The sequence below is a fragment of the Paenibacillus sp. FSL F4-0243 genome (genome assembly GCF_037963295.1).
Classification (GTDB): domain Bacteria; phylum Bacillota; class Bacilli; order Paenibacillales; family Paenibacillaceae; genus Paenibacillus_AQ.
Genome location: NZ_CP150151.1, coordinates 3,975,600 through 4,090,942, shown reverse-complemented (window position 1 = coordinate 4,090,942; position 115,343 = coordinate 3,975,600). Strand labels below are relative to the sequence as shown.

Sequence of the window (115,343 nt, the reverse complement as noted above, 5' to 3'; positions counted from 1 at the left end):
CTTCCCATTCGTATTTTTGAGAATATGCTTCTAGTATTCATGCATCGTGAGGCGGAGTTATGCGTCCACAACTCATGCTGCCCGAAGATGATGGTGCTTGAAACGAACGGGGATGCCTATCCTTGCGATTTCTTTATTGATGAAGAGCACAGGTTAGGAAATATTGGCCATACCGACCTTGAAGCATTGCTTACCAGCCCCATATATGATGACTTTTTGTTAATGAAACCCAATATGAATGAATCATGCTATAAGTGTGAGTATCTTAGCTTTTGTAATGGGGGATGCCCGCGCAACCGGAATTGGCTTGATGTTCATGATCGTACTGAGGTTGATTATTTCTGCCATAGCTATAAAATGTTCTACTCATATGCCTATGAACGGATGATACTGCTAGCAAACCGACTTAAATCGGAGCAGATGCTGGAGTTCAGGAAAAGTGCCAAACCACTTCCAGGTAGAAATGATCCATGTCTCTGCGGAAGCGGGAAAAAATTTAAGAGTTGCTGTCAACCACTATAGCTCAAATTAAAAAAAAGGCTGTCTTAACAATCATGCAAATGGTTTTGGGACAACCTTTTTATTATATTAAAGAACCATTTGATTTCTCACCATAATAGCCGCACCAGTCACCACAGCTTCTTCTTTTAAAGTACCTAGAGTGAAGTGAGGTTGGTATTCAGGATAACGGTAAGTGTTACGCTGTGCCACTTCAACCGCCGTTTGGAAGAACAACTCGTGAGAGTGGATGAGCGCACCACCTAAAATGATAGTCTCAGGATGTAACAGGTTGATAACGTTGGCGAGGCCAATCCCGAAGTGAATGGCGGCTTGAGTAAATAATTCACGTGCGTGTGGATTACCATCTCTAAAGGCTTGCACGAGTACATCATAAGTTAGCTTCTCAGGCGAGACTTTATATCTTTGGAGGATCAGGTCGTTGTCATTTTTTGCCTCTGAGCGTGCACTTTGTTCTAGCGCCTGCACAGATACGAATGCTTCCAGAGCACCGTAGTTCCCATCATTATTTAATCGGGGTCCATCTGTCTGGATGATCATTTGACCAATGGCATCTTCCATATCCATCGTCCCATGAACAATACTTCCATGCGACATCATCGCATAGCGGATCCCTGCTCCAGCATGTACATAGAGCATATGTTGAATGTTAGCGTGACGGATGGACCAGCGTTCCCCAAGCAGTGCGGAATTTGCTCCGTTGTCCAACCAAGCTTTGAAGCCTGTCCGTTCCTCCACCAGAGTGCAAATCGGGAGATTGTTCCAGCCTGAAGCAGGGAAATGTAGCGGCTTTAAGATTAAACCATTTTCCCGGTCAAGCGGTCCCACGGCTCCTATTCCTATCCCAATAATTTGACTGTCCTTCAGCTGATGGTCTCTAAGGAAGGCGCGTATTTGATTACTTATGTGATCCATAAATCTTTCAGGTGTGAATGCCTGATCCATTCGCCAGTGAACAATTGATTTTGGGTTCATTTGCATATCAAATAAACCAAGGGAAGAATACAGCCTGGAAATCTCTAAACCGATGATGTAGCCGTAGGAAGGATTGATCTGGTATAAAATAGGTCTTCTGCCTCCGCTTGATTCCCCGAATCCGCATTCTATCAGCAAGCCTTCTTCCGTCATTTCATCTAATATTCGGGTCATTGTGCTTTTGGTAAGTGAAAATGTTTGTAGAAGATCTAACTTGGAAACTGTGCCTTGTTCGGCGATTCGGTCGTATAGGAGTTTCTTTGGGGATGGAATGTGTGTCGAACGCTTTTCCACGATATACCTCCAAGCTATGTATAGGATGAACTAGAAAGATCGTTTTTTATAAAGTTTGTATTTATTATCATTAATATAGTATAACGCATAAACCATAGATTGTATTTTACCGTTCAAAAACTTAATTCCATTTTGGGAAAAAGTGATATAATGAAATTACGACAGAAAATATAAGGGTGGAATCCATGAGAACAACTATGAAAATAAATGCGACGACGAATACAGACCTAAGGATAAGTCTATTGTTCCAGTTGTTTTGGGTATTTGTTCGAATCGGTCCCGTAACTTTCGGGGGAGGTTATGCGATGATCCCTATGATCGAACGGGAAATTTCCACTAAACGGAAATGGCTGGCTGAAGAGGAGATGGATGAAATTCTATCTTTAGCTGGCGCAGCACCAGGTGGGGTAGGTGTAAATGCGGCGGCATTCATTGGTTATCGTCTTGCTGGAGTGAAGGGTGCGATTGCTGCAATCGCTGGGATTACGATTCCAACCTTTATCATTGTTTGTTTGCTTAGCGCCGTTTACTCACAACTGGCCGACCAACCAAAAGTTATTGCCGCCATGAAGGGGATTCATGGTGCTGTTATTGCCTTGATCCTAGTAGCAGCATATCGAATGGCCAAGAACGCTATATTTGACAAGACTACGGCTGTTACGGCGTTGCTTATACCGATTGTTTTATTAGTTTCCGGAATCAATCCCATATATGTGATCGCAGTTGGATTGATTATCGGTTTTGTATATATGCCAATCAAACAGCTCTTAGGGCTCCAAGTTCGGACAGAGAAGGATTCCTTGAAAGCTTCTGATGAAGAATCGAATTATCCGGAGTATTACATCTAGGGGGAAGCGATGTGATTTGGAATTTATTTTTTATCTTTATAAAAATTGGACTGCTCTCCTTTGGAGGAGGGTACGCAATCATTCCGATGATTCAGCATGAAGCTATGGCTGGTGGCTGGTTATCTGAAAGGGAATTTCAAGAGGTAGTTTCCATCGCAGGGATGTCACCGGGCCCTGTTGCAACGAACAGTGCAACCTTGATTGGATATCGTGTAGCTGGAATTGAAGGAGCGATTGTGTCGACATTAGGTATGGTTCTGCCTTCATTAATTATCATCATTGTTATTTCCATCTTTTTTTATCGGGTGAGGGACAGTCAATGGATTAAAACGTTATTTTATGGGTTGCGACCAGTGATTACAGGCTTGATTGCCTATGCTGCGATTCGGTTTGGATTAAATAGCATGGAACACGCTTTCATTAGTTGGCAGACCATTGGCACATTGATCATTGTATTCGCTGCACTTTATGGTTTAATAAAATATAAGCTGCATCCGCTCACCATTATCGTTGCCTCTGGCATTCTTGGTGTAGCCTTTTTTTAGACAGAGCCGGGACAATCCCAGATTGGAGGTAAGTACATGTCAGAGAATATACGGGCTTGCTGTTCAGCTAGTCGAAATCAAGTCGAGAAACAAGGTTCCATCGATGTTTGTAAGGAGAACACAACTCTCCAAAGATCAGAAGGGGATAAAGATTTCTCGGGCATGATCCTTATTCCTGGAGGCACTTTTCTTATGGGGACGGATGACAAAGAAGGGTTTCCCGCAGACGGAGAAGGGCCTGCTAGGAATGTTACCTTATCTCCCTTTTTGATTGATGCAACGGCAGTTACGAATAAGCAGTTTGCTGCTTTTATCAAGGAAACAAACTACGTTACAGATGCGGAGCGTTTCGGTTGGTCTTATGTGTTTCATACTTTTGTTTCCATGGAGACAGGGAAAAAGGTGACCCAAGTAGCTACTCAAACTCCCTGGTGGTGGGTGGTAGAGGGAGCAAATTGGTGTCATCCGGAAGGTCAGGATTCTCAAATAGACGAACGCCTTGATCATCCGGTGATCCACATATCTTGGCATGATGCTGATGCATATTGCAGCTGGGCCGGCAAACGTCTGCCTACGGAAGCGGAGTGGGAGTATGCCGCACGAGGAGGTCTGGTTCAGAAACGGTATCCTTGGGGAGACGAATTAAAACCAGGCGGAGAGCATCGCTGCAATATTTGGCAGGGAAAGTTTCCCGATAAAAATCATGCCAGCGATGGTTTTGCAGGTACCGCACCTGTAAGGTCCTATCTGCCTAACGGCTATGGTCTTTATAATATGTCAGGAAACGTGTGGGAATGGTGCGAGGATTGGTTTACTAAGGACTATCATATATCTTCCGAATCCGTGAATCCGAGAGGCCCGGTAAGTGGTGTAGCAAGGTCGATGCGCGGAGGATCGTATTTGTGCCATAAATCTTATTGTAACCGTTATCGGGTGGCGGCCAGGAGCAAAAATACACCAGACAGCTCTGCAGGAAATATTGGCTTTCGATGTGCGGCTGATTATACCGGTTGAGAATACATAAAGACTACTACATTAGAAGGAGGAACTTCTTTGTCCTCTATCATTCATAGTCAGTTTGATATCACCGTGCTGGACGTCATAAAAATTCAATATCAGAAGCGGATCTTATTCGATTACGTCCAGTCTTGTTATACCGTCTCTTATATCCAAAAAGGTGAGGTATTGACGACATCCTCCGAGGGAGAATATGTTGCTTCTGCCGGAGACGTGATGATCCACCGTCCTAACGAGCCTTTTAATGTGATCTCCAAAATGGAAGGCGTACATTATCTGTTTAATATTAACGCAAAGGTGCGAGACGGAGATGACTTCTTCAAGTTATTCCCGCTAGGCAAGGTGATTCGGATTCGGGATCAAAGCGAATATGAGCGAAGGTTTGACGAGCTGCGAAGCCTGTGGTTGCAGGAGGAGGATGATTTCAGAAATGTTCAGGTCGGTTCATTGGCATTTCTTCTCCTTTATGAAATTATGGAGAGCACCAAGCTTGGCGGGCGCCGCTCATCACGAGATCCCTATGTCACGGACCGCTTTAACGAGGCGTTGAAATATATGGAGGAGAGACTTGATCAGGAGATTAGTAGAGAGGAGCTTTCCAAGCTCTATCATATGAATCCTGTTTATTTTAGCCGGGCGTTTCAGAAAATATATAAATTGACACCTATGCAAATGTTACGAAAATTACGGCTGCAGCAAGCTAAACAAATGTTGGAGTATACGGATTATACCATCGAGCATATCTCCCAGAGCTGTGGTTATTATGATGCTTCACATTTCAGTAAGGTATTTCGTGGCGAATACGGCAGGGGTCCGGCAGAGTACCGAAAAAGTATCGAATATACAAAAACAAACATCGCTACTCCATAGCGGAGCTTTCCATATTCATTTACTCTATAAGCATGAGCAGATCATTCTGAACTGCCCGAATCGATGCGTAACCATTTCGATTAAAAGGAAAGGCAGGGTATAACTCATGAGAATCTTGTATTTGGATTTGGATTCGCTTCGCCCGGACCATCTGGGATGTTATGGCTATCATCGGAATACCTCCCCGAATATCGATTCAATCGCTAAAGAAGGTGTCACCTTTACCAACTACTATTGTTCAGATGCGCCGTGTCTACCGTCCCGTTCTGCTTTAATGTCGGGACGATTTGGCATTCATAATGGGATTGTAGGACATGGCGGGACCGCTGCTGATATGCGTAGAGAAGGGGCGCAACGCGAATTTAATGACCGGCTGGGAATGGAGAGTCTTCCCGCTATATTAAGGCAAGCTGCCATGAAAACCGCGTCGATTAGCACCTTCGCCGAACGGCACTCGGCCTGGACCTTTAATGCCGGTTTTCAAGAAGTGTTCAATGTTGGTGGAAGGGGGCATGAGACGGCAGAGCAGGTGCTTCCTGTGGCACTTAAATGGCTTGAGGATAATGGGGAGTCCGAAAATTGGTTTCTGCACCTGAATTTCTGGGATCCTCATACGCCTTATCGTACACCCGAGAGCTACGGTAATCCGTTCGAGAAGGAGCTTTTACCCGATTGGATCACGGAAGACGTGTTTGAGCTTCACCGGAGTAAAAAGGGACAGCATAGTATTGAAGATATGAATGCACTCGCGAAATCGCATTATCATCAGCATTTTAGGCATCAGCAGGAGATAGAGAATCGTGATGACCTGCGAGTTATCTTTGACAACTATGATGCTGGAGTTAAGTATCTGGACGAGCATCTCGGGAAAGTATTTTCTAAGCTCAGAGAACTTGGCGTGATGGAAGATACTGCTATCTTGATCTCAGCGGATCACGGAGAGAGCCTGGGCGAGCTAGGGATTTACTCCGAGCACGGCACGGCAGACGAGGCGACTTGCCGTATTCCGATGATTATTCGCTGGCCAGGCGGCAAGAAGGGAATAGTGGAGGATGGGCTACATTATCACCTTGATCTCGGACCGACATTAGCAAGCCTTCTGAATTTGAAAGGGGCTCCTTCTTGGGATGGTGAAAGTTATGCTGATACCATTCTAGAGGGACATTTAGGAGGGCGTGAGTATCTCGTAATCTCACAATGCGCGCATGTGTGTCAACGCAGCATCCGATTTGAGGAATGGTTATATATACGCACCTATCATGACGGACACCATGGATTTCCGAAAGAAATGTTGTTTGATATGAAGCATGATCCTTACGAACAACATAATCTCGCCGAAGTGCGTAAAGACATTTGTATGAAGGCTGTCTATCTGTTGAATGAATGGCATGACAACATGATGAGCTCCATGGACTGTGATATCGATCCATTATGGACGGTACTTATGGAAGGTGGACCCTATCATGCGAAAGAGTATGCGAGCTCATCCTCAAAGGATGCTTAGCGTTGTCCCTTTGAATGAGGAAAGAAAGACAACTGAGAAGGCGGCTGCCCCTGAAAGGGCAACCTCCTTTTTTATTCTCTGGCTTCTTGCTGATCAATTAAAGCCCCGGGTAGCCTCAAAACGGTTTTCGTCCCGCTACCTTCCTTACTGTATAGCAGAACGCCGCAGGGATCACCGTACTTAAGATTTAGACGGTTGTTTACGTTTAGGAGCCCGATATGATCACCGGATTCTATGTTCTTACCAGCCAGCAGCTCGGTTAGCTGTTCCAGTCTCACAGCAATGATGCCTACACCATTATCTTCTACAGCGATTTCAAGCAGTCCCGCTTCGCTTTTCTCTACTGTGATCAGCAAGACTCCCTGACCTTGAGCCTCAAGTCCATGACCAAGCGCATTTTCGACAATAGGTTGAAGGATCATTTTAGGTACGGGAATGTGTAACCATTCCTGTGGACAGAACAGCTTGTAACTGAATTTGTCAGGGAAACGGCCTTGGTAAATCCTCACACAAGATTCTGCGATTTTCAGCTCTTCCCCAAGAGTTACCTCCTCCTTGCCTTTGATGCTGTACTTGAGCATTGTGCTTAAGGCGGTAGTCATTTCGTAGATTTCCCGATTTCCTTTTACGATCGCAACGCCTTTGATTGTATCTAAAGTATTGCTTAAGAAATGGGGATTAATTTGACTTTGCAAATACGAGTATTCGGCACGTTGCTTTTCCAGATCTGTCTGGTAAAGCTGGGTGTTTGCATCGATTAATTGGTCCGTCAAATCGTGAATCCGCGTTGTCATATCATTGAACTGTCGAGAGATGATTTCAATTTCAGCATAGCCTTTTAAATCGACCTTGTTGTTCAATATTCCTAGACTTCCGCCTTTTAATTGATTCATATAGCGCATAAGCCTAGACAACGGTCTTAAGAGATTCATCATGAGTACAGAGTAGGGAATAGAGACGACCAATAAGATTAATGCTAGAAGAGCATAGCTGACCTTCTTTAATTTCTCCAGTTCTTTCATTAAATTATGGACAGGAACAGCGGTTATAATTTTTCCAGAGATCTCCGGTAAGATAAAGGACTGAATTGCATATTTCTTTCCGTTAACTGTTTCGACGATTGACTCTCCATCCCTTCCAGTTGCCCGAGTTTGAAACTGCTGGAGCATGTCCTCCGGCTCATCACTATTTGAGTAGATCAGCCCTTTATCATCCATCATAAAAAAGCTGGTTCCGACTAATCGAGGGTACTCTGAAATTTCAGTTTGAATAGCCTTCATATCCACAATAACTGCGATGTAGCCAATTTTTTCGCCATATAGGGACGTGTCACCTGAAGCAAAGATGTTCATCCCGAACAGTAATTTTCTCTTGTCGATGACCTTGTCTGGAGGACTGTATCCGCGATAATGAACGATTCCATCATCCCCAGCCGTCTTCATAAGATCGACGGCATATTTGGTTCTTCCCGCTAAGGAAATACGTGTGTTAGAGCTGCCGATAACAATAATATCTAAAATGTCCGTATTCATATTTCGCGCGATACTCAATAGTCCCTCTACCTTTTGGGAAAGGTCGTAGCCTCGAAGCTTATCATTCTCGACTAGGAACTTTTGGACGGTCGAATCGTATCCTACATTCATCATCATGGAAGAAACGTTGGCATAGTTGTTAGAAATCCGTTGCTTGAGAAGGGAGACCAGCTCCGTATTGTATTGCGTATTTTGATTAATGATGGTCTCGCTTGATAGTTGGTAGACTCGTGAAACGATGATTGGGATAATGGCAACAATAAATAAACCAAATAAAAGAACCTGAGTACGGATGGATAATCTCTTAAATGTCTTCATTGCTTTGTTCCCTATATTGCGTAGGTGTCATTTTGAGATGCCGTTTAAAAATTCGTGTGAAGTAGAAATAATCCTGAAAACCGCATTTCTCACCGATTTGGTAAATGGAAAGGTCGGTTTCGACCAGCATTTTACAAGCGTATTCAATTCTTAATCGACTGATATGTTCGATGATGGTCTCGCCGACTTCTTTCTTGAATAATTGGCATAAGTAATTTGGACTTAAGAAGAACTGATTGGCTAAATGTTGAATCGAGATTTCTTGATTGAAGTGGTTGCGGATGTACAACATGATTTCTTTGACTTTGTGGTTTGAAATTCGTGAAATATCAGTTTCGTTTCTGTTCATAAAAATATCAAGCGTCATAAGAATCAAATCATCGATCATAGCTTCAGCCGTACCGTATCGATAATAGAGCTGTTCATATCCTTCAAAAAAACGGCCGTTAACCCGAGTCCCTTCCCGAGGAAATAAGTAGAGGATCGATGTGTAGAGCAAATAGGCTTCTTTAATGGTGAACGTTCCCTCTTTGAATAATTTCTTTATCGATTCCATGGCTGCTATAAAACCGAGCCGGTCTTTATTATGAAGAATCCGGGAGATCTCTTTGAGCTTCTCGTCGATCGGTATTTCCTGTTGTGGATTCACCGGATAACATCCAGGCATCCCCGTTGTGAACATACTGAAAGCAGCATGAGAAGCGGATTCTAAAGCCGCATCCAGTTGATGTATATCCGAAATAGGAGGACCGATCCCGACCCCGCATTCTTGTACAACCTCTGTATGTTCAAGACCCCGAAGGAAGACTTCGTATTGGCACTCTTCCAATAAGTAACCATAACGTCGGCGGCTCATCGGGAAGACCAAGGAAGAGAATTGCCCGACATCTGCGGGCGAACTTAACCCTTGGATAACAATGGGGATATGAGGGCGATCTTCCGACAAGGGGATTCGCTTCTCGTCCAACCGTAAGCTGATTCGTTCAAGATCTCCGGAACAAACCGCTTCATATAGTTCGAAGTCGTGGACAGGGCTTTCTTTAACCACCTTCGATTCGTGTTGCTGGGCTATTCGGTTAAGCATTCCTTCGATTTCTTCGATTTCAAATGGTTTCAGGCAGTATCCGAACGTACCATAATTCATCGCTTTTTGTGCATAAGCGAACTCTGCATGTCCGCTGAGTACGATGAAAATTGTATCAGGTGCGATGGCTTTACCACGTTGAATGAGCTCTAGCCCATTCATTACAGGCATTTTAATATCTGTTAGAACAAGGGTGGGGCGAAGCGATTGAATTAATTGCAGGGCTTCTTGCCCGTTTTCGGCATCGTCGATCACTTCAAAGCCGTATTTCTTCCAATTTACTCCTGCTTTAATTCCCTCTACAATCCACTTCTCATCATCTGCAATAATCACTGAACGCATAAGTGAATCCCCCTTTCTATATGGAGCTCTTAGATTTATCCTAGCGATTGTGGATCAAGGGGGGTATGGACTATCTTACGCTCACTATGTCCGATATTACGTGTCACAGGAAGGTCACCCACAAAGGTGTGAAAAATCCACATGACCGGAGTTGTATCCTCTATACAAGATAATTTACACTCCCGATATAATTTACCATATAAATCGCTTACAAGCATAAACAATCTCATACAGAAAGGTGGGGAGAAGATTGGCTGATTCTGTAACCGCTCGTACGCCTAAGCGAAGCTTAAAGACTCGTGCTCCTAAGCAAAGCTTAGGGAAAACGATTTTACAGTACAAGTATTTTTACCTCATGGTTCTACCGGTGTTAATCTGGTACGCCCTCTTCAGCTATGCTCCCATGTACGGTGTAACGTTAGCATTCAAATCATTTGATTACAGTAAGGGGATCCTGGGAAGTCCCTGGATTGGCTTAGAGAATTTTCAAACGCTGTTGACCGACCCCGATTTTCGTAGGGCATTTTGGAATACGGTCATTATCAGCTTGATGAAGCTGATCACTCATTTTCCGATGCCCATTATCCTGGCGATTGTTTTATATGAGTTTTCCAGGACAAAAATGAAGCGGTTTTTTCAGACGATCCTGACGTTTCCACATTTTATTTCGTGGGTTGTGCTGTCAGGGATTATCATCAATATTTTAAGCAAGGACGGGATTTATAACCAGATCATCATGTTGTTTGGCGGGGATCCAAATTCTCCGCTTGTAGATGAAAGTGCATTTAGACCTGTTCTGTATATCACACATGTGTGGCGAGAGATCGGTTGGGATTCAATCATTTACTTAGCAGCGCTTGCAGGGATCAATCCTGAGCTGTTTGAAGCGGCGGAAGTGGACGGAGCGAACCGGTTTCGCCGCCTGCTAAACATCGCATGGCCGGGCTTGAAGAGTACCGTCGCAGTTTTGTTAATTCTTCAAGTTGGACAATTATTGACGCAAGGTTCGAGCTTCGAGCAAATATTCAATCTGTATAGTTCACCGGTATATTCGGTTGCCGACACGATCGATACATACATTTATCGGACTTCATTCACGATTGGGGGCGACTTTGGATATATGACCGCCGTGGGTGTCGTCAAGTCCATTATCAGCCTAATCCTTTTATGGGCGGCCAATTCGTTCGCTAAGAAAATGGGTGAGGAAGGACTGTATTAATTTGCAGGAAAAGGGGTGAAGCAAGTGACCGACACAACGGTTAAAAAGAGAAAAAAATGGAGTGTCTTCGATATCGTCGCATTCGTGGTTCTGGGGCTTCTAGCACTAGTAACATTTTTTCCCTTCTATAATGTTCTTATTATCTCAGTTGCAAAGTTCGAAGCGATTAGTAAAAGTGACTTTTATATTTTTCCGCTTTCGTTTGACCTGTCGGCATACAAGCTGTTGCTTCAGGATATGAAGTTTTGGACTTCGATTTTAAATTCTGTCATCGTAACGGCGGTTGGCGTGTTGTTCAGCATGACAATCTCTGTAGCGGGAGCATACGCATTATCCAAGCGGGGCATGCCGGGAAGAAACATAATGCTTAGTTTGATCTTGTTCACTATGTTTTTCAATGGCGGTTTAATTCCCTTTTATCTAGTCGTTAAAGATCTAGGATTCGTAAACAATATACTCGTCATGATCATACCCGCCGGTCTCAATACGTTTTACCTGATCATTATGAAAAACTATTTCAACACGATTCCAGAAAGTCTGGAAGAGTCAGCTAAGCTGGATGGGGCAAATGATCTGTACATCCTTTACAAAATCATTATTCCGATCTCTGCCCCATTCATGGCGACCTTTGCTTTGTTCTATGCCGTGGAAAGATGGAATGAATGGTGGTACGCGTTGATCTTTATCAGTGACGCTTCAAAGGCCCCGCTTCAGATTTATTTACGTGAGACACTCATTACTTCAAATTCCTTGCTAAGTCAAATGGCACAGACGATGGCCGAGCAGGAGCAGACGGGGAAGGTCTACACACCTGCACTTCAAATGGCTGCAATTGTAGTTTCGAGTATTCCGATTATTGTTGTTTATCCGTTCCTGCAGAAGCATTTTAATAAAGGCATTATGGTTGGTTCGATAAAAGGATAAGAAAGATTTTAAATAGATTGATTCTATCCTAAAATAGTATAAAGGGAGGTTTCAAGCATGCTTAGAAAGAAAATGATGACACTGGCATTATGCATAACTTTATTGGCTTCGGTGCTCACGGCTTGCGGTGGAGGCAATAACGACAAAGGGCAGACGGCATCAAACGGTGAAGTATCTCCGGATTCTTCTAATTCCACGGACAACCCTTACAAGGATCCAATGACCATTTCTCTTGGTTTCTGGGACGCGGATGCTGAAATTGCTAACATCGAAAAAGACCCGATCGCCAAACAAGTATTAGAAAAATTCAACATTACATTAAAACCTGTCAATATGACCTGGGATGACTATACCCAGAAGATTCAAATGTGGGCTGCTTCCGGTCAATTGCCTGATATTTTCGCGATCGACGCTGTCGGTACGCAATATCAGCGTAAATGGGTTGAACAAGGTGTTGTCAAAGCACTTCCGGATCTTTCTAAGTATCCTAACCTTGCAAAATACTTCGAATCGCCGGACATTAAAGGTTTAGGTGTAGACGGAAAGTATTATACCGTTCCTCGCCGGATGTTCCCGAGTGTCGATTGGAGCGCACTGGATCGTATGGTGTTCTATCGATGGGATCTTGCTCAAAAAGCTGGAATCACAAAAGAACCCGAGACCTGGGAAGAGTTTGAAGCTATGCTTGATGCAATCGTGAAGTCGGATCCGGAAGGGAAGCATATTACCGGTCTTACGACGACAACTACCAAGATGCTGGGCGGATTCTTCTGGTTGTACGGTAACCCGGTCGCCACGAGTGATGGAAGCGGCAGTGACTTTAAATGGATCAAAGAGGACGGTAAGTTTATACCTGCTGTATTTTCGAAAAATGCGCTTCCGGCGTTACAAAACATGAAGAATATGTACGAAAAAGGTTTGATCGATCCAGACATCGCGCTTGTAAAGCCTGCAGAGTCTTATGATAATTTCGTAGCAGGTAAAGCAGCTGCTCTTCTAAGCGGTGGCGGTTTTATAAATTTAAATAGCGATATGTATGAAAAACGCTGGAAAACAGCTTATCCGGATAAGGATATCATGGAGAGCGTAAAGGCACTCAAGCCACTTATTGGACCTGATGGTGAACGCTCACATGCTATTTTTAAAACGTACTGGTCGGAAAGTTATTTCAGCAATAAGGTTGACGATAAAAAGATGGATCGCATCATGGCACTCTATGATTATGTGTTGTCTCCTGAAGGCAAGGACCTGTTGACTTATGGCATTGAAGGTGTCGATTACAAGATCGAAAATGGGCAGAAGGTTGTCATTGAAAAGGGTTCATTAAATGAGAAGTATCCAGCTAGTAGATTTCTAAAAAATTTGGTGGCTTATGAAACTTCCGATAGCTATAACATGGATAACCCGACGATCGCTAACGAAGGGATCCGCAAAGAAGCTGTCGATTATATCGATTGGATTCAGAACAATACGAAGGTTCCAGAATATGACATTCGGTTAACGTATTTGTCCACTCCAACAAAGGATAAATTTACTGTGCTGGACCATGATGATCTGCTTAAGATCATGCTTTCCAAAGAACCCGTTGAGAGTTACTGGAATAACATTGTGAACGATTATAAGGCTAAAGGTCTTGATAAAATGATAGAAGAAGTAAATGCGAAGGCCAAAGAACAAGGTATTGAATAATTGATGGATAGAGAAGATCCGGGCTGAAGCAGCCCGGATCTTCCGTTTAATGATTTGAAGTAGAACCAAGAATGTGCGGCGCTACTGATCGCATACTTATAATAAGATTAGGAGGGTAAAGTCTATGATACATAGCATTCACTTGACAGGGTTAACCGAGAAACAGTTAGCAGCTGTTTCAGAAGTAGCGGGAATATTGAGTATTCGAATAGAACGGTCAGGGATTCCAGTAAATTGTAAGAGAAAAGGGAAGGGCATTCGAATATCTTACGATGAGATTCAGGCCACTATTGAGTATGAACAGGAACATCAGTTGATCCGGGCACTCAGCCGATTGCTAGAGAATTTACGTCGTGGTGAGAGAGTTGAAATTAATGAAATGCCGGTTTATGAACAGCTAGGTTTCATGGTAGACTGCTCAAGAAATGCTGTTCTTAACCATGAAGGATATAAGGAATTGATTCGGCGCTTAGCGCTTATGGGATATTCAACGGTTCAACTGTATACGGAAGACACCTACGAACTTGAGGGGTATCCTTATTTCGGTTATTTAAGAGGTCGATATACAGGGGAGCAAATTCGGGAGATGGACCAGTATGCCGCGTTATTTGGTATAGAATTAGTTCCTTGTATCCAGACGCTGGCTCATCTGGGCCAAGCATTGAAATGGCAAGCACATGCACCGCTAGTGGATTTCCAAGACATTCTCCTCATTGATGATCCGAGAACTTACGAGTTAATTGATCGAATGTTCGCTTTCATGGCGACCCATGTAAGCAGTCGCCGTATAAATATTGGGATGGACGAAGCGCATATGATGGGACTTGGTAAATATCTAGACAAGCATGGGTATCAAGATCGATCCTCCTTGATGTTAAAACACTTTAGTACTGTTATGGAAATCGCCAGGAAATATGGTTTCCGTACGATGATGTGGAGCGACATGTTTTTCCGTCTGGCCAGTTCCGGAGAATATTACGATGCTGAAAGTCCAATCAGCCCCGATATTGTTAAGCTGATTCCTGAAGATGTTACCTTGATCTATTGGGATTACTATTCGGAAACGCAGGAGAAATACGACGGAATGTTACGCAAACATAAGCAGCTGAATGATCATATTGGATTTGCAGGTGGTGCTTGGAAATGGATGGGCTTCGCTCCAAACAATGAATTCAGCCGCAAAGTCAGTCTGCTGGCTCATGATAGCTGTGTTAAGCATGGAATTCAAGAAGTGCTGATTACCGCATGGGGAGATAATGGTGCTGAAGCTTCCGTCTTCTCGGTTCTTCCTACCCTTCAACTTTGGGCGGAGCTGTGCTACACGGGATGTTTCGTGGAGAATCATGTCAAAGAAAGATTCAGTAGCTGCGTGAAAGGCCATTATGATGACTTTATGGCACTCGATGCGGCTAACCTGGTTCCAGGTAATTCGGCACCGGGGGGATGTTCCATCAATCCGGCTAAATACTTGCTTTATCAAGATATTTTGTGTGGTTTGTTCGATCGACATGTTATTCCTAGCGTGTATTCGAAGCATTATCAGCAAAGTGCGAAAATGCTTGAACAGGCGATTACTCGGAATTCGCCTTGGCAATCCTTATTCTCTGTACAAGCCAGCTTGTGTCGCTTGCTTGCGATAAAGAGCGAAATCGGGATTTCCATACGTGATGCTTATCATCGAGGGAATGTTGAGGAATTGGCTCATTTTGCCAAGGTGACTTTGCCAGAACTATCAGATTTAGCCGTTCGATTTATGGATGACTATCGGGTGCAATGGGAGCTGGAAAATAAGGTGTTTGGTCTTGATGTTTTTGATCTTCGTATGGGAGGTATGCTTCAGAGGATTAGGACGGCTATTCATCGAATCAATAGTTATGTCGAAGGGAAAGTGGAACAGATAGCTGAATTAGAAGAGGAGCTACTTACGTTCGACGGTCTCGTTGACGATGACGGTCCAAGGGCGATAAGTGCGAATTTGTGGCACACGATCGCAACACCGTCCGTCATCGCAGGAGTATAAGAAGGGAGTGAGGTTATGATTGACACTAATCTGGACCATCAAAATGGCTCAAAGCGGCCCAACCTTATGCTTATCACAGTGGATCAGATGCGTTTTGATTGCCTGAGCATCATGGGACATCCCGTCGTTGAGACACCCAACCTGGATTCTCTTGCATCAAGAGGGATATTATTTGAACATGCTTACTCAGCTACCCCGAGTTGTATTCCCGCGAGGGCTGCTATCATGACAGGAATGGGCCAACGATCACATGGGCGGGTGGGGTATCAGGATAAGGTTGAATGGAATTACGCCCATACGATTGCCGGAGAGCTTGCTCAAGCTGGTTATCATACGCAGTGTGTTGGCAAGATGCATGTGTATCCTGCACGTAATCTATGTGGATTTCATAATGTAGTGCTTCATGATGGATATCTTCACTACAATCGGGACAAGAGCGAAGCCATATATGATGAACACTATGATCAAGTAGATGATTATTTACAGTGGCTGCGAAGACAAACCAATGCCAATTCGGATATCACTGACTTAGGACTTGATTGCAATGCCTCAACGGTTGCCCGCCCCTGGCATTTGCCGGAATCGATGCATCCAACGAATTGGTGCGTAACCGAATCGCTAGACTTCTTACGAAGAAGAGACCCTGGAAAACCATTTTTCCTATGGTCCTCCTTCGTTCGCCCACATTCCCCCTTGGATCCGCCGCAATGTTATCTAGATATGTACATGGATTTGGAAATTCCTGATCCTCCAGTCGGAGATTGGGTGGACGAGAATGCAGCTTTAAACAGTGCTAAGGATCCAACATCTTCGTTCACTCATTTGCCAAAGCGCAGATTGGATCGTGCCCGTGCCGCATATTATGCACTAATAACGCATCTTGACGACCAAATTGGGAGGTTGATCAATGGGCTGCAGGAATATGGAGTTTTAAATGAAACTTTGATTCTATTTACTTCTGATCATGGTGAAATGATGGGGGATCATCATTACTTCCGCAAATCTCTTCCTTATGAAGGAAGTGCTAAGATTCCTTTCATAGTGTTTGATCCGGGAGAAACGCTTGGACTTCTTGCAGGCTCCCGGCTTGATTCCATTGTAGAGCTTCGCGATATTATGCCGACGTTTCTTGAAGCTGCTGGCGTCCAAATACCAGTTACAGTAGAAGGGCAAAGTGTGTTGCCGCTGTGTAAGGGAGATCAGATAGTGTGGCGGTCTTATATTCATGGGGAGCAAGCCTATGGAGAAAAGTCTCACCACTTTTTAACGGATGGAAGAGAGAAATTCATATGGTATTCTCAGACAGGCGAAGAGCAGTACTTTAACCTAGTGACCGATCCCTTAGAGAAGGTTAATGCAATCGGATATACCGATAATTTAGAGCGTATACGTGAATGGAGAGAGCGTCTTATTCACGAGCTGGAGGGACGAGAGGAAGGGTTTGTAAACAACGGCGAATTGATTGCCGGACGTCCAATTTCTAATATTCTAAAGGCATCCGAATTGGGGAAATGATCTTAACGAAGGACAACCTGAACATTCAGGTTGTCCTTCGTCTGTTACGGAAAGATTAAGGAGTTTAGCATGTGTTTTGATTTACCAGCTACTCCGGCGCTGAGGCAATGGGTCCTGATCTTGAATCATTCGATGGACGAGCAATTCTACCATCGAACTGCGAATTTCACTATAATCGGGATCTTCAAAACGATTGTAGTTTTCATGAGGATCCTCTTTCAGATCATATAATTCACCGTAGGTCTCTCCTGCAAAGATAACTAGCTTATAACGTGTAGTTCGCAAACACTTAGCGTTTATGCCTCGATCATGAGCAATATAAGCGGTTAGGGCAGAATTACGTACATGGGACTCCCTGCCAGCTAGCACTTCCATCTGTGACACGCCTTGAATTCCGTAGGGGAATTTGAGACCTGCGGCTTCAAGCAGTGTGGGGACAATATCAACATGTTCCATCAAAGCAGAGACCCGTTGCCCGGAAGCAATCCCAGGACCACGTACGATCATCGGGATCCGTGTTAACCCTTCATAAAACCACGGTCCCTTGTAAATTAGTCCATGGTCACCGAGCAGTTCTCCATGATCGCTGGTAAAGAGGATGACAACATCATCGTACATTTCTTTTTGACGCCAAGCTTTTATAATACGTCCGATCTGCTCATCAATGAAGGTAATCATCGCATAATAATTTCGAGTGAGCCGTTTCATATGCGCTTCATCAAGAGAATGCTCCTCACCGCCACCAGGCCAATATCCTCCCTGACTCTGACGCAGCAAATGTGGAGGACGAAGATGAACGTCGTCAGCTTCTCTGGTTGGAGACGGAATGTCAATGTCCGCGTACATATCCGTATAAACTTCTGGAGGGTCAAAGGGATGATGCGGATCAACGAAACTGGACCATAAGAATAACGGTTGCTCGGTTTTGTGGGCGAGGATAGCATCGATACTCCGTTCAGCAATCCAGTAAGTCTGATGCAGCTCCGGAGGAATTTCGCTCTCCCACACATCGTGTTGAGCATCGGAGGCTCTGAAACGGTCTTTACTGAATCGTTCTGCTACTTCCGGGTTGCGTTCCTTAAGCCACTCCATATATTCCCCGATACAATTGTCTTCAGTAATATGATGCTCATCAAATCCGTAGTACGTTCCATCGGAAGCTCTTCCGCGATCTCGATAAGCAGGATCTTCATATTCTTGTGAAAAGTCCCCCTTCATTTGTGGACGGAAGTGCATCTTTCCTATACCGATGGTTTTATAATCCGCTGTCTTTAAATGATCGCATAAGGTAAGTTCGTCTTCTCTAAGCGCAGTACCGATGTTCCAAGCACCATGAACATGCGGGTACCTTCCAGTAAAGATGGAGGAGCGTGAGGGCGTGCAAACGGGACTAGCGCAGTAAGCTCCAGTGAAGAGCGTGCCTTCTGAAGCAAGCTTGTCAAGCTCAGGTGTCAGTACGGAAGCGTTCTCGATACCTAGTGCATCCGCACGCATTTGATCTGTGGTAATTAACCAAATATGAGTTCTTTTTGACATCCGAAAAACCTCCTATGAATATAGTTTATAGCATCACAAAAGCCTCTAGCAACCAATGAATTCTCCATATATTTCATTAGAATTGTCCATATGGGTTGATATTTTTATTACCTATAATTGAATAGTCTATCTCAATGTTGGAGGAGAAATTATATGCGGAAGTTATCCATATCAGGGGATCATTTTATATTAGACGAACAACCCATCCGGTTGCTTTCTGGTGCGCTTCATTACTTCCGGATCGTTCCGGAATATTGGCAGGATCGTTTGCTGAAGCTGAAGGCTTGCGGATTAAATACTGTTGAAACCTATATTCCTTGGAATTTACACGAACCAGAGGAGGGGAGCTTCAATTTTGATGGATTTGCTGACATCGAGGCTTTCGTTAGACTTGCTGGAGAGCTTGGTTTGCACGTGATTTTGCGGCCAAGTCCTTATATTTGTGCGGAATGGGAATTCGGTGGATTGCCAGCTTGGTTACTTGCGGACGATAACATCCAGCTGCGTTGTAATGATAACGTCTATTTATCTAAGTTGGATGCCTATTTCGATGAGTTGCTTCCACGTCTGCGGCCTTTGTTAAGCACTAACGGTGGGCCTGTGCTTGCCCTTCAGGTAGAGAACGAATATGGAAGCTTTGGGAGTGATAAGACTTACCTGCATGATCTAAAAGCAGGAATGATCGCCCGCGGCATGGACGTTCTGCTGTTTACTTCAGATGGAGCTGAAGATCATATGCTTCAAGGCGGTATGATCGACGGAGTGTTCGCCACCGTAAATTTCGGTTCACAGGCAAAGGAAGCCTTTGCTAAATTACGTGAATATCAGCCTACGGGGCCGTTGATGTGCATGGAATTCTGGAATGGATGGTTTGACCACTGGATGAAACCGCATAATACCCGCCCCGAATCCGAAGTAGCGGAGACTTTGGATGAAATGCTGGCTCTAGGAGCCTCTGTTAACTTCTACATGTTTCATGGGGGGACGAATTTTGGATTTATGAATGGGGCAAATCTTTTTGACAAATATGAGCCCATCGTAACCAGCTACGATTATGATACACTGCTGGACGAATCGGGTAAGCCAACTGCAAAATTTTATGAAGCTCGAAAAATTATTGAGAAATACGTAACGTTGCCGCCACTGGAATTACCGCCGTTAATAAAGTCACAAGCTTATGGTAAAGTGTTGATGACAGAAGCAGCACCACTGTTCACTCAGTTAGACGTTTTGTCTCGTCCAGAACGTAGAGCATGTCCCGAGCCAATGGAGAAACTGGGTCAGGATTATGGATTTATCTTGTATTCAACGAAGATCAGTGGACCCCGCAGCAGTACGGAGCTCGTTCTTCAAGAAGTTCGCGATCGTGCGCTTGTATTCGCGAATGGGGCCTTTGTCGGTACAGTTGAACGCTGGGATCCGCGAGGAATTTCATTAGAGATCCCGATTGAGGGACTGCAAATCGACATTCTTGTGGAGAACATGGGACGCGTAAATTATGGCCCGCTGCTTCGTGATCCGAAGGGCATAACCTGTGGCGTTAGACTCGGCTATCAATTTTTGCATGATTGGACCATTCGTTCCTTGCCATTAACAGATCTTAAAGGATTATCATTCACACCGATAGATTGCGAAGAACGTCAGCGGCCCACTTTCTACCGGGGGAGCTTTCAAGTCAGTAAGCCTGAGGATACTTTTTTGCGGTTGGACGGATGGAGTAAAGGTCAGGTTTTTATAAACGGCTTTAATCTAGGTCGTTACTGGGAGGAGGGTCCGACAAAAACGCTTTACATACCGGCACCGCTTTTGCGTCAAGGCGGGAACGAACTAATCTTGTTTGAATTACATGGCGTAATGGAGCCAGTGGTTACTTTTGTAGATACACCTGAGCTCACATGATATTTAAATATTTAATGGGTGAGTAAGTATCATAATTCTATAGTATGGGTCTGATGATTTTTAATATATAATCAAAACAGCCCAACAATTTATAGGAACTGAAAATGCACGATTAGGGTGGTTTAGAGGAGGATTGCTAATGAGTTATGATTTGATGGCGTTCGAGACGTCTAAAGCACCGCAAGAGAGAGCAGCGTTTATGAAGTGGTATGAGCAGCAAGTGCAGTGGTCGGAAGACCATGCCTATAATGATCCATCAGTTTTATCGGAGGCGCTGCAACGTTTTTATAGTGAGTTGTCCGAGCAATTTCCTAATATGAATGTAGAGGATGAGATTTTTGAGGCGATGGAGGAAGCAGGAACGGATAACCGGTTGACTGACTACTCGCTTGGCTCATCCGTCATCTATGCAGCTTTCGCTTATTCTGTAGCTGAGGAAGCTTATACGGCGATGCGGGAGTTGGCTATAAAACACAAAGTAGGATTTTTTGATGTAAGCAGCAACGAAGGCGATATTATTTTTCCTTGAAGCAAAATGATTTAGATTGTAGACAGCTGGTTGCACTCCTAGTTGTTAATGAAGTAGTGGCAACCAGCATGTTTTCTATCTTCTTTACTCTACTACAGACGGAATAATACAATCCTTAATCAGAGGCCACCGGTCACGAGGCTGAAGTGTGATTTCTGAGGCGATAGCTACGACAAGTTTTTTTTCTGGAATGCAGCAAATGACATTACCACCATCCCCTAACGCTGAGTAAGTGTAAGTCCCATCTTCTTCGCGTAGCCACCACAAATAACCGTAATGATTAGGGTTCATCGCTGTTGATTCTTCAATCCATGTCTCCGAAATAATCTGATTATTCTCCCATTTTCCACGGTTCAAATATAATAAACCAAAACGCGCCATATCACGTGGAGACAACGTAAGTCCCCATCCTCCTGTGGTGATACGATTGGGGTCTTCCACCCATCCCTTCACATTTACCCCAAATAAATCATCAAACCCAAATGATTTCATCTCATAATCCGGGATTTCCGTCATGCCGATAGGGCTGAATAATCGCTCGTTAGCAAACTCACGGGCACTTTTTCCTGTGGAACGAGTGATGACAGCTGACAGTAAGTGCGCCCCTGCGCTGGAATATTTAAAATCACCGACATTCCCTTGGTGGCCAAGGATATCAAGTGTGTATTTGACCCAGTCGGACGATTTACAGAGTTGCTCCAGTGGCTCGTGCCAGTCTTCAAAAGCATAGGGAGCTGTCATGGTGAGCAAATGGCGTATAGTGATTTCTCGTTTTTGTAGATTGGCAGCAGCATCGTCGGGAACATAGTCGAGGAAAAAATCCAGCACCTCCTGATCAACATGCTTGATAAAGCCGGCATCAATGGCAATACCAATGAGGGCGGATAAGATGCTTTTCGTTACAGAAGCCACATGATGCAGATCATTCGGACCATAGCCATTGAAGTATTGTTCATAGGCAATATATCCATTTCTCACCACTACAATTCCGTTTATATTACTATAGTCGGATTTAATCTTAGCTTCTAGTTCTGAAAGTTGTTCAGTATCCATTCCTAAGGTAGCAGCCGGATCTGAAGTTTGCCAGTCTTTTGTAGGCCAGTAGTTTCTGTGCATATCGATAACTCCTTTAATCAAATTTTGGTGTGAATATGAGTGTGGCTACGCTCTTTTTTTAACTGGAAAATACACCTCAGTAACAAGATCCTCAGGATCAGAAGTTTGCGTGGGGTCTGTTATATATTTTTCATAGGGTGAGTTCACCATTTCATAACCTTCATTTTCTATCCATTCTGTGAGCTTCGCATAAACCGATGTTAATTCTGAATAAGGGCCCTTATAAACAGACTTCGCACACAGCCCTTCAAGTAATTCCCTCGTTCCGTTTACGATCTCCTCAATAGGTAGGGCAAACTCTGTATCATTCCCGGCAGGATTATATTCCTCACTGTGATAAATTGTTATTGGCGTGCCCAGCAAGGTCAGCTTTTCAGTGGCAATAGTTTCATACAGTTTGCTAAAATACTTACCATATCCAAGCGCATAATCATCACTGCTCAACATTTGACGCGTAAAAAGAATATGCATTGGTTTGGTTTCAACAATTTGCACTTCTATCTTATTTAGGTAGGACATCATAGATATTCCTTTCTCTAAATTTAGAACATCACTATTAATTTGCTTTAACGTATATTCGTAAGTTCGTAGTTTCTCTTGTAGTTTTCTTTTTTTGAGATTTAGGGCTGTACTAAGCTTCTCTTCAAAATGATCCTGCTCCCATTCCAGAATATCTTTGATTTCTTCAAGTGAGAAATGATAAGATTTCAAACGATTGATAAAGAGCATTTTTGTTAGTTGTTTGATGGAATAATACCTATAACCGTTCTCGGGATTAATCTCATTGGGATGAATTAATCCAATTTCATCATAATACCGCAGCGTTTTGGTTGACACTTCGCATATCTTCGAGAATTCTCCTATGGACAGCAACAATCTCATCTCCATTTCTTCGATATTTAATGATATATAAACTTTGAATTTCGATGGTTTGTTCAATTCCACTATGCACCTTCCCCTAAGGGTAAAGTCAATAGCCAGACTTCTTATCTGGAAATAGGTTTAATGTTGTGTCTTCACAAATCGGCTTAGATCATCTAAATATTGATCTTCCACCAATTGTCGTGGAAAGAAAACAGCGGTTAAATAAGTCCTTAAGGGGGATGCGGCATTCTTCTTTGAAAGCATAGAGTGGTCAGCGTTGGGAAAATAAGAGACTGAGAGCAAGCTGGCAGGTATTTTTTCACGATAAATACGTTCGGTTTCCTCAATATCTACATTGATATCTTGACCGCCGAGTACTAAATGGACAGGAGCATTGAAGTAACTAAGTTCTTCGGTGGCATCAGACTGATAGTTTTTGGCGATAAATTCCCAGCGTTCCTTAGAAATCAAGTTCTCGGAATGTGCAATACGCAAGTAATCCTCGTAAGATGCTCGTTCGTTAAGTAATTGTAATACTTGAGCATTATAATGTTCTTTCGCTTGGATCTCATTTTCCGAGAAGCCTTCTTGTTTCATTTCTAATCTTGTATTGTATTTACCTTGAGAAATCCAGTTCACCGCAGGCGATACAAGAATACTGAACGCGAGATCAGGAACTTCTTTTACAATCTTGGGAATCACCCAACCGGCCTGACTTGCTCCCCACAAACCAATAGACTTCTTATCAATCATTGGTAAGTTCTTCGCCCAGTTAATCGCAGATATCGTTTCCTGAGCACGATCTTCCATGCTTTGCTCCAACCAGTTACCAGAGGAACCACCAATACCAGGCTTGTTAAGAGACAAAGAAGCATATCCGGCAGATGCGAATTTCTCCCATAAAGGTTTATATCCGTCATCGTATGTGTCATTTATGGGACCATCACCATGAACAAAAACTATTAGCCCTACGTTTCCAGAATAGTGCTGGGGTAGAATTAAAGTTCCTGTTAGTTTACCCTGAGGGGTTTCGATTTCTATCTTTTGCTCATTCATTGCATATGAATGCTGATTTAATACGAATAAGACTGAAGCTGCCATTAAGCCAATGATCAAGCATGCGGTTAATTTAATATTTTTTTTCATTTATTGAGCTCCTAGGATGTAGTGGTAAACGCCTCGTCATGTAATGCCAATTAGCCTCTTTAAAAAGAAGGTGTCTAATCCCGCTATAGTTTGATTGATCGATAGCAAAGTCCATCTGTTGGTACATATGAATAGCTCGTTTATTATTTTTAGCAACATGTAGCGTTAATTTGTCCACTTCGGAGTGACTGTTTACAGAATCTATTGCCCAACTAAGCAACTGCTTACCGATTCCTTTATTACGGTGGCTAGATCGAACGGCCAAATGATCGACATAACATTCTTTTGCGCGAGGCTGATAATTCAAAAAATGTAACCCAACCATTAACTTACATACATTTAAATATCCAAATTTCTTAAATAATTGTGAAAAGGAACTATGGTGAGGTGATATAAATTTACTTCTGTCTGAGGCTCGGCTGTCCTTCCACTTAATGCTGAGCGTACCGACAACCTCTCCATTTTCTTTAGCTACGATTTGTTGTGATGATGCGGACGGTTGATCATGCTCCCAGAGCCCAAAAAGTAGTTCAGCAATATCATCGTCCTCTAGTGAGATAAGGGAGTGGAATTTACCGTGGAACGCATCCACTAAAAGACTGCAGACTGCTCTATGATCTTGTTCTTGGTAGTGAGCGATTGTTATCTTGTTCGGACTTATCATGCTACACCGTCAGGGTCATGCTTGATATTAATTTGGATTTCATAATGAAGCTTGTCATTGTTGAATAGGGATAGATATGATTTTTCCAAAAGGATCAATGGTCCCTGAATTGTATAGTGATGTTGTGTTAAATAGTGTTCCAATTGAGCAATCTCACGTTCAATATCCTGGTTATCCGTCACGAAAAATGCTTTATATAAGTAGCTGCCTTTTTCTAGGATGATGTCTGGTAAGTGAGTGCTTTCAAAACATAAGGTTACTTGTTCAGTATCGTATAAATAATGCAGATCTGTTTCAAATAAATGAGCTGGTTGCGGCTTTTTTTCATACAGACTTCGAGCGGTGAGTGGCTCATCTTGCTCTATTTCCATCCATTTTTTTAAATGACGAGTATCCAATTGTTTAATGTGATATTTGTCTTCTAGAATGTCAGAGTGCTCGTATTCTTTAAGTACCTTTTGTAAAAACTGCTGCAACAACATTAGCTGGTTTATTTCAGAGTTTATTTTACTTAGAGACTGCTCCAAAAGTTGATGGTAGTCATTTTTGGTGAAGTTATTCATGCTTTTGTTAATCGTACTGACAGGCACGTTCAATTTGCGGAGTAATAGGATCTGGGCCAACTGATAAATCTCATTAATTCCGTACATCCGGTATTGATTGCTATCGGTATAGGCTGGAAATAAAATCTCTTTCTCTTCAAAATATCGGATTTGATGTACGGATACATTCATAAGTTTTGAAAGTTCACCAATCGTAATGTAATGATTCAATGGAGGTGCCCCTAACTATATTGGTATTTGTTGATTTAACTATAAACCTTAGGTCTGACCTAAGGTCAAGCGTGGATCTCAGTTTCATGTAATCACTAATCACCATTCCATTAATTTGTCGAAACATGAAGGAAAACAGAAAATTTTATAGAATTATCTATCGTTATCTATCCTATTTAATCCAAGTGTTGCACGATGCCCCAAGCGTTTGCGCAGCTTAACATCACCATAGAAAAGGGGCCTACGATGCTCAAAAGGACGTTACTTATTTATTTAATTGCTTTCATCTCGTTAGCAACAATCCCACTATCCATTTTTATAGACAATGATCAACATGAGAATTATCTGCAAGTTCAGAAGGGGAGCATGGATCTTTCAACTTGGGATTATGGGCAACAAAAGGTCATCAAGTTAGATGGTGAGTGGGAATTTTATTGGAATCAGCTGCTAATGCCTGAGCATTTTAAAGAATCAAGCACAGACAAACCTGCTCCTACAGCATTAATGGAGGTCCCTTCACGATGGAATGGCAAAGTGGTTGATGGACAACCTTTACCTGCATTCGGTTCTGCTACTTATCGGATGGTGTTGAAAAACTTACCTGTAAACGGTGTATTCGCTTTGAAAAAAACGAATATCCGCTTTTCGAGTGCGATTTATGTGAATGGGCATTTACTCATTAAGGATGGAAACCCCACTATGAGTACTGCCGATTACCAGTCGGGGAATATTCCGCAGATTGGGCTTTTTTCGTCTGAAAAAGGTGATGTAGAGATTATCATTCAAGTTTCTAACTATGAATATGTAAATGCAGGTATTCCGGTATCTCTTACGTTTGGCGAGGAAGCCGCTATGCTGGAGAACCAGCAGAAGAGTACGGCTCGTGAATTTAGTACAGTTGCAATATTGGGAACATTATCACTTATTTTTGTCATCTGCTTTGTGGCGGCTGCTTTATACCGTAAGAAGGATTACTCCTTACTTGTATTTGCTATTATTTGTTTACTGCTTGCGATCTATCATGGCTTGATTGGAGAACGTTCGCTGTTACTGTTTTTCCCAAACCTTTCGTTCATTGTGTTATACAAAGTGAAGGATATTAGCTCCATATCGTGTTTTATTGTTCTGGCTATATTTTTCTACCAAATGCACAAAAGCATAATCTCTTTAAAACTTACGCAAGTCGTAACGATTATACTAGGCAGCTTTATAATATTGGTAGCAATCCTGCCTATTCGTACTTACACGCTTTTCTCTACCTATGTGATCATTGTATATGAATTGATGTTAATTTGGATGTTGTTTAGAGTGGCTATCTTGTACATCAGAAGCCCTGAAGTAAATCGGATCAAATCGTTGTTGCTGTTCTTGGCGATTCTTGCAATCAATCTGTACTCGATAGACATCATTCTGTTTGCTCTTTCGATGAAAGAAAACCTTTGGCTAGGACAGTTTTACATTGTAGCCTTTAATATCATTATGATCGTTCTGATTGTTCTCCGTTTTTTCGAGGCTTATCATACGATAGATGAAATGAAAAACCAGCTGATCAGTCTGGACAAAATTAAGGACGAGTTTCTCTCCAATACCTCTCATGAGCTGAAGACACCACTGAATGCCATAGTCAACATTACTGCTACACTACTTAATGGGGTTGAAGGTCCAGTTACCGAAAGGCAAGCGCAGAATCTAGCGATCGTAATGGGAAGTGGAAGAAGATTAACTTATATGGTAAACGAATTGCTCGATTATTCCAAAATGAAGCATGGAGATATCACCTTATATAAAAGTACCCTAGATCTGAAAGCTGTTGTAGATTCTGTTATCGGTATACATTCGTTTCTGCTCGGAGAAAAGTCGATCTTTCTCGTAAACAATGTTGCTTCAGAATTTCCACCTGTACATGCAGATGGCAACCGTTTGATTCAGATTTTGCACAACTTGGTAGATAATGCGATTAAATTCACGGAGCAGGGTGAAATAAATATTAGTGCCAGATTTACACATGAATGGGTTGAGGTCCGTGTGGCAGACTCGGGAATCGGAATTGCACCGGATATGCAGAAACGTATATTTATGGCCTTTGAGCAAGTGGACGAAGCTGAAATTCATAGTCATGGTGGAACAGGTCTCGGACTAAGCATTACCAAGAAGCTGGTTGAGTTACATGGCGGGAACATTAGAGTGGACTCTGTTGCTGGTACAGGATCGGTCTTTATATTTACTCTTCCACGATGGGATCGAACATCTAATCAAGTCACGGGTCCAATCGTGGATAAGACTCTTCCTTATAGAGAAGTTTTCTTTCCGCGCCAGGAGTATCCTATATATATCCAAGGTAAAATCAATGAGCCGATTTTGGTCGTGGACGATGATTTTGCCAACCTGCAATCTATGATCAACTTGTTCAAGCTTGAGGGATATTCCATTGTTGTTGTGAACCGCGGGCAGCTGGCACTTGATGAGTTATCGAAGAATTCAGACTTCTTTCTCGTTGTACTGGACATTACAATGCCGGATATTTCTGGCTATGAGGTTCTGCAAAGGATTAGAGAGAGATTCACACCCTTTGAGCTGCCTGTGTTAATGCTAACGGCGAAGAATAGAGTTAGCGATATGAAAATGTCCATGGATAATGGGGCAAATGATTATGTGGGGAAGCCGTTTGAAGCGGAAGAATTAATGGCACGTGTGAAAAGCCTGACCCGATTGAGAGCTTCTGTGAAGAAAGCTAAAGATGCCGAAATTGCCTTTTTACGTTCTCAGATCAAACCACATTTCTTGTACAATGCCCTGAATTCAATTGCTGCATTATGTGTGGAAGAACCTGAGCAGGCGGAAGAATTAACGCTGGAGCTGTCACAGTATTTGAGAAGCAGCTTTGACTTCAAACAGTTGGATTCGTTAACTACCTTGGAGGGTGAGCTAGAGCTAGTTAAAGCATATATTAATATTGAAAAAGTGCGCTTTGGTGCTAGATTACAAGTGGAATATGATATAACCGCAAATACGGATAGCCGGATTCCCCCACTTATCCTACAACCATTAGTAGAAAATGCTATAAGACATGGACTGATGTCCAATTTACGGGGAGGAAAGGTAACTATATCTGTGAAAGAGTCGGATCCTTCTGTGGTCAGCTTTGTTGTAGAAGATAATGGACGCGGAATGAGTGAGCACAAGCTGGAGGAAATCATGAAATCAGATGTAGATAAAAGAGGCGTAGGGCTTTGGAATATTAGCCAACGCATCAAACTTCTCTATGGAAAGAACATTCGTATTCAAAGTGTTGAAGGAAAAGGCACACGAGTTTCTTTTGATATCCCCAAACAACACATGAAGCGGATAGGAGGTTGAAGTATGCTGCGAGCCATTATCGTGGATGATGAAGAATTATCAGTAAAGCGCTTAAAAAGGATATTATCTCAGAGTGGAGAGATTGAAGTATACGATACTTTTCTGGATCCGACGGAAGCCTATGAATTTGTGAAGGGGAATTCGATTGATGTAGCTTTTTTGGACATTTCTATGCCTGACACAAATGGAATGAAGCTTTCCACCCTTTTGCATGAACTAGATGAATCGATTAATGTGGTTTTTGTTACAGGGTATGACGAATACGCACTGCAAGCCTTCGAACTGAGTGCTGTGGATTATTTACTGAAGCCTGTAACTGCACAGCGTTTAACTAAAACTTTGGATAAGATCAAAAAAATGAATAGAGGTGTGACGGTTCAGCCCGTCATAGAAGTTCTCTTATTTAATGGACTAAAGATATACCGCCGTACGCAAGACAGAGAGCCCATCAAGCTAAGGAGCCCAAAAACCGAAGAATTGTTTGCCTTTTTGATTAGTAAAGGGACGGTTAGCCGAGATGAAATTATCGATACCTTATGGAGTGGGCTGGAACCTGATAAAGCGTTGAAGAATCTGAACTCAACCCTGTACTATATTCGAAAAGCAATCGGAACTAGCTTTATTAAAGCCAGCAGAACCGAAATAAGTATAGAGGAACGCAGTATTTATTGTGATTTGTATGAGTTTAAGCGACAGCTGAAGCAAATTAGGCAGGTCTCGAAAAAAGATTCTGAATGGTTCAATCAAGTAGAAACATTATATACGGGGTCCTTTCTCAAAGGTAAAGCATACGATTGGGCTAGTGGGAAGACACGCCGACTTGAACAGGATTTTATTGGACTGCTGGAACTAGCTGCTAGATTTCATATGGAGCAGAACGAGCGTCAACAATCGCTGCACTACTTTGAGAGAATCTTGAAATTGGATCCCTTGAGAGAAGATATCCATCAGGAAATCATTCATTTGTATATTGAACTAGGGCGTATGAATGAAGCTTATCGGCGATATGGGCAATTGGAAGAGACCCTTCAACAGGAGCTTGGAACTTCACCTGATCCTAAGCTTAAAGCGTTGATTATGAAGATTATGAACTAATATATAGTAAAAGAGAACCGACGAATCGATTGGATTTCGAAGGTTCTTTTTTTTGTTTATTTTTCGTTTATCATAATTTTGTATAATACTCTCGATTATTGTCGAAATGATGACATGATTTAAGCTAGAGGGGGAAAAAGAGTTTGAAGCCATCATTTATGAAAATAGGCATTAGTATTTCGTTAGCCACTGGAGTTGTGGTGCAAGGTGTGGGACCGATCCACACTCAAATAGTGAGTGCAAAATCGGACTTTGGTTGGATCGTGAATAGCCCAGCTGTGATACCGTCCATTAATGAAGACGATACTTCCAACGCGGGCGTTGTTGTTTCCAGTCTTTTGTCAGGAAAGGTAACCGATCCAGCGACAACAGGGATTGCTGTGGTGTCATTTGATAATACCAATGGGGCCTGGCAATATTACAACACATTGGGAAACATCTGGTATAATATCGAGCCAGTGTCTGACACTAAAGCTTTTCTGCTGCTGAAATCGGAGAAAATTCGTTTTGTCCCCGCTAAAGACTGGAACGGAACAGCTTCCATTGACTTTAAGCTATGGGACACTACAGCAACAGGGTATCAAAATTATCAAAAAAATGCGAATACCACTGTTTCTGCAGCATTCAACCCAGATCTAGGCACTGCTACAATTACTGTAAATCCAGTGAACGATGCACCTTATCTGACAGAACTGAATGGTGGGGACTATCTTAGTTTTGACGGCAATGGGGATTATGTGACGTTCCCAGATCAACTGTTATACAAGAATTCTTTTACAATTGAAGGTAATTTAAAAGTCAATGGTTTTAATACCTGGATGAGATTCTTCGAATCTTCAATCGGTGAGGCAAACCACAATATATTTGTGGGTTTTAACGGAAAAAAAATGAGCTTCATAGCGTATACCAATAAAGGTGAGATTAACGTCACTGAAGATTTCCCGACTTCTAAATGGGTTCATGTCGCAATTGTTTATGATCACAGTCAGAAAAAGGGACGAATTTATTGGGATGGGGTTCTTAAGGCAGAAGGGGCTATGGATTTAAGTACAGTTGGAAATATGGCACGTCCGAACAACTGGCTTGGTAAAAGCACCTGGAGACAGGACGGAGATTACAGCGGTGGGATGAGAGACGTAAGGTTTTGGAGTAAAGCTAAAACCCAGAGCGAAATTGTTCGCGAAATGAACGTCGATTTGAATGGATCAGAGCCAAATCTGGCTTTGAACTATAAATTTTCGAATAGAAATGATGGTATTATTGCTGTCAATACACCGGCTGGTTCAGCTAAGAACGGTTCAATCACTGGTGCTAGCTGGAAGCAGGACACAGGCTTCATGGGAAGTACTACAACGGAAAAAAATAAATCTGTATTACGCTCCTTTAAGGTTATTGATGTGGATGGGGATGACCTTAATGTATCAGCTACATCTTCTAATACTTCCCTAATTCCGAATAATGGACTGAAAGTAAGTGGAAGTGGGGATGTGCGGACGTTAGAAATAACACCAGCGAAGAATGCCTACGGAAACAGTGTGATTACTGTTACTGTAAATGATGGAACTATAAGTAGTTTATACACCTTCAATGTGCAGGTAAACGATGTGGGAGATGTCCTCGTAACTGGAGTGACTTTGAATAAAACATCACTTAGTTTAACAGAGGGAGAAGCAGGAGATACACTAAATACTGTAATAGAACCTGCTAATGCGACGAACAAAACAGTGACTTGGAGCTCCAGTGATGAAACTGTCGCGACAGTTGTTAATGGAGTGGTAACACCAGTTGGCGTTGGAACCGCAACGATCACAGCAACAACTACGGACGGAAGTTATACTGCGACATCCACCGTAACTGTGAGTGCTCCAGTTGTGGACGTAACCGGAGTGAAGCTTGATCAGGAGACGCTCGACTTAACTGCTGGTGAAGCAGATGCCTTACTAAAGGCGACAATAGAACCTGCAAATGCGACAGATACAGATGTGATCTGGAGCTCCAGCGATGAAACTGTTGCAACAGTCGTGGATGGAGTGGTGACACCAGTTGGTGAGGGTATAGCAATTATTACTGTAACGACTAAGGATGGAAGTTTTAAAGCTTCATCAACTGTGAATGTGGCAGCACCTAAGCCACCAATTGTTATAGTAACCGGAGTAACCTTAGACCAGCCAACACTTGATTTAACAGTTGGAGAAGGTGATAAAACGCTTCAAGCGACAGTCGCACCTGCCGATGCAACCAATAAGGGGGTAATCTGGAGCTCCAGTGATGAAACAGTAGCTAAGGTTGTTTACGGAGTAGTAACCCCGGTTGGTGTTGGAACAGCCACCATTACGGTTACGACTAAAGATGGCAGTTTTACTGCTTCAACAACAGTGAATGTAAGTGAACCAATTCCACCAGTTGTGAATGTAACTGGGGTGAGGCTAGATCAAGAGACGCTCGATTTAACAGCTGGTGAAACTGTGGGAATACTAAATGCGACAATAGAGCCTGCAAATGCAACAGATCTAGACCTGATCTGGAGCTCCAGCGATGAGACTGTAGCCAAGGTTGTGAATGGAGAAGTAACTCCAGTCGGTGAGGGAACAGCCATCATTACAGTTACAACGAAAGATGGAAGTTATAAAGCTTCAACAACCGTTACTGTGAAGGCTCCTGCTAAGCCAATTACAGCACCGGGTATTCCAACATCCGTAACTGCAACTGCAGAAAATGGTCAAGCGATCATCACCTTTACACCGCCGGTAAACGATGGTGGAAGTGAAATCACAGGATATATTGTAACGGCTCATCCGGGAGGGCTGACGGTTACGGGTAATGGAAGTCCGTTTACAATCAGTGGTCTTACGAATGGTACAAGCTACACCTTCACGGTACAGGCCATCAATAAGGCTGGCTTTAGCGAATCATCTGCTGAATCCAATACAGTCATCCCGAGCGCTCCATCCAGTGTTGATGTTCCTTCTCAACCAACTCCATCAGCAACGCCGGCACCTGTGGCAAATGATGCTTCCATTTTAATCAATGGTAAAGCGGAAACCGTGGGAACTGCGACGAATGGTAAACGGAATGATCAAACGCTAACCACCATTGCTTTAGACCAGAAGAAGCTGGAAGACAAGCTCGCCGCTGAAGGTAAAGGTGCGGTGGTTTCTATCACTGCCACTAGTAAATCTGATGTTATCGTTGGCGAACTAAACGGACAAATGGTTAAAAATATGCAGGGAAATCAAGCTGTACTTGAAATCAGAACGGGAAATGCGACATTTACACTGCCTGCTGGGCAGATTGATATTGAGGCCTTATCCGCGCAGATTGGTAAGTCTGTAGCTTTACAAGATATTAAAATTCAGATTGAAATCAGCGCACCAACTGCCGATCAAGTTAAAGCATTAGGAGCTGCTGCGCAAAACGGATCATTTTCATTAGTCGGCGCACCAGTAAACTTTACAGCTAGAGGTATTTACGGAGATAAGAGTATTGAACTATCCCAATTCAATACGTATGTGAAACGTACGATTGCTATTCCGGATGGGATGGACCCGAATAAGATTACAACCGGTGTGTATATTGATGCTGATGGCTCAGTGCGTCATGTACCTACTAAAGTGATAGTCATTGAAGGCAAATATTTTGCTACAATCAACAGCCTTAGTGGCGGCACTTACTCTGTAATCTGGCATCCGCTTGAATTCAGTGATGTTGCTAATCACTGGGCAAAAGATGCAGTGAATGATATGGGTTCCCGTTTAGTTATCGAAGGGACTGGCAATGGTCAATTTACACCTGATCAAGCGATTACCCGCGCAGAGTTTGCGGCGATTGTCGTTCGCGGTCTCGGACTAGGATTGAGTCAAACAGCAACACCATTTTCGGATGTTAAAATTTCGGATTGGTATAACAGTGCGATCAATACTGCATATGCATATCAATTAATCAATGGTTTTGAAGATGGCATGTTCCGCCCTGATGACCAAATTACCCGTGAACAAGCGATGCTAATTATCGCCAAAGCGATGAAAATTACAGCGCTAAAGGCTAACCTTCCTAATCAATCCGCTGAAGGATTCTTGAACCCATATACCGATGCCGGCAAAGCATCTGACTGGGCGATTAGCGCAATTGCTGACTGCTTGCAGGCAGGCGTAATCATGGGACGAAGCAGCAATGTACTTGCTCCCAAGGATGATATGACCAGAGCTGAGGTTGCAGCGATCGTTAAGCGGCTTCTTCAAAAGTCTGATTTAATTTAAAAATTGGCTCACAATATACATTGAAAAGAAAGAGTATTCATTCGATAACCTTCGAATGAATACTCTTTTCTTTTGGCTATATTAAATTCTAATGTTGATATTTGACTGTTAATCATACATTTTTTGGCTTTATATCTGGGGCATTTTTTAATGGCTTTTGAAGTGCGTCCACAATGGCTGCGATGATACTTGTTGCTAAAAGACCCATTAGACATAATGATGTAGGACCCGCTGGATCATCACTATCTGTAACTTTAGCAAGCACCCTTAAGCTTACTAGTCCTAACAAAATGAGGAAAATGACTGCAAAAGCACATTTCTTTATAATCTTCAAAGAGTTAAGGGATAATTCAGAGAAAGCATTGTTCTTTTCGATGTTGTTTAATAGTTTATATGCTTGGTACAGCGCAACAGAAAACGCAATACAAAATCCGTAAGCACAAACTAAAAAGGGAATCAGGAAGTAAGCCGTATCTGGATGTACTCTTGCATCTCTTACCGCTATCTCAGGCAACCAGATACACAAAGCAAGCACTGCAATTCCAACCAGAAAAATAATTACTTTTAAGAAAGTGGTTGAACCTCGTTTAACATTCATTTAAAACACCTCACTTATTTAATGACTTCATGATTTTAGCATTTAATTTATTGATTTACAATAAATTTGTATTGTTTTTTATGTTTGTTATTTTACGAGAAATGGTTATCGTCTTTAAAAGACTACAACGTCTTTTCTTCTTGTTAGCAGGAGAATGGCTTAACTATCCAGAAAAAATAAGCTAAATCATTTCTTCATCAATTGAAAAGAGGCGAAATCTAATGGAACTACGGCAAAGTATTAATGAAGTTTTTCAGTCGGCACAACATGGCGATGCTGCACGGCTAACAGAAATTTTAGAATTCCATCCGGCTCTTGCAAATACGGAAAATGACGAGGGCCTTACACCTTTGGGATATGCAGCACATTTCGGTAAAGAAGCAGCGGTGCAGGTATTGATAGACCATGGTGCTGAGGTTGATGCAGTATCTCATTCCAAGATAAATTTCATTCCTTCTAATACTGCACTTCATGCTGCAATTGCTGGGGAGCGGAATATGGGTGTTATCCAACTGCTATTGAACAAGGGTGCTCAGACACATATTTTTGATAGCGATGGGCACACTGCCTTGCATTCTGCAGCTTTTCATTCGGATAATGTGGAGCTGATACGCTTGTTAATCGAACACGGAGCTGACATCCATGCTAAAATTGAAGGTGGTGAATCAGTATTAGCTATAGCTATCCAACAAGGAAACCACAATGTTAAAGAATTTCTTATTGAAAAAGGAGCAATTTAGAATGCAAATCACATTAAACCGTAAAGACAATTCAACAGTAGCTTTGATTTCCAGCGAGGGTATTGTAATTAATAATGTGAATGATGCATTGGATCTAATGGCAAACGTTAGATATCAAGAATGCGATAAAATGATTCTAAGAAAAGAGCAAATCACAGATGATTTTTTTGAGTTAAAGACGGGCCTTGCTGGAGAGATTCTTCAAAAGTATACAAACTATCAGATGCGAGTTGCTATTGTGGGAGAATTTACTGGCTATAATAGTAAAAGTCTGAATGATTTTATTTACGAATGTAATCAGGGGAATAAAATATTGTTCAAGAGTACAGAAGACGAGGCATTGGCAGCATTTCATCAAAGTTAAATGTGAACTTGAAACAGAGAGGGGACTTATTGTGGAGGCTAAAATCACGTATGAATCGATCGATGACTATATTTCCAAGTTTCCATCTGAGATTCAGGAAATCCTTAGTACAATAAGAAAAGTAATAAAAGAAACGGCACCTGATGCGATTGAAAAGATTAGCTATCAGATGCCTACTTTTACACTGCACGGAAATCTGGTGCATTTTGCGGCTTTCAAAAACCATATTGGATTTTATCCAACGCCTAATGGTATTGACGCTTTCAAAGAAGAATTATCAGTCTATAAAGGAGCAAAAGGATCCATTCAATTCCCTCTTAATCAGCCGATGCCCTATGAATTAATTAGTAAGATCGTGAAATTTAGAGTGGCTGAGAATATCAAAAAAGCTGAAGATAAGCGTAAGTAATTGGTGTGTAAAGAAAACATTGTCCACTGGCACATCTGAAGCTTTCGATCTACTCTGGTTTCAGGTGTGCAATTCTTACGTGTTATCATGTACCCGATACTGAACGACGCACAAACGACAGGATAATATCCTGTGAGTAGTCTCCGAAACCACTTCCGAATAGATTAAGTCCTCGTCTATTGAGGGCATCTTCGCGAATCTCAAATCGTACTCGAATGGGCTCATTAAATGCCAGCTTCAGTGAGCTAATTGTAGTAGGGGAAGAAGCAGTTCCATTTATTTTGCTACCCTGTTCTGAGATACTCCACTCTGTCAGCATTCCATATTCTGTACCACCCTTCCATCGTTCGGGTGTTAACTTTCCTTTCCGGTTACCGAAATCTGATGGACAAGTCCAAGTACCGACATGTAGGTCATTTATAGTTAATGTGATGTCACTTGCCCAATCTTCCCGAAATGCAGGTGCTTCAGAACAAACCTCAGCCGAAATCCGAATCTCATCAAGCTCGACACCAGGGGGTAGTGGATTGGCAAAATAGTATTCGACATAGCCAGAGTCAGCGAACCATAAGAGAGATGCATCAACTCGTTCCGGCATGTAGAATACCCGTGGATCATCCTGAGAACCGATGACTCCGCCGTCTTTTCCAGCCATACCACAAGAGGGTTGAATAGAACAGTGGGAGAACATCCCGATGGGCATATGTATTTCTTCCGTTTGATGCAGACCATCGCCTAGCTTCGAAGGAAGATCGAGATGGATGGATCGGCAGGTGACCGCACATATTTTCTCGCGATTTGCACCCTGTGTAGATGAGATTAAGTTAACTTGCTCAAGGGTCTGTACATTGATTGAAATTGTTGGTTGAGCTACGCCAAGTGTCTCGGCCAATTGACTGACACTCATGGGCTTGTCACCAAGGGCTTCAAGAATACGGACTCTGACATCTCCAGAAAGTGCTTTAGCAACATCTAAGATGCGTGATGCGGGGTACCGTATCGTTTCTTGCGAAATATCATTCATTGGTTGTATTCCTTTTCGTTAGGATTGGTTGAGGATATTGTACACTGAAGATTATATATTGTAAAATTATAATATACATTGCGAATTTTATATACTGGTGCTAAAATGAGCTCAACTTCTTATTTTGAAAGGCTGTGCTCATATCATGACAACTTCCGTACTGAATGTTGAGAGTCTTCCGATTCCTCGTCCCGAACATCCGCATCCACATTGGCAGCGCAACGAATGGATGAATTTGAATGGGGAATGGTCATTTAGCTTTGATCCGAGCAATGAAGGAATTAGCGAACATTGGTATTCCAATTCCGAAATCGCTTACAGTTCGATGATTACTGTTCCTTTTTCTTGGGTAAGTCCATTATCAGGTATTGGCAGTGATCATAAAGGGATAGGATGGTATCGGCGGACTTTGAAATGGCAGACTACCGACTCACAGACACGACTATTTTTGCGATTCGGGGCAGTGGATTATTCATGTGACGTTTGGATTAACGGAGTGCATGTTGGTTCACACCAAGGTGGATATGGTTCATTTGAGTTCGAAGTTACTCAGTACTGGGTTGAAGACTTAGACAATACAATTGTCGTTAGAGTAGAGGACTTCGATCATGATTACCAAACGCGTGGCAAACAAGGTTATGGAGAAATTCGCGGAATCTGGCAGCCCGTATGGCTAGAATCTCGGCCTCAGACTTATATGAAAGATGCTAAGTTTGTGACCACTATTGATGGGCAAGTGAACGTGACGACAAGAATCTTTGCACAAGAAAATGGATCGGCAAATTTCACGCTGAAATTCGCAGAGAATTCTATATTGCATACTGAGAAAATAGATCTTATCGCAGGGGAGAATGAATTTAAGCTCTCTTTCCATATAACAGATCCAAAATTGTGGAGTCCAGATACACCTTATTTGTACGAAGGCGAACTACAACTTAGCGGATCTTTTGGCACAGACACAGTCAGTACCTATTTCGGAGTTCGAGAAATCCAAACTGTGCGTTTTGATGAGCGTGGTTATCGCTGGATTACCCTCAATGGCAAGCCGATTTATTTAAACGGTACCCTTGACCAGTCTTATCACAAAACGGGATATTTCACTTATCCGTCTGATGAAGATATGCGGGATGAAATCTATCTAATGAAACGTTTGGGACTGAACTTTGTGCGTATTCATATCAAGCCAGAAGAACCACGAAAACTATATTGGGCGGATAAACTGGGTATTTTGGTGATGGAAGACATGCCTTGCTTTTGGGGAAATCCCGATGAAAAAGCACGTAACGCGTATGAACGTGAAGCACTCGAGGTTATTGAACGAGACTATAATCATCCATCCATTTTCTCATGGGTAATGTTTAACGAGACTTGGGGCTTGAAGACGAACGCTCAGGACACTAGTCTGACGAGTGATTTACAGCAGCAGACTAGTTATCTCAAAGAAACACAGGAATGGGTTCGGGAACAATATCGCTGGGCAAAACGACTAGATCCATCTAGAATCGTTGAAGATAACTCACCTTGTAACTATGATCATGTGGAATCTGATATCAATACTTGGCATTTCTACATTAATGGTTATGATCAGCTTAGATCACATTTGAATGAGGTTGTAGACAAAACTTTCCCAGGTTCAGACTTTAACTGTATCGGAGGTAATGTACAATCTGATGCCCCGCTGATGAACAGTGAATGTGGAAACGTATGGGGTATCGAAGGCGGGGCAGGGGATAGTGATTTGGCATGGCATTACCGCTATATGATGAATGAATTCCGGCGGCATGATAAGCTATGTGGTTTTGTATTTACCGAATTTCGCGATGTTACGAACGAGTTCAATGGTTATTATCGGTTAGACGGCAGCGATAAAGATTTTGGTTATGATGACTTTGTTCCAGGGATGACGATTTCTGATCTGCATTCTCCGGACTTCATCGTGATCGATGCACCGCCATGCCAGACAGTAAACGCAAAGGATGAAGTTAAAGTTCCGCTTCTTCGTTCCAGCTTCTCAGATAAATATCATGGACAGCATTTACAGGTGAAATGGGAACTTTGGTACGACAATTTGGGAACACGAGTTGTTACACAAAGTGAGCATATGTCAGTGAAGTGGGACGGATATGGAGTATCAGATTTATCTCCTCTTTATGTCCTTATGCCTGATCAGGACGCAGTTGCAGTGCTGGCAGTTTCCTTGATAAATAATAGGGAAGAGGTAATCACACGCAACTTCATTACGTTTGATGTTAGAAGCGGTAATCAGAGTGTAAGGTTTGAAGGGGATGGAGATTGTATTAATATCCCGGTGGATGCGTATAAAGAACACAACTTTGAACAACAATGGGAAGCTATTCAGTGCTCAAAAATCAATGGGGCTGGGCAAGGCCATTATGCATATGATGTAACTCTTCCAGATGGTATGGAGAAAAAGATGATTGGCGAGATCGAAATCATGTTCGAAGCCAGCGCAAAGCGAGTATTGGCTCGAAATGTTGAAGGCGCAAAGCAAAATGAAATGGGACTTGATCTCATGCATGGTGCAGATGCTAGGGTGGAGTATAATCCGAATACGTATTATATGACCGACGAAGAACGTCATCCTTCACGTGTGAATGTTCTGATAGAAGGTCAACGGATTGGCTCCTTCTATTTGCCAGATGATCCGGCCGACAGCCGAGGTGTATTATCTTGGCATTATCAGCCATTAGCGAATAAGTTAGATGAGGCGGGCTCTTACGGCTATCTGTGTAAAGTAAGTGTACCGGGGCAGTTAGCAGCTAAACTAGATCGCAATCGTACTTTCCGTTTGGAGCTTCAAGCAGAGGGCGGAGGCTTAGCCTTATATGGTCGCAATGCGGGTCGATACCCAATAGATATATTGATTCGTTATCGATAACATACATGGGTGAAGTTGGATCATTCAATTTTAAAAAGCAATCCAAGCCATAAGGCAAGGATTGCTTTTTTTGTGATGAGCTTATCAGAGAATGGATTAAAGCTCTTTATCATTAATGCTGTTCAGCCAACCTTCAATATCCCCAATAACGGAGCTAATGCAGCCATCTTCAAATGGTGAAGTCAGACCCGCTAGTTCAACCAGTTTAATAAAGGACTTGCTTCCACCAGCTTGGCATAGCTCCAAATAATCGCTCCAAGCAGATTTGAAATCTTCGTTCGAACGTTTCCAGAATTGGAAGGCACATAGCTGTGCTAGTGTGTAGTCAATGTAGTAGAACGGTGAGGCAAAGATGTGGCCTTGTTTATGCCAGAAGCCCCCTTGTTCCAGATAAGTGTTACCTTCATAATTACGATGTGGTAAGTATTTCTTCTCGATGTCTCTCCAAGCTTGCTTGCGTTCAGCAGGAGTTGCTTCAGGGTTGCTATAAACAAAATGTTGGAATTCATCGACAGATACCCCGTAAGGAATAAACTGAAGGCTGTCAGATAAGTGATTAAAGCGGTATTTATCTGCATCTTCTTCAAAGAACAAATTCATCCAAGGCCAAGCGAAAAATTCCATACTCATGGAATGAATCTCACATGCTTCATAGGTTGGAAAAGCATATTCTGGCACATTAATATTGCGGCTTTCATAAACCTGGAACGCATGACCCACTTCGTGAGTTAAGACATCAATATCCCCAGAGGTGCCGTTGAAATTTGAGAAAATAAAAGGGGCTTGGTATTGGCTGAAATAGGTGCAATATCCGCCGCCTTGTTTTCCTTTTTTGCTTACTAAATCCACCAGATTATTGTCCAGCATGAAGGTGAAAAATTCATCCGTTTCAGGGGAGAGCTCTTTGTACATCTTCTTACCGTTAGCTACAATCCAGTCTGAATCTCCTTTAGGGGTAGCGTTCCCGGTCTTAAAGCTAAAGTTCTCGTCGTAATATTTCAATTCATCTAGACCCAGTCGTTCAGTCTGACGTTTCTTTAACTGCTGGGAGACAGGTACGATATATTCAAGAACTTGTTTGCGGAAATTAGCAACCATTTCAGCATTATAGTCGGTACGCATCATACGGTCATAACCTAGCTGAACAAAGTTGCTGTACCCAAGCTTTTTAGCTATGCCGTCACGGACCTTGACGAGCTCGTCATAGATGCGGTCAAATTCAGCCTCGTGTTCGGACATAAAACCAAACCGAGCTTCAGAAGCGCTTTTACGCATATCACGGTCTGTAGACAATTCGAAAGGTGCGAGTTGAGGCAGTGTACGCTCTTCACCTTCAAAAAGAATCTTGGCAGATGCGATAAGCTGGGAGTATTCAGTTGATAGTTTGTTCTCCAATTGTAAATCTTCAATGATTTCCGGACTAAACGTCCGCAGCGATACTTCAGCAAGCTGGAGTAACTGCGCACCCCATTCCTTTTCAAACTCGGCTCTATATTTGGAATGTACGAGTGCTTTGTAGTAGTTAGTTATGTATTCCTGAACGACAGGCCCGATTTCGTCCATGAATTCTTGTTCGGCTTTGTAAAATTCATCTGTCGTGTTGATAGAATGACGAACGCTAACCAATGTCTGCATCGTGTCAAACTCATTGCGAAGCTTGTTAATGGCAGTGACGGAAGCTTTTTGCACCTCTAGTGGTGATGTGTCGTTGAGATCTTTCAGCAGGGCGTTAAAGTCTTGCTTGAATTTCTCTACATCCGGTCGCTCATAGCGGTAATCATCAAATTTCATAAAAAAATCAACTTCCTTTCTATACCAGATAGTCTCTATTATATAATCTGAACAGCCATTTACGATAGACCTGTGTAAGCTTTTTATGGTCGAAAAAAGAACAAATGTACAAAAGTGTAAAAACTTGTTAAGTGGAATATGGTTTGATATTATCTATGAATATAGTAGATCTTATCAAGAAAAAATGGTCCATCCAGTTATGCGAGAGCAGATGAAGATGCATTGGGAAGAAGTACTGAACACAATTAATGAGCGCACTCGTACAATTTAACGAAGCGAAAATAGGAGGCTTGATATAGATGAAACCCCGAATTACAGTAATAACACTAGGCGTGGATGATTTGGAGAGAGCTTTGGTTTTTTACAGGGATGGATTAGGATTTCCGACCGAAGGGATCATTGGCAAAGAATTTGAACATGGAGCGGTTGCCTTTTTTGATTTGCAGGCAGGCTTGAAGCTGGCACTTTGGAATCGGAAAGATATGGCCTATGAGGCAAAGGTTCCATTATCCCCAGCCAGTTCAACAGAAATAAAGATTGGCCACAATGTAGGAAGTAAAAAGGAAGCAGATCAGGTTATGGAGCTAGCTCAAAAGGCTGGTGCGAAGATCGTTGACCCTTTACATGATACCTTTTGGGGAGGGTATTCCGGTCACTTTATGGACCCCGATGGGCATTTGTGGGAAGTCGCATGGAATCCGGAATGGGAGCTCGAGAATTAAAGGAGTCTATTCAGAGCTTTGTTACTTAGCCTCTCTTAAACCGTATTCTCAGAATACGGTTTATCTCTGTTTCTATACGAATTTTTTCGCTTTACACTCTGAACCCTTCCTCCCTCTTTTTTTAACTGCTTCAGTACAAATGTCGACAAACTTAATATATCATGATATATTATTATGTATAAAGATTAAAAAATTAGAGTCAGGAGATAACGAAAGTTATGAATGAGACAACGTCATCCAAACCGATGTATGAAAAAATATTTGATGAAGTGAAGCAGCTTATTGTAAATAAATCCTATGGACAAGGGGAGCGAGTTCCTTCAGAAAAAGAACTGGCCGAAACCTATAATGTAAGTCGGATTACGAGTAAAAAAGCTCTGGAAATGCTAGCGGCCGAGCATTTAATTGTGAGAAAACCGGGAAGAGGTTCGTTTGTGGCTGATCCGGCAGTTGACTACATAGATTCAGTTATGTCTCCTGAGACGACCTCCGACGGGACGGTTTTTAATTCCTTTAACCATGAGGAAAAGACAATTGGTCTGATTATTACCGACTTTGGCAACAGTTATGGAACAGGCTTGATTTATGGGATGGAACAGGCTTCCCGTGATAATGATTGCTTCCTCGTTCTACGAAGAACATTTGGCGTACCAGAGAACGAAGAACAGTCTATTCAGAAGTTGCTTAGCTTGGGTGTAGATGGTCTGATTGTTTTTCCGGCTCAAGGCGAATTTTTTAATGCTGAGATTCTAAAATTGGTGATCGGCCGTTTCCCTTTAGTTCTGGTAGATCGCCATCTGAAAGGAGTAGCGGCTGCTTCGATCGGCACGGATAACATAAAGGCTGCACTTAAAGGGACAGAGTACTTATTTGATCTTGGGCATACTCATATCTCTTTCCTCTCTCCACCTCCAGCGGATACGACGGCTCTTGAGGAGCGGGTGGAGGGATTTATACAAGCACATGCGGAGCGGGGGATAGCTGTAGATAAGGGGTTGTGGGTTAGTGATTTAACCTCAACATTACCAAATTCCTTTAATGATGAGAATATTGAACACGATATCTCACGGCTAGTTTCTCATTTACAAGAGAATCCAACAATAACGGCGCTTTTTGCCGTGGAATATAATATTGCCCTGCTGGCTAGAACTGCGGTTGAACGTCTTGGGCTGCGGATTCCAGAGGATGTTTCAATCATTTGCTTTGATAGTCCACCAACTCCACTCGGCTCGGGTTATGCGTTCACTCATTTGCGGCAGAATGAAGAAGAAATGGGGCGACTGGCAGTTGAGAATGTACTGCAAATTATGAATGGCCAGACTGTATCGAATAAGATAATGCTGGAAGCTGAGTTGATTTCTGGTGAATCTACGGGACCTGCTAAACCATCTAATTCTAATTAATTTTATGCGATTATCCATAAATTAGTTGTTATAAAAACCTATCTTTTTGGATGGGTTTTTTTGTTTGTTTTAGATAGATGTTTATCATTATAGAAGTATTGATATATCATTATCAATAAATAAACATATTGACATACTAATTACATGACAATATACTAATTTGTGAAAGCGCTTCAAAGGAGAAAGAAAAAGGGGGTATTATAACTGAAAGCAACCAGAGAAATCCCTGAGTCGATGAAGAAACTGGCATCTAATGTAAAAGCGCAGCTGAGGGATCGTCCAAAATTAGCCGAAATGTTCGAGAAATGTATGGATAACACCTGGAATACAACCTTAAAAAGAATGGCGAATGGCACCACTTTTGTCATTACCGGAGATATTCCAGCGATGTGGCTGCGGGACTCGGCCGCTCAGGTTAGACCCTTTCTGATCCTTGCCTCCGAGGATGAAGAAATTGCGGACATGATTGAGGGACTTGTACTAAGACAATTCGCATGTATTCAGCTTGACTCTTATGCGAACGCGTTCAATGAAGAAGAAAATGGGGATGGCCATCAGGAGGATCTTACAGAGATGAGCCCAGGAGTATGGGAAAGAAAATATGAGATTGATTCATTATGCTATCCGATCCAACTGGGTTATCTGCTCTGGAAGAATTCGGACCGAACTAGTCAGTTTAATGATTCATTTGTTAAGGGTGTAGAAAGAATTATTGCATTATGGACTACTGAACAGAAACATGAGAGCGATTCCAATTATCTTTTTCAACGGATGAACTGTCCACCTACGGATACATTAGTGCGTGAAGGTAAAGGAACGTTGACAGCTTATACCGGAATGACATGGTCCGGATTTCGTCCTAGCGATGATGCCTGTGAATACGGGTATTTGGTTCCTGCTAATATGTTCGCTGTGGTTGTTTTAGAGTATGTGTGTGAAATTGCCCGAGAGATCCTAAGGGATCAGGAACTGGAATTGAAAGCTAGAAAACTTTCTGAACAGATTAATGAGGGAATACGTCAGTATGGAATCGTAGACCACCCAGAGTTTGGGTCAGTCTATGCATATGAAGTAGATGGCCGTGGACTGGTGAATTTGATGGATGATGCAAATGTGCCAAGTCTGCTCTCTATCCCTTATTTGGGTTATGTGAGTGCCGAGGATCCTATCTACCAAAATACCCGAAAGCTTATTTTAAGTAGCAATAATCCTTATTTCTTCGCAGGAAAGGAGGCTTCTGGTATTGGAAGTCCACATACGCCTAGTCGTTATATCTGGCCTATAGCTTTAGCGATTCAGGGAATGACATCTACCAGCGATGAGGAACAGGAATCCTTGCTTAATCTGCTGGAGAAGACGGATGCGGGCACCGGATTTATGCATGAAGGGTTTGATGTGGATAATCCCGACGAATTTACACGTCCATGGTTCTCATGGGCAAATATGATGTTCTGCGAGCTGGTGCTTATGCACTGCGGGTTACAAGTTAAGCGGGGTTAATGTCTACAAGTTTTTCAATCGACTCTAAAGGGGATAGAGAACATGAAAAAATGGCTGGTTACCACACTTGCTTTGGTTATGACAGCTTCACTTGCTACGGGCTGCGGTGGCAGTAATGGGTCCACCGGTAAAGAGTCCGGAACTGCAAGTAAATCAGGGAGCAGTGATGGAAAAAAGACGGAGCTTACCTTCTGGGGGGATTGGGGCGGTGAGGGGCAGAAGCAATTTGAGACCATGGTTGATGCCTTTAATAAATCGCAGGATAAGATTCATGTAAAGTATGTGCTGCAGCAGGATATGATCACGAAGTTCCTGACTTCCGCAACCAATGGCGGCACTCCTGATGTGCTGTTTTGGGATCGCTGGAGAACTTCATTGTATGCTCCAAAAAACGTCCTGCATCCGGTTGACGAATACTTAACGCGTGACGGTATTTCCGAAGATGACTTCTACAGCGAATCCCTTCGTGAGCTTTCATACGATGACAAATTATATGGGCTGCCGCTTACCGTAGATGCTCGTGCTCTTTTCTATAATAAGAAGCTGCTCGCAGATGCAGGACTTCAGCCTCCAACAACATGGGATGAGCTAGAGACGGCTGCTACGAAGCTCACCAAATGGAACGGCAATAAATTGGAAATTGCAGGTTTTTCAATGGGGGATTTGGGGCTTTTTAATATGTATCTTCAACAGGCTGGCGGCACCATGCTTACGGAGGATGGAAAGACCAATTTTAATAATGATAAAGGAAAACAGGTGCTAGAGTTCTGGGATCGCCTGATGAACAAAGATAAGGTGTATAAAGTAGGGTTTGAGCTTGGACTTGGGGAAGGGCAAGATGCTTTTGTCACAGGCAAAGTTGCTATGTTGTATTCCGGTCCGTGGATGCTCAGCACTTATAACAAATACGGTAAAGATCTAGATTATGGAATCGTTCCCCCTCCAGCTGGACCAAACGGGGATAAAGGCAGTGTTATGGGCGGATTTGGTCTGGTGATTCCAGAAGGTTCCAAACATAAGGAAGAGGCGTGGGAGTTCATTAAATGGTGGACAGCGAACAAGGATAACGCATTGCTCTGGGCCAAGACCAGTCTGAATCTGCCTGGCTATAAGCCGTCTATGGAAGATCCATTCTTCAAAGATGATCCCAAGTGGCAGCCGTTTCTAGAAACACTGGAGTTCGCTAAGGTTCGTCCAAACCACCCTGGTTATTCCGTGATGGAAACCGACGCGTTGGCACCCAATTTGCAGCTAAACCAGCAGAACAAGCTGAGTATTGACGAAACCTTGAAGAAATCACAAGAAGAAGGCGACAAAATGCTAAAGGATAATGAGGTAGTGAAGTAATAAGTAAGACATTTGAAGTAAGGGGGAGGTCTTGCCTCCCTTTTGCTTAGGAGGGGGTAGCTGAAATGGCTTCCATCAGAAAGCTAGAGAAACATCAGGCGCGGACAGCTTATTTGTTTATTACACCAACGGTGTTGCTATTTACAGTATTCACGGTCATCCCCGTGGTAATGGCGTTGTATTTAAGCTTTACCAATTACGATGTACTTAGTAGAAATGATTGGATCGGTTTTGATAACTATCGCCGTTTGATAGAAGACAGTTTGTTATGGAAAACATTCCGAAATGTATTTTTTTATTCGATCATTTTCGTTCCGCTAAATATCCTGATTTCGCTGCTCCTCGCGATTCTACTTAGTCGAAGCTGGCGTGGGGTGAAGCTGTTCCGCACTCTGAATTATCTGCCAACTCTTACATCCGCCGTTGCTGCTGCTACCGTTTGGATCTGGCTTTTGCATCCTGAATTTGGTTTGGTTAACGGATTGTTGTCCTATGTTGGGATTACAGGTCCAGCTTGGTTATCCGAGACCCGAACAGCGATGTTGTCCATTATTATGCTTACTCTCTGGCAGTCGGTAGGTTCTAATATGATTATCTACTTGGCAGGTCTGCAAGGTGTGCCTGACTATTTGTATGAATCCGCAAGGCTGGACGGTGCCAATAAACTGGATTGTTTCCGGTATATTACTTGGCCGCAACTACGTCCTACGACCTTTCTAGTCAGCACGATGGCAATCATTGGTGCGTTACAGTTGTTCGACCAAGCTTTTGTGCTGACGCAGGGTGGTCCAGCGAATATGACGAAAACTCCGGTTTATCTGATCTATCAACAGGGCTTTAATCAATTACAAATGGGGTATGCGTCTGCACAAGCTTTTGTGCTTGCTGTGGCGATTCTCATATTCTCACTTATAAACATGCGGATCACAAAGGCGGAGGAGTCCATTGTATAAGCGGGCTTGTCATGCAGAAAGGGGATAGAGGTATGGATACTAGTGGAAGTTCGTTATTAAAAAGACGCTTAAGTAAATCTATTTATTATATAGTGTGCATTGTTATTGCAATCGTAATGTTTCTACCTTTCTATTGGAGTGTTCTTACATCTTTGAAGCCTGACGAAGAGATATTCGCCATGCCCATTCGGTGGTTTCCTTCACATTTGACCTTAGAGCACTATCGTAAGGCGTTTACAACGGTTCCATTTGCCCTCTTTTTCTGGAATTCACTTGTGCTTGCTGTAGCAGGTGTACTGGCGAATCTGTTTTTTGGGTCGATCAGTGGCTACGCATTCGCAAAGTTGAATTTTAAGCTCAATAAGCCAATATTCCGCGTGCTGCTAGCGGCGATGATGATACCGGGCATAGTGACGATGATCCCTACAGTTTATGTCATGCGTCATATTCCATTTTTCGGAGGTAACGATATTTTTGGCAGTGGGGGGAACGGGTTGATGAACTCCTTCTGGGGGATTATTCTTCCGGGGGCTTCAGGAACTTTTGCTGTGTTCTTTATGCGGCAATTCTTTCTTACCCTACCTAGTGACATGATGGAAATGGCCCGGATCGAAGGCTGTGGAGAGTTTAAGATATTTTGGCGCATTTATTTGCCGCTGACCAAACCAGCGCTGGCGACTTTAAGCATCTTTACTTTTCAAGCGGGCTGGAACAGCTTCCTATGGCCCATGATTGTACTGAATGACCCGGATAAAGCAACGATTCAGATGGGACTTCAAGCCTTCTCCTATAATTCCCAAACAGATTACGGTCCAATGATGGCTGGTGCGCTTGTTGCGATTCTGCCGATATTGGTGCTCTTTCTGGCACTTCAGCGTTATTTTGTGCAGGGGATTGCATTCAGTGGCATAAAAGGTTAATTCTATAAAAATCGAATCAGGGAGAGAGTTTATATGAACCAATTGGAGATCGGGATTTGGGAGGAACGGGCGAATCAAGCACAAGCTGCGCTGGATTCATTATTCTGGAATGACGCGATCAAAATGTACAATATAGAAACACCTTGTCCAAACGGAGAATGTAATACCATTTTTCATTATTGGTGGATGGCTCATGCTGTGGATGTATTGGTAGATGGATTACAGCGAACTAGAGAGGAATGGTATGCCGAACGGCTTTCCGCGCTTCATGAAGGTCTTTTGCGACGAAATGGGGGAGTGTGGCCCAACGAGTTGTATGATGATATGGAATGGATGGCTCTCGCGTGGCTCCGTGCCTATCAAGCAACAGGAGAGGAAGTTTATAAAGATACAGCCCTTCTTTTATGGGAAGACATTCAGACAGGCTGGAACGAGCATATGGGTGGTGGGATCGCTTGGCAGAAGTCACAGTTGGATTATAAAAATACACCTGCCAATGCCCCAGCAGCTATACTGGCGGCTCGTTTGTATCAAGCCTTCGGTGAAGCTGAGAATCTAGAATGGGCGCTAAAAATTTATAGATGGCAAAAAAAGCATCTGGTAGACCCGACGACGGGTTTTGTATGGGATGGCATGAATCGCACGGGCAATGGCCAGATCGATAAGGATTGGAGATACTCCTATAACCAAGGTATCTATATTGGCGCAGCTGTAGAACTCTATCGTATCACTAAGGACCCATCCTATTTGGAGGATGCCCGATTAACTTTTTCCGCTGCTGCTCATGAGCTTGCTGAGGCTAAGGCGGGTGTACTTCCAGACGAAGGAAATGGAGATGCTGGATTGTTCAAAGGAATCCTGATTCGGTATACGGCAGAATGGGTCAAAGCTGATGCCGCAGCTGTTGAAGCTGTCGATTTTCTGCGTAGGAATGCTGAATCTCTCTGGGAGCAAGGAAAGTCAGAGGACGCAGCTTTGTTTGGCACGGATTGGACTTTGTCATCTACTGGTGTAATTCAGCTCAGCTCCCAGCTTAGTGCAACGAAGTTATTGGAGAAGATGGCTGAATTAACTAAGGATCAGATTTGAGGTGAACTTTTAATGACACAAGCAAAAGAAGCCCTAAAAGCGCTTAACTGGCAGGAAAGGTCGGAGTGGTTCCAACAATGTCTAGAACGTAATTATTATAATGCGGAGACGGGGATCATGAATCAATGGTATCCCAGAGAGTATAACGTTGCAGGTGAGAATTTTTATTACTGGTGGCAGGCTCATGTCATTGATATTCTAGTGGATGGCTACGAGTGTAGCGGAGATCCTGCATATTCACTGAGAATCAAGGAATTGAGTGAACATCTCCAAGCTTATAACGGTGGGACTTTCAGGCATAATTACTATGATGATATGGAATGGACAGCATTGGCGCTGCTACGAGCTTATCGGGCAACTGGATATGAATCCTACTTAGGTGCTGTGCTAGATCTATGGGAGGATATAAAATCAGCTTGGAATGAACATTTTGGAGGCGGTTTGGCCTGGAAGAAGGATCAGCTCGATTATAAAAACACACCTGCCAATGCACCAGCCGTCATTCTAGCAGCTAGGTTATATGAACTTTTTCAAAAGCAGGAGGATCTGGAGTGGGCACTCCGTATCTATGAATGGAACAAAACATATTTAGTGGATCCTGCGACTGGTTTTGTGTGGGATGGAATGAACAGACTCGGGGATGGCCAGATTGATTTCGATTGGGAATTTACTTATTGTCAGGGAGTGTTTCTAGGTGCGGGCTTAGAGCTGTATAAGAATACGGGGGATGTCCATTACTTAGAAGATGCGAATCGAACTGCTAATACATGTATTGATCGTCTATGCGATCCGATGAATATGATGTTGCCTGATGAAGGCATCGATGATACTGGATTGTTCAAGGGTATTCTGATTCGTTATCTGGTTCAACTTTGTGGAGAGGTTCCTGAGGCTAGCAGGATTCGTGAGGTAATCATGGCCAATGCTCGGCAGTTGTGGGAAAAAGGTCTCGATAAACAGCCGGGTCTTTGTAGTCCATCGTGGGAATTGAAACCGGAGCTTCCGGTTCAACTGAGCATTCAACTCAGTGGCTTGATGTTGCTGGAAGGGGCCGCTGTACTCATGAGGGAATAGCTTAAAGGCGTATAAAGAAGCTTCTCATTTTAAATGGTGCAGTGATCTTCCATTTAATGTAGAGAAGCTTCTTTTTTGTTATTATAAATTAATCGTTTATCTGTTAGAAAATCCGATGTTTCCAACCATTCAATTTAGCGACAGCTTCAATATAATAGTAGTCTCCATAGATCAGCGATACATCGATAAAGGAAGTGCCGCTGCCCGTTCCATGCAATAAAATCGCTTCATGCTCTGGCTGCTCCCAAGTCGCGTAATTTTCGGTCAGTGAGCGGAGAATTCGCTCCGCTGCATTAGCGTAGAGGCTTTTTTCGCCTACAGGTACGATCGCTGCAAGCTCTAACAAACCTGAAGCGGCGATAGATGCCGCAGAGCTATCTTTGAACATCCGTTCGTCATCCGCTAGACGGAAATCCCAATAAGGAACTTGATCCTCAGGTAAAGCCGAGATGAAATAATGGGCAATCCGCTTTGCGGTGTTCAAGAACCGTTCATTTCCACTGTGGCGATAGGTATTGATGAAGCCGTACAGCCCCCAAGCCGTTCCACGGCTCCATGAGGATTCAGCTGAAAAACCTTGACCGCCAAAATTCTCAATATATGCCCCAGTCTCCGCATCGAAAGATAGAATATGTTTGGTTGATCCATCCTCGCGAATACCATATTGCATCGTCGTCTCTGCATGGCTAATAGCAATATGCTTATACCGTGGATCACCAGTTACTTTGCTGGCCCAGAACAGTAGAGAGATATTCAACATGCAGTCGATAATTACCCAGCCATATTTATCTTCATTCCATGCGCGGATGAATTTGCCTACAGGATTATAGCGGGCAGCGAGGAAATTCGCCGCTTCAATCCCCCTACGCAGGGCATCTTCGTCACCCGTAATCGTATGTTTGATTACAGCTGTCGGAAGGAATTGAAATCCTACATCGTGATGCATCTCAACCGTTGGTTTGATAAACCATTCCTCCAAGGTTCCGTCCCAATGCCAAGCGGCTTTCTTGTATAAGTCTTTTCCAGTCATATCATGCATGATCCAGAGTAGCCCAGGCCAGAAGCCAGTGGTCCACCAGTCTGAACCAATATCATCAAATTTTCCATTTTTCCCTGCAAAATGTGGGCATTTGTCACCAATCTGCTTTACCATCTGTTCTACTTTTGTGTCGAGTCTGCATATAAGCTCTTGCCAATAGGATGATGTCATAATTACTGCCTCCAGTGTGGTGGTTAAGATATTATGAGTATAGCTTTCCTAGTGGCTGAAAAGTTTTGTTTTGCTACAATGAAATGTTCGAATATTGTCATGATGGAGGGTTGGAGGATGGTGAAAATGTTGGCGTTAATTATTCTTTCTATATTTTAATGGCGTTGTTCCGAGGACTTTTTTGAACAAGTGATTGAAATAGGAGGCGTTCGGGAAACCGACAATGATTCCGATTTGCTCCACAGGCAGGTCTGTCGTTCCTAACAAGCGGCAGGCTTGTTTGATTCTCCGGGCTGTCAAATAATCCACGAGCCGTCCGCCGGTCTCTTGATGAAAGATTCTAGAGATATAGGATTTGGACAAATGAATTTCCTCAGCCAGCTGATCCAGATTAACCTCCTCATGATAATGCTCTTCGATAAAGCTCATGATTTTTTCAGAATAGCGCAAGGTCCGCCGTTCTCCTGATTGGAATATCTGCTGATCTCCTGTCTTGATACTGCTCAATAATTGAAGGATTAACATCGAAATGTCTTCGGTATTTTCGCTTGGATTTCTTTTTTTATTGTGATCATATTGCTCCAGAATCCACTCCACAATTTCAACACGATTTTCAAGATCAATGGCGCAATACGTATTTTCCCCTCGCCAAAGTGTTGTGAATAAAGCTTTTCTTTTCGAAAAGCCCACTAGCAGGTTCTCCGCAACATGTGGATCAATATAGAAGATGGATCTTTCAAAAGGACAAGCGGGAGAGACCTCAGAATAGATCCGGTGCAGCTGATAGGGCTGGAAAAAGAATAACATCCCCCTGCGGATATCGTACATCTGCTGATTGACAACAACATTTCCCTGACCGCCATGCACGAACATGATTTCACAGCATTGATGCCAGTGATAATAACCTTTGTAATAGTCATCTGTATATATTTTGTAATCCCAAACTAAGGTCTTATGTTCTTCAAAAACAACGGCTTCGAATAGCTGCTTCATAGGCCCTCCAAGATGACAAAATACAAACATTTTTTTATTCCATTATAACTTTAAGGGTTATGAAAGCGATACAATAAAAATGAAATGAGCAATTCTATCGGGAGACAGGCCGCCATGTTAGATTACATAAACAGAAGCCCAGAATCCAGAATTCAAAAGCTTAAAGCTGAACTCGACTTGAAAACTGCAAAAGTGCAGTTTTTATCAGTTCATTAGGTGTTGGTTAAGGATATTGCTGCAAATATACACGAATATGACTCTAAATTAACCTTGGTTATCTTAAAATTAGTGAAAAACTGTATTTATGCAGGAAAACTCCTCCGTGGATGAATATAGGACTTAAAAGATGTAAAATTGCAGGATTTCTACAAGCGGTTCATCGCGTTGGGCTGGAGTTCATACTTTACAACAGATGATTGATATTTAAATGAATCTCTACATCAATTGGGCGTAATGGGCGAGCAAGCGTATAGGCAAGTCGGATGATTTCCCGTTCCGCCACACTCTCCAGACTAACTGACATGTGGACCAAAACCTTTGATTTCGATGACTAGCTTCACATACCGAGTGATGTATGCAAAGTCACAGAAATAGGATTGACCCCGCCAATCGAGCACTTCGAATTCAACAAAAGAACGTCCCGATCCATTCAAAAAGGAATGAATCGGGACGTTCTTCGTCTCGTACATTTAATTATAGTTAAGATTCTATTAGTTGACCAGACGAATAGGACTTTAAAACTTCATAAATCAGTAGCTTGATTTCCGCATTCTTTTGTTGATTACTAAGAAGGGGATTTGAGTGGCTTTAATATGAAAATGATGATGGAATGTACAACTTTCAATTAATGTGTGATACAATTAAATTGTACACAATTTAAATTAAGGGGAGTTAATCAAATGATCATAGCAGGTAATATCATGGTCGGTCTTGTTGCGTTAATACATATTTATATTGTCTATTTGGAAATGTTCGCTTGGTCAAAGCCCAAAGGGCTTCGAGTTTTTGGAATGACGCAGGAAGTTGCGGATGCTTCTAAAACTCTAGCAGCGAATCAAGGGTTGTATAATGGATTTTTAGCTGCTGGTTTAATTTGGGGACTGGTTCATCCGAATGTGAATTTCGGCCACCAAGTTGTAATCTTTTTCCTCTGCACTGTTATAGTGGCGGCGATTTATGGTGCACTGACGGTGAAAAAATCTATTTTGTTTATGCAAGGCCTTCCAGCTTTCATCGCTTTAATACTAGTAGTTTCGACTTATTTTCCTGTGACTTAAGCAGAAGCGGCAACTAACTGTTTGCGAGCAATACCCTTAAAAAAAGTTAATCCAAATTAAAAAAAAGGGCTGTTTCCCAGCAGGTAATTACCTGTCAGGGAAACAGCCTTTTTATGTCTTACGTCTTCACGAGGGGAAGAGCTGCTTATTGAATAGAGGCAGCATAAATCGCTTCTACGGATTTGGAGAGGAGTGCGTTAAACTCTTCGTCTGACTGCCCTGAACTTAATCCTTGCGATAAAGCACGTGAGAAGCTGGCGATTAATCCTTGATTATGGGCGAGTTTATCGTTGGCCTCAGCTTGAGTGTAACCGCCGGACAAAGCGACAATTCTTAAAACGTGAGGATCGTCCATTAACTCGCGGTAGAAGTTATTCTCCGTGGGTATTGAGAGCTTAAGCATGACCTTTACGTCTTGGCCCAGCTTAGACAATTGAGCTGAAAGTTCTTCTTTTAACAGCTTTTCCGACGCTGTTTTATCAGCAGAATGGATATCAACCTCAGGCTCGATAATCGGAACCAGTCCCGCTTCTAAAATTTGCTTGCCGACTTCAAACTGCTGTTCAACCACTTTTTTGATGCCGGAAGGATTGGCTTCTTTAATCACCGAGCGCATTTTCGTTCCAAAGATATTCCGTTCGCTGGCCCGCTTCAGAAGATCATTTAAGCCGGGAATTGGCTTCATGAGCTGTACCCCGTTTTCTGGCTCGGCAAGTCCTTTATCTATTTTCAGAAATGGGACAATGCCTTTTTCCTCCCACAGATAATCAGCAGTATATTTTCCGTCGATGAGACGGTCCATTGTGTTCTCAAATAAGATTGCACCCAGTATATACTTCGAATCAAATGCAGGGCTTTTGATAATGCGCGTTCGCATCTCGTGAACCATTGCATACATTTGATCTTCATTGGAGTAGCTGTCCTCTTTAATGCCATATTGCAGCAGCGCTTTAGGTGTACTTCCACCACTTTGGTCCAAGGCAGCTATAAATCCCTGTCCCGTCCGAATTCGATCCCATTGCTTCATATTCATGAAAAAATCTCCTTCCTTTCGTAAACTGAATGGAAATTCATGCGTTCTTTAATTATAACACTTAAAATACTGGCCTTAAACAAGAGGCAGGGTGAACAAGGAGGTAACCGTCCAACATGAGTTGGTAGCAACCAAAGAATTAAGGACTTCTTAGTCCGAATCAACCAAGGAGATCAGCGCGAGTTGACGTAAAGGACTGCATTGCAGCTATTTGTTTAGTTGGCGCATTTTTGAGAGAAATCGGACTGTAATAGCTCTTATCATCTCTCCGAAGCGTACTCTGATAATCTTCCTCGAAGATGACCTTTTTTATGCTTAAAAATCTAAGTTGAGATTAAAAGCAAGATCGATTTGTAATATTTTATGGACGTCGTCCATTTCAAAATGATCAATTACTTAAAGTTAGTTTGAAGATACGAGGGAGCGCGAGTGAAGGTGGCGACTGGAAATTTTATTCTTGTTACAAAGTGGCTGGTGTGATGATTTTCTAATCGGAGGGGGTGGATCGAAATTGGCTAAAGCCGCACTGAGATTGAGATTTTTCTTTAATCAACATGAATATCCGAGTAATTTAATGCGAATGATCCAATACTATTTTCTTTGTGACATTAATCATAATTACCAATTCATAGCTTTGTGAAAATAATAACTTTTCGTAAATGTCGAAATGAGGTTGACGTATGAAAATATCAGTCGTATGATTGATTCTACTGAGTATGTTAGTAATTAAAAGTAAGTATATAAATAATGTATAACAACAGGAGGAATGAAAGTGGAATCATCAACATTTGTGCTATTCGGCGCTACAGGAGATTTGGCAAAACGTAAAATCTATCCTGCACTATATAACCTCTTTTTAGATGGTCAAATTTCAGGTCCTCTTTCTGTGATTGGATTAGGAAGAAGAGAAGTTTCGAACGAAGCCTTCCGTAAGCAAGTACTGCAATCCTTACAGACTTTTTCTAGACAACCAGCCGTTGACTCACCGCAATTGCAGGTGTTCTTGGAGGCTTTTGAATATAGCGTACTAGACGTAGGGAATACCGAAGATTACTCCAAGCTGCTGGAGCATGTTAAACGTCGCGAGCAATTGTTCAATATTCCGGAGAATCGGATGTTCTATTTGTCTGTGGGTCCTGAGTTCTTCAAGGAAATCGCAGCTAATATTCACTCAAGCGGTCTGGGTTCCACGAAAGGCTGGAAGCGTCTGATTATTGAGAAGCCTTTTGGCACAGATTTGAAATCTGCAAGAGAGCTGAATGATAGCTTGAATGCCGTATTTACTGAAGAAGAAATCTTCCGGATTGACCACTTCCTAGGTAAACCGATGGTGCAGAATTTGGAAGTTCTGAAGTATTCTAATCCAGTGCTAAGAGCGCTGTGGAAAAATAGATATATCGCGAATGTTCAAATTACAGCGAGTGAGACTGTGGGCGTTGAAGAACGGGCAGGCTATTACGATAAAGCTGGCGCACTTCGTGATATGTTCCAGAACCATATGCTGCAGTTGATGATGATGATGGCGATGCAGCTTCCTAAAGGCAGTACACCTGAAGAAATCCGTGGGAAGAAAATATACGTCATGGAGCATCTCATTCCAATTAGCAAAGATGAGGTTAATAAACATGTTGTCCGTGGACAATATACAGAAGGTGAAATCAAAGGGAACCCTGTTGCAGGTTATTTGAATGAGCCAGGAATTAACCAATCCTCGCAAAATGAGACGTTTATCGCAGCGCGTTTATTTATAGATGATCCGCTCTGGAATGATGTACCTTTCTATGTTCGTACAGGTAAGAGAATGAAGGAGAAATCCACACGTATTGTTATTGAGTTTAAAGAACCGTTTAATGATAGTAATAACTTGAATAAAGGAAATGATGTACCGAATTTACTGATTATTGAGATTGGACCGAATGAAGCCATAACGCTACAACTTAACACGAAAGATCAGCTGCAAAAAGGAAAGCTTGAGCCTGTCCGCGCTACTTATGAAGCGGGTACTTCAGATGTTCCGGAAGCCTACGAGAATCTAATCTTCGATGCACTTCGTGGAGATGCTACCTTCTTCGCTCACTGGAGAGAAGTAGAACTGTCATGGCAGTGGGTTACACCTATTCAGGAAGCGATGGAAGAGGGGCTTATGCCACTTCACACTTATGCTTCAGGTTCATATGGTCCAGATGCGGCTATGGAGCTATTGGGTGAGGATCGCTGGTGGTTCGATGAGGCAGATCAGGAGGCAGAAGTTCTCTCTGCTCAGGCAGAAGTTGCAGCAACGCAGGAATCTATACGGCCAGGGGCGTAAGCCCCTGCCTGTTTTTTTTACCAATTTTGGAGAAATTACATCATAAGAATCTATATATCGGAGGGGAATTACATGAAAGTAGGATTAGTTGGATTAGGAAAAATGGGCTTCAATTTGGGCCAGAATTTGCTGGATCATGGACATGAGGTTGTTGCATTTGATTTGAATGCACCTGCTGTAGAGGAAATGAAAGCTAAAGGTGCCAGTGGAGCAGTAACGCTCCCTGAGTTGGTACAACAATTGGAAACGCCTAGAATCATTTGGATTATGGTTCCACATCAGGTTGTGGACTCTGTCATTGCTGAGATCACACCTTTGTTATCAAAAGGAGATATCGTCATTGAAGCGGGCAATTCACATTATAAGGAATCCATTCGCCGATATGAGCAATTGAAGGAACATGGAATCAGCTTCATGGACGCAGGTACATCCGGAGGGATGGAAGGAGCGCGTAACGGCGCTTGTTACATGGTTGGTGGAGATCCTGAAGCTTGGGAGGTTGTGGAGCCCATCTTCCGTGATACAGCTGTGGAAAGCGGCTTTTTATATGCCGGCAAAGCTGGTAGTGGCCATTTTCTAAAAATGGTTCATAACGGTATCGAATACGGCATGATGGCTGCCATCGGTGAAGGCTTTGAGGTGCTGGAAAAGAGTGAGTTTGATTATAACTTTGAGGAAGTCGCCCGGGTGTGGAATCATGGTTCTGTCATCCGTTCTTGGCTGATGGAACTGGTTGAACGTGCGTTCTCGAAAGATGCTAAATTGGATGAGATCAAAGGGATTATGCACTCCTCCGGAGAAGGCAGATGGACGCTCGAAACTGCATTTGATCTGCAAGCTGCAACACCAGTGATCGCGATGGCGTTATTAATGCGCTACCGTTCACTAGAGACCGATACCTTCACTGGTAAAGTAGTGGCTGCACTTCGTAATGAATTTGGTGGACATGCCGTTGAAACGAAGTAAATAACGTTAATCATTAGCCCGAATTTCCTCGCAATTCATTCTGCGGTGAGATTTGGGCTTTTGTTTTGCAAAAATTAATAAATGGAGAGAATAGATCGAGTACGACTTTAACCTTTTTAACATATTTTAGAGTTAGATGGGGAAATTACGATAAGGGGGAGTTGACATGCGAAGCGGAATTCGAGAAAGACTTCATTTTCTGTATAAATTTCTGCATGCACCCCGACAATTAGGAAGCGTGACTCCCAGTTCGCGCTGGCTGGCAAAAACGATGCTCGACATCATTCCGTGGCAACAAATTCATAATATAGCTGAACTGGGTGCGGGTACTGGAGCCATCACAAGATTTATTCCAAGCGGGGAAGAGACCGAGATGAATGTGCTCCTGTTTGAGAAGGATCCTGATTTTCGTCATCAACTAAGACTTAATTTCCCTGACCGTATTTTTTATAACGATTGTTTGCGGCTACGGCTTGCGCTTCATAATAGAAGGTTGGAGAAGTTAGACTGCATCGTGAGCAGCTTGTCTTTTAGGAATTTCTCAGCCTCAGATCGGACGCTTTACATTGAACAAATCATATCTTCTTTAAAAGAGGGCGGGTGGTTCATCACTTTTGAATATTTTCCTCAAATGAAGAAGGAATTAATGCAGCATTTTGATATTGTGAGTGCTAAATGGGTGCTGTTAAATTTCCCGCCAGCGCTTGTTTATATTTGTAGGAAGAAGGCTTTTACACAAGTAAAGCAATCAGATCATATTCATTCTTCCATAGATGTAATATCAATTTCTCAGGTTTCTACGGAAAGATAAGGATGAAAAATTCAACAAATGCCGTCACCCATACTCACTGGGGAACGGCATTTTTTAAATTAGGCTCAGTATGTTATTACCTCTGTTAATAGAGAACCTCAATATTGTCCTCGTTCAGACGTTTTAGCCAAGCTTCAGAAGGCTTACGGTCAGTAATCAAGAAATCAATATGGGCAAGCTCAACCAGCTTTGTAAAAGCAGTTTTATCGAATTTGGTGTGATCCGCCAGGAGTATGACCTTATTGGCTTGTCGTAGCATGTACTTCTTGAGCTCACACTCTGGTTCGTTGGAATCTGTGATGCCTCGTTCCATATCCATTCCTTTGCAACTGATTACCGCTGTATCCACATTGTATCTTTGAATGGTGTCATGGGCTACCGGTCCCACCAGCGACAACGATCGGTAACGAAGTGAACCGCCAGTAGAGATGATATCCATCCCTGAATTCGAGAACTCATGCAAAATATTAATAGAATTTGTGATGATGGTTAGATTGTTTTTGTTTCCCAGCAATTTTAGAAACTCAAAGGCTGTAGAGCTTGGATCTACCATTAATGTATCTCCATCATTGATTAAATCGAGCGCCTTCAAAGCGATTCCCCGTTTAATATCTGTATTCAAGGCATTACGTGTAACAAAAGGCAGATCCTCATTCGTATGGCGATTCAGCATAGCACCACCATAGGTACGACTAAGGATGCCATCCTTCTCTAGCTTCTCCAAATCTCTGCGTATCGTTTCTTCAGTGACCTCAAACATTTTACTTAGATCGGAGACTAGAACGCGTTTATCTTGATGGACGAGATCTATAATTTTTTTGCGTCTTTCGGCTGCAAGCATAGGAATCACCTTTCCAAAGCTATATTTTACAATCATAGCGCTTAATATCTGTGTTTTGCAATAAAAACAACTTAAAAACATCTGTACTTTCCAATAATATTCACAAAACAGATATAAAACAAACAAAAACAACATAATTAATATTTAAAATGTTGACAACAAAGATTTAGGAGCATACGATGAAGAAGGAAATAATTCCCTTAGAGATTAATCGAGTTAGTGTGATGCAAAGCCGGCTCAGCTGCTATTCAGAGGCCAGCCTGAGGCGCTGCAGACGAAATACAACGTTTATTGAACTCATTAGGAGGCTGGTCAAGCAATGAGCACGCATGTGTATTACGTTCCATCGATCAATATTATGGGCAAGGGATGCTTACAGGAGATTGGTCCTTACATTCAAGAACTTAATTTGAAGAAGGCACTTGTCGTTACAGACAAATTTCTTATGAAGAGCGGTATTGCTGGTAAATTGTTGGCGGTATTGGACGATGCGGGAATTGAATATGCCATTTATGATGAAGTGAAGCCCAATCCGACCTGTAAAAATGTCCACGATGGCGTAGATTATCTCAAAGCGCAGAATTGTGATTCTCTGATTTCCATCGGCGGTGGGTCGCCACAGGATACTGCTAAAGCCATTGGTATCCTTGCCACAAATGGCGGTCACATCAAAGAATATGAGGGCGTACACAAGTCGAAACATAAATCGCTGCCGATCGTTGCTGTGAATACCACCGCAGGGACTTCAGCTGAGGTCACTATTAACTATGTAATCACAGACGAAGAACGCAAAGTGAAGATGGTAATGGTGGATAAGAACAGTATTGCTACAATCTCAGTTAACGATCCAGAGCTTATGGTAGATAAACCCGCTGCACTTACGGCAGCAACAGGAATGGACGCTTTGACGCATGCAATTGAGGCACTAGTAACGCCAGGAGCATATCCGGTAACTGACGCTACGGCACTAGCCGCAGTGGAGATTATTTTCGCTAACTTGGCCCGTACCGTGAAGAATGGCCATGATATTGAGGCTCGTGAGCAAATGGTGTATGCGATTTTCCTAGGCGGACTTGCCTTCAATAATGCAGGGCTTGGTTATGTGCACGCGATGGCGCATCAGCTTGGCGGTGTATATGATCTGCCACATGGCGTATGTAACGCAATGCTACTCCCATATGTGGAAGAAGAGAATGCCAAATATGTGCCTGAGAAATTCAGGGCTATTGCTAAAGCGATGGGGTTAAACGTTGAGAGTCAAACTGATAAGGAATGCGCGGACTTCGTAATTGAGTCGATCAAGGCGTTGTCTAAAGAAGTAGGCATTCCATCTAAACTATCTGAGCTTGGAGTAGATGAGGTCGATCTTGATCTTTTAGCAGAGAACTCCATGAAGGATGCTTGTGCACCGGGTAACCCTTTTATTCCAACGAAGGAAGAAGTTATTACTCTATTCAAAAAAATGCTATAACTCATCCCTTTCTTTAGGAGATTCTTTATGAATAATCATATCGCCGTTGATATTGGTGCCTCTAGTGGGCGGTTAGTACGCGGAATACTGCAAGAGGGCGTCCTCACCTTAGAGGAGCTTCATCGGTTTAGAAATCGTTTTATAGAACAAGAGGATTCTTGTTTCTGGGACATAGATTATTTATTCGATCAGATCATTATAGGGCTTCAGGAAGCCAAGGCTCAAGGAATTACAGCGTGTACGCTGGGTATAGATACATGGGCTGTAGATTATGTACTCGTGGATGCGGAAGGGCATCGTATCCAGGAAGTTTACGCTTATCGTGATCGTAGAACCGATCTGGCTATGGATAAGGTAGCAAAGCACATTTCACCTCAAACCATATATGAAAAGACTGGTATTCAACAGTTATCTTTTAATACGTTGTATCAGCTTTATGTTCACAGTGAAGAAGAAATAGCCCAAGCGGATCAAATCTTACTCGTGCCTGATTATCTGTATTACAGATTAACGGGTCGCAAGATCAATGAGGTTACTAACGCATCTTCAACTCAGTTATTGAATCTAAAGAGTCGAGATTTCGACGATGACCTGTTGGATTTTCTGAATATTAAAAGAGATCAATTCGCTATATTGACTGAACCTGGAGTAATTATTGGCCCCCTCGATGAAGCACTAATTCAGGAATATGATCTTCCGGATTGCCTACTGATCTGTGTAGCCACACATGATACAGCTTCTGCAGTGCTGGGTGCTCCTCTCCAAAAGAACTCAGCGTATATTAGCAGCGGAACATGGTCTTTACTCGGTGTGGAACGAACTCAGCCTCTTAATTCTATGAAAGCCATGGAGGCCAACTATACCAATGAGTGGGGCGCATACGGAACCTACAGATTCCTCAAAAATATTATGGGCCTATGGCTCATCCAAGAGGTTCGCAGGTTGATGAACGAACGATATAGCTTTGCGGAGCTAGCCGAGCTTGCAGAGGGAGAGGAAGGTTTCCGAAGCCTGATCTCTTGTAATGACCCGAGATTTCTCAATCCTTCAAATATGATAGAAGAGATTCGTAATGCCTGCGCAGAGAGCGGGCAGCCTGTTCCTGAGACGCCAGGTCAGTTGGCTCGCTGTATTTTTGACAGCTTAGCATTATCGTACCTTACTTACTTGGAAGAACTAGAAGAACTATTAGAAAGCCGAATCGAGGTTCTGCAAATTGTGGGTGGGGGTGCTAACAACAGCCTGTTATGCCAACTGACTGCTGATGTTATAGGCAGAGAAGTTAAGGCTGGCCCAACGGAATCCACAGCACTTGGTAATATAGTGGTGCAGATGATTAGCACGGGAAGCATAACTGATATTAATGAAGCAAGAGATATTATCGCCGAATCATTTGAGATAAAGGCGTATACACCGCGCCCGACCGCCCATCTTGAAGACATTCTAATTCGCTGGAAAGAGCTTCAGTTGTCCAAAATACAACATCAAATCTAATTAAACTTACGCTATATGATTTTAGGAGGAACTACAGCATGGATCAGAGTATTATCACTAGCTATAATGAAGCCAAAAAATTATACGCAGCCCATGGGATTGATGTGGAGAAAGTGCTGGAGCGGCTCGCGCAAATTAAGATTTCCATCAATTGCTGGCAGGGCGATGATGTACAAGGGTTTCTTTTTAAAGATAAAGAACTAAGCGGGGGAATAGCAGTAACAGGAAGTTATCCCGGTCGAGCTGGCACGCCAGATCAATTGCGCCAAGATTTAGAAAAGGCACTATCCCTCATTCCAGGCAAGCATAAAGTAAATTTACATGCGATCTATGCAGATACAGATGAAAAAGTTGATTTAGATGAATTGGAGCCACGCCATTTCCAATCTTGGGTAGACTGGGCGAAGGAGCAGGGGCTGGGTCTTGATTTTAATCCTACTTGCTTCTCACATCCTAAAGCTGCAGACGGTTTTACGCTAAGTCACTCGGACGATGAGATTCGTAACTTCTGGATTAAGCATTGTAAGGCTTCTCGGACGATTGCCGCGCATTTTGGTAAAGAACTGGGTCAACCGTGCGTGACTAACTTTTGGGTACCAGACGGATATAAAGATACACCAGTTGATCGTTTAGGTCCAAGAGTGCGGTTAAAGGAGTCACTGGATGAGATTTTTAGTGTGGAAATAAATCCTCTTTATAATATTGATGCTGTAGAAAGTAAATTGTTCGGAATCGGTTCTGAGAGTTATGTGGTTGGTTCACATGAGTTCTATATGGGCTATGGTTTAACTCGCGGCAAAGCCATCTGTTTGGATGCCGGACATTTCCATCCTACTGAGATGATCTCAAATAAGCTATCTTCGATTCTTATGTTTAGTGAGCAGCTGCTGCTGCATGTAAGCAGACCCGTCCGTTGGGACAGTGACCACGTTGTAACTATGGATGACGAGCTGCTAGAAATCGCCCGTGAATTGGTACGTGGGGATTTACTCTCCCGAACGAATGTCGGACTTGATTTCTTTGATGGCAGTATTAATCATATCGCTGCTTGGGTGATTGGTACACGTAATACCATTAAGGCGTTACTTCGCGCAATGCTCGAACCGGTGGAAGAATTGAAGCGAATCGAGCGGCTTGGTGATTACACTTCACGACTAGCGTTGGTGGAAGAATTCAAATCGTATCCGTTTGGAGCCGTGTGGGATTATTATTGTGCATCGCAAGATACACCCGTTCGTGAGCAATGGCTGGCTGAAGTGAAGCGTTATGAGCAGGAAGTTCTGTCTGCAAGATAGAGTGTTAGAGTGGATGTGGAGAGCAACATATACAAAGGAGAGATTGACAATGAGTACATCTGTTTTAGAATCCAAAGGGTATATTGCCAGTAGTGAGGCTCCATTTATTCAGGAAATGTCAGAGATTACCCGTCATATGTGGGAGCTTGGCTGGGATGAGCTGAATGGCGGTAATGTCAGCTATCTGCTGGATGAGAATGAGGTTGCTAAATATATTAACGTTCTAGAGCCACTACGCACCATTAAACTTACCTTCCCTGTAAAAGAATTAGCCGGCAAATACTTCATCGTGACAGGTTCTGGCAAGTATTTCAGAAATGTGATCAAAGATCCGGAAGCTAATCTCGGTGTGCTTCGTGTTAGTGCCAATGGTGAAAGCGTAGAAGTGTTATGGGGATTACGGAACGGCGCTGTACCTACTAGTGAATTGGCTTCCCATTTCATGAGCCATATTGAGCGACTGAAGGTGGACCCTACGCACCGTATCGTATTGCATACACACGCTACGAATGTTATCGCGATGACCTTCACGCATGATCTGGATGAATTGAAGTTCACGAAGACGCTTTGGGAAATGTGCACAGAGTGCCTTGTTGTTTTCCCGGATGGCGTTAGTGTCATTCCATGGATTGTTCCTGGCAGCAGTGAAATCGGCCGCGAAACCGCGAAGAAAATGAAGGATCACCGCCTGGTCATCTGGCCGCAGCACGGGATTTTTGGCACTGGCTCCACTATGGATGCCACCTTTGGTCTAGTTGAGACTGTAGAAAAGGCTGCTACGATCTACAACTTGATTGGCGGAAGAGAAATTAAGCAAAAGATCACGGATCAGCAACTGTGGGATTTAGCTAAGGCGTTCGGAGTAACTCCAAAAGCTGGTATTCTTGAGGTTTAAGAAGTTCGTAATGGGATAAAACCCGGGCGTTCGCAGATTTTGCGAGGTCCGGTTTTTTTTATGATTTTTTCTTACACAAAGATCTTAAAAATTTGCATTTTCCATCTTCTGGGGAGATAATTAGCCTTACTTAAAGTAATCAAATAATCAATTGGAGGTAATATGTATGAACACAGAGCTATTATTTTCACCTATTCAAGTGGGGAATCTTTCGCTGTCAAACCGAATCGTCATGGCGCCGATGACTCGGGTATACTCACCGGATGGTGTACCAGGAAGTAATGTTGCCGCATATTACCGTAGACGGGCAGAAGGTGGAGTAGGATTGATCGTTACCGAGGGTACAGCTATTAATCATCCTTCGGCAGTCAGCCACGCCAATATTCCCAATATACATGAAGAAGCAGCTTTAGAGGGCTGGAAGCAGGTAGTAGAAGAAGTTCACGCAGCTGGAGGTAAGATCATCCCCCAATTATGGCATGTGGGAATGGCGCGAACTATAGGGGAAGGTCCAAATGTTGAAGCCCTTCCTATTGGCCCTTCTGGTCTGAATTTAGCAGGAGAACCTGTGACAGAGCCACTTACTACAGCTGAAGTTGAAAGCTTAGTTTCAGCATTTGCTCAAGCAGCAGAGAACGCGAAAAAAGTGGGTTTTGATGGTATCGAGATTCATGGTGCACATGGTTATCTGATAGACCAGTTCTTCTGGGAAGGAACGAACAAACGTACCGATCGTTACGGTGGCGATTTGGTTGGTAGAACTACATTTGCAGTAGAGGTTATTGAAGCTTGCCGTAAAGCGGTTGGGCCAGATTTTCCGATCGTGCTACGCTTCTCTCAATGGAAATTGGGTGCCTATGATGAGAAGCTGGCAAAAAATGCAGATGAGCTCGAAAGATTCCTTACTCCACTTAGCGATGCTGGCGTTGATATTTTCCACTGCTCCACTCGTCGCTTCAGCCAACCTGAATTTGAGGGATCTGAGCTTAATCTCGCAGGGTGGACCAAGAAAATCACGGGGAAACCATCAATTACGGTGGGTTCTATCGGTCTTAACAGTGATTTTTTTGCAGAAGACTCAGCGCAGAAGACAGAAGATAACATTAATGAATTACTAGAAAGAATGGACCGTGAGGAATTTGATTTGGTTGCTGTGGGTAGAGCATTAATAAGCGATCCGGCTTGGCCTGCCAAAGTTCAAAGTGGAGCAATAGACGAGATCATTCCATTCACGGCTGAATCGACAAAAACTCTATACTAAAGGGAAAGAACAGCGGGTTATGGACAGCTCTGTTTTTAGAATAATTTTAATTAAGGGATAATATTATCATAGATATTAAAAAGCGTAATAGGTAAGGAGGATATGGGTTGATAGATATCACAGAAGTCTTCATAGATACTCTAGCACCGAACAGTGCAGCAATTAAGAACGGGCAAGGACTAGTTAAGAAGAGACGATTCGTCCAATTGAATCAGTCGGAAGACGGCGTGGTTCTGTTTGGTGAATGTGGTGGTAGCGGTAGCAGCAACTATTATCCTTCTGCTGATTTTGTTGTTTCTGACAAACCGGTGATGCGTTGTACTTGTCCAAGTAGGCAGATTCCTTGTAAGCATGTCCTCGGATTGCTATATGCCTATGTAGGCAAGGAGACTTTCGTATCTGCAACGATACCTGAAGATCTTGCTGTTAAACGAGAAAAGATGAGTAAGCGTGAAGAACGAAAATCTGAGCTTGCTGCGGAAGGGGCTAATGTTAAGCCCAAGAAAGTGAACAAGTCCGCACTTAAAAAAAAGATTGGAGCTCAACTGGAGGGCTTGGCTGTACTGGAGAAATTGACCCAATCGCTTATACGTGCAGGACTTGGAACAATAGACGCCAAAGGTGTAAAGGATATTCAGGTGCACGTGAAGATGATGGGCAATTATTATTTAACTGGTGCACAAATTGAATTAAGACGATTAGCTTTATTGCTCTCTTCTTCTGACAATCGTGAGAAAACTTATTCATTAGCAATAGAGCAGCTAACCCGAATTCATGCGTTCATTAAGAAAGGGCGCGCTCATCTAACAATGAAGCTGGAAGATCCGGATATGTCTTTGAATCATGAATCTACGATTGAAGAATGGCTTGGTCATGCTTGGCAGCTAACGGAGCTTAAGGAATACGGTCTGATGAGCTCGGATGTAGAGCTGATCCAGCTTTCATTCCTAAGCTATGATGATGAAGCCAGACAGGAATTTGTAGACCTCGGCTACTGGATAGAAAAATCTACAGGTGATATACATCGTACGCTCCAATATCGTCCTTATAAAGCAGCTAAGTATATTCATGAAGAAGATAGCTTCACTGATGTTGCACTTATTCCTTCCTTCTATCGTTATCCTGGTGACCGGAACCGGAGAGTTCGTTTCGAGAATATGTCAACACGGCCTCTGACTAATCAGGATGTAGAGTGGATCGTTTCTAAGGCAGTTCATTCTTATTCCGACTGCTTCAAGCAGATAAAAAATCAGTTGAAGAATCCGCTAGCGGACAAGAATCCTGTGTTGCTGCTGCATGTGAATAAGATTAGCAAATCGCAGCAAGATCAGTTCGTCATTACGGACGAATCGGGCCAGCATTTGGTGTTAGACCAAATAGTAGCACTCGAGCAGGATACACTTGCACTGTTACAATACTTTACACTCGAAGAATTATCGGATACTACGATGCTGCTTATGTTTGAACATCAACTCGATACAGGACGATTGAAAGCACAACCGTTAACCCTTATCAAAGGGATGGAGATGATCCGTCTCTTATATTAAAAAAATTAAGAAAGCATAAGTTTCACATAAACTTTGGGAGGAATATCCATGAGTACAGCTTTACTACAAGAGCTTCATCAAGAAGTAAACCGGCTGTATATAGCTGGAAGTGAGCTCGCTGCTGAGGATTTCCGCTTAAAGCGGCTATTGCCACAGTTTCAACAGTTAGGCGAACGTGCTCCCATATTCAAAAGGTTAGGAGAGGGAATCGTTGCGGTCATTGAACCAGATCATTCCGAGGGATCTTCCTCTGCTCAGAACCTACAGGAGCTCAGTGTGCTGCTTAGCTCGGTGCTATATACACAGGGGGCGACTTCGCCTGATGGTGAACTGCTTGAGGTGGAAGTCCATCCGGTGAGATTGCCTACTCGGTTCTCATATCGTAAGCTGTCAGCGGTACAGACGGCATTAAAGACTCGCGGGGGAGGACGATATGAGATTATCAAGGAAGCTTTTGAGACAGGATTGTTTCAAGATCTTCGAATGATTCATCCCGCGTTAGCAGCCCTCCAAGATCCATATGTTGAGATCGCCGAGCTTGTAATGAAGCAGATCCTGCCAGCTTATGGGCCTCAGATTATTCCGATCCTTATCGATCAATTTGATCCTGCTGGAGGAATAGTAGAGACGAGAAAGCTGTACGTGATCGCAGTATTAAGTGGTGATAGCGTTCAGGATCTGATCTATCAAGCTGCAGATTCAGGATCAGAAGATGTTCGAGCCATGGCTATTTCTCTGCTCGCAGGTCAGGGACAATATGAAATCGAATTACTGGCTTGGAGTACAGATAAGAAGAAAAAGATTCGAGAAGCTGCCTATAATGCGCTGGCTAAGAGCGACTCGGTAAATGCGGTGAACCGGCTGCATGAGGCATTTACGGGAAAAGATAGTGAACTTGTAGTTCCTGCATTGAGACAATGTCAAGCCCAAGAGCTCACAAAACGACTTGTTGTAGAGTTATCAGATATGCTTCAAACTGTCTCAGAGATTATGGGCGATACGAAGAAGAAAGACGGATTATGGAATAAGGTAGTCCAGTATCTTCGGGTTTTATCTTACAAACGCAGTCCTGAACTAGAGAAACTATATTTTAATGTTCTCGAGCAGTATCCATTATATATGAATCAGCTAAAGTGGAATTCATTGATCGAGGAAGCAAACTCCTATTTTAGACAGATAGATTCTATCGAAGCGAGACGTATATTACAGCAAACACTTGAGCGTGATCTTGTCTACTATAGAAACAATAGAAGATATGTGAATGATGTTTTTAAAGATGCGTATCTCTACTTGTCACCAGAGCGTGTGTATGAACAATATGTTGAAGTTCTAAAGCATTATGCGCCATCTTCAACTAGCCATGCTTCTTCAATGGCGCAGCAACTGCTGCGCACCATATCTGAAGTTGTAGTTCAACGATATCATGGGACTTATGATGCAGTTTGGAATTCACCTGTAGACCAGATTCAATATATGTATAAGATCGAAATGCAGCCGCCCGAGGTACTGGCTGTTCAATGGGATTCACGGTGGCTTGATGCTTTTATAGAGCTGGATCAATACGAACTGGTAAGTGCCTTTGCAAGGCCGGGACATGCCGAAGCAATGCAGTATTTACTTCGTAAATTGACCGATAATCCTGAATTCCGCCATCGGTTTTCCAATATTCTCTTGATGGGCTTAGCACGTACGGGGATAAATAAACAACATTTGCAAGAAGCTCTCCTAGTGGCTTTGGAAGATGATAGAAATACAGAATGTCGATTAATTGAACCGTATACATTTGAACAGCTATGTCAGCTTCCAGCGAGTTTTGCGAGTCGAATAATAACTGTTCTACCTCGATTTAGTGAGGTTGCAGAAGAACAACTTGAGTATGTCATTCGTCTCATGCAAGGACCATCAAACCCAAATGAAGAGGTGTAGCTAACGATGAGTCAAGAACTATTACAAGATATTATGAGGCTTCCAGCAGAAAGACTGTATGAGCATGAGTTGGAAGCGCTTCGTAAAGCGGACACTGGTAAGGTTCCAGCAGGATGGCAGATGTCGCCCCAATCAGTACTGAAGTTTATCGTTGGTGGTAAAGCAGGGAGTACCGAGATTACACCTAAGTACATTGGTAATAAACGATTAATAGAGATGGCTATAGCCACACTGGTAACTGATCGTGCACTGCTATTAATCGGTGAGCCGGGTACAGCAAAGTCATGGTTATCTGAGAATTTATCAGCTGCTATATATGGACAATCAGGACTTGTCGTACAAGGTACTGCAGGTACGAGTGAAGAGCAGGTGCGCTATTCGTGGAACTACGCAATGCTGCTTGCACAAGGCCCTACGCCGGAAGCGCTAGTGAAGAGCCCCATTATGCGAGCGATGGAGGATGGGGGCATTGCACGTTTTGAGGAAATATCTCGTTGTGCATCTGAGGTACAGGATGCGTTGATATCCATCTTATCGGAGAAGACGATATCCGTTCCTGAGCTAGGTAAGGAGATGAGTGCGTGCAAAGGCTTCTCGATCATTGCAACAGCTAATACGAGAGACCGTGGTGTAAATGACATGTCAACTGCCTTGAAGCGACGGTTTAATATTATCGTCCTTCCAGCCCCTGCGGATTTGTATACTGAAGTTGAGATTGTGAAGAAACGGGTTCGTGAAATTGCCTCTTCCTACGATTTGCAAGCGGCGCTCCCTGCAGACGAAGCTTTACATAAGGTAGTGACCATCTTCCGTGAGTTGCGTAGCGGGATGACATTGGATAAGAAGGAGAAGGTGAAGTCTCCAGCAGGTGTGATTTCCACAGCTGAAGCGATCTCGCTCTTAACGAATAGTATGGCGCTGGCTGCAAGCTTCGGTAATGGAGAACTGACGGACGAAGATCTGGCCGCAGGGCTGCAAGGTGCCATTGTGAAAGATGATGATAAGGATCAACTTGTCTGGAGAGAGTATCTCGACAATATTATGAAAAAACGTGGCGCAGATTGGCGGGGGTTATATACGGCTTGTAAGGAGATGAACTAGTGGAGAGCGAAACTACTGGAGCTGGCGTGCATATTTTTGGGGTGCGGCATTTGTCTCCTGGTGGTGCGCAGCATCTATTGAGCTTCCTTCATGAAATAGAGCCCACAGCTGTGTTAATTGAGGGTCCATCGGATGCCACACCTGAGATTCGCCATGTCATCAACATGACAACCAAACCTCCTATTGCCATTCTAGCTTTTACGGAGGAAGTTCCTGTGCGTACAGCCCTTTGGCCGCTTGCGCTATATTCCCCCGAATATCAAGCGATGAGATGGGCGGAGCAGCAAGGGGCATATACAGCTTTTATAGATTTACCTTCATCAGTGGTCATCGCGTTACAGGATATACGAACCAAAAGTAGAGATTCTGTTGAACAGAGCGATGAATCTGAAGTTAACAATACGGTTGAGAAGGCTGCTGAAGAAGCATCTCTATATGATAGAGTAGCTGAGCTGGCTGGTGAGCTTGATTATGATATGTATTGGGAGCGCAATTTCGAACACAACACTAACAAAGGTGCATATCAGGAAGCAATTATTTCTTTCTCATCCCAAATGCGTCAGATTTCTGAAGAAAATGAGAGACATAACAACATAGTAGAATATGCACACAATACGATACGTGAAGCTTATATGCGTCGTCAGATTCAGGATACAATCGCTGCTGGCCATCAACCAAATAAGATCGTTGTTGTATGTGGAGCATACCATGCAGCGGCGCTTGTTGATCTGGCATCTGGTATGTCGGATGAGGAAATAGATGCTCTTCCTTCTCTAAATTCGAAGCTAACACTTATGCCCTACACGTACTATAAGTTATCTTCTTTGTCTGGCTACGGAGCAGGTAACCTCGCTCCTCATTATTATCAAATGATGTGGGAACGTATGATGAATGGCTCACTTGAAGACTTGCCGAATCATTATCTGTCTACCGTAGCCAGATACTTGCGTAATACAGGGACACACCGTTCCACAGCGGAAATTATCGAAGCCGTTCGCTTAGCTGAATCATTAGCTGCCCTTCACGGTGGAAGTGCTCCGACGTTAAGAGATCTAAGAGATGCTGCGCTGACTTTACTGGGGCGTGGAGAGCTAAGTGTGATCGCAGAAGCGCTTGCTCGTACAGATATCGGTACTGCTATTGGTGAGTTGGCAGAGGGGATTAGTCAGACGCCGATTCAAGATGATCTGAATCGGCAATTAAAGCGCTTGAAGCTTGAGAAATATAAAACCCCAGTGGCAAATGATCTTGAACTAGATCTCCGAGAGAACCGAAGAGTGTCTTCTGAGGAAGCAGCTTATTTAGACTTAAATCGTTCCTTTCTTTTTCAAAGGCTCAGATTACTTGGGATCGATCTAGTGAACATAAGAGCAAGTGGTCAGACTGGCGCAACGTGGGCAGAGCATTGGGTAATGAAGTGGTCTCCTGAAGTTGAGATCCAGGTCGTTGAATCTACGCTACTTGGGGAAACAATTGAGATTGCTTCAGCTTATGTATTGCAACAAAAATTAGATGGCAGCAGTACCATTGCGGAAGCGTCAGCACTTATTCGAACGGCTTATGAGTGTGGAATGATACACCAGATGGAAGCCGGACGGCAGACGCTTCAGCGTCTAGCTGTTGATACTCGAGATGTGGTGCAGATTGCTGCTTCCATTCATGAGTTATCTCTTCTGATTCAATATGGCGATGTTCGACGGATTGATACCAAGCCGCTCATTCCTTTGCTTGAACAACTGTTCAGACGAGCCTGTCTGTTCTTGCTGGATTCGAGCCAATGTAACGATGAGGCTTCAGGTGAGATGCTTAAAGCTATGAACATACTGAATCAGGCAGCTATTGCGCATAGTGAGGAATTAGATGAGCTGTTGTGGATACAAGAGCTGAAACACTTGTCAGAGAGGGATGACTGCAATCCGCGTTTATCTGGAGTGGCGTGTTCCATTTTATTGGAGCGTAATGCGATGACTGCACAGCAATGTTCAGAAGAAGTATCGAGGCGCCTGTCGCCAGGTATACCCGCAGAACTTGGAGCAGGCTGGTTCGAAGGGATGTCTATGCGTAATCGATATGTACTGTTGTCTCGATTAAGTCTGTGGGAACAATTGAATGAGTATATTAATTCATTAGATGATGAAGAATTTGTACGTGCATTAGTATTTTTACGGCGTGCTTTCAGCACCTTTGAACGAAGAGAAAAGACGATGATTGCCGAACTTCTAGGGGAGTTGTGGGGCGTGAATACCGAGCAGGCTGCTGAGATTCTGACGGGTGAGCTGAAGGAGGCCGAAGCGAAGATGATTGAGGATTTGAATGAATTTGACTTTGGAGATATATGACGATGAGTACATCCGTGGATTCAAGTGTTGTAGCTCGGTGGCGCCTTATTCTTGGTCAGTCTGCAGAAGAGCAATTGACGGTTTCTAGCGGAAACGCAAGTATTCACCTGTCTGAAGATGAACTCATCATGGACCAAGCACTGGCTGCTATCTATGATGAGACGAGCGATATCGTAAATAGTGGTGCTGCTAACTCTTCGGCTACAGGACAAAGAGGAGCGGGATCAGGTAAATCTGCACCCCGGTTGGCAAAATGGTTAGGAGATGTTCGCAATTTCTTCCCAGAGGATATCGTATCGGTTATTCAACATGATGCGATGGAGCGGAAGGGCTGGAAGCAATTATTGTTTGAGCCGGAAGTTCTGGCAACAGTGAAGCCTGATATACAGCTAGTAGGTACACTACTTTCGCTAAAAGGGAAAATTCCTGAGAAGACAAAAGATACGGCTCGCCTGTTAGTGAAGGCGGTTGTGGATGATCTTGTAAAGCGTATGGAGGAAGATCTGCGTCGGGCGGTGACGGGTGCACTGAATCGCAGAGAGCATTCTCCATTACCGTCACTTAGTGGTATAGACTGGACACGGACGATAAAACGCAATCTGAAGCATTATGATGCAGAGCGACAACAGATTATCCCTGAGAGATTCTACTTTTATGATCGGGCAAGACGAAGTAAGGAATGGACAGTCATTGTGGATATCGATCAGAGTGGTTCTATGGCAGAATCAATTATTTGGGCTTCAGTAGTTGGTTCTATTTTTGCAAGCATCCCATCGCTAAGTACCCGAGTAGTTGTATTTGATACAGAGGTCGTTGATCTGACAGAGCAATGTGCGAACGATCCTGTTGACATGTTATTCGGGATTCAGTTAGGTGGCGGTACAGATATACAAAAGTCTGTTGCTTATTGCGAACAGTTTATCGATCAACCGAAGAAGACATTATTTATCGTTATTTCGGATCTTTATGAAGGTGGGAACCAGGCAGGCTTAATCCGTCGTATGCGTCATCTGAAGGAATCTGGAGTTAGAACGATGTGCTTGCTGGCTTTATCTGATGAAGGCAAACCTTTCTATGATGAGCATGTGGCGAGATCTTTGACTCGCGATGGAACGCCCTGTTTTGCGTGTACACCTGCACTGCTGCCACAGTTAGTAGAAGGTGCACTAAAAGGACAGGATCTTACTGAATTAGCAAAAAAACTTGGGACAAAAGGGATATAACAAGAGTCGTCCTATTACAAGTTTCATAAAAAGTGATTTTCAGACAAGAACAGTGATTCATTACAGTTTTTGTGGCGTATATAAATATCATACCCCCCTTTATAGAATATATTTTGGCCCTGTCGCTCGTCGGCAGGGTATTTTTTTTATGGAAGTCTTTAGAAGCGCTATTATCCTGACCTATTAAAATTTTCTTTGAGAGTATGCTCTGCTCTCACGCTGTGGTAAAATAGACCTGATTTTTTAAAAAAATACGCAAGTTAAGTTTTTACTTGATAAACCTAAATCACTGCATATTGGGATGGACATCTAAGATGGATGTAATGTTATAGAATGTGCTATAATTTTATATTAGGTTAAAACATCAATAAGCTACATTTGAGATAGAGGACGTGAAAACAGCATGACTAAGGGGAACCATAACTCACCGGACTTAAAATCCGGCAAGGGTTCGAAAGATTATTCGAAATATTTTGATTTTAGCGATGCGAAGGTAATTAGTGAAGAAGAAGGTAAGATTACTTATCGGATTAAAGGAAGAAACGTTCAAATTAATAGCCAGCCTGATTATAAAGAAGGAAAACGGCGTGGCAAGGAAGAAATAGAAGTGCATTATGATTTCGAGATTCCTGAAGAGATGCAGAATTTCGGAGTAGACAAATATTATCATATAACGACTTATGGCTGCCAAATGAATGAGCATGACACGGAAACGATGAAGGGCCTGTTGGAACAGATGGGCTACAAAAGCGTCGATGATCGGAATCATGCGGATCTCATTCTGCTCAATACTTGTGCGATTCGCGAGAATGCCGAGGATAAGGTGTTTGGAGAGCTTGGTCACCTTAAGAACTTGAAGATTGAGAAGCCAGGTCTTTTGCTGGGCGTGTGTGGCTGCATGTCGCAGGAGGAAGGCGTAGTTAATCGAATTATGTCTAAGCATGGATTCGTGGATATGATCTTCGGTACGCATAATATTCACCGTCTGCCACACCTCATTAAAGAAGCTGTATTCAGTAAAGAGCTTGTGGTGGAGGTATGGTCTAAAGAGGGCGATATTATTGAGAACTTACCGAAAAAACGTGAAGGCATGCGGGCTTGGGTAAACATTATGTATGGCTGTGATAAGTTCTGTACGTACTGTATCGTACCTTTTACACGAGGAAAAGAACGCAGCCGCCGTCCGGAGGACGTTATTGCTGAAGTAAGAGAGCTCGCGCGTCAAGGATTCAAGGAAGTGACTTTGCTGGGGCAGAACGTAAACGCATACGGTAAGGATTTTACAGACATCGATTACACCTTTGGTGACCTAATGGATGATATGCGTTTAATTGATATTCCGCGCATCCGCTTTATGACATCGCATCCACGTGATTTTGACGATAAATTGATTGAAGTACTCGGCAAAGGCGGCAACCTGGTGGAGCATATCCATCTACCGGTTCAATCGGGAAGTACTGCCGTACTTAAGAAAATGAGTCGCAAATATACTCGTGAAGCTTATCTGGAGTTAGTTCGTAAGATCAAGATAAGTGTGCCTAATGCGGTATTAAGTACCGATATTATTGTTGGTTTCCCTGGTGAGACGGATGAGCAATTCGAAGATACTCTTTCGCTAGTGCGCGAGGTTGGGTATGATATGGCATATACGTTCATTTATTCACCTCGTGAAGGTACCCCTGCAGCTGCTATGGAGGACAATGTACCGATGTCAGTGAAGAGCGAACGTCTGCAAAGACTCAATGATCTCATTAAAGAGAATAGCCGGATCATTAATGACCGTATGCTAGGTGAAGTCGTCGAGGTACTGGTAGAAGGCGAGAGTAAGAATAACTCGGAAGTCCTTTCTGGCCGTTCCCGTGCGAACAAGCTGGTCCATTTTGAAGGTTCGAAGGAGCTTATTGGCACATTTGTAAAAGTGAGAATTACAGATACCAAAACATGGTACATCAAAGGGGATATTGTGGCAGAAGCTGCTGCTGTTCATTAATCATCACATACGAATGGGGAGATGGCTTGTGAGTACAGAGGAACAACGTTTGAATAAATATGGAATGAAGACTTATAATACCCGTGACTTGATCGTACGCGAGGATATTATGGGTAAAGCCAAAGAACTGGCTACATTGATCTCGACAAGTGAAGAAGTAAAGCATTTTCAGCAGGCTGAGCAAAAAATCCTGAACCACGAGCGTGTACAAGGCCTGATTGCAACGATTAAGAAAAAGCAGAAGGAGATTGTTGCCTTCGAAAGCTTTAAAAATAAAGATATGGTAGCCAAGATCGAGCGTGAAATTGAAGTGTTGCAGGATGAAATTGACGGCATTCCAGTCGTGAACGAATTTCAGCAGAGCCAGAGTGACATCAATTATCTACTCCAGCTTGTCATTTCCGTGATTAGAGATACCGTTTCGGAAAAAATAAATGTGGAAGCCGGCACCGAGGCGCCTCCGACCACATGCGGATAACCCACACTCAGTTTAGGGGGCGGATGCAGATCCGCCCCTTTAAGTTTCACACTATACATAATCCTAATCTTTCTATGTCCAGTTGTTGATTTTAGAAGTTAAGGTTTGGTACATTTAAAGATACGAATTAGTAAAATTATAGCTTCGGAAAAGGATGGGGCAAATATGAGCGAAAATGGGGAACAAACCTATAACGCCAAAAAATATCGTACACCGGACGGAGTTCCGGCCGACATCGTAATGTTTACACTGACCAAACGCGAACGTAAGACGGTCACGAAGACGCTTCCCTTACGTGAGCTTAAGGTAATGTTAATTAGACGAAAGAAATGGCCATGTGCTGGAATGTGGGCTCTCCCAGGCGGATTCTGTCAGGAGGATGAGTCCATTTATGCTGCGGCTACACGTGAACTCAAAGAAGAGACTGGTGTAGATGGTGGTCATTTGGAATATCTGGGCGTTTACAGTACACCAGGCCGCGACCCTCGCGGATGGATTATCAGTCATGCTTTTTTTGCCCTTGTAGAAGAATGGATGTTGGAGCAAAGACAAGCTTCGGATGATGCTGGCGAGGTAGGATTATTTACATTGCAGGAAGCACTTGAAGAGCTGGAGCTCGCTTTTGACCACCATGATATCATCAAGGATGCATACTTGCGTATTCAACAACAAATGCTTCAGACTACGATCGCAAGACAGTTTTTACCTAGACATTTTACCCTTAGTGAGCTCTATCAAGTCATTCAAACGGTAGTGCCGGAATTTAAGGAACCGAATTTTATTCGTAAAATCACTTCAACACGTAGTCGTCAGGGTATATTAAAAGAAGTAAGAGATGAAGAGGGAAATGCGCTTAGTTCAAATCAATACTCCCAGCGTCCCGCACAGCTCTATATGTTCACAGATCATGAGCCTTTGTTATCCATCTACACGTAATGGCTTAAATCAGGAGAGGGGATTAATCTCATGAAAGCACTAATAGTGATCGACTTTACGAATGATTTTGTTAACGGAAATCTGCCGGTTGGTCAGTCAGCCGTAGATATCGAGCCTAGAATCAGCCAATTAACGTCGGAGTTTGTCCAAAGTGGCGATTATGTCGTTATGGCCGTGGATTTACATGAAGAGAATGACCCTTACCATCCGGAGAGCAAACTTTTTCCTCCTCATAATATAAGCGGGAGTGAAGGACGTGAGTTGTTCGGAGGTTTGAAGTCTGTGTATGAACACAACCGCGATTCCATCTATTGGATGGACAAAACGCGTTATAGCGCTTTTAGTGGAACTGATCTGGAAATCAAGCTGCGGGAGCGTGGCATTACTGAACTTCATTTAATTGGGGTCTGCACAGATATTTGTGTACTGCACACAGCAGTGGATGCATATAACAAAGGGTTTGCAATTATTGTGCACGAAGATGCAGTTGCCAGCTTTAATCCAAAGGGACATACTTGGGCGTTAGAACATTTCCGGGAAAGTTTAGGAGCAGACGTTGTTAAGGCATATTACTAGAACAGAACATACACATATAGCAGCGTAGATATTAGGAGATGAGGACTTGAGAAGAGAACTTGCGCTACATACTGATAAATATCAGATTAATATGATGTACGCTCACTGGGTGAATGGAACTCATAAACGGAAGGCTGTATTTGAGGCTTATTTCCGTAAGCTACCTTTCGGTAACGGCTATGCTGTGTTCGCAGGTTTAGAGCGTATTGTTGGTTATATCGGCGGTTTACGGTTTACCGAAGATGATATCCGTTATTTGTCTGAGCAAGAAGAAAACTATGCTCCCGCTTTTTTGGAGGAACTGTTGCAGTTTCATTTTCAGGGAACCGTTCATTCGATGAAAGAAGGCGCTTTGATTTTTCCAGATGAGCCATTAATCCGTGTGGAAGGGACAATTATGGAGGCTCAGCTAGTGGAGACAGCCATTCTGAACTTCATGAACTACCAGACGTTGATCGCTACTAAGGCTTCACGAATTAAGCAGGTGGCTCCGAATGACATCTTGCTGGAGTTTGGTACCCGGCGTGCGCAAGAAGCAGATGCAGCGGTGTGGGGGGCTAGAGCAGCGTATATTGGCGGCTTTGATGCTACTTCTAACATGCTCGCAGGCAAAATGTTTAGTATTCCGACCAAGGGAACACATGCACATTCCTGGGTTCAGAGCTTTGGCAGCGAGCAGGAGGCTTTTGATGCCTATGCTAAGGTGATGCCGGACGAAGTTACGCTATTGGTCGACACCTTTGATACACTCCGTAGTGGGGTGCCTAATGCAATCAATACAGCCAAGAAGCTTGAGGCACAAGGTAAAAAAATGGTCGGTATCCGTTTGGATAGCGGTGACTTGGCTTATCTATCTCGTCAAGCGCGTAAGATGTTGGATGATGCTGGCCTGGATTATGTGAAGATAGTCGCTTCCAACGATTTGGATGAGAACACGATCATGGATCTGAAGCTGCAAGGCGCAGCAATTGATACTTGGGGTGTGGGTACACAACTAATCACCGCCTCTGACCAACCCTCTCTGGGTGGCGTCTACAAGCTGGTGGAAATTGAATCCGCTACTGGAGAAATGATCCCGACGATCAAGATTTCCTCCAATCCTGAAAAAGTATCCACGCCTGGCAAGAAGGACGTATTCCGGATCATCGGTAAAAATGGCAAAGCGCTTGCGGATTATATCTGCTTTCCAGAAGAGGAAGCTCCACGTAACGGTGCGCGGTTGAAGCTGTTTAATCCGCTGCATCCATACATGCATAAGTATGTCGAGCGTTATGAGGCATTGCCTATGCTAGAACCGATATACGTTAACGGATTTCAAGTGTATACTTTGCCGGATTTGAATGAGGTTCGCCGTTATCATCGGGAGCAAAAGGACCTATTCTGGCCGGAGTATCAACGTAAGCTGAATCCCGAAGTATATCGGGTGAATTTAAGTGAAAAGGTCTGGACTAGCAAGCAGCAGTTAATCGCTGAGCATATACGACCGGATATTGAATAGATTTTGCAGGATTAATTCTGTCAACATTGTTAACGCGGGAGAGTGATATACCCGCGTTTTTTTGTTTTTTCGGAGGCTTGTAAATAAGGAGGAGAACTTAATGGAAAAGGGGAAGCTTGCTTTAGCGCCGAACAGGAACGTTAAGCCAGGTGAAATCATTACTTTCGGCACGTATTCACAATCGAAGGATGGTAAAGCGCTGCCGATTGAATGGCGTGTTCTCCATAACTCAGGTAGCGAACTGTTCGTTTTGAGCGAGGACATTTTGGAATGCAAGAGGTATCACGGCAAGAGCGCAGATATTAAATGGCGTGATTGCGTGGATATTACGTGGCACGACTGTGATTTGCGTGAGTGGCTGAACGATGAATTCTATAACAGTGCATTCAATGCTGCCGAGAAGGAATTAATAAAGACGACCCGTTGCTCAGATAACGGAGAGGGTACCCCAGATACAGAGGACAATGTTTTTTTGCTTAGCGTTGATGAAATAAAGGCATTCTCAGAGGTACACGGCAAAGAACTACGGCGTGCGGTTGGCACGGAATTTGCTAAAATGAAAAAGTATGATGGATGCAGCTTATACGTATATGATAAAACGGATAAAGATAACTATATAATCAAAGACGGCGAAGAAGTTGGCTGCTCTTGGTGGTGGCTGCGAACACAGGGAAACAAACCTTCACGTGCGTTTTTTGTCGGACCGAGTTACAGTATTCGCAGCTATGCGAATGTCAGTGTAGCCCGTGACGGCGTCCGTCCCGCTATGGTAATTAATCTTCCACGATAAAGACAATCGGTTTTGAGTGGCAATAATTAAAAAGAGGCGTATCCCTCTCTTCACGAATGTGAAGAACAAGGGATACACCTCTTTTTATTAAGTATTGTTAATACACACTGGAAGATCTTGTATCTCAATTATTAAACATCTAAAGCTTGCAATTTAAAAAGAGATTCTCGATTTCCAAAGATCGACTTCTTGGTGCCTGCAAAATTACACATCCCATTATTATAACTACAGTCCGATAAACATATTTCTACTAAACGGCCCCCAGTTTGCCCCTGTGTACCCTGATCTCCCCTCTAAATTAACAAAACAAGGGAGCAAGATATACAGAACACCCATAGTAGCATTTGTATTGAAGGTCATAACAAATCTCATTTTTGAATTATCAATTGCAGCTATCATACCCTTATCAGCACGAATTGTATTCTCTCTAGTAAGGGCCTCTCCCATTCCTACACTAGCTATGTCATTTGGATTTGGCATATTACTTCTTATCCAATAATTCGAAATATTTGTTGCAGATGCTAAATCCGCAGGTTGATCGTAAGTAACTAAAATTTGATTCAAAGCAATTTGTCTTGCCTCCACTACGACAGGATGAGGCATCACCATTTCTCTATCGTCAACAGTTGTATTCCTCATCCTATTGGGATAAATCATAGTAGAATTATTATACATAGACATTCTGTTCCCTCCATTATTAATTACAATAGTCATTTGTCACGAGACATTGTATGTAAAGGAGTCATGATTAGTGTTAGATAAACGAATATACAAAAAAAAGCGCGGGAGAGTGATGTTCCTGCGTTTTTTTGTTTTTTGTCAAAACGAAAAAGTCCGATGGATTCATAACCAAAGACGGCGAAGAAGTTGGCCGCTCAAGGTGGTGGCTGCGAGCACCTTTTGAACGGCAACAATTAAAAGAGGCGTATCCCTCTCTTCACGAATGTGAAGAACAAGGGATACACCTCTTTTTGATACATGGGTCCGAGCTAGAACCTTTAATTCTTTTTCTTGAATTTTAAGAACGACCAAATCGTAAGCATCAACAGAACTGCTAGGCATGTTCCTATACTGATACGGTTCTGAACATCGAAGAGAAAAGAAACCGCGATAACAGTTAAACAAACCAGTGTAACAACGGTTATATAAGGAAATCCCCATACCTTAAAGGTTGGTTCTTTCGGATAGGATTTTCTTAGTTTAAGTTGTGACATACAAATGCTGATCCATACGAGAATAACCACAAAGCCTGGAACAGCCATTAGCAAACGGAACAATCCATCCTGGGCGAAGTACGCTAACAAGGAACCAATAACAAGAACAACGGCACAGAGCTTCAGACTGTTGATGGGTACACCTTTTGCAGAGGTTTTTGCCAAGCTGCGTGGTGCTTCGCCCTGTGACGCCATAGAATGCAGCATCCGAGTGGCGCCATAAATACCAGAATTGGCAGCAGAGAGCACCGCTGTAATCAGAATAAAGTTCATGATGTGATCGGCACCCTTAAGTCCTGTTGCGGCTAATACCTGAACAAACGGGCTTGTATGCTCATTCAGTTGATTCCAGGGTATTAATCCACAGATGATTAGGATCGGTAAGGTATAGAACAGAATAACGCGCAGAATGAAGCTTTTGACAACCTTAGGTAAGACCTTCTCTGCATCCTGTGTCTCCGTCAAGGTTAGCCCAATCAACTCTGACCCACCGTAGGAGAACATGACGACAAGAAGGGCAGAGAAAATGGGGGCCCAGCCTCTCGGGAGAAATCCACCATAGTCTGTAAAGTTGTGTAAGTAAGGCGTAGCCTCAGACATAGGCAACAGTCCAAAAATTAATGAGCTTCCTAAGATAATGAAGATGATGATCATTGCGATTTTGATCCCGGCTAACCAAAACTCCGTTTCTCCATAACCACCTACACTCATCATGTTGATGCCGATAATTAGAGCTCCACTTGCAAGACTGAGCAGCCATAAAGGAACATCCGGTAACCAGTATTGCAAGAAGCTGCCCGCTGCCAGCACTTCAATTACACAAACGGTCAACCACATGAAGCAATATAACCAGCCCACGATAAAGGAGAGTCGTTCTCCAAAAGCCTCACGGATGAAGTCCTTCATATTCCTATTCGGGTACACCGTAGCCATTTCGGCTATTGCCCCCATGACCACTAAGAGTAGCAGGCCTGCTAATACATAAGTAAGAATTACCGCAGGTCCGGCAATGCTTATGGTCTCAGAACTTCCTTTAAAAATCCCCGTACCGATTACTCCGCCCATCGCCATAAAGCTGATATGCCGAGGAAGCAATTTCTTCTGTAATGATGCTTCGTTTGACTTCACAATTAATGCCTCCTAAGCTGTCTTCGAAAAATTACACCAAGCATCAGTTTATCCTGAAACGGACTAGTTGAAAAGTAAAAATAACACACATTTTTATGAAGAGGCATGACTTTTCACTGGAGTGTGATATTTATCATGAAGAATGTGATGAATTTAACATCTTAATTTTTAATTTTATTGCTAAATAAAAGTAGCTAAATAAGCTTAGGTAACACATGGAAAATGCAAGATTTGTCACTTCGCGACTTGCAAAATCAAGATACAATCGTTGAAAAAGTCATAAGGATATTATACGGATGACATTCTGAAAGGGGCTATGTCGGTGGTACAGTTACCAAAAGTGAACGAACTCGGATTTTTTGAGATTCGTCTGGAATCAATTGGAGGGCTAGGCGCGAACTTAGCTGGTAAAATGCTTGCAGAAGCAGGCGTTGTCGGTGCTGGAATGAATGGAGTGAGCTTTTCTTCCTATGGTTCTGAGAAAAAGGGATCAGCGGTAAAAGCGCATATCCGTTTTTGTGATTTGAACACGCATATTCGTGACACTTCACCAGTAGAACGACCCCATGTCGTAGGAATCTTCCATGAAGCGTTGGCAAAGACCGTTAACGTGACAAGCGGAATTTATGATCATAGCACGGTGCTGGTGAATTCGGCCAAATCGCCGGAGGAATTGAAGTCCTCCCTGAATATGATGGCAGGAACTATAGCAGTTGTTGATGCTACATCAATCGCATTAGATGAGAAGAACCGCGTAAACATGGCAATGTTAGGTGCGTTGTTCCGGATGTGTGATTTCTTGGATCCTGAAATTATGAAGGGTGTTATCGAGAAATCACTTGGCAAAAAATATCCGCAGGCTGTTCAATCCGCACTAACTACTTTCGAACGTGGATTTAATGAAGTTACTTTCATGCATTTCCCTTTGCCTGAAGGTGCGATTATGCCTGAGTTCGTTCGGTCTGATATTTCGGCCTTAGGTTATGAAACTCAGCCTATTGGTGGTACCATTACGAATCCTGGCAGCAGCTTTTTAAAGAATCTTAGCATTTCAAGATCCGGTTTATTGCCTCATTTTAAATTAGAGGATTGTATTCATTGTGCGCAGTGCGATACGGTATGTCCTGATTTATGTTTTGTTTGGGATGAGCAGCCTGATAAGAAGGGACGTCCGCAAATGTTCCTGCAAGGCATTGATTATCAATACTGCAAAGGCTGTTTAAAATGCGTAGAAGCTTGTCCTACAACAGCTTTGTCTGGCGAACGCGAGGAAGATGGCTACGCTGAGAGCCATACAGTCCGGCATATTTTTGATCTTGTTACTGAGGCTTAATTAACGGAGGAAAGGTGGAACACACGTGGCTATTGATTATGAAAAAGAAGTAGGCTCTACGAAGGTAGAGCAGAAATTCCTATATGAATCCGGTAATGAAATGGCGGCTTATGCTGCCCATCAAATAAATTATCATGTCATGGGTTATTTTCCGATCTCCCCATCGACAGAAGTCGCTCAATTTCTTGATACCATGAAAGCGAACGGTCAGCATGATATTATGCTTATTCCATCAGATGGCGAACACAGTTCTGCAGGAATCTGTTATGGAGCTTCGACGGCTGGCGGACGTGTATTTAATGCTACCAGTGCTCAAGGTTATATGTTCATGCTAGAGCAATTGCCGGTACAAGCTGGTACACGGATGCCTATGGTAATGAATTTGATCTGCCGCTCGATTTCCGGTCCGCTTAATATTCATGGTGACCATTCTGATTTGTATTTTGCGCTAAATACGGGCTGGCCGATTCTGATGTGCCGTGATCCACAATCCGTTTATGATATGAATCTGATGGCACTTAAGCTTGCTGAGCACGCTAAAGTGCGTCTTCCAGTAATGGTAGCATCAGATGGGTATTTTACTTCTCACCAGAAACGTCGCGTACAGGCATTTACTCACCGTGAGGATGTTCATAAATTCGTTGGCCCACAACCACCGGTAGGCTTCACGGATACACTAGACCGCAATAATCCAGTTACCGTAGGTCCTTACATGAACGAACCTGATTATATCAACAACCGTTATCAGCAGTCGGTAGCGATGTATAATGCGGGTGAAGTCTTCGAAGAAATTGCTAAGGAATTCGCTGAATTGACTGGACGCCACTATCCAATGATCGAAGAGTATCGGATGGAAGATGCGGAAGTAGCCGTATTCTTGATGAACTCTGCGTCAGAGATCATTAAAGATGTTGTGGATCAGCTTCGTTTGCAAGGGATCAAAGCAGGTGCAATTTCGCCGAATATGATTCGTCCTTTCCCACAGAAGCAAATGGCTGAAGCACTGAAGAATGTTAAGGCAATCACCGTAGGCGACCGTGCGGATTCGGTTGGTGGTCACGGCGGTAATATGGTAAATGAGATCAAGGCAGCCTTGTTCACCTATGGTAACACTACTACAAAGGTAATTAGCCGTATTTACGGGTTGGGCGGTAAGGACTTCTACGCAGAAGATGGTCATGCATTCTTCCAATTAGCTTTGGACGCCGTTGCTGCAGACCGTGTTGATGTTCCATTTGACTACTATGGTCACAATCCAGGTGCACCGGACAAAGCGCCACAGCGTTTATTGAAGCCGATGGACTTTGATTCGCTGAAGACAGGATTAATTACGGTTAAACAGGATGAAGCAACAGGGAAACTAAGTGTGCGGATACCCCCACTGCGCAGCTTGACGAAGAAACCTAAACGGCTTGCACCAGGTCATGGCGCTTGTCCAGGCTGTGGAATTTTCTCAGGACTGGAGACGTTCTTCAAAGGCATTGAAGGGGATATCGTAGCGCTTTATCACACGGGTTGTGCGATGGTAACAACTACGGGCTATCCATATTCTTCTCATAAATCTACGTTTATTCATAACCTGTTCCAAAATGGTGCAGCTACCTTATCCGGTGTCGTAGAAATGTTCTGGGAACGCAAACGCCGTGGTGAATTGGACGGACTTGGGCTTCAAGACGACTTCACATTTGTAATGGTAACTGGTGATGGCGGTATGGACATCGGAATAGGACCTGCAATTGGAGCTGCACTACGCGGTCACAAAATGATTATCGTAGAGTACGATAACGAAGGTTACATGAACACAGGTGCACAGCAGTCCTATTCCACACCACTGGGTCACCGTACATCTACATCAAGCATTGGTAAGAATCAGCAAGGTAAAGTTACACAGCATAAGGATACTGCGCAAATCATGGCAGCTACTAACATTCCATATGTCTTCACAGGTTCCGAAGCTTACCCGCAGGATCTTGTGAAGAAAGCGGCAAAAGCACAATGGTACGCTCAGAACGAAGGACTTGTGTACGGTAAAATCCTGATCGCATGCCCACTGAACTGGATGTCTGAGGATAAAGAGGGTACCAACATCGTTTCGCTGGCTGTTGAATCTTGCTTCTTCCCTCTATATGAAGTGGAGCACGGTTCTACGAATATTACGTACAATCCAGAGGATAAGGGCAAACGCGTTGAGCTCTCCGCTTGGTTGAAGACAATGGGCAAAACCCGTCATTTACTGAAGCCTGAGAATGAGCCGGCTTTACGCAGCTTCGAGGCAGAAGTGGAGCGTCGCTGGAATCGTCTGAAAGCGAAACATGAGCATCCTGATTTGTAAAATATAATGATTCATAACCCGGCAGATTAGTCTGTCGGGTTATTTTTTAATTAACTTTATAGAACAGATTTGTCATTGACATTAAATACGTCAAAATTATCGCTAATACTTCGTATGTGGATGCTGTACAGGAGATTCAGGGGGGTTCAAGGGTTCGGAAGTTCGGAATGCTTATGAACAGAATTCACAAAGCGTCCTTTTTTAGATGGGAGATCTCTGATGTCATGATTCAATTTGTAGCCAATTATCCAGATTCTTTTTTAAGGGCTGAGTAATCATTTGGAGTTGTAAGACATGCTGGGAGTCCTCTTGGTACCACCTTGGATGTGGTATTATATGGAGAATGTAGGAGAGAGGAGGACTGATTTTAATGAGCTGGATCTTTTGGATTTGTTTTATTGTTTCTTTACTAGTTTCCTATTGGGATCAGCGAAAAACATTGAGATTAAAGGATTGGGTGTTAATTATTGGGGCTTTTTTACTTTGTGAGTTCTACGTCAATTTCTTTGGGTTACTGATTCCTGTAGGTTTTATCATTGGATTGATTATTATGAAAAAAAAGAAGCAGTTTCTTTTTTCAAAAGCACTTATTTTTGGGTTGATTAGTGTCTGTGTTATTTTCTATGGTCCTAAGATTAGTTTGAATGAAATCCATGAGCTAACGAAGGCTAATAAATATACAGAGCAATTTAATCAGATTAAATCCGTTTCACAATTTTCCGTCGAATCAGATATTAACGATGTACTTCGGACGTCAGCCAATCAATTAAAAGATAATAATCCAAAGTCAGAAATACCTGTAGAGGATCCTCATGTAGCCTTCAGTATATGGGTTCTCCAGCATAGAGATGTAGCAATTAAGGATTTAGATTGGTTATGGTATGAGGCTCCGTTAGAATTACATTATTATTGGCAATCTAACCGCCCAGATCAGCGGGTTACATTGGAATACGTTTTTTTTAATGAGGTTGGATACATGGGTGTGTTTGAAAGAGAGAATGAGAAGGAACCCTACTATCTGCGGAAGATATATGAGTTTGATCGGTTGAAAACATTTAATCCACAGATCCCTTGATCATATAAAAATGGAGGTTATTCACTAAACTACGACTTATGAAGGGATATTTACGCGTAAAAAGTCAAAATCGGACACAGTTGACCTTAAACGCAGCTTTTTCACACATTTCAAATGTTAACGGACTCCAGTGCAGCTATTAGCATGAAAAACAACAAAAAAGAGCCCTTTTCGAAGAAATAGGGACTCTGAAGTCCGAAACTCTTCTAAAAAGGCTGAAAACTAGCGAATAATGTCAACTGGGTCCGACAGCCTCTGGGAATATAATCTAAATACACAGAGCAGCGAATCTATGAAAATAGAATAATACACAAGCAGTCAAATGTTTTCTACAGAAAAAAGCGAGAGAAGACCCAATGCATTTTGCACGGGTCTGTCTCTCATTTATAGGGGACTTTTAATAGTGTTGTGAAGTAGAGTTATCTTCCGCCTCTAGGCATCATGGAGTTATCAACAAATACATCTTTAACAGAATAAGTGTAGCAATGGCGAGGTACGGGTACACAGTGGTGACGTCTTACGATTTCAACTGGATGAATCACATTTACTACTTGTGGGTGGAAGTGATCTTGATAAACCACCTTAGGTGGGTCAGTAACCGTTTGGGCCGGGCATTTTGGACATTCAGACATTTCCTTCAGCTCCTTTTGTGTGTGGACTTACCGTATTATACGCACAGAACAAAAGCCTGCTTGGTTGTTTGTCTATTGTATTTAAAAATGGGTATTTGCTTAACGCTTGTAAATTTCACGCATAACATGGCGAAGTTCCGGGATAATTAACCGTTCCATAGCCAGTTTTACGGCTCCAGTTGAGCCAGGCATAGAAAAGATAGCGGTCTTTCCCATGGTGCCTGCAATGGCTCGACTAAGAATAGCTGCCGAACCGATGTCCTCTGTGAAGCTTAGCATCCGAAAAATTTCACCGAAGCCAGGTAATGTTTTATCTAGCAAAGAGGCAACAGCTTCATACGTCGTATCCCGTGGAGAAATCCCTGTTCCACCTGTCAGGAGTACAGCTTCTATTCCGGCGTGGTCAACACATTTATACAATAGCTCACGAATATTCTGATAATTATCTTTCGTAATGGTGCTGCCTATCACTTCATACCCGGCTTTTTCGAGCATAGATTTAATCAAAGCTCCTCCGGTATCTGTTTCAATAGTTCTGGTGTCCGAGACAGTAATGATATAGCAGGAAACGGTTTGAGGCGCTTCTTTCCGATGTTCTTCAACAGATGACAAATGGCTCAACTCCTAGATTAGAGATGTTATCATGATAGGGTATGGCAGAAGTAAAGACAAGCTTACTTGTACTCACAAAATTCAGCAGGAATTTGGGGTGCCGCTTGCGTGCTTCGCGCGCATGTAGTACACTCGCTACACATAACTGTAATTTGCTGGGGAGCGATGAAACATGGAACAGGTCGTACCTGTGTATATATTGTCAGGATTTCTGGGGAGCGGCAAAACAACACTGCTGCAGCGCCTACTAGATCTTTGGAAAAATCAGGGTTTACGCCCAGCAGTCGTGATGAATGAGCTGGGTGAAGTGAATTTAGATGGATTGCTAGTTGAGCAAACTGTCCCTATGGCAGAACTACTTGGTGGATGCATATGCTGTTCTATCCGAAGTGATCTTAGTACAGAACTCGCAACACTGATCAAGAAAGAGACTCCGGATGTCGTAGTGATCGAGGCAACAGGCGCTGCCAATCCGCTGGAAATTGTGGATGGCGTAACCGAGATTTCGTTGTATCAAAAAGTAGAACTGAAAAGCTTGATCACCGTCGTTGACGCCGCGCATCTTCTTGAACTGTATCGCGCACAGCAGGGGGCAACTTATCGTTTGATGCAGGAGCAGATTCGCTGCGCTTCTGTCTTGCTATTGAATAAAATTGACCGTGTAACCGCTGAAGAGGCGGAGGAGGTTAACGTTGTACTGCGGAAATGGAACGCTTATGCACCCATTCTGCCAACTGTGCGTTGTGAGGTGGAACCGGAGGAACTGCTGCGTGATGCAGGTGGAGTTCTTACGGATAAACAGCTGGAAGAGGTTGAGGACGCGAGCGAAAGCTTCTTGCATGATGAAGATGAACACACTACTGGTGGCACACATACTAGCCACGATCATGTGATGGCGTACACACATTATTTTAAACGTCCAGTAAACAGTGAAGAATTCGAACAGTTCGTTAAGGAATTACCACGTGATGTTTATAGAGCTAAAGGTATTGTGACCTTTAATGACACCTCCAGCCGGTTTCTTTTCCAATATGCCTATCGTGAAGCTGATTTTATGAAAATCACACCACAAGGCGAAGTGCCTGACGTTGCCGTATTTATCGGCGAACATTTCTCATCAAATGAACTGCGCACTAGATTACTGGAGATGGAGGGACGTACCTTCGTTCGTCCTAGTACAGTTAAGAGAAGTCTATAATCAGATCTCCTTGTCAGAAGTTGTAATGGTTCATTCCTAATCTTGTAGGTTAATAGTATCGCATACCCTATAAAAATACAGGAGGTTTAAGGCTATGACCCGAATTCAATATCAGGAGTGCATTGACGCTTGTTTAGAAAGTATGAATGCCTGTAATTATAGCTATGTCTCAAGCCTAAAAGAATATGATCTTGCTTCTCTGCGTGAAAGCATGCGGCTAGATCGTGAATGTGCGGATATTTGTTCATATGCCGTACAAGCGATGACTCGCCAAAGTCCGTTTGTAGCCGGAATTCTCCGTCTGTGTGCCGAAATTTGTGAAGCCTGTGCAGATGAAAGCAGCAAGCATATACATACACATTGTCAGGAATGTATTGATGCCTGCCGTAGATGTGCTGAGGCATGCCGTTTGATTAGCGATGCGGTTGAAGTATACGCGTAAGGTTGTATACCCAACCTAACTATATAATAAGCAAATGACCAGACCATTGCTGTGGATGTACAGCATGGTCTGTTTTTCTTTTTAGCACAAGGCTAGATTAAATTTCGTTTCTAGAAGAGGAAATATGTAGGGAACTGGAGAATTAACAGTAGATATGAAGCGAACATAAACTTCTCCGATTCACCTGGATGATATCAGTTTATTATAGCTCTGGCAGGCCGAACAGAAGTGGAGGGGAAAGATGAAGCATACACAAGTACCAGAGAGTGAACAATCCAAGGAGTTATTTGCGTATTTTGGACTAGCAGTTTATTATGGTCAAGCTCTAGAACAGCAGTTGACCAATTTGTTATTGCTCACCAAATTATCACAAGGGAAGACGCCCACTGAAGCAGATCTGACTGATTTGTATCAGCGAAAACTCAGCAATTCTCTCGGTCAACTCATCAAAGAAATTCAGCATCACTTTCCTTTCTCAGAGCAAGAAACCGCTCAGCTAGAAGAAGTGTGGAAGCAGCGTAACCATATCGTTCATGATTATTTCAAGGAACGGATACAAGAAACGTTCACCCCCGCTGGAAGGGCGAAAATGATTGAGGAGTTAAAACGATTCAAAAATAAGGCAAGAAGGCTAGAGATCAAATTACAAGGCTATTGTACAGAAATGTTCACGAAACTGGGGTTAGAAGAGGAAACTTTGCACTAATAACCCTTCTAATCCGCACTCCTCTACAACCTCCGGTCTAAAATGAATCTTAGAAGCTCTAACGCAGCGTGACAGTGCAGATAGAGCTTCGCCTAATGCCGGAAGCATCTCTGGCGTTAGGTGTTCACCGGGTTCCCACCACCAATTCATAATGTTCAATGTTTGGCTCTTCTTATCCATCACCGGTTCAAATCTCGCAATAAAACGATCATTATATAATATAGGCAGTACATAATAACCATACTCCCGTTCCAAGGCTGGTTTATAGACTTCCCAGCGGTAATGAAATCCAAATAATTGTCGGATCAGCTCTCGATCCCATATCAAGTTATCGAGTGGAGCTAAGACAGCCGCAAACGAATAACTTGAATGACTCTCAGCATCTTCAGACTCCTGCTGTATTACAGCTTCTAAAGTTAGAGCGTCCATGCTACGGATGTAGAGTGGAAGCTTAATACCCTCCACTAGAACTTCTCTGAGACTGTCTGCCATTAACAGTCTTTGAATCGCTTCAGTACGTTCCTTGCTCTTTAGACCAGAAATTCCAAGCCATCCATCGCCAGATTTATTCCATAACAGTCCGATGCTACCTATTCTACGCAGCACATACCAATCATGAAATTGTTCATCAGTGGGGTTAGGGTCTTCAGTGTTTAAAAGATTATGAGGAAGCAGGCGTTCAGTGAAATCGTAATACCGACGGGTATGAACACGATGATGAACGACGACTTCTCCCCAAAAGTACATACTTTCCAAAGCGGCCCGTGTTAATCTAGCCGGAGCCCAAGCCCAATCCACCTTGTCCTTACCATCTAGATCCAGAGAGGAGAGGGGACCGCGCTTTAATAGCTCTCCACGAACCTGTTCTACTGTAGCCATTACTGGCTCATTGGCCCGATGGTGTGTGGCTGATGCCTCTCTTCTACGTTTAAAATAAGGCCAGTCCTCTGTACAATAAATGGACATGTTCTTGTCCCAGCCATCTAATAGAAGTCGGTCTTGATACAGTAGCTCTTGGGCTTGCTCAGGTGTGAAACCGGGAACTCGTGCTTGGAGGACAAGCTCATGGTTATGGCCTGCGATGTTAAGTGGATCATATTGGATACAGCCTACGTGACGAACGTAATCATAAATACTAAGTTTACCGGCAGGAAGAGCGCCCCTAGTTAACTTTTGGTGAGCCAGGAGAAAAAATCGAGCTTGCTTCTTAGTTATAGTGTATGTACGCATCAAAAGCCTCCTTCACCTATATGTATTATTTTTCATTTTACAGAACAAACGTTCTAATATCAAGTATAGAAAAACCCTGAATCACAGGATGTGACTCAGGGGATCGATTACATCTTCTCTAACGATGGTTGCAAGCTGCCTAACGAAGGTCGGGAGGGTGCACCATTGTTATTGTCTATGCTGTTAGAACCAGCACCTACTTGTAGCTGGTACATCCGGAAGTATCTACCGCCGAGTGCCATCAGCTCATCGTGGCTACCGCGCTCTACAATCTCACCATGATGTAGAACAAGAATCTGATCTGCACTACGAATCGTGGAAAGACGGTGTGCGATGATGAATGTGGTGCGTCCTTTTTTGAGGACTTCTAATGCATCTTGAATGACGCTTTCTGTCTCCGTGTCGATATTGGAGGTAGCTTCATCAAGAATCAGAATAGCTGGGTCGAAGGAGAGCGCTCTGGCAAACGAAATCAATTGCCGCTGACCTGCAGAAAGGGTGCTCCCTTTTTCAATAACCGGTTCATCAAAACCTTGAGGAAGGTGGGCCAGCAATTTATCTGCTCCGACTTCCCGTAAAGCCCGTTCAACCCGTTCGCGTGAGATTCGTTCATCCCCCAGGCTGACATTGGAAGCAATAGTGCCAGTGAAGAGGTAAGGGTCTTGAAGAACAATCCCCATGTGATTGCGTAGCCATTGCTTCGGAATATCTGTAACCTTCTGGCCATCAATCGTGATTTCACCTTTCTGTGGATCATAGAACCGGAATAATAAGTTGATGATCGAGCTTTTTCCGGAACCGGTGTGACCTACTAGAGCAACAGTTTCGCCTGGGCGTGCTTCAAAGGAAATATCGCGAAGGACGAAGTCTTTTTTATAAGCAAAAGATACGTTCTTAAACTCCACTTTTCCTTTATAGCGCGGCATGGAACCATCGGTAACATTCTCCCCAGGCTCATCCATAAGAGTAAACACACGACCCGCAGACACCATAGAAGTGTCGAGATTTGCAAGCTGATTCACCATACCTGTAATCGGTTGGAACAAACGTCCAAGCACATCGACGAAGGCGTATAGAACACCTAAAGATACAAATGTAGAACCCGTAATACTGCCATGTCCGAAATACCAAAGCACCATCACAAAAGAGAGACTGCGTAGAGAGTTCACCAGGTTGTGGGAGGTGAAGGCATTCAGATTCAGCATTTTATTCTGATATTTCAAGTAGTCATCGTTCAGATGCTCAAATTCTTCACCAAGCTGCTTCTGACGGCGGAATATACGAACAATGGACATTCCTTGAATCGATTCATTAATGATAGCGTTGATCTCACTCAGACGTGAGCGGATGATCGTATTGTATTTTGTAGCTATTTTGCGGTAGAGCACGATCCAAAGAATAAGAATCGGGATGATGAACAAGCTGATCAGACCTAGCCGAACATCGAGCAGGAACAAGGCGATGTATACACCAGTAATATTAATAATACCAGTACTGAAATTAGAGAGAACGGCAATAAATAGATCCTTAATCGCCTCGGTATCATTAGTTACACGTGACACTACCTTACCTGCTGGCAAGTTGTCAAAAAAGTAAACCGGAAGTCGCTGGATATGCGCATACACATCTGTTCGTAGTTTTCGGATTACCTGATTCGCCGAAGATTGCAGCCAATAGGTTTTACCGAATTCGGCAAAGATCGAGATGACCAGGAAGATAGCGTACAAACCGACCAGCTGATAAATACCAGGGAGCTCAGGTTTGTAAAAATCAAACAGTTCATCCGCTGAAAGTTTAACAGCAGGATAGATGACTTCGTCCTGGCCGCGCGTGATATGCATTTCACCATTACTGAACTTTCTCTCACCATCGGATTGTGTTACGGCTTCATTGATAAAGTAGAAACTTCGTCCCGATTGAAGAATGCGAATTTCTTGACCCTTAGCTTCCCCGGGTTCAAAACGGTCTCCGCGTTTGTAATAAGCGTTGTTATACTGAACTGCCTCATCAGGTGATGCAGTACTAAAATAAGGCTTTTCGATGGCCAACATATGATTGTCAATCATGCTTTTGGCAATAAATGGACCTGCCAGTTCAGCCGCTACCCCGATGGAGAGGAGTAGAAGGGCTGCGATAAAGGTTTTTTTTGCGGTCAATGCGTATTCAAGCAGGCGTTTGCCTGTACTCTTTGTCAACGGTGACACCTCCTAAAAGTTTTGCTTAGTCATAGCTAGTATGTCTTTTAATCATTCGATAAATTATTCTCTACTTGCTGCCGGTCATACTGCTCGCGGTACCAGCCATTCATATCCAGCAGCTCTTGATGCGTACCACGTTCAACGATATGTCCGTTATCAAGTACGACGATCATGTCGGCATGTTGAACAGCAGAGAGGCGGTGCGTAGAGATCAATGTAGTCTTTCCCGCACGCTCTTGGCGAATATTCTCAATGATCTGAGCTTCAGTACGAGCATCAACAGCGGATAAGGCATCGTCCAGAATCAGTACATCTGGATTTGCGATAAAGGCTCTGGATAAGGATACACGTTGTTTTTGTCCACCGGATAAGGATACTCCACGTTCACCAACCAACGTATCTAAACCATCGGATAATGTTCCTAAGTCATTTTGGAAGGCGGCAGCTGTGATAGCTTTCATGATCGTATCGTCATCCGCGTTGTCTAGACCAAATTGAATATTCTGACGTACTGATTTGGAGAACAAGATCTGTTCTTGAGGAACATAACCCATCCAGCTGTGTAGCTGATCCAATGAAATCTGTTGAATCGGAACTCCAGAGATGAGAATTTCACCATTACCTGTCGGATATTCACGAAGCAGCTGTTTGAGGAGGGTTGATTTACCGCTTCCCGTACGACCGACTACACCTAGTGTTTGCCCTTGGTTTAAGGTCAGACTGACATTGCTTAGATTGTCAATCGTCGATGAGGGATAACGGAAGGTCACATCGTTAAGTTCAATTCGGGTAGGGTTAGCAACTTGAACCGGATTGGCCGCACTTTGAACATCCGCTTTGGAGTTTAGCGTCTCATCAATACGTTCGAGAGAAGCACCACCACGTTGCATGATGTTAATAAGCTCTCCAATAGCGAACATCGGCCAAACGATCATTCCGAGGTACATGTTAAAGGAGACAAGATCCCCTAGGGTGATCTGATTACGGAACACAAGATATATCCCATAGGTAAGACCGATAATGTAGCTGAGCCCTACGCAGAACCGAATCGTCGGTTCGAAGAAGGCATCGACACGGGCGACGGCCATGTTCTTGTTGTATACATCTTCTGTAATATCCGAGAATCTCTTCTCATCAAGTCTTTCTTGTACATAAGCACGGATAACTCGCACACCTGAGACAGACTCGAGAACCTGATCATTCATATCTCCGAACGCATCTTGTGCTAAGCTGTAACGATCATGGATCGCTTTACCATAAAAAATCATAGCTATTGCAATTAGTGGTAATGGTAAGACTGCTGCAAGTGTCAGCTTCCAGCTGACAAGAAAACCCATTGCGAATAGTACGACAGTGAGGTAAATTGTAGAATCCACCAGGGTGAGCATCCCGAATCCAACGGTAGCTGAGACAGCTCTGATATCATTGGTTGCCCGAGCCATCAGGTCGCCGGTTCTATTGCGTTCGAAAAACGACGGGGTCATGGTCATCAAATGATTCATAAATCTCGAGCGCAGCAGGCGCTCTACGAGGTTGGAGCCTCCGAATAATTTGTGCATCCATATGTAGGTAATCCAATAAATGACTAGCAGCAAAATGAGGATCATACCGATATACTTGGCTAACGATGCTGTAGTAATAGAACCGCGTACTATGTCGTCAATGGCATTGCCTAGCAGACGTGGGGGGAATAATTCAAGAACACCTACACCAATAAGTAAGATAAGGCCAATCAGGTAACGCCTTTTTTCTCGGCGAAAGAACCAGCCGAGATTACGGAGAACGGAGAACAAGTAAATCCCTTCCTTTCGAGTTAAAGTACTAGCTGTGATGTTGGAAAAAAGCGCAAGTGGTTATCTCGACAGCCAAGAAAAAACGACGTTGTCGTCCTTCAAAGATGACAACCGACAAAAAAGGCATATCATCCGAAAACGGACGATATGCCTGTAATTTACAGCTATCATGCGCACGGTGCTATACAGCACCAGGCATGTGAGAGACCTTCAAGAACTAAAGTTATACGATCAATTACACTCGCAGGGAACTTCAGGATGGTTTCACCACTTGGGCTGCTTCGGTATTCGGTTGATTGGAAATTCCAACAATAGTTATTTGATATGGCTGTAACTTCGTAAACACCGCGCTCACCCCTTTCATTGATTTAATAATAACTTTTGGTAATAACTAGTAGACCGTTAGTTATGATCAGAGTTTATCACTCGCTTCGCAAAGTTGTCAAACTAATTTTTGAGGAGCTTGGGAAAACATTAATTGTATAAAGGTATTTGAATATCGATTCATTTTCAGTATGATTAGACTATACAAAGGAGCTGAGAGAGATGAACATGGAAATTAGTCAAGCAGCGGCAGCTTGGTTTAAAAGAGAACTGGATCTTAAGAATGGAGACTATATTCGTTTATTTCCCCGCTATAGCTCGGGAGGTGGACTTCACCCTGGTTTCTCACTGGGTATCGGGACGGAGGCACCAGGACGTCCGGCAATACAAGTTGAACAAGACGATATTGTGTTCTACATGGAAGAGCAGGACTTATGGTATATGGAAGGTTACGGCTTAACTATTGTGTATTCTGAGGCAGACGATGACATTGAATATAAGTATGAAGCCAAATCGGTGCCTGGCGGAGTACAGGTTTAAATGTCTTAATTTTGTTTTTTTTACTAATGTGAAAAGCCCTTGCCAAAAGGCAGGGCTTTTTCTAGTGTTGATATAATCAGTGCGAATTGCGAAACGTTTCTTCCTCCATAGCAAAATCGAAATCGTCAATGTCGTATACTTGAACAGGGACTCCACCTTCAATAATGCGTTGAATCAGCTCGAATTGATCTGTAAGAATAGGCACCTTCTCACGTTGTGAGGACAATAGAAGCTCCGTTTCGATAGGATCGAACGTTTCGCCGTAGACAGCGGTATCCATGCTGTTAATGATGGTAATCTTTGATTGTCCGCCTAGTAGAATACCAGAGCTTTTTGCCCAAGGAACGGCCAGACAGCGGTTGATTTTTTTAGCATTAAGTGGCTCTTCAAAATAGGCAATGAGCTCACCAATCTTGAGTTTAACATGCTTGTCATCATCTGGACGGTTCATTAACGGATCATCACTGTCCCGCAGTTCGTATAATTCCATCACGGTCGTATAAGGCACTATATATTCTACAGGGCTGCTCGATATGAGAAGCTGGCCGTAAATCGCCATCATGACGGCTTCCGTCACAAATTGTCTAGACATCTTTATCCTCCTGAAGTTCGGGTACTGCTATCGTACTTATGGACTTAAAAATATAAAAACACTGTAGAGCGCAAAAGTCAACTGTACTTAGCAACTCAGTAAAGAGAAAGGACAGAATATCCCTGTGAAGCAATGGAAATCATATTTTACTTTTGTACGGCCTTACATGAAATGGATTGTGTTTACGCTCTTTATAGGTATGATCAAGTTCAGCATCCCGTTGACACTGCCTATGATTCTGAAATACGTAGTCGATGATCTGCTGATGAACCCTGCCATGAGTGCCCAGGAGCGGGTATCGCAATTGATGCTCATCCTCGGAGGCGCTTTTGTTTTATTTGTAATTGTAAGGGGACCGGTGGAGTATTACCGGCAGTATTTTGCCCAGCTGATCACAAGTAAGATATTGTTCGATATGCGGAATAAGCTATACAGTCACTTACAGCGGTTATCGCTGCGGTATTATCAGAATACAAAAGTGGGTGAAGCGATTTCGAGATTTATAAATGATGTGGAACAGACTAAAAATTTAGTAGAAGTCGGAATGATGAATGTATGGCTGGATTTATTTACGCTAGTGTTTGCGCTTGGTTTTATGTTTTATTTGAATCCAGTGCTGGCGTTAGTATCTATCGCTGTACTTCCTTTCTACGCCTTTGCGGTAAGTAAACTATATAAACGACTTAAAGTGTTAACGAAAGACCGTTCACAGGCTCTGGCTGGCATTCAAGGCTATCTTCATGAACGGATTCAAGGCATTTCGATCATCCGCAGCTTCACCATGGAAAAAGTGGATCAGAAGCAGTTCGAAGATATCAACGGTAACTTTCTCAAAAAAGCGATGGCTCAAACTCGTTGGAATGCGATTACCTTCGCGATTATTAACACACTAACGGATATTGCACCACTGCTAGTCATCGGATACGGTGGTTATCAAGTGATTCATGGTAATTTGACTGTGGGAACCTTTGTTGCTTTCTTCGGCTATCTGGACCGGATGTATGCGCCGCTGCGTCGATTGATTAATTCCTCGACAGTGCTCACGCAAGCCTCGGCTTCCCTTGAACGGGTGCTTGAGCTGCTGGACGAGCCTTATGATATCGTGGATAAACCGGGAGCAAGACCTCTGACGAATGCACGTGGTGAAATTGATTTTCATAATGTTTGGTTCAAATACAACGAAGAAAATGATTGGGTACTGAAGGATATTAATTTAAGTATCAAACCTGGTCAGACGGTCGCTTTTGTTGGAATGAGTGGTGGCGGGAAGTCCTCTCTCATAAGCTTGATCCCGCGATTCTATGACATAAGCAAAGGTAGCCTCCAGATGGATGGTCAGGATATACAGGGTTTGACGCAGGAGAGTTTGCGAAGAGCTGTTGGGATGGTGCTTCAAGATAATTTCTTATTTAGTGGGTCTGTACGAGATAATATCTTGTTCGGCAATCCTAATGCTACAGAGGAGCAAGTCCTCTCGGCGGCGAGAGCTGCCAATGCGCATGATTTTATTGAGCAGCTGCCGCTAGGCTATGATACAGAAGTGGGAGAACGTGGAGTGAAGCTGTCCGGTGGGCAAAAGCAACGGGTAGCCATAGCAAGGGTGTTTCTTAAAGACCCAAAGGTTCTTATATTAGACGAAGCTACGTCAGCGCTGGATCTGGAATCAGAGCATTTAATTCAACAAGCTCTGCAATCCCTCTCGTCGGAACGAACTACACTCATTGTTGCGCATAGACTGTCTACCATTACACATGCTGATCAGATCGTGGTGCTTGAGAACGGTGAAATCACAGAACGTGGTACACATGAGGAACTAATGGGACTGGACGGAAGTTATGCGAGATTGTTTAACGTACAGCATTTGGATACATGATAAGATCTAACATTATAATAAATTACTTAGGTGGTCTTCTCGGGAGAGAGGGCCATTTTTTTAAATCCATTTGAGTCTTTTTGAATATCACGTGCGTCTAAAAAATATAAGCAACATGAAAGGTAGTGAGAACTTGAATACAACAGAGCTGGAGGAAAAGGCGATAGCGGGTGATGAAGACAGCTTTACTGCATTGATAGACGGGATGCAAGAACGTCTTTACCGTATGGCGTACTCCTATGTGAGGAATAAGGATGATGCGCTGGAGATTGTACAGGAGACCGTCTATAAAGCGTTCATCTCAATTCATAAACTGCAGCAACCCCAATATTTTAAAACTTGGCTCACAAAAATAGCCGTCAATTGTGCCTTGGACTTTATCCGAAAATCTAAAAAAATCGTGTATATGGAGAAAGATCCCGAAGGCAGCTACGCTTCAGAACCCATAGAGGATGTCATTGATCTTCAGGAGGCGCTAAGAGTTCTTGATAAAAGATCAAGAATGATCATTGTGATGAGGTATTTTGAAGACTTGCCCATAAAGGAAATTGCCGGGGTATTGGACATGCCAGAGAGTACGGTGAAAACCGTCATCTATCGGGGATTAGGGAAATTAAAAATTAATATGAAGGGGAGTGAGTACTTTGGATAATCAACTTGAACGTTTACAGAAAGCATACAACGATATTGAAATCCCCGAAGAACTATCACAAGCTTCTCGAAAAGGTATTGAAAGAGGAAAACGCTATAAACAACAGAAAAGAGGAATAAAAATGAGCGGATTAAAATGGACAGGATCAGTTGCAGCAGCAGTTATCATTTCTTTTACAGTGGGTGTAAATACGGTACCCGCTTTCGCGGATAGTATGAATCAAGTGCCCGTTCTAGGTAAGCTGGTAAGTGTATTGAAATTTACGGATGGAAGTGCAGGCGGCGGCACGATTCAGGATGGAGTAGATGTCAATTTCATTTCGTTGAAACATCAGAAGAACAGTGATCAAATGATTTTAAACTTTGCAAATTCGGACAATACACAAGACCTTGCAAGCTCTTATAACGTAAAATTCACTGACAATCCTTATACAATGACCGTAACCGTGAGTGGGGCAAGGAACTTCTCAGCTGTTAAAGATCTTGAGACATTAAAAGAAAGTAAGTATGTTCAAGATGCTTATCCTTTAATTACATTGGATGACTCCATGATACGTTTCAATGTAACCTTCAAAGAGCCAGTTGCTTATGAGGTAAAGGAATATAAGGATCCGGCACAGGTGGCGATTACATTGAAGGATAAGAAGGGTGACGTGGAAGAAGGAACTTCTATCTATTCACTTAGAACAAGCTCAGAGCCTTCCGGCGAGAGTCAAGGTATGGCTGAAGAGATGTTATACGGGTTAGAGAACGTGCGCGTATTAAAGGATCAGAAGGGATTATTCCTAGTGGAAGCTGGGTATTTTAATACAGAAGCAGAAGCTTTGGCCCAACTGAAAAAAATTCAAACAGAGCATGGGGTTGGTGATCTATTGTTTGTAGAAAAACGATCGTCTCAGGAGATTCCACAATCCATTTCTCAGGCTGAATAAAAATAAAATAGAGCAGCGATTCTCTCGATAGTGGAGAATTGCTGCTCTATTTTTGTGTTGAATGGTTGCTCCACCTTTTACATTTTGCCAATCAAGAGCGACAAAATACCGGCTGCGATAAGCGGTCCTACAGGGACACCCTTGAACAATGCAACGCCAATCACTGTTCCGATCAGGAGACCCGCAACAACTGTGGGCTGGTTGGTCATAAGGATGGCTCCGCGCCCACCAAGATAAGCGACGAGAATGCCGATCGCAATCGCAAGAAGAGACTTCCAGTGGAGGAAGGACTGACCGACCATCTGCAGCGATATTTTTCCGCTGGCCAAAGGCGTCATGACCCCGATCGTAAGAATGATAATCCCGATAGTTAAACCATATTTCTCAAGCCAAGGGAAGGTCTGCTGCAGGCCAAGAACTCTTAGCAGTAGTAGGACGACCATTGCTATTGTTACAGGGGAATTACTGCTTATAATACCGAGCGCAGCAAGACCAAGCAAAAGCAAAGAGGTCATGTCCATCTTAAACGTTCAACTCCTTATTGTGAGAACTGCGCTTCGCAAGAATGTGATCTGCGATAAGTTTACCATGCCCACGTCCTGTCTCAATAAATACTTCATTCGCATTGCGGCCTGAAGCGATTACTCCTGCAACATAAAGACCTGGAACATTACTTTCCATAGTTGAAGGATTAAATGCTGGCTTATCCATATCGTCATCCATAACTACACCGGCAGAAGTGAGAAGCACCCGGCTAGGCCGGAAGCCAGTTAAAGCAAGGACGAAATCATTATCTATGGATTTTTTGTCTCCATTATGACTCGTAACTATAACCGAACTAGCCGTAATTTCAGTAACACGTGATTCCAGATGTAGAGTGATTTTACCCTTTTGTACCATCCCTTCAAAGATTGGCCGAACCCAAGGCTTAATATTCGAGGAAATGCTCTCACCACGATAGACCATATCGACTGTAGCTCCAACGCGCATAAGCTCCAGTGCTGCATCTACCGCTGAATTACTGCCACCAATGACAGTAACTTTCATCCCTGTATATGGATGGGCTTCACCGAAATAGTGGGTAACTTTAGGGAGTTCTTCCCCTGGAATACCGATCATATTCGGTTGATCAAAATAACCTGTAGCGATAACGACATTTGCAGTGATTCGTGTGTGATGCTCACCACGCATATTGGACGTATGTACAGCATAGGTTCCATCTTCCAGAGGCTCAATGGATAACGCTTCTTCGTAAGCGGCGATATCTAGACCATACTGCTTCGCAGCCCGGCGGTAATAGACAAGAGCTTCATGGCGGTATGGTTTATCATTGGTCGAGGTGAAAGGAACGTCTCCGATTTCTAATAACTCAGCGGTACTGAAGAATTGCATATTTGTTGGATACAAATAAATGGAGTGAACGATAAAGCTTTTTTCAATAATGAGACTGGACAGTCCTTGGCGCTGGCATTCGATAGCTGCCGAGAGGCCGCAAGGACCTGCACCGATAATAATTACATCTTTCATACAGTGGGTTACCTCCTGATTGTTACTATCTTTTCTTTAAATCCTACCCTAAATTCATTCATTTTGCCATAAGCATAAGATTAAACACAATAACCATTGCAATCATAATGTTGATTGTTATATAATTAGATATATATCTAATGTGTATCTAGCTTATGAAGGTGAAGGAGTGTGATTCCAATGCAGTTAGAAAAAATAGTGAACTATCATAAAGCTTTGGCTGACCCAACACGTCTTCGTTTATTGTTGCTTCTGTCACAAGGAGAAATGCACGGACAAGCGCTGGCTGAGAAATTGAATTTATCACAACCAACGGTAACTCATCATGCAGCGAAATTGCGTGAAGTAGCTCTAATAAAGGAACGACGTGACAAAAATACAGTTTATTTTAAGTTGAATCCAGATTTCATTAGTAGTGGCGCTGAGGCTTCACTTCAGTTTATTTTTTCGAAAGGAGCGAGAAATATGGAAGAGAAATCACCTGAAAATAGTCTAAAGGAGTCTGTGCTGCGTAACTTTTTTTCGAAGGATGGGCGGCTTCGGCAAATCCCGGCACAATATAAAAAGAAACTGATCGCACTTCAGTACATGGTTGAGAAGCTAGAGCCAGGGGTAGTTTATAGTGAGAAGGAAATTAACGAGTTTATTAAGCAGTTCCATGAAGATTTTGCTACCATTCGGCGTGAATTTATTATGCATCAGTTTATGTATCGTGAGAATGATAAATATGAACTTAATCCCCAAGAAATTTGGACACGGTGGGAAGATGTCAAATAATGATCATAAAGCTGTTAACAATTTGTGTCGATTGGAAATATGTTGATTAAGAAGGAGGAATTCGAATATAATAGAATTGTAAGCGTTAACAAAGATAGTTTTTCGAAAGGAGACTTGTCTTATGTTTTTCAAACGCGCAAAAAAACAATCACAATCCGATCACGTCACCGTTACCTTAAATCAAGTCAAGCAGGCGATCAGACAGTTTGAAGAAGATATGCCTGCGCTAATTAATAGAACAGCCTTAATCCTTGAAGACAAAAGAATAGATTTGAGCCGACTACAACGATATTTAGGTGGAGTTCCAGACCAGAATTTCTATATGTCACGTGAGACGTATGAAGTTTTCGAGGAACAAGATAAGCTAGTTCCGTATTACCTTGATATGGTTCAGTCCGCTGTAGACAATTACATCAGTGATACAGGTCAGTTGCCACTTGTTGAAGATGCATGGTTACCTGAGGTCCATTATCGTTTGCTAGCCACAGAAAGTTATCTCAAAGAAACCCCTCCTTTCCCACTGTATATCACAGAAGAGGAAATGATGCTGACACATCGAGCGGAGCATTTTGAGTAAATGAATAAATCAAATATAAAGCCTATAAAGACTGTTCAGTAGAAGGGGAGACAGCAGTTCCTTTTTACAGAATGGTCTTTTCATTGTCTTCAAAGGCATAGTACAATAGATTTCTGTAAGTTAAATTTTATAATCAACAGCATATAAGGGGAATCGCTTGATGAAAGAAGTACAAGCTATATTATTTGATTTGGATAATACTTTAATGGATCGTGACCATACATTTCGCAGTTTTAGTACTCAGTTTGTTCAGGATTTTCTAGGACATTTGGAAGCTGAAGAAGCGCAGAAGGTAGTAGAAGATATGATTCACAGAGATGCTGATGGTTACCGTGATAAGGACGGATTCTTCGTAGAGCTAAGCGAGGTGCTGCCTTGGGAAACACCAGTTACGGCCGAACATATTCGTGCGTATTATGATGCAAGCTATATCAATCATGGTGCTACGATGAAGGATGCTGTGGACGTTCTAAAGTACTGCAAAGAGCGCGGTTATATACTTGGTCTGGTTACCAACGGCAAAGTAGATATCCAGAACACCAAAATTGATACCCTTGCCCTGCGAGAGTACTTCAAGGCTATTGTCATTTCTGGAGAAGTAGAAATCGCTAAGCCTGATCCTAAGATTTATCAACTTGCATTAGACAGATTGGGAGTTACTGCGGATCAGACATTGTTTATTGGAGATCACCCGGTGAATGATATCTGGGGTGCAGGGAAAGCAGGGCTACAAGGCATTTGGCTGCAAAGAAAACATGCCTGGGACGAGCAATTGGACATACAACCTTGGAAGATAATCTACGAGTTGAATGAGCTTAAGTCCATTTTGTAATTTTATCAAAATTTATAGTTGACATTATACGGCAGCGCCGTTTATGATAACAACATCTTATTTCGGAAGGAGACGATGTTTTATGACAGTTTTAAATGTAATGAACTCAACTGTTGTGGATACGTGTCTTCCGGGAACAGCGGCTGCCGAATAAGTTATTCGTGCAGTTTAGCAGGTAAGCTCTATTACGCTTATTAGAGCCGCGGGAACCGTATTGGGTCCGGCGGCTTTTTTGCGTATATAGAATCGATAGGAATTGTAGTTAATTGTCTATTTCTCTATATATCGCACGGGAAAATGAATTTATCCTTGTCTTTTGGATGAGACATTTTTCTGATTATGTGTGCACTTTTTGTCCTTTTCGTCCTAGAAGAGTTCATGAAGTGTGACCGCCGCCGGAGTCTTAAATTCCGACGGCTTTTTGTGTTCTCGGAAAATGCTAGCAGTACATGGTAAATAAAAATAAAAACTTAAACAGATCTTTAGGAGGATTCAAATGACTAACATACAGCAATATGGTTGGAATGAAAATTGGAGTTCAAAATGGGATGAAAAGTGGGAGGAGACGGAGGATAAACGGCTTGTTCCCGGAAGAATTGTAGGCGATTTTGGCAGTAAGTATAGGGTGATGACTGATTTGGGAGAGACATGGGGGGAGCTATCAGGCAAGTTGAGACATACGTTTGTCGCTTCAGGTGATTTTCCAGCGATCGGCGACTGGGTGGCTCTTTCAATGCAGGATGGCGGCGAGCATGCGATTTTACATGGGATATTGCCTCGGCATAGTGTCATCTCACGCAAGGTAGCTGGTAACACACAAGAGGAGCAGATTGTTGCCTCGAATGTAGACACTTTATTTCTGGTCAGTGCTTTGAATGATGACTTTAATGTTCGGCGGATGGAGAGATACTTAATCATGGCTTGGAACAGCGGGGCCAATCCAGTCATTCTACTGACCAAAGCAGATCTTTGCCTAGATGCAGAGAGTAAAATTGCCGAAATGGAAAGCGCCGCTCCAGGTGTGCCTGTTCATGCGGTTAGTGCACTGCAAGATAATGGCCGTGAGAAGTTGCTGCCTTACATTGGGAGTGGACAGACAGTAGCTCTAACGGGCTCATCAGGCTGCGGCAAATCTACGATGGTCAACTGGTTATGTGGTAAGAATCTTCAGCTTACACAGGATGTAAGAGAAGGCGATAGCCGAGGACGCCATACTACTACCCACCGTGAACTGTTTATTATGCCGGACAGAGGAATCATAGTAGACACACCAGGGATGCGTGAGCTGCAGCTGTGGGAAGATGAGGGTGGATTAGATCTGGCGTTCAGTGATATTAGCAGCTTAGCTGCTGCATGTCGGTTTAGTAACTGTAAACATGAACGTGAGGAGGGCTGTGCGGTACTTGAAGCGGTTCATAACGGTGAGCTCGAAGAGAAGAGACTGCTGAACTACCGAAAGACACAGCGGGAACTGCAGTACCAAAGCACCAAAGAGGTGAAGCTCAAGAGAAAAACCACAGCTTCTTCTAAAGTTCATTCGACAAGGACTAGAGGGTACGGTTGGCGTAAAGAACTTGATGAGTATTAGAAGAACTTTATAGACAGCGACGGAGCCAAGAGTAGTGTTCCAATAGGCTAGAAAGTCAAAAAAGGGTGACCCTGAGCTCAGGGTCACCCTTTTTTATTAAATTCTCTTATAGCTTGTATTAGAACGAAGCTGCAGTTTCCTTAGCCAATTGTAATCCGTTCTCAATGATTTCAGCGGATTGTGCAGGAAGTTGGTTGTGACCTTCGATGATTACTTGAGTAATATCTTTGATACCCCAAAGGTTAAGGTTACCAACGATGAAGTTTACAGCCATTTCAGCACTTGCTGCAGGACCTTCGGAATAAATGCCACCTCTAGCGTTCAGTACGATTGCTTTTTTACCTGTCAAAAGACCAACTGGACCTTCAGCAGTGTAAGAGAATGTTTTGCCAGCTTGGCAAAGGTAATCGACATAAGTATGCAATACAGCTGGTACAGTCATGTTCCACAGTGGGAAACCGAATACTACTTTATCAGCAGCGATAAACTGTTCCAGATATTTATTAACTACAGCAGCACCTGCTGCTTCTTCAGCTGTTAGTTCGTAACCTTGAGCAGCTTTGTACATACCAGTGATCAGGGTATTGTCGTAGTATGGAAGTTGCTCTGCGAACAAATCAAGTTCAGTGATTTCATCTTCTGGATTGTTAAGTTTGTAGTTCTCCAAAAATTCATTGTAAAGCTTAACACTTACGGATTGTTCTGCTGGACGGTTGTTTGCTTTGATAAATAAAACATTAGACATTATGATTGCTCCCTTGGATGTGTGTATTTAATATTAACTATAAATAATATAGCATGTATTTTTTTGTTTGTAAATTATTTTTTTGTGATTTTTTTGGGGGGAAAAGAGTATTTTATAAAGGAACAAGAGTTTGAATAATAGAAATCCCGGTTAATAAACTTACAAGCAAACAGGAAAATATTCCCTATATTCATAAGGATCTGAATGAATTAAAAGGAGCGATGGACATGTCCATTGATCGGTTTATCATTAAGAAATTGGATAGCTGTCACGAAGAGCATACACGCCAAAATTTAGTGAGTCTCTTTAAACTTCGAATACAGAAAGCTGAAAAAGCAGAGAATAAGAACTATAAGATTAGCTGATATTGTCCCATACTGGTGTAATCATTCATTACTAAAGCTGCAAAACTTAAAAACAGCAAGTCTCTTTCAGAGACTTGCTGTTTTGTCTGCCAAAGGATAAAAGAAACTTTACAAAAAAACTACCCCTCTATTAATAGAGGGATAGCGCCAATGAATCATTCTCACTATAACTGTGCAATATAGCCTCAGAGCCTTTAATTTCGATACTAATTAATGAATTCAGGCATTTCTGGATAGCATTCTTGCCCTTTTGAATTTTGAGCTCCAACGTACTGTTAAGTAATCTAAGTACTTTTTGAGTGGGCTGTTTATTTTCTGTTGTGAAATACACAGGTACAAGTTTGTTCTGAAATGTGATGAGCATTCTCATTTTGAAGACACCTCGCTAAAAGTATTTCATGTTAATGATAATACCCTTTGTTTCTTAATTTTACCTTAAAATTAGCTTATGATAACATAAAGATTGTTAGATTAATATACATATATATGAAATACAGGAAGGATACAATGATGTGAATGACAATGGATTGGCCGATTTAACGCATTTTTTATTTCCAGATGAAGTAATGGGGCAAGCGGTTCTGGATCAGTTACATACAGGTTTAAACGCAGAACGGATCTGTAGATTGAAATATAAAGAGAAGGAGGAAATGAAGGATCTGTGTCTGCAAATACATAAAGACCGGATACTAGTAATCTGCAATAGTAACCCGGAAACCCTGCCCTATGAATTAAAGGATGAAAGTGAAACGGAGAGCTTTTGTCTTCAGTTGTTCGAATGTGAGAACATGAAGGAGCTCTTTAATCACGGGATTCCGGCATTACTAATGTCAAAAAGAAAATTTGAGGAGCTGAAAAAAAGCTCATGCTCATCCACGCTGCAAATGCTCTCAGATTGTTTAGCAGCAGAGACAGGGGATGATGTACATTCCATCCAACTAGCACGGGTAATGAAGTGCTTCATGGCGGAAGGAGAATTACGACTCTGTACGTCCAGTGACAGTGGATGGAGCTTCCAGAAAGCACGCTTCTTAGGCGATCATTCCAGTGGCTGGTTGTTACGAATGAGCAGTGATCCATCCAAAGACTGGCTTATAGCCCTCCCGATTACAAAAGCTCAATTATGTGGGTCAGTAACAAAGTGGGTGTTACATTCTTCCGCATTTCTCACTCCACAATAGCAGTTGAATAAGGAGGGAGGGTAAGTTGATCTGAATTCAAGATCGATTTGACAGCAATCGTCTTTAGGATCTTGGAGTAAGAGAAACCCTCGACATTGGGTTGTAGTACAATGGTTTGTTCTTCGCCAGTAAGGTTATGAACGACGAGCACCTGATCCTGTGTTGTTAGTCGTTCGTAAGCCATAACCCCGGGATTGCCTGAAGCAAAGTCACGGATTCCGCCATCCCGGAGCGCAGGAATCTCATTTCTTAGCGCAATAAGCTTGCGATATCTTTCTAGCATTGAATCACTGTCATTCAGCTGGCTCTCAACATCAACGTTAATCGCACCCGCATTATTACGTCCGGCCTCCCAAGTAGTCTGCCCCTCTCCTTGATCGGCTGCACCCCATCTCATAGGCTCTCGAAGTCCTTCATCTGGCTTCACACCGCGCATTCCAATTTCTTCACCATAATAGATAAAAGGATTCCCAGGCAAAGTTAACAGTAGGGCTGCTGCCATTTTTGCATGATTCGGGTTATTGTCTAATTGACTCATGACTCTGTTTTGATCATGATTCGTCAAGAAAGTAGCATCGGTAAATTGGTTATCGGATATTTTGGAATACAATTTATAGGTTCGTTCCAGCGTAAAGGCCGTCCCACTGTCTTTTTCAGTTTTTACAGAGTTCACCAGTGTTTCTGCTAAGCCAAAGTTAAAGCTTGAGTTAAAAGCTTGATCTAAATAAGCTCCGACAGTGACAGCAGAATTCTCCCAGACCTCGCCAACTATATATGCCTCTGGATTTACTTCATTCATAGCCTTGCGGAACTCCTGCCACCAGGACACATTTTTAGCGGTAGTAGCCTCACTTTTATCACTCAAAAGATCTTCGTAGATATGCTTCGCAGCATCTAGTCGGAAGCCATCCACACCTTGCTCAAGCCAAAACTTTCCGATGTCCTTCATTTCAGTACGAACTTCTGCATTATCGAAATTCAGATCAGGCATGCCTTCCCAAAATCCGCCCAGATAATGACTGCCAAGGATAGAATGCCACGCACTGCCACCGCCAGCAGCGCTGGCTCCATTTGCGGGACGACCTTGATCTTCAGCCCAGACGTACCAATCGCGATATTTGCTGTCACTGTTTTTAGCCGAGTCTACGAACCATGGGTGTTCTTTGGAGGTATGATTCACAACCAAATCCATAATTATTTTTATTCCTCGTTTATGCGCTTCTTTAATTAGCTCCTGCATATCCTCAATCGTCCCATAATCAGGATTAATCGCACGATAATCGGTTACATCATATCCATGATAGCTTGGTGATGGGTTGATGGGCATGAGCCAAATCCCGCCAATCCCCAAATCAGTCGTGGTTTCAGGATTCCCATCATTTAAGTAATCCAGCTTTTGGGTGATCCCTTTTAGATCTCCAATGCCATCGCCGTCTGAATCATAGAAGGAACGAACAAATAATTCATAATAAACAGCGGAAGGTTGTTCATCCGTCTTATTTATCAATGCTTGAGGTGTAGCGGTGCTCTGAATGGAGTCTGCTTTAGGGGAGGGCGTGGCAATGGATGTTTTGTTGCTTTGATTACCAGAACAACCGGACAGCAGTAATGTCGTTAGACTGATGCCCACCAGAGAGCATATTGTGATTTTTTTGGTTTTGAATGTAACACCTTTATACATATGTAATAACTCCTTCTATTGCAAATTTTCTGATTTCAAGAAATGGAAAGCGCTTTATTTCCTATAGTACTCGAATGCATCCCCATTGGTAAAACGTTTGCACAGATACAAAAACAGCAAATTAAACGATATTTATCCATTCCTCCAATAAAAGTCGCTAGTATCATGGTTATTCTTGGATTTCCCTAGGTTATTGGAGGTTTTAACCTTTTCATAGGCATCTGCATATGCTTTAAGCAAGGGCGAAGGACCCGGTAAGAAAGGAGAATGAAGAATGAAGATTAGGAAAAAGCTGTCATTGTCGCTCATGATCATTACTTTATGCTTTTCAGTGCTTGCCGGTTGCGGCGGAAAGTCAGAGTTGGTAAAGGTGAAGATTGGTGAAGTCACCCGTTCTGTCTTTTATGCACCCGAATATGTTGCCTTATCACAAAATTTCTTTAAAGACGAAGGACTTGACGTAGAGCTACAGACGATCCCCGGTGGAGATAAAACCATGACTGCACTCCTCTCAGGTGCCATCGATGTTGCATTGGTAGGTTCTGAAACCTCCATTTATGTGTATCAACAGGGTTCAGATGATCCGGTTATTAATTTTGCACAGCTTACTCAGAGGGATGGAACGTTCCTGTTTGCCCGTAAAGCTGACGGAGCGTTTAACTGGGATAAAGTGAAGGGTTCTACCTTCCTGGGGCAAAGAAAAGGCGGAATGCCACAAATGGCAGGTGCGTTTACTTTATCTAAAAAAGGAATAGATCCTACCAAAGACATTACCTTGATCCAAAATATTGACTTTGCTAATATTGCTGGTGCTTTTGCTTCAGGTACAGGCGATTATGTGCAGCTGTTTGAACCACAGGCTTCAATCTTTGAACGTGAGAACCGAGGGGCAGTAGTGGCTTCGTTTGGTGTGGAAAGCGGCTATTTACCGTACACCGTGTTTATGTCTAAGAACAGCTATATTAGTAAAAATGGAGATACGGTACAGAAGTTCACAAATGCGATCCAGCGTGCTCAGCTTTGGGTGAAGGAACATAGCCCTGAAGAAATTGCGGATGCGATAATGACTTATTTTGATAAGACAGATAAAGATATCGTCGTTTCTGCAGTCAAACGTTATAAGGAACAGGATACCTATGCGGTTAATCCAATTATAGATCAAGAAGAATGGAACAATTTGCTCGATGTCATTGATAATGCTGGTGAGCTTAAAGAACGCGTTCCCTCTGACAAAATAGTGAATAACAGTTTTGCTGAGAAAGCTGAGAAAAGCATAAAGAGCAGCACTTCAAAATAAGAGAGAACCAAAGATCCTAAATTAGATGTGTAAAATTGAAGGAGGGGCTGACAATGCTTCCAGTAGTGCAATTAAAGGGAGTAACGCATGCCTATCTTGGCGACCGTGAAGCTTCACTGGCCGTTGAGGACCTGAACCTTAATGTCGAGCAAGGGGAGTTCGTTAGCTTAGTCGGACCAAGTGGTTGCGGTAAGACGACTCTCCTATCGATTATTGCAGGACTGCTGCAGCCATCTCAAGGCGAAGTGTTCGTAAATGGAGAGCCCATTATGGGACCCTCACCAGAGGTTGGGTATATGCTGCAGCAGGATTATCTTTTTCCTTGGCGGAGTATTCTGGACAATGCCATTCTAGGACTAGAGCTGACTGGAAACTTGAACGAGGAGAGCAAAAAGCGGACGTTGGAGCTACTTCAAGAGATGGGCTTAGAAGGCAAAGAGCACGCCCTTCCTACTCAGTTATCAGGTGGGATGCGGCAGAGAGTGGCTCTGGTACGAACCTTGGCAACGAATCCTGGACTCCTTCTACTAGACGAGCCGTTCTCGGCACTTGATTACCAGATCAAATTACAGCTGGAAGATTTGGTCTCTGAGACCTTACGCAGCAGGGGGACAACTGCGATATTAGTTACTCATGATCTATCTGAGGCCATTGCGGTAAGCAGCAGTGTTATTCTTCTACAACGAAATCCAGGGAAGATCCGAAAAGTATTTTCAGTGCCAGAGCAAATCCGGTCAGCACCTCCGCTATTTGCACGTGATCAGCCAGGCTTTTCGGAGCTTTTTCATGAAATATGGAAAGAGATGGAGATTGCAGGGAGGGAAAGCTAATGAAGCATACGGAGCAATCGGGGTTATTAGCTTCCCGTGAACAGTGGCTACAACAATTGCATGGCGATTATAAAAAAACGAAGCACCGCTGGCGCAATCAGGTGATTGTTGTAAGGAGCAGCCTGTTACTGCTGTTTTTTGTTCTCTGGGAAGCTGGCGCAAGAATGGGCTGGATTGATGAGTTATTATTCAGCTATCCCACAAAAATCTTCCGGCAGATCTGGGGAGATATGGTCAGTGGAAGCTTGTGGCCGCATCTGGGGATGACGGTAGGTGAGACTGCGGTAGGCTTTGTACTAGGAACGCTATTAGGGACACTTCTTGCTGTGATCATTTGGTGGTCTCCTTTTTTATCAGCAGTGCTTGATCCGTATATGGTCGTATTTAACAGTATGCCGAAGGTGGCGCTGGGGCCGATTTTTATCGTCATGTTCGGAGCCGGATTCACTGCTATCGTTGTTACTACTTTATCTATAACGGTTATTATAACGACGCTTGTTGTGTACAATAGTTTTTGCAGTGTGGATCCGAATCTGGTCAAGGTGGTTCGTTCCTTCGGAGCTTCCAGAGTTCAGGTGTTCTTTAAAGTAATTCTTCCAGCCTCGTTCCCGACGGTGGTCTCCACCTTAAAGGTGAATGTGGGGATGTCATGGGTAGGAGTTATCGTAGGGGAGTTCCTGGTCGCTAAATCGGGTCTGGGTTATCTGATTATTTATGGTTTCCAGGTCTTTAATTTCACGTTAGTGATGTCCAGTCTTTTGATTATCGCGGCCGTGGCTACAGCAATGTATCAATTAGTGGTATATCTTGAGAAGCGGCTGTTATCCCGGCGATGAACCTTATGTAATATTGTGTCCGTACACAAAATCTTGTAACATGTCTATATCTTTACCTATTTATTGGGTTAGTGCTTGTAAGGAGAGATAAGGCTATGGGATTTCGTGTGATAAAAACAGCAGCAGCTACGTTATTATCCGTACTAGTTGCGTCTGCAGTGGGTATACCTAATGCGCAGAGTGCAGGCTTGCTGGCAATTTTGGGTGTAGAGGTTACTTTGAAAAGGAGTTTCCGAACGATAACGGCTCGTTTTTTAGCCTCGCTCGTGGGACTCTTTTTTGGCTGCATCCTATTCTGGCTTCTAGGGTTCCATTACTGGGTGCTCGGGCTGTATGTACTCGTGGGCTTTCCGATGATTGTAAAGTCTGGCTACAAAGAAGGAATTGTCACCAGCTCGGTTATCGTGTTTCGCGTGTTTGGACAAGCTGAACTATCGCTCCATGTCCTGTTGCAGCAAATAGAGCTTCTGGCTATTGGGCTCGGTTCAGCAGGGCTGGTAAACTTGATTTACATGCCTCAGACTGGTGGGGTCATTTATGGAATCCGTAAGGAAGTGGATCGCTATTTTTCGGTTATTTTTACCCAGATGGCCCGAACGCTTCGAGATCCTGCTTATATTTGGGACGGCAAAGAATTAATTGACGCAGATAATACAGTGCAGCGGGGATTAACGGCAGCTACCCGTGAGATGGAGAATCATGTTATTCATCCTGATGAAGCATGGAATGTTTATTTCTACATGCGGAAGGAGCAACTGGA

At 43.0% G+C, this 115,343-nt stretch carries 96 protein-coding genes (2 of these 96 cut by a window edge); 67 read left to right on the top strand and 29 right to left on the bottom strand.

What is annotated here, in order from left to right; all coding sequences use genetic code 11:
- Positions 1-522, top strand: the end of a protein-coding gene (locus tag NSS87_RS18045) for an anaerobic sulfatase maturase (protein WP_339241814.1). 723 nt of this gene lie to the left of the window's left edge; 522 of the gene's 1,245 nt are visible here — the last part of the coding sequence; the start codon falls outside the window, past its left edge; its stop codon occupies positions 520-522.
- Between the two features lie 66 nt (positions 523-588).
- On the opposite strand, the gene NSS87_RS18040 is transcribed toward NSS87_RS18045, so the two are convergent.
- Positions 589-1,788 (bottom strand): ROK family protein, encoded by a 1,200-nt coding sequence (locus NSS87_RS18040; RefSeq protein WP_042189056.1) that lies wholly within the window; start codon positions 1,786-1,788, stop codon positions 589-591.
- A gap of 185 nt (positions 1,789-1,973) precedes the next feature.
- Here NSS87_RS18040 and NSS87_RS18035 point away from each other — a divergent pair, with 185 nt between their 5' ends.
- The 5 genes from NSS87_RS18035 (at position 1,974) to NSS87_RS18015 (ending at position 6,572) form a co-directional block, all read left to right on the top strand.
- Positions 1,974-2,636, top strand: a complete 663-nt coding sequence (locus tag NSS87_RS18035) for a chromate transporter (protein ID WP_339241811.1) — start codon at positions 1,974-1,976, stop codon at positions 2,634-2,636.
- Between the two features lie 11 nt (positions 2,637-2,647).
- On the top strand, positions 2,648-3,181 hold the full coding sequence (locus NSS87_RS18030) for a chromate transporter (RefSeq protein WP_339241809.1): 534 nt from the start codon (positions 2,648-2,650) through the stop codon (positions 3,179-3,181).
- A 36-nt stretch (positions 3,182-3,217) separates the two neighbouring features.
- Complete coding sequence (locus NSS87_RS18025) at positions 3,218-4,195, top strand: formylglycine-generating enzyme family protein (protein ID WP_339241807.1); 978 nt, start codon at positions 3,218-3,220, stop codon at positions 4,193-4,195.
- Between the two features lie 39 nt (positions 4,196-4,234).
- A complete protein-coding gene (locus NSS87_RS18020) occupies positions 4,235-5,068 on the top strand; it encodes an AraC family transcriptional regulator (protein ID WP_339241805.1) in 834 nt (277 codons plus the stop codon).
- Between the two features lie 106 nt (positions 5,069-5,174).
- Positions 5,175-6,572 carry a sulfatase gene (locus tag NSS87_RS18015; protein ID WP_339241803.1) on the top strand — a complete coding sequence of 466 codons (1,398 nt, stop codon included), beginning with the start codon at positions 5,175-5,177 and terminating at the stop codon, positions 6,570-6,572.
- A 71-nt stretch (positions 6,573-6,643) separates the two neighbouring features.
- Here NSS87_RS18015 and NSS87_RS18010 read toward each other — a convergent pair whose 3' ends face one another.
- Together NSS87_RS18010 and NSS87_RS18005 are read right to left on the bottom strand one after the other, a co-directional pair.
- Positions 6,644-8,422, bottom strand: a complete 1,779-nt coding sequence (locus NSS87_RS18010; RefSeq protein ID WP_339241801.1) for a histidine kinase — start codon at positions 8,420-8,422, stop codon at positions 6,644-6,646.
- Positions 8,409-9,848 (bottom strand): response regulator, encoded by a 1,440-nt coding sequence (locus NSS87_RS18005; RefSeq protein ID WP_339241799.1) that lies wholly within the window; start codon positions 9,846-9,848, stop codon positions 8,409-8,411. The genes NSS87_RS18010 and NSS87_RS18005 overlap by 14 nt, the downstream gene beginning before the upstream one ends.
- Positions 9,849-10,098: 250 nt before the next feature.
- Here NSS87_RS18005 and NSS87_RS18000 point away from each other — a divergent pair, with 250 nt between their 5' ends.
- The 5 genes from NSS87_RS18000 to NSS87_RS17980 all read left to right on the top strand — a co-directional run bounded on the left by NSS87_RS18000 (position 10,099) and on the right by NSS87_RS17980 (position 17,215).
- Positions 10,099-11,067 carry an ABC transporter permease subunit gene (locus tag NSS87_RS18000; RefSeq protein WP_339241797.1) on the top strand — a complete coding sequence of 323 codons (969 nt, stop codon included), beginning with the start codon at positions 10,099-10,101 and terminating at the stop codon, positions 11,065-11,067.
- A 24-nt stretch (positions 11,068-11,091) separates the two neighbouring features.
- A complete protein-coding gene (locus NSS87_RS17995; protein ID WP_052404326.1) occupies positions 11,092-11,991 on the top strand; it encodes a carbohydrate ABC transporter permease in 900 nt (299 codons plus the stop codon).
- 57 nt (positions 11,992-12,048) lie between these two features.
- Complete coding sequence (locus tag NSS87_RS17990) at positions 12,049-13,680, top strand: extracellular solute-binding protein (RefSeq protein ID WP_339241794.1); 1,632 nt, start codon at positions 12,049-12,051, stop codon at positions 13,678-13,680.
- Between the two features lie 124 nt (positions 13,681-13,804).
- Complete coding sequence (locus NSS87_RS17985; RefSeq protein ID WP_339241792.1) at positions 13,805-15,700, top strand: family 20 glycosylhydrolase; 1,896 nt, start codon at positions 13,805-13,807, stop codon at positions 15,698-15,700.
- Between the two features lie 15 nt (positions 15,701-15,715).
- Positions 15,716-17,215: an arylsulfatase gene (locus tag NSS87_RS17980; RefSeq protein ID WP_042189032.1), complete on the top strand. Its 1,500-nt coding sequence runs from the start codon at positions 15,716-15,718 to the stop codon at positions 17,213-17,215.
- Positions 17,216-17,296: 81 nt separating this feature from the next.
- Here the strand turns inward: NSS87_RS17980 and NSS87_RS17975 are convergent, their stop codons facing one another.
- Positions 17,297-18,751 (bottom strand): sulfatase-like hydrolase/transferase, encoded by a 1,455-nt coding sequence (locus NSS87_RS17975; protein WP_042189030.1) that lies wholly within the window; start codon positions 18,749-18,751, stop codon positions 17,297-17,299.
- 153 nt (positions 18,752-18,904) lie between these two features.
- On the opposite strand from NSS87_RS17975, the gene NSS87_RS17970 reads away from it, so the two are divergent.
- Both NSS87_RS17970 and NSS87_RS17965 read left to right on the top strand, forming a co-directional pair.
- Positions 18,905-20,650, top strand: a complete 1,746-nt coding sequence (locus NSS87_RS17970; RefSeq protein ID WP_339241789.1) for a beta-galactosidase family protein — start codon at positions 18,905-18,907, stop codon at positions 20,648-20,650.
- A gap of 139 nt (positions 20,651-20,789) precedes the next feature.
- Positions 20,790-21,179 carry a hypothetical protein gene (locus NSS87_RS17965; protein WP_042189026.1) on the top strand — a complete coding sequence of 130 codons (390 nt, stop codon included), beginning with the start codon at positions 20,790-20,792 and terminating at the stop codon, positions 21,177-21,179.
- Positions 21,180-21,263: 84 nt separating this feature from the next.
- Here NSS87_RS17965 and NSS87_RS17960 read toward each other — a convergent pair whose 3' ends face one another.
- The 5 genes from NSS87_RS17960 to NSS87_RS17940 all read right to left on the bottom strand — a co-directional run bounded on the left by NSS87_RS17960 (position 21,264) and on the right by NSS87_RS17940 (position 25,742).
- Positions 21,264-22,295: a serine hydrolase gene (locus NSS87_RS17960; RefSeq protein ID WP_339241787.1), complete on the bottom strand. Its 1,032-nt coding sequence runs from the start codon at positions 22,293-22,295 to the stop codon at positions 21,264-21,266.
- Between the two features lie 45 nt (positions 22,296-22,340).
- Positions 22,341-23,168, bottom strand: coding sequence for a MerR family transcriptional regulator (locus tag NSS87_RS17955; protein ID WP_339248609.1), 828 nt, complete (start codon positions 23,166-23,168; stop codon positions 22,341-22,343).
- A 129-nt stretch (positions 23,169-23,297) separates the two neighbouring features.
- Complete coding sequence (locus NSS87_RS17950) at positions 23,298-24,305, bottom strand: CocE/NonD family hydrolase (RefSeq protein WP_042189023.1); 1,008 nt, start codon at positions 24,303-24,305, stop codon at positions 23,298-23,300.
- Positions 24,289-24,969, bottom strand: coding sequence for an N-acetyltransferase (locus tag NSS87_RS17945; protein WP_339241782.1), 681 nt, complete (start codon positions 24,967-24,969; stop codon positions 24,289-24,291). Before NSS87_RS17945 ends, NSS87_RS17950 begins: the two co-directional genes overlap by 17 nt.
- Positions 24,966-25,742: a MerR family transcriptional regulator gene (locus tag NSS87_RS17940; RefSeq protein ID WP_081951150.1), complete on the bottom strand. Its 777-nt coding sequence runs from the start codon at positions 25,740-25,742 to the stop codon at positions 24,966-24,968. The genes NSS87_RS17945 and NSS87_RS17940 overlap by 4 nt, the downstream gene beginning before the upstream one ends.
- A 246-nt stretch (positions 25,743-25,988) precedes the next feature.
- Here NSS87_RS17940 and NSS87_RS17935 point away from each other — a divergent pair, with 246 nt between their 5' ends.
- From NSS87_RS17935 to NSS87_RS17925, 3 genes are all read left to right on the top strand, one after another.
- Positions 25,989-29,099: an ATP-binding protein gene (locus NSS87_RS17935; protein WP_339241779.1), complete on the top strand. Its 3,111-nt coding sequence runs from the start codon at positions 25,989-25,991 to the stop codon at positions 29,097-29,099.
- 3 nt (positions 29,100-29,102) lie between these two features.
- The gene (locus NSS87_RS17930; RefSeq protein WP_339241777.1) at positions 29,103-30,194 is read left to right on the top strand and encodes a response regulator; all 1,092 of its coding nucleotides are present in this window, start codon (positions 29,103-29,105) and stop codon (positions 30,192-30,194) included.
- Positions 30,195-30,337: 143 nt separating this feature from the next.
- Complete coding sequence (locus NSS87_RS17925; RefSeq protein WP_339241775.1) at positions 30,338-34,450, top strand: S-layer homology domain-containing protein; 4,113 nt, start codon at positions 30,338-30,340, stop codon at positions 34,448-34,450.
- Between the two features lie 112 nt (positions 34,451-34,562).
- Here NSS87_RS17925 and NSS87_RS17920 read toward each other — a convergent pair whose 3' ends face one another.
- On the bottom strand, positions 34,563-35,048 hold the full coding sequence (locus NSS87_RS17920) for a DUF2975 domain-containing protein (RefSeq protein ID WP_042189017.1): 486 nt from the start codon (positions 35,046-35,048) through the stop codon (positions 34,563-34,565).
- 221 nt (positions 35,049-35,269) lie between these two features.
- Here NSS87_RS17920 and NSS87_RS17915 point away from each other — a divergent pair, with 221 nt between their 5' ends.
- Genes NSS87_RS17915 through NSS87_RS17905 form a run of 3 tightly spaced genes read left to right on the top strand, consistent with a single transcriptional unit; the run spans position 35,270 to position 36,561 of the window.
- Positions 35,270-35,788 carry an ankyrin repeat domain-containing protein gene (locus tag NSS87_RS17915; RefSeq protein WP_042189016.1) on the top strand — a complete coding sequence of 173 codons (519 nt, stop codon included), beginning with the start codon at positions 35,270-35,272 and terminating at the stop codon, positions 35,786-35,788.
- Between the two features lies 1 nt (position 35,789).
- Positions 35,790-36,152, top strand: coding sequence for a DUF4180 domain-containing protein (locus NSS87_RS17910; protein WP_339241771.1), 363 nt, complete (start codon positions 35,790-35,792; stop codon positions 36,150-36,152).
- A 28-nt stretch (positions 36,153-36,180) separates the two neighbouring features.
- On the top strand, positions 36,181-36,561 hold the full coding sequence (locus NSS87_RS17905) for a DUF1801 domain-containing protein (protein ID WP_042194061.1): 381 nt from the start codon (positions 36,181-36,183) through the stop codon (positions 36,559-36,561).
- A gap of 85 nt (positions 36,562-36,646) precedes the next feature.
- Here NSS87_RS17905 and NSS87_RS17900 read toward each other — a convergent pair whose 3' ends face one another.
- Positions 36,647-37,585 (bottom strand): helix-turn-helix domain-containing protein, encoded by a 939-nt coding sequence (locus NSS87_RS17900; protein WP_042189014.1) that lies wholly within the window; start codon positions 37,583-37,585, stop codon positions 36,647-36,649.
- Positions 37,586-37,730: 145 nt separating this feature from the next.
- Between NSS87_RS17900 and NSS87_RS17895 the strand changes: the two genes are divergently transcribed.
- On the top strand, positions 37,731-40,484 hold the full coding sequence (locus NSS87_RS17895; protein WP_339241768.1) for a sugar-binding domain-containing protein: 2,754 nt from the start codon (positions 37,731-37,733) through the stop codon (positions 40,482-40,484).
- Between the two features lie 96 nt (positions 40,485-40,580).
- On the opposite strand, the gene NSS87_RS17890 is transcribed toward NSS87_RS17895, so the two are convergent.
- Positions 40,581-42,275, bottom strand: coding sequence for a M3 family oligoendopeptidase (locus NSS87_RS17890; RefSeq protein ID WP_042189010.1), 1,695 nt, complete (start codon positions 42,273-42,275; stop codon positions 40,581-40,583).
- 299 nt (positions 42,276-42,574) lie between these two features.
- On the opposite strand from NSS87_RS17890, the gene NSS87_RS17885 reads away from it, so the two are divergent.
- The 8 genes from NSS87_RS17885 to NSS87_RS17850 all read left to right on the top strand — a co-directional run bounded on the left by NSS87_RS17885 (position 42,575) and on the right by NSS87_RS17850 (position 51,283).
- Positions 42,575-42,997 (top strand): VOC family protein, encoded by a 423-nt coding sequence (locus tag NSS87_RS17885; protein WP_339241765.1) that lies wholly within the window; start codon positions 42,575-42,577, stop codon positions 42,995-42,997.
- A 218-nt stretch (positions 42,998-43,215) separates the two neighbouring features.
- Positions 43,216-44,400, top strand: coding sequence for a GntR family transcriptional regulator (locus NSS87_RS17880; protein ID WP_339241763.1), 1,185 nt, complete (start codon positions 43,216-43,218; stop codon positions 44,398-44,400).
- Positions 44,401-44,634: 234 nt separating this feature from the next.
- On the top strand, positions 44,635-45,900 hold the full coding sequence (locus tag NSS87_RS17875; RefSeq protein WP_339241761.1) for a glycoside hydrolase family 125 protein: 1,266 nt from the start codon (positions 44,635-44,637) through the stop codon (positions 45,898-45,900).
- Positions 45,901-45,942: 42 nt separating this feature from the next.
- On the top strand, positions 45,943-47,247 hold the full coding sequence (locus tag NSS87_RS17870) for an ABC transporter substrate-binding protein (RefSeq protein ID WP_339241759.1): 1,305 nt from the start codon (positions 45,943-45,945) through the stop codon (positions 47,245-47,247).
- A 65-nt stretch (positions 47,248-47,312) separates the two neighbouring features.
- Positions 47,313-48,200 carry a sugar ABC transporter permease gene (locus NSS87_RS17865; RefSeq protein WP_042188999.1) on the top strand — a complete coding sequence of 296 codons (888 nt, stop codon included), beginning with the start codon at positions 47,313-47,315 and terminating at the stop codon, positions 48,198-48,200.
- Positions 48,201-48,232: 32 nt separating this feature from the next.
- Positions 48,233-49,120 (top strand): carbohydrate ABC transporter permease, encoded by an 888-nt coding sequence (locus tag NSS87_RS17860; protein ID WP_339241755.1) that lies wholly within the window; start codon positions 48,233-48,235, stop codon positions 49,118-49,120.
- A 33-nt stretch (positions 49,121-49,153) separates the two neighbouring features.
- Positions 49,154-50,209: a glycoside hydrolase family 76 protein gene (locus NSS87_RS17855; protein ID WP_042188994.1), complete on the top strand. Its 1,056-nt coding sequence runs from the start codon at positions 49,154-49,156 to the stop codon at positions 50,207-50,209.
- Between the two features lie 12 nt (positions 50,210-50,221).
- A complete protein-coding gene (locus NSS87_RS17850; RefSeq protein ID WP_339241753.1) occupies positions 50,222-51,283 on the top strand; it encodes a glycoside hydrolase family 76 protein in 1,062 nt (353 codons plus the stop codon).
- A 103-nt stretch (positions 51,284-51,386) separates the two neighbouring features.
- On the opposite strand, the gene NSS87_RS17845 is transcribed toward NSS87_RS17850, so the two are convergent.
- Both NSS87_RS17845 and NSS87_RS17840 read right to left on the bottom strand, forming a co-directional pair.
- Positions 51,387-52,493, bottom strand: a complete 1,107-nt coding sequence (locus NSS87_RS17845) for a glycoside hydrolase family 88 protein (RefSeq protein ID WP_339241751.1) — start codon at positions 52,491-52,493, stop codon at positions 51,387-51,389.
- Positions 52,494-52,628: 135 nt separating this feature from the next.
- Entirely contained in the window at positions 52,629-53,486 is an 858-nt protein-coding gene (locus NSS87_RS17840; RefSeq protein ID WP_339241749.1) for an AraC family transcriptional regulator, read from the bottom strand.
- A gap of 899 nt (positions 53,487-54,385) precedes the next feature.
- On the opposite strand from NSS87_RS17840, the gene NSS87_RS17835 reads away from it, so the two are divergent.
- Entirely contained in the window at positions 54,386-54,763 is a 378-nt protein-coding gene (locus NSS87_RS17835) for a DUF1304 domain-containing protein (protein ID WP_042188986.1), read from the top strand.
- A gap of 145 nt (positions 54,764-54,908) precedes the next feature.
- On the opposite strand, the gene NSS87_RS17830 is transcribed toward NSS87_RS17835, so the two are convergent.
- Complete coding sequence (locus NSS87_RS17830; RefSeq protein WP_042188985.1) at positions 54,909-55,796, bottom strand: fructose bisphosphate aldolase; 888 nt, start codon at positions 55,794-55,796, stop codon at positions 54,909-54,911.
- Between the two features lie 772 nt (positions 55,797-56,568).
- Between NSS87_RS17830 and zwf the strand changes: the two genes are divergently transcribed.
- From zwf to NSS87_RS17815, 3 genes are all read left to right on the top strand, one after another.
- On the top strand, positions 56,569-58,104 hold the full coding sequence (gene zwf, locus NSS87_RS17825) for a glucose-6-phosphate dehydrogenase (protein WP_339241746.1): 1,536 nt from the start codon (positions 56,569-56,571) through the stop codon (positions 58,102-58,104).
- A 72-nt stretch (positions 58,105-58,176) separates the two neighbouring features.
- The gene (gene gnd / locus NSS87_RS17820; RefSeq protein ID WP_042188983.1) at positions 58,177-59,070 is read left to right on the top strand and encodes a phosphogluconate dehydrogenase (NAD(+)-dependent, decarboxylating); all 894 of its coding nucleotides are present in this window, start codon (positions 58,177-58,179) and stop codon (positions 59,068-59,070) included.
- A gap of 166 nt (positions 59,071-59,236) precedes the next feature.
- Complete coding sequence (locus NSS87_RS17815; protein ID WP_339241743.1) at positions 59,237-59,881, top strand: phospholipid methyltransferase; 645 nt, start codon at positions 59,237-59,239, stop codon at positions 59,879-59,881.
- Between the two features lie 85 nt (positions 59,882-59,966).
- On the opposite strand, the gene NSS87_RS17810 is transcribed toward NSS87_RS17815, so the two are convergent.
- Positions 59,967-60,722 (bottom strand): DeoR/GlpR family DNA-binding transcription regulator, encoded by a 756-nt coding sequence (locus tag NSS87_RS17810; RefSeq protein WP_076283464.1) that lies wholly within the window; start codon positions 60,720-60,722, stop codon positions 59,967-59,969.
- 319 nt (positions 60,723-61,041) lie between these two features.
- On the opposite strand from NSS87_RS17810, the gene NSS87_RS17805 reads away from it, so the two are divergent.
- The 16 genes from NSS87_RS17805 (at position 61,042) to NSS87_RS17730 (ending at position 81,542) form a co-directional block, all read left to right on the top strand.
- On the top strand, positions 61,042-62,193 hold the full coding sequence (locus NSS87_RS17805; RefSeq protein WP_339241741.1) for an iron-containing alcohol dehydrogenase: 1,152 nt from the start codon (positions 61,042-61,044) through the stop codon (positions 62,191-62,193).
- Between the two features lie 27 nt (positions 62,194-62,220).
- Positions 62,221-63,687 (top strand): rhamnulokinase, encoded by a 1,467-nt coding sequence (rhaB, locus tag NSS87_RS17800; protein ID WP_339241739.1) that lies wholly within the window; start codon positions 62,221-62,223, stop codon positions 63,685-63,687.
- 38 nt (positions 63,688-63,725) lie between these two features.
- Positions 63,726-64,982, top strand: a complete 1,257-nt coding sequence (rhaA, locus tag NSS87_RS17795; RefSeq protein WP_339241737.1) for an L-rhamnose isomerase — start codon at positions 63,726-63,728, stop codon at positions 64,980-64,982.
- Between the two features lie 49 nt (positions 64,983-65,031).
- Complete coding sequence (gene rhaD, locus NSS87_RS17790) at positions 65,032-65,877, top strand: rhamnulose-1-phosphate aldolase (RefSeq protein ID WP_042128469.1); 846 nt, start codon at positions 65,032-65,034, stop codon at positions 65,875-65,877.
- A 166-nt stretch (positions 65,878-66,043) separates the two neighbouring features.
- On the top strand, positions 66,044-67,138 hold the full coding sequence (locus tag NSS87_RS17785) for an NADH:flavin oxidoreductase (RefSeq protein ID WP_339241735.1): 1,095 nt from the start codon (positions 66,044-66,046) through the stop codon (positions 67,136-67,138).
- 107 nt (positions 67,139-67,245) lie between these two features.
- The gene (locus NSS87_RS17780) at positions 67,246-68,685 is read left to right on the top strand and encodes an SWIM zinc finger family protein (protein WP_339241733.1); all 1,440 of its coding nucleotides are present in this window, start codon (positions 67,246-67,248) and stop codon (positions 68,683-68,685) included.
- A gap of 48 nt (positions 68,686-68,733) precedes the next feature.
- Complete coding sequence (locus tag NSS87_RS17775; RefSeq protein WP_339241731.1) at positions 68,734-70,611, top strand: HEAT repeat domain-containing protein; 1,878 nt, start codon at positions 68,734-68,736, stop codon at positions 70,609-70,611.
- A 6-nt stretch (positions 70,612-70,617) separates the two neighbouring features.
- Positions 70,618-71,712, top strand: coding sequence for an AAA family ATPase (locus NSS87_RS17770; RefSeq protein WP_339241729.1), 1,095 nt, complete (start codon positions 70,618-70,620; stop codon positions 71,710-71,712).
- On the top strand, positions 71,712-74,051 hold the full coding sequence (locus NSS87_RS17765; protein WP_339241727.1) for a DUF5682 family protein: 2,340 nt from the start codon (positions 71,712-71,714) through the stop codon (positions 74,049-74,051). Before NSS87_RS17770 ends, NSS87_RS17765 begins: the two co-directional genes overlap by 1 nt.
- A gap of 2 nt (positions 74,052-74,053) precedes the next feature.
- Positions 74,054-75,274: a VWA domain-containing protein gene (locus NSS87_RS17760; RefSeq protein ID WP_076283474.1), complete on the top strand. Its 1,221-nt coding sequence runs from the start codon at positions 74,054-74,056 to the stop codon at positions 75,272-75,274.
- Between the two features lie 403 nt (positions 75,275-75,677).
- On the top strand, positions 75,678-77,264 hold the full coding sequence (gene miaB, locus NSS87_RS17755) for a tRNA (N6-isopentenyl adenosine(37)-C2)-methylthiotransferase MiaB (protein ID WP_042188958.1): 1,587 nt from the start codon (positions 75,678-75,680) through the stop codon (positions 77,262-77,264).
- 28 nt (positions 77,265-77,292) lie between these two features.
- Positions 77,293-77,742 (top strand): YlbF family regulator, encoded by a 450-nt coding sequence (locus NSS87_RS17750; protein WP_042188957.1) that lies wholly within the window; start codon positions 77,293-77,295, stop codon positions 77,740-77,742.
- 165 nt (positions 77,743-77,907) lie between these two features.
- Positions 77,908-78,678: an NUDIX domain-containing protein gene (locus NSS87_RS17745; RefSeq protein ID WP_042128449.1), complete on the top strand. Its 771-nt coding sequence runs from the start codon at positions 77,908-77,910 to the stop codon at positions 78,676-78,678.
- Positions 78,679-78,708: 30 nt separating this feature from the next.
- Entirely contained in the window at positions 78,709-79,254 is a 546-nt protein-coding gene (locus NSS87_RS17740; RefSeq protein ID WP_339241723.1) for an isochorismatase family cysteine hydrolase, read from the top strand.
- Between the two features lie 46 nt (positions 79,255-79,300).
- A complete protein-coding gene (locus NSS87_RS17735; protein WP_076283476.1) occupies positions 79,301-80,752 on the top strand; it encodes a nicotinate phosphoribosyltransferase in 1,452 nt (483 codons plus the stop codon).
- Positions 80,753-80,852: 100 nt separating this feature from the next.
- Positions 80,853-81,542 (top strand): DUF6273 domain-containing protein, encoded by a 690-nt coding sequence (locus NSS87_RS17730; RefSeq protein WP_339241721.1) that lies wholly within the window; start codon positions 80,853-80,855, stop codon positions 81,540-81,542.
- Between the two features lie 225 nt (positions 81,543-81,767).
- Here NSS87_RS17730 and NSS87_RS17725 read toward each other — a convergent pair whose 3' ends face one another.
- Both NSS87_RS17725 and NSS87_RS17720 read right to left on the bottom strand, forming a co-directional pair.
- Positions 81,768-82,223: a hypothetical protein gene (locus tag NSS87_RS17725; protein WP_331281383.1), complete on the bottom strand. Its 456-nt coding sequence runs from the start codon at positions 82,221-82,223 to the stop codon at positions 81,768-81,770.
- Between the two features lie 317 nt (positions 82,224-82,540).
- The gene (locus NSS87_RS17720; protein WP_042188951.1) at positions 82,541-83,884 is read right to left on the bottom strand and encodes an amino acid permease; all 1,344 of its coding nucleotides are present in this window, start codon (positions 83,882-83,884) and stop codon (positions 82,541-82,543) included.
- Between the two features lie 322 nt (positions 83,885-84,206).
- Here NSS87_RS17720 and NSS87_RS17715 point away from each other — a divergent pair, with 322 nt between their 5' ends.
- From NSS87_RS17715 to NSS87_RS17705, 3 genes are all read left to right on the top strand, one after another.
- Positions 84,207-85,217: a 2-oxoacid:acceptor oxidoreductase family protein gene (locus tag NSS87_RS17715; RefSeq protein ID WP_076283479.1), complete on the top strand. Its 1,011-nt coding sequence runs from the start codon at positions 84,207-84,209 to the stop codon at positions 85,215-85,217.
- 25 nt (positions 85,218-85,242) lie between these two features.
- Complete coding sequence (locus NSS87_RS17710) at positions 85,243-87,549, top strand: thiamine pyrophosphate-dependent enzyme (RefSeq protein WP_339241712.1); 2,307 nt, start codon at positions 85,243-85,245, stop codon at positions 87,547-87,549.
- Between the two features lie 370 nt (positions 87,550-87,919).
- Positions 87,920-88,624 carry a hypothetical protein gene (locus NSS87_RS17705; protein ID WP_339241710.1) on the top strand — a complete coding sequence of 235 codons (705 nt, stop codon included), beginning with the start codon at positions 87,920-87,922 and terminating at the stop codon, positions 88,622-88,624.
- A gap of 419 nt (positions 88,625-89,043) precedes the next feature.
- Here NSS87_RS17705 and NSS87_RS17700 read toward each other — a convergent pair whose 3' ends face one another.
- Together NSS87_RS17700 and NSS87_RS17695 are read right to left on the bottom strand one after the other, a co-directional pair.
- A complete protein-coding gene (locus NSS87_RS17700; RefSeq protein WP_081951146.1) occupies positions 89,044-89,256 on the bottom strand; it encodes a hypothetical protein in 213 nt (70 codons plus the stop codon).
- Positions 89,257-89,355: 99 nt separating this feature from the next.
- Positions 89,356-89,868 (bottom strand): MogA/MoaB family molybdenum cofactor biosynthesis protein, encoded by a 513-nt coding sequence (locus tag NSS87_RS17695; protein ID WP_339241706.1) that lies wholly within the window; start codon positions 89,866-89,868, stop codon positions 89,356-89,358.
- A gap of 172 nt (positions 89,869-90,040) precedes the next feature.
- Here NSS87_RS17695 and NSS87_RS17690 point away from each other — a divergent pair, with 172 nt between their 5' ends.
- The 3 genes from NSS87_RS17690 (at position 90,041) to NSS87_RS17680 (ending at position 92,214) form a co-directional block, all read left to right on the top strand.
- On the top strand, positions 90,041-91,066 hold the full coding sequence (locus NSS87_RS17690) for a GTP-binding protein (protein ID WP_339241704.1): 1,026 nt from the start codon (positions 90,041-90,043) through the stop codon (positions 91,064-91,066).
- 94 nt (positions 91,067-91,160) lie between these two features.
- Entirely contained in the window at positions 91,161-91,508 is a 348-nt protein-coding gene (locus NSS87_RS17685) for a four-helix bundle copper-binding protein (protein ID WP_042128424.1), read from the top strand.
- A 241-nt stretch (positions 91,509-91,749) separates the two neighbouring features.
- Positions 91,750-92,214 carry a hypothetical protein gene (locus tag NSS87_RS17680; protein ID WP_042188942.1) on the top strand — a complete coding sequence of 155 codons (465 nt, stop codon included), beginning with the start codon at positions 91,750-91,752 and terminating at the stop codon, positions 92,212-92,214.
- Here NSS87_RS17680 and NSS87_RS17675 read toward each other — a convergent pair.
- The 3 genes from NSS87_RS17675 to NSS87_RS17665 form a co-directional block, all read right to left on the bottom strand.
- Positions 92,191-93,444, bottom strand: coding sequence for a winged helix DNA-binding domain-containing protein (locus NSS87_RS17675; protein WP_339241701.1), 1,254 nt, complete (start codon positions 93,442-93,444; stop codon positions 92,191-92,193). The genes NSS87_RS17680 and NSS87_RS17675 overlap by 24 nt on opposite strands.
- Before the next feature lie 107 nt (positions 93,445-93,551).
- Positions 93,552-95,639: an ABC transporter ATP-binding protein gene (locus NSS87_RS17670; RefSeq protein ID WP_042188937.1), complete on the bottom strand. Its 2,088-nt coding sequence runs from the start codon at positions 95,637-95,639 to the stop codon at positions 93,552-93,554.
- Positions 95,640-95,686: 47 nt separating this feature from the next.
- Positions 95,687-97,435: an ABC transporter transmembrane domain-containing protein gene (locus NSS87_RS17665; RefSeq protein WP_042188935.1), complete on the bottom strand. Its 1,749-nt coding sequence runs from the start codon at positions 97,433-97,435 to the stop codon at positions 95,687-95,689.
- A gap of 546 nt (positions 97,436-97,981) precedes the next feature.
- Between NSS87_RS17665 and NSS87_RS17660 the strand changes: the two genes are divergently transcribed.
- Positions 97,982-98,299, top strand: a complete 318-nt coding sequence (locus tag NSS87_RS17660; protein ID WP_339241698.1) for a HesB/YadR/YfhF family protein — start codon at positions 97,982-97,984, stop codon at positions 98,297-98,299.
- A gap of 76 nt (positions 98,300-98,375) precedes the next feature.
- On the opposite strand, the gene NSS87_RS17655 is transcribed toward NSS87_RS17660, so the two are convergent.
- The gene (locus NSS87_RS17655; RefSeq protein WP_042128412.1) at positions 98,376-98,891 is read right to left on the bottom strand and encodes a hypothetical protein; all 516 of its coding nucleotides are present in this window, start codon (positions 98,889-98,891) and stop codon (positions 98,376-98,378) included.
- 124 nt (positions 98,892-99,015) lie between these two features.
- On the opposite strand from NSS87_RS17655, the gene NSS87_RS17650 reads away from it, so the two are divergent.
- The 3 genes from NSS87_RS17650 (at position 99,016) to NSS87_RS17640 (ending at position 102,347) form a co-directional block, all read left to right on the top strand.
- Complete coding sequence (locus NSS87_RS17650; RefSeq protein ID WP_042188932.1) at positions 99,016-100,764, top strand: ABC transporter ATP-binding protein; 1,749 nt, start codon at positions 99,016-99,018, stop codon at positions 100,762-100,764.
- A gap of 133 nt (positions 100,765-100,897) precedes the next feature.
- A complete protein-coding gene (locus NSS87_RS17645; protein WP_042194048.1) occupies positions 100,898-101,416 on the top strand; it encodes a sigma-70 family RNA polymerase sigma factor in 519 nt (172 codons plus the stop codon).
- Entirely contained in the window at positions 101,409-102,347 is a 939-nt protein-coding gene (locus tag NSS87_RS17640) for a DUF4179 domain-containing protein (protein ID WP_149647276.1), read from the top strand. The genes NSS87_RS17645 and NSS87_RS17640 overlap by 8 nt, the downstream gene beginning before the upstream one ends.
- 77 nt (positions 102,348-102,424) lie before the next feature.
- On the opposite strand, the gene NSS87_RS17635 is transcribed toward NSS87_RS17640, so the two are convergent.
- The gene (locus tag NSS87_RS17635; protein WP_042188929.1) at positions 102,425-102,868 is read right to left on the bottom strand and encodes a DUF441 domain-containing protein; all 444 of its coding nucleotides are present in this window, start codon (positions 102,866-102,868) and stop codon (positions 102,425-102,427) included.
- Position 102,869: 1 nt separating this feature from the next.
- On the bottom strand, positions 102,870-103,874 hold the full coding sequence (locus tag NSS87_RS17630) for a YpdA family putative bacillithiol disulfide reductase (protein WP_042188927.1): 1,005 nt from the start codon (positions 103,872-103,874) through the stop codon (positions 102,870-102,872).
- Between the two features lie 180 nt (positions 103,875-104,054).
- Between NSS87_RS17630 and NSS87_RS17625 the strand changes: the two genes are divergently transcribed.
- From NSS87_RS17625 to rsgA, 4 genes are all read left to right on the top strand, one after another.
- The gene (locus NSS87_RS17625; protein ID WP_042188925.1) at positions 104,055-104,651 is read left to right on the top strand and encodes a metalloregulator ArsR/SmtB family transcription factor; all 597 of its coding nucleotides are present in this window, start codon (positions 104,055-104,057) and stop codon (positions 104,649-104,651) included.
- A 121-nt stretch (positions 104,652-104,772) separates the two neighbouring features.
- Positions 104,773-105,228 (top strand): DUF3939 domain-containing protein, encoded by a 456-nt coding sequence (locus tag NSS87_RS17620; RefSeq protein ID WP_042188923.1) that lies wholly within the window; start codon positions 104,773-104,775, stop codon positions 105,226-105,228.
- A gap of 160 nt (positions 105,229-105,388) precedes the next feature.
- Entirely contained in the window at positions 105,389-106,060 is a 672-nt protein-coding gene (locus NSS87_RS17615; RefSeq protein WP_042188921.1) for an HAD family hydrolase, read from the top strand.
- Between the two features lie 496 nt (positions 106,061-106,556).
- Entirely contained in the window at positions 106,557-107,648 is a 1,092-nt protein-coding gene (rsgA, locus tag NSS87_RS17610; RefSeq protein WP_042188919.1) for a ribosome small subunit-dependent GTPase A, read from the top strand.
- Between the two features lie 118 nt (positions 107,649-107,766).
- Here the strand turns inward: rsgA and NSS87_RS17605 are convergent, their stop codons facing one another.
- Both NSS87_RS17605 and NSS87_RS17600 read right to left on the bottom strand, forming a co-directional pair.
- Positions 107,767-108,393 carry an FMN-dependent NADH-azoreductase gene (locus tag NSS87_RS17605; protein ID WP_042188917.1) on the bottom strand — a complete coding sequence of 209 codons (627 nt, stop codon included), beginning with the start codon at positions 108,391-108,393 and terminating at the stop codon, positions 107,767-107,769.
- Positions 108,394-108,888: 495 nt separating this feature from the next.
- Positions 108,889-109,128 carry a hypothetical protein gene (locus tag NSS87_RS17600; protein WP_042128392.1) on the bottom strand — a complete coding sequence of 80 codons (240 nt, stop codon included), beginning with the start codon at positions 109,126-109,128 and terminating at the stop codon, positions 108,889-108,891.
- Positions 109,129-109,270: 142 nt separating this feature from the next.
- Between NSS87_RS17600 and NSS87_RS17595 the strand changes: the two genes are divergently transcribed.
- Positions 109,271-109,939 (top strand): hypothetical protein, encoded by a 669-nt coding sequence (locus NSS87_RS17595; protein WP_042188915.1) that lies wholly within the window; start codon positions 109,271-109,273, stop codon positions 109,937-109,939.
- On the opposite strand, the gene NSS87_RS17590 is transcribed toward NSS87_RS17595, so the two are convergent.
- Entirely contained in the window at positions 109,926-111,620 is a 1,695-nt protein-coding gene (locus tag NSS87_RS17590) for an alpha-amylase family glycosyl hydrolase (RefSeq protein WP_042188913.1), read from the bottom strand. The genes NSS87_RS17595 and NSS87_RS17590 overlap by 14 nt on opposite strands.
- 274 nt (positions 111,621-111,894) lie before the next feature.
- On the opposite strand from NSS87_RS17590, the gene NSS87_RS17585 reads away from it, so the two are divergent.
- The 4 genes from NSS87_RS17585 to NSS87_RS17570 form a co-directional block, all read left to right on the top strand.
- Complete coding sequence (locus tag NSS87_RS17585) at positions 111,895-112,917, top strand: ABC transporter substrate-binding protein (RefSeq protein ID WP_042188911.1); 1,023 nt, start codon at positions 111,895-111,897, stop codon at positions 112,915-112,917.
- A gap of 53 nt (positions 112,918-112,970) precedes the next feature.
- On the top strand, positions 112,971-113,747 hold the full coding sequence (locus tag NSS87_RS17580; RefSeq protein WP_042188909.1) for an ABC transporter ATP-binding protein: 777 nt from the start codon (positions 112,971-112,973) through the stop codon (positions 113,745-113,747).
- Positions 113,747-114,583, top strand: a complete 837-nt coding sequence (locus tag NSS87_RS17575; protein WP_042188906.1) for an ABC transporter permease — start codon at positions 113,747-113,749, stop codon at positions 114,581-114,583. Before NSS87_RS17580 ends, NSS87_RS17575 begins: the two co-directional genes overlap by 1 nt.
- A 95-nt stretch (positions 114,584-114,678) precedes the next feature.
- Positions 114,679-115,343, top strand: the 5' portion of a protein-coding gene (locus NSS87_RS17570; protein WP_042188904.1) for an aromatic acid exporter family protein. Its footprint extends 322 nt past the window's final position; 665 of the gene's 987 nt are visible here — the first part of the coding sequence; its start codon is at positions 114,679-114,681; its stop codon lies off the right edge, out of view.

What these genes read in the sequence shown, in the direction of transcription:
- NSS87_RS18035 (WP_339241811.1), top strand. Translation starts at nt 1,974, where the DNA reads ATGAGAACAACTATGAAAATAAATGCGACGACGAATACAGACCTAAGG.
- NSS87_RS18025 (WP_339241807.1), top strand. Translation starts at nt 3,218, where the DNA reads ATGTCAGAGAATATACGGGCTTGCTGTTCAGCTAGTCGAAATCAAGTC.
- NSS87_RS18015 (WP_339241803.1), top strand. Translation starts at nt 5,175, where the DNA reads ATGAGAATCTTGTATTTGGATTTGGATTCGCTTCGCCCGGACCATCTG.
- NSS87_RS18010 (WP_339241801.1), bottom strand. Translation starts at nt 8,422, where the DNA reads ATGAAGACATTTAAGAGATTATCCATCCGTACTCAGGTTCTTTTATTT.
- NSS87_RS18005 (WP_339241799.1), bottom strand. Translation starts at nt 9,848, where the DNA reads ATGCGTTCAGTGATTATTGCAGATGATGAGAAGTGGATTGTAGAGGGA.
- NSS87_RS17990 (WP_339241794.1), top strand. Translation starts at nt 12,049, where the DNA reads ATGCTTAGAAAGAAAATGATGACACTGGCATTATGCATAACTTTATTG.
- NSS87_RS17985 (WP_339241792.1), top strand. Translation starts at nt 13,805, where the DNA reads ATGATACATAGCATTCACTTGACAGGGTTAACCGAGAAACAGTTAGCA.
- NSS87_RS17980 (WP_042189032.1), top strand. Translation starts at nt 15,716, where the DNA reads ATGATTGACACTAATCTGGACCATCAAAATGGCTCAAAGCGGCCCAAC.
- NSS87_RS17975 (WP_042189030.1), bottom strand. Translation starts at nt 18,751, where the DNA reads ATGTCAAAAAGAACTCATATTTGGTTAATTACCACAGATCAAATGCGT.
- NSS87_RS17970 (WP_339241789.1), top strand. Translation starts at nt 18,905, where the DNA reads ATGCGGAAGTTATCCATATCAGGGGATCATTTTATATTAGACGAACAA.
- NSS87_RS17965 (WP_042189026.1), top strand. Translation starts at nt 20,790, where the DNA reads ATGAGTTATGATTTGATGGCGTTCGAGACGTCTAAAGCACCGCAAGAG.
- NSS87_RS17960 (WP_339241787.1), bottom strand. Translation starts at nt 22,295, where the DNA reads ATGCACAGAAACTACTGGCCTACAAAAGACTGGCAAACTTCAGATCCG.
- NSS87_RS17950 (WP_042189023.1), bottom strand. Translation starts at nt 24,305, where the DNA reads ATGAAAAAAAATATTAAATTAACCGCATGCTTGATCATTGGCTTAATG.
- NSS87_RS17945 (WP_339241782.1), bottom strand. Translation starts at nt 24,969, where the DNA reads ATGATAAGTCCGAACAAGATAACAATCGCTCACTACCAAGAACAAGAT.
- NSS87_RS17935 (WP_339241779.1), top strand. Translation starts at nt 25,989, where the DNA reads ATGCTCAAAAGGACGTTACTTATTTATTTAATTGCTTTCATCTCGTTA.
- NSS87_RS17930 (WP_339241777.1), top strand. Translation starts at nt 29,103, where the DNA reads ATGCTGCGAGCCATTATCGTGGATGATGAAGAATTATCAGTAAAGCGC.
- NSS87_RS17920 (WP_042189017.1), bottom strand. Translation starts at nt 35,048, where the DNA reads ATGAATGTTAAACGAGGTTCAACCACTTTCTTAAAAGTAATTATTTTT.
- NSS87_RS17915 (WP_042189016.1), top strand. Translation starts at nt 35,270, where the DNA reads ATGGAACTACGGCAAAGTATTAATGAAGTTTTTCAGTCGGCACAACAT.
- NSS87_RS17910 (WP_339241771.1), top strand. Translation starts at nt 35,790, where the DNA reads ATGCAAATCACATTAAACCGTAAAGACAATTCAACAGTAGCTTTGATT.
- NSS87_RS17900 (WP_042189014.1), bottom strand. Translation starts at nt 37,585, where the DNA reads ATGAATGATATTTCGCAAGAAACGATACGGTACCCCGCATCACGCATC.
- NSS87_RS17895 (WP_339241768.1), top strand. Translation starts at nt 37,731, where the DNA reads ATGACAACTTCCGTACTGAATGTTGAGAGTCTTCCGATTCCTCGTCCC.
- NSS87_RS17890 (WP_042189010.1), bottom strand. Translation starts at nt 42,275, where the DNA reads ATGAAATTTGATGATTACCGCTATGAGCGACCGGATGTAGAGAAATTC.
- NSS87_RS17885 (WP_339241765.1), top strand. Translation starts at nt 42,575, where the DNA reads ATGAAACCCCGAATTACAGTAATAACACTAGGCGTGGATGATTTGGAG.
- NSS87_RS17880 (WP_339241763.1), top strand. Translation starts at nt 43,216, where the DNA reads ATGAATGAGACAACGTCATCCAAACCGATGTATGAAAAAATATTTGAT.
- NSS87_RS17875 (WP_339241761.1), top strand. Translation starts at nt 44,635, where the DNA reads ATGAAGAAACTGGCATCTAATGTAAAAGCGCAGCTGAGGGATCGTCCA.
- NSS87_RS17870 (WP_339241759.1), top strand. Translation starts at nt 45,943, where the DNA reads ATGAAAAAATGGCTGGTTACCACACTTGCTTTGGTTATGACAGCTTCA.
- NSS87_RS17865 (WP_042188999.1), top strand. Translation starts at nt 47,313, where the DNA reads ATGGCTTCCATCAGAAAGCTAGAGAAACATCAGGCGCGGACAGCTTAT.
- NSS87_RS17860 (WP_339241755.1), top strand. Translation starts at nt 48,233, where the DNA reads ATGGATACTAGTGGAAGTTCGTTATTAAAAAGACGCTTAAGTAAATCT.
- NSS87_RS17855 (WP_042188994.1), top strand. Translation starts at nt 49,154, where the DNA reads ATGAACCAATTGGAGATCGGGATTTGGGAGGAACGGGCGAATCAAGCA.
- NSS87_RS17850 (WP_339241753.1), top strand. Translation starts at nt 50,222, where the DNA reads ATGACACAAGCAAAAGAAGCCCTAAAAGCGCTTAACTGGCAGGAAAGG.
- NSS87_RS17845 (WP_339241751.1), bottom strand. Translation starts at nt 52,493, where the DNA reads ATGACATCATCCTATTGGCAAGAGCTTATATGCAGACTCGACACAAAA.
- NSS87_RS17840 (WP_339241749.1), bottom strand. Translation starts at nt 53,486, where the DNA reads ATGAAGCAGCTATTCGAAGCCGTTGTTTTTGAAGAACATAAGACCTTA.
- NSS87_RS17835 (WP_042188986.1), top strand. Translation starts at nt 54,386, where the DNA reads ATGATCATAGCAGGTAATATCATGGTCGGTCTTGTTGCGTTAATACAT.
- NSS87_RS17830 (WP_042188985.1), bottom strand. Translation starts at nt 55,796, where the DNA reads ATGAATATGAAGCAATGGGATCGAATTCGGACGGGACAGGGATTTATA.
- gnd (WP_042188983.1), top strand. Translation starts at nt 58,177, where the DNA reads ATGAAAGTAGGATTAGTTGGATTAGGAAAAATGGGCTTCAATTTGGGC.
- NSS87_RS17815 (WP_339241743.1), top strand. Translation starts at nt 59,237, where the DNA reads ATGCGAAGCGGAATTCGAGAAAGACTTCATTTTCTGTATAAATTTCTG.
- NSS87_RS17810 (WP_076283464.1), bottom strand. Translation starts at nt 60,722, where the DNA reads ATGCTTGCAGCCGAAAGACGCAAAAAAATTATAGATCTCGTCCATCAA.
- NSS87_RS17805 (WP_339241741.1), top strand. Translation starts at nt 61,042, where the DNA reads ATGAGCACGCATGTGTATTACGTTCCATCGATCAATATTATGGGCAAG.
- rhaB (WP_339241739.1), top strand. Translation starts at nt 62,221, where the DNA reads ATGAATAATCATATCGCCGTTGATATTGGTGCCTCTAGTGGGCGGTTA.
- rhaA (WP_339241737.1), top strand. Translation starts at nt 63,726, where the DNA reads ATGGATCAGAGTATTATCACTAGCTATAATGAAGCCAAAAAATTATAC.
- rhaD (WP_042128469.1), top strand. Translation starts at nt 65,032, where the DNA reads ATGAGTACATCTGTTTTAGAATCCAAAGGGTATATTGCCAGTAGTGAG.
- NSS87_RS17785 (WP_339241735.1), top strand. Translation starts at nt 66,044, where the DNA reads ATGAACACAGAGCTATTATTTTCACCTATTCAAGTGGGGAATCTTTCG.
- NSS87_RS17775 (WP_339241731.1), top strand. Translation starts at nt 68,734, where the DNA reads ATGAGTACAGCTTTACTACAAGAGCTTCATCAAGAAGTAAACCGGCTG.
- NSS87_RS17770 (WP_339241729.1), top strand. Translation starts at nt 70,618, where the DNA reads ATGAGTCAAGAACTATTACAAGATATTATGAGGCTTCCAGCAGAAAGA.
- NSS87_RS17760 (WP_076283474.1), top strand. Translation starts at nt 74,054, where the DNA reads ATGAGTACATCCGTGGATTCAAGTGTTGTAGCTCGGTGGCGCCTTATT.
- miaB (WP_042188958.1), top strand. Translation starts at nt 75,678, where the DNA reads ATGACTAAGGGGAACCATAACTCACCGGACTTAAAATCCGGCAAGGGT.
- NSS87_RS17745 (WP_042128449.1), top strand. Translation starts at nt 77,908, where the DNA reads ATGAGCGAAAATGGGGAACAAACCTATAACGCCAAAAAATATCGTACA.
- NSS87_RS17740 (WP_339241723.1), top strand. Translation starts at nt 78,709, where the DNA reads ATGAAAGCACTAATAGTGATCGACTTTACGAATGATTTTGTTAACGGA.
- NSS87_RS17730 (WP_339241721.1), top strand. Translation starts at nt 80,853, where the DNA reads ATGGAAAAGGGGAAGCTTGCTTTAGCGCCGAACAGGAACGTTAAGCCA.
- NSS87_RS17725 (WP_331281383.1), bottom strand. Translation starts at nt 82,223, where the DNA reads ATGTCTATGTATAATAATTCTACTATGATTTATCCCAATAGGATGAGG.
- NSS87_RS17705 (WP_339241710.1), top strand. Translation starts at nt 87,920, where the DNA reads ATGAGCTGGATCTTTTGGATTTGTTTTATTGTTTCTTTACTAGTTTCC.
- NSS87_RS17700 (WP_081951146.1), bottom strand. Translation starts at nt 89,256, where the DNA reads ATGTCTGAATGTCCAAAATGCCCGGCCCAAACGGTTACTGACCCACCT.
- NSS87_RS17690 (WP_339241704.1), top strand. Translation starts at nt 90,041, where the DNA reads ATGGAACAGGTCGTACCTGTGTATATATTGTCAGGATTTCTGGGGAGC.
- NSS87_RS17685 (WP_042128424.1), top strand. Translation starts at nt 91,161, where the DNA reads ATGACCCGAATTCAATATCAGGAGTGCATTGACGCTTGTTTAGAAAGT.
- NSS87_RS17680 (WP_042188942.1), top strand. Translation starts at nt 91,750, where the DNA reads ATGAAGCATACACAAGTACCAGAGAGTGAACAATCCAAGGAGTTATTT.
- NSS87_RS17675 (WP_339241701.1), bottom strand. Translation starts at nt 93,444, where the DNA reads ATGCGTACATACACTATAACTAAGAAGCAAGCTCGATTTTTTCTCCTG.
- NSS87_RS17660 (WP_339241698.1), top strand. Translation starts at nt 97,982, where the DNA reads ATGAACATGGAAATTAGTCAAGCAGCGGCAGCTTGGTTTAAAAGAGAA.
- NSS87_RS17655 (WP_042128412.1), bottom strand. Translation starts at nt 98,891, where the DNA reads ATGTCTAGACAATTTGTGACGGAAGCCGTCATGATGGCGATTTACGGC.
- NSS87_RS17635 (WP_042188929.1), bottom strand. Translation starts at nt 102,868, where the DNA reads ATGGACATGACCTCTTTGCTTTTGCTTGGTCTTGCTGCGCTCGGTATT.
- NSS87_RS17630 (WP_042188927.1), bottom strand. Translation starts at nt 103,874, where the DNA reads ATGAAAGATGTAATTATTATCGGTGCAGGTCCTTGCGGCCTCTCGGCA.
- NSS87_RS17625 (WP_042188925.1), top strand. Translation starts at nt 104,055, where the DNA reads ATGCAGTTAGAAAAAATAGTGAACTATCATAAAGCTTTGGCTGACCCA.
- NSS87_RS17620 (WP_042188923.1), top strand. Translation starts at nt 104,773, where the DNA reads ATGTTTTTCAAACGCGCAAAAAAACAATCACAATCCGATCACGTCACC.
- NSS87_RS17615 (WP_042188921.1), top strand. Translation starts at nt 105,389, where the DNA reads ATGAAAGAAGTACAAGCTATATTATTTGATTTGGATAATACTTTAATG.
- rsgA (WP_042188919.1), top strand. Translation starts at nt 106,557, where the DNA reads ATGACTAACATACAGCAATATGGTTGGAATGAAAATTGGAGTTCAAAA.
- NSS87_RS17605 (WP_042188917.1), bottom strand. Translation starts at nt 108,393, where the DNA reads ATGTCTAATGTTTTATTTATCAAAGCAAACAACCGTCCAGCAGAACAA.
- NSS87_RS17600 (WP_042128392.1), bottom strand. Translation starts at nt 109,128, where the DNA reads ATGAGAATGCTCATCACATTTCAGAACAAACTTGTACCTGTGTATTTC.
- NSS87_RS17590 (WP_042188913.1), bottom strand. Translation starts at nt 111,620, where the DNA reads ATGTATAAAGGTGTTACATTCAAAACCAAAAAAATCACAATATGCTCT.
- NSS87_RS17585 (WP_042188911.1), top strand. Translation starts at nt 111,895, where the DNA reads ATGAAGATTAGGAAAAAGCTGTCATTGTCGCTCATGATCATTACTTTA.
- NSS87_RS17580 (WP_042188909.1), top strand. Translation starts at nt 112,971, where the DNA reads ATGCTTCCAGTAGTGCAATTAAAGGGAGTAACGCATGCCTATCTTGGC.
- NSS87_RS17575 (WP_042188906.1), top strand. Translation starts at nt 113,747, where the DNA reads ATGAAGCATACGGAGCAATCGGGGTTATTAGCTTCCCGTGAACAGTGG.